Source organism: Acinetobacter lwoffii (assembly GCF_024129435.1).
Taxonomy (GTDB): Bacteria; Pseudomonadota; Gammaproteobacteria; order Pseudomonadales; family Moraxellaceae; genus Acinetobacter; species Acinetobacter lwoffii_F.
This window is the reverse complement of record NZ_JAMXXN010000003.1, coordinates 1-115,343: the sequence shown is the minus strand read 5'-3', so window position 1 is coordinate 115,343 and position 115,343 is coordinate 1. Positions and strand designations below refer to the sequence as shown.

Below are 115,343 nucleotides of genomic sequence, written 5' to 3'. Positions count from 1 at the left end.
CTTGAGCTTTTAAGTAGAGCTCACCCTGCTCCTGAATATCTTCCAATACTTCATCGACAGGCAAAATCGGTTGAGTCCGGAAAAATACCGTATTGGGTTCAATCGTCAGCTGATACCAGGAAATATGGGTTGCGCCCTGCTCCACTGCCAGTTTTAAATCATGCAAAGCCTGTTCTAAAGTCTGTTCAGGCAAACCATGCATCAAGTCGACATTAATCCGCTGAAACCCAGCTTCACGTGCCAGCCCAATGGCAGAAATCGCATCTTCATTGCTGTGAATCCGTCCCAAACGCTTGAGATGCTCGGTATTAAAACTCTGTACCCCAATCGACAGACGGTTAATTCCGGCCTGCAAATAACCGGCAAACGGATCATGTTCGACTGTGCCGGGATTGGCTTCCAGCGTAATCTCACAGCCTCCGGCAAAGGGAATAACGGCTTTGAGCTGATCAAATAACCATTGATAGCCTAGGGCAGAAATCAGTGACGGCGTCCCCCCACCAATAAAGACACTGTGAATCTGCCGGCCTTGGGCAAAATCGACCTGAGTTTTAAAGTCTTCCACCAGTGCTCGTAAATATTCCTGTTCCAATTCCAGTGATAGCTGACCATCTGGAACCGCATGCGAATTGAAGTCACAATAAGGACATTTGCGCACACACCAAGGCATATGAATATATAAGGACAAAGGGACAGCAGCAGGATTCAATTCAGCCAAAGAACTACTCAAAAACGATTACAAGATATAGCGGAATTTTAACATGACTCGGCGGCAACACTGCTAAAATTAAATTTGATCGTGTGATATGCCTAAAAATTTAAATAGAATTAGTCAGTTAAAATTATGAAAATATCTTCTCAACTTATTATTTTACTTCCTTTGGTTTTTGCAATCGGTGTTTTATTGACACTCCAGACCGCAATTAATACACAACTAAAAGAATATTTATATTCTCCTATTCAAGCTGCATTTTTTTCCTTTTTGATTGGTACAATAGTGCTCGCCGTAATCGTACTTTTTCAGTCCAATCCCAAACCCGGTTTACAGGAACTGATGAGTGTTCCCTGGTATTTATGGCTCGGGGGCATCGTGGGTGTATACGCGATTAGCATGAGCATTTATGCAGCGCCCAAACTTGGCTTTCTGGTTCTTAGCGGTCTCATTATTTTTGGTCAGATGGTGATGTCGATGCTGGTCGATCATCTGGGATTATTGGGTAATGAAAAAATGCCGATTAATTGGCAACGTCTTTTAGGCGGCGTGGTAATTTTTATTGGTGTGCTTCTCACTTTACAACGCTAAACCTTCTATTTAAGCACATGATCACGATGAGTAATTTTTGTGTCGAATGTTTCACCAGTCACAACCTTTGGTTTTGAATTAAAAAAACTGTTTCATCTGATGTTACCCATTCTGGTGACCCAATTTTCTCAGGCTGGTCTGGGTCTGATTGATACCATTATGGCCGGTCACCTGTCTGCTACCGATCTTGCCGCGATTGCCGTCGGAGTAGGACTCTGGATTCCGGTGATGCTGCTGTTTAGTGGCATTATGATTGCCACGACGCCTTTGGTTGCTGAGGCCAATGGCGCACGCACACCTGAAAAAATTGCCACCATTGCACGTCAATCGCTTTGGGTTGCCCTGATTCTTGGGGTAATTGCCGGCTTGATTTTGCAACTCTTGCCGGCCACTTTGCCACTTTTAGGTGTACCGGAAAGCTTACAACCTAAAGCCGGTTTATTTCTGCATGCGATTGGTTTTGGTATGCCAGCGGTAACCATGTATGCGGCCTTACGCGGCTATTCTGAAGCGATTGGAAATCCGCGTCCGGTGACCGTGATTAGTTTATTGGCGCTGGTCTTGCTAGTTCCGCTGAACTATATCTTTATGTATGGTATTGGCCCTGTTCCGGCCCTAGGCAGTGCAGGCTGTGGGTTTGCCACGGCGATTTTACAGTGGCTAATGCTCATGACTCTGGCATTGTATATCTTTAAAAATAAGGCCTATCAACGTACCCAGCCTTTTACCCATTGGGAAAAAATCAACCCGGAATGGATGAAGCGCATCTTACAGCTTGGCTTTCCAATCGGATTGGCAATTTTTTTTGAGGTCAGTATTTTCAGTACTGCTGCAATTGTGCTGAGTCCTTTGGGTGAGACCATTGTCGCTGCCCATCAGATTGCTATTTCTGTCACTTCACAACTGTTCATGATTCCCATGTCACTGGCGATTGCCCTGACCATTCGGGTTGGCACCTACTATGGTGAACAGAACTGGCAAGCCATGCGTAAAGTACAATATCTCGGCCTGATTACTGCCACTATTCTGGCGATCCTGACCATGATTCTGCTTTGGGTTTTCCGCAATGAAATCGTAGCACTCTACACCTCAGATCTGATCGTGACCCAAATTGCGGTGTATCTGATTCTGTTTGCCATTGCCTATCAGCTGATGGATGCCTGGCAGATCAGTGCGGCAGGTTGTCTGCGCGGCATGCAGGATACCAAGGGGCCAATGTGGATTACCATGCTGGCTTACTGGGTCATCGCCTTCCCGGTCGGGGTGTATTTGTCCCGCTTTACCGACATGGGCGCCGCCGGTGTCTGGGTTGGCCTGATTGTAGGCCTCAGCGTAGCTTGTATACTTTTATTGGGCCGTTTATATGGCAATAATAAACGCTTAAGTCTAAACAACTAAACACTTTTATTTGATTAATTTAAGCTAGAAAATGCGCTGAGATTAAAGATCCAGCGCATTTTTTAATCCTTGTGGAATCTCAGATTCATCCACTACATCTTTAATCACCACCTGCCCCACAATTACATCCGTACCATTAAAAGTCATGGTGGGTGAACCATATAGCTCATAACCTTCATTTAAGGCACGGGTCACCCGCGCACAAAAATGTACATCATCTTTCCCGGTAAAATATCGATAGACTTTCATTGAATTTTCTTCATTACTATACTCTGTTTATTCTAAGCTTTTAGCTATAAAACAACATTCAGAATTAGTACTCGGTCTTATCTAAAACGATGACGGATTCCGGCATATTCTTATAGTTTAAACGCAAGCAATAAAGATAAATCTTTTAACAAATCAAAGATGATGCATTAAACATGGAGAAGCTGAAGGAAATCACAACACAACCTCTACAATTAAATCTAGGCAATTGAACCGTTGTCACCTATGATCAAATACATCCATTCATAGTTGGTTTCAAGGAATCTCGCATGGCAAAAACGGCTAGCACGCCCGGTCGTCGCTTTATGAAACTTGCCGGAATGACCGCAAGTATTGCAGGTAAAACCCTCTCCAATTCCATTAAAAATTTAACTGCCGATGACGAGCAGAAAAACACTGCACGCAGTAAATTATTTCAGGATATTGGTGTGCAGATTGCGGATACCTTGGGGGAAATGAAAGGCGCAGTCATGAAAGTTGGCCAGATCGCCTCTCAATATAAAGATGTTTTCCCGCCCGAAGTCGCTAAAGCCATTGCCAAGTTACAGCGTCAGGCGCCACCGATGCCGTTTAAAGAAATTCAGGCACAAGTGGAAAAAGAATTGGGTAAACCTTTACAGCAACTTTTCCAGCAGTTTGATGAGCAGCCATTTGCCGCGGCCTCGATTGGTCAGGTGCATAAAGCCACCCTACCGAATGGCCAGCAAGTTGTGGTCAAAGTACAATATCCTGGTGTGGATGAAGCCTGCGAAAGCGACCTGAAACAAGTTCGTCTGGCACTGCGCATGATGGGCGTCTTAAAGATTGACCGTAAACTTCAAGATCAATTATTTAAAGAAATTCAGCACAGTCTGGACAATGAGCTGAACTATGAAATTGAAGCCCAGAATCTGGAAATCGCCCGTGCCTTCCATGAGCCTCTGGACAATAAAATTGTGATTCCGAAAGTGTTTCATGAGTATTCATCGCGACATATTTTGACCTTAAGCCAAGAGCTTGGTGAAAGTATCGAAACTGCCAGCACTTGGCCACTCGAAACCCGAAATGCTTTAGGTCGCCGCCTATTCCGCGCCATTGGCCAAGAAATTTTTTATCTGAAACGCTTTCACTGTGATCCACATCCGGGCAACTTTGCCTTCCGTGAGGATGGCTCTGTGATTGTTTATGATTATGGTGGCGTTAAAACCTTATCGACTGAAGTGATTGGACATTTTAGGGAACTGATCCATGCTGCACGCGAGAAGAATATTCCCGTGATCGAGCAACAGCTGGATGCGCTGCATTCCTTGACTGAAACTGGAAAATTCCCGAAAGAATTGTATGAACAATGGCTGGAAGTGCTCATGCGTCCTCTGGTCACTCACTATGATTTTGCCGAAAACTCAGCGCATCATGATGGGATGGAGCTACTGAAACCTTCATTGAAATATTGGGATGTATTTAAGCCCTCTCCTGATACCTTGATGGTGAACCGGACAATTTCAGGACAATACTGGAACCTGATTCATCTCAAAGTACATGACGATTTAAGTGATGTATTTGAGGAACTGGTACCGAGTCGAAGCTAAATTGAGACGATAGGCTTACACCCTGTAACCCTAGATTACTTGAAATATCAAATGTTATATTATAACATTTAATCAAGAATCATGAGGAAGTTAGATATGCGTTCAGATATCCATCCTGAGTATCGTGAAGTGTTATTCCATGATACCAATGCCGATGCCTATTTCGTGATTGGCAGCACGATGAACTCGAGCCAAACCAAAGAATATCAAGGTAAAACATACCCTTATGTGACACTGGATATTTCGAGTGCATCACATCCTTTCTATACTGGTGAGCAACGTCAGACCAGCAATGAAGGACGTGTAGCAAGCTTTAACAAACGTTTTGGCCGCTTTAAACGTGGTTAAAACCGAAAACCCTCGATTATCTTAAGATTTAAATCGTGGTTTATGTCAGGAAATGACCTCCAATTTCCTGACTTTTTTATGCACTTATTTTAACTCTGTGCCAATATGATTGAAGTTAAATAAAAGCCCAGCGCCAGAACAATAATGCCGACAATTAAGCTGGATAATGCATATAACAGCGCTAGGCCCATAGCGCCTTGTTTCAATAACACAAAGCTTTCCAGGCCAAAACTGGAAAATGTGGTAAAACCACCAAGAATCCCCACCATTAAAAACAGACGAGCTTCTTGTTGGAGTGCTGGATATTTCTGGCTACAGGCAAAAAAAATTCCAGCACATAAACAACCTAAAATATTGATCCACCAGGTGGGCCAGGGAAATTGCATTTGTGGTTTGAACAGCCAAAGTCCTGCTGCATAACGCAGACTGGCACCGATTGCCCCACCCATTGCCACCCAAAGCCAGCCCATATTTTTTCCTGTTCTATTTATTGATCAAGTTTATTTTATCCAAAGTTTCGTATTGAGCATGAATAAATTCAACTGTTATCTTGAACCGAAAATCAATGAAATACCATGGAACTTCGCAAGAAAATTGCTATATTTATTGCATCGAATTTTCATGAATAGCACAGGAAAAACAGCATGGCACAGGATTTATTGGCTCAGTTGGCAGCAGGCGAAGCAAAATTTGCAGATGTAATTGCGTATATCGAATCCCGTTATACGCATACACCGACTGCATTTAAAAATGGCCAGCAGAATAATGCGGCTACAGAAAACCAGGGCAGCGCCAAAGTCTTTTCTTTTGCACAATTGAATGGTCTGGATCAGGCACAAACGTTAAGCCTGTTTGCCGAACATTATGCTTCTGTACTCGCGACGCCAGAGGCGACTGATCATCAGAATATCCGCCAGTTTATGCTGAATGGCTGGGATGGAATTACCTTTGAAGGTCAAGCTTTAACTGCGAAGTAAGTTCTAAGCAGATAAAAAACCGCTCAAAGGAGCGGTTTTTTATGCAAATCAGAAGTGTAAAAGATGTCTATTTTAGCTTTTACCGACTTTTTCGATCCATTTAATGGAACTGACGCGGAAGACTTCACAAGCACCATCACCCGTATCGGTCGGAGTTAAGGACGATTTCCAGACCAGATCTTTGTCACGCACCTCAACCAGTTCCCCTTGCATACGCACCAGATCGCCACGCTTTACCTTTTTAATTGCCTTGGCAATTTCAGGATTGGCAGGAATGATATGCATATTGGACACCATCTGCTTGGCTTGTTCTACTGGCACTGGCACTCGATCCATTTTCCAGTTCAAATAGCGGTCATATTGATTGACCGTGATATGTCGGGCAATTTCAGGTTCAGCAAACAGCCCCCAACTGACTGCATAATCAATCGGAGAGAATTTGGCTTGCGGGTCAGAACTATAAACCTTGGAACCCAGAATACGAAAATCACCTTTAAAAGGCTGTAAGACCGAAATTGACTGGCCTTTAACGACGGGAGGCAAACCTTTGGCAATATTGTGGTCAACCGAGCTATAGCCCGAAATAGGCAGCAACAGGCTGGCCAGCAAAGCATAATGTTTAAAGTATTTGAGCATAATTTTTAATCTAATCCTAATCAAGTTGATCAAACGTTTTAAGGATATCTTCCTTGATCTTACGGATTTTTTAATGAATAAACAGTTGAACTTGGTAACAAACTGCACGTATTTAGTCAGCTCGATATATGCCTGTCATTTTATTTTTCAGTTAAGCTAGAACGTATTTCCATCAAATTAAAATAACTCAAATGCTGTATAAACTTTATCAACAACATATCTTTCCGCATCTGCTGAATCAAGTGATGCAAACGCCATCCTTGATGGACTTGCGTCGTGAACTACTTTTGGATATTTCCGGTGAAGTACTGGAAATTGGTTTTGGTACCGGCCTGAATCTGCCTTTTTATCAATCGGTTGATAAGGTCTATGCACTAGAACCAAACCCGACGATCTTCAAACTGGCAGAATCACGAATTCAACAGGCCGCTTTTCAGGTCGAACATATTCAGGCCAGTGCAGAAGCTTTACCTTTTGCCGAAAATAGTCTGGAAAATATTGTATCTACCTGGACGCTTTGTAGTATTGCAGAGCTGGAACAGAGCCTGCAGGAAATTTATCGTGTGCTACAACCGGGTGGGACTTTACATGTGGTCGAACATGTTCTGAATCGACAAAATTTAAATATTCAGCGTCTACAACATTTACTCACTCCCATTCAAAAGAAAGTCGCAGATGGCTGTCATCTGAATCGGGATATTGAGACCGCCTTGCTGGAAACCGGTTTTGAAATAGAAACTTTAAGTTATGTAGATGCCGAAGGTATTCCGAAGATTGGCCAACGCATGTTGTTAGCACGATTTCGTAAACCATAGGGCTAATTCACTACTCTCTTGTATTTAGTGCTGCTGGACGTGGGTTACTTGCAGCAACTGACAATGAGCACGATATTCAGAGCCCGTCCCGACCCGGAATTCTTGTCCAGTCGTGCCTGAATGAACTGTCACCAGATCACCAGTGAGCGTGATTTTCTGCCCCGATTTTAGCCGGCGAATCTGATCGGCAATTTTTTCAGTGGCAGCAATCAGACTAAAATACTGTACATGCGTATTGACGAAGTCACGCTCCGCTTTATTGGTTTGTCCTTCGAGCTGATAGCAGCGTTTTGCTTCATCAAACTCCAGTTTTGCCTGTATAGCGGGCAGCGGTTGAGTCAGCAACAGCACATCAATATTACTCAGATAGGCCAGATCATTAAAATGCCCCACCACAGGGCTGGCCTGATGCAGCACCCGACGATCAGGTTTTACGAAACGGTGATCATGCACAATATAAGTCGCGGAAATGCGCTTAACGGGTTCTACTTTAAAGTTTTTAAGTACGCCCTTTTCTTGCAGATGCGGAATGGCACGAAAAAATTCATTCCACACCCAGAGTCCTAGCATAAACAGCAGCGCAGTGATCAGTAATTTTTGCATAATTTTTATTCTTCACTGGATTTTGGTCAATCCTGAAAATCAATCCGAATAGTTTCAAAACGTACCCGCCCTTCCTGAACCGCTCGGGCAATGGCTTGCTGGCCTTTGGTCAGACGTGCTCCGCCACTTTTAATGTCAATCAAGACCACTTCAATATCTTCAGCGTCGCCTTCGCCATCACGAAAATCGCTATAACCATCAAAGACCACATAATCCACCGGATCACCCAAAAACTTGGCATCACTCGGCAGATATTGAAATTCCGGCATGATCGGCGCGAGCTGTTCCGCCATTTTTCCTTTGAGAACTGCACGGCTGGTATTCACGCTGCGTTTTTGCGCGGCAATGAGAGACTGCTGATGCTCCAGTTCCAGCTCGGCAATATACTGCTCATATTCGGCCTTGATCCGTCCATTACGCGTCTGACTTAAAATAATAGTGGTCAATACCACCCCGATACATGCGCCAATCAGCATGGCCATCCATATGGACATTCAATCTTCCTAATTTGCCTGATTTTTATAGTATCGCATTCGACTGAAGTTGAGGACTTCGGCCATTTGCATACTTGAAAAGAATGATATGCTAGGCCGGAACAGAATAAAATCACCTTGAGTCATGAAAACAATTTTAGTTGCGAATCAGAAAGGCGGTTGTGGTAAGACCATGACAGCCATTAGTTTGGCGTCAGCACTCGCACAAAAGGGTTATAAGGTGGCATTGGCCGATGCCGACAACCAGAAATCAACTTTGCAATGGCTCAAGCATCGGCCGGTACAGGCAGCACAAATTCAAAGTCTGGACTGGCGCAACAGCAAGTCCATTGGTGACGCGCCCAAACAAATCGAATACCTGATTATTGATGCACCAGGTGCTTTGACCGACGATCATGCCGAACAGCTGATCAGTGAAGCACATGCGATTATCATCCCGATCCAGCCTTCTTTTTTTGATATCGATTCGACCCGCCGTTTTCTCAAACATTTGCAGGACATTAAACGCATCCGTAAGGGCAAGGTTGAAATTTTACTTTTGGCCAACCGTACCAAACCAAATGCCGCCAGCAATCAGGACATACAACAATTTTTTGACAAGATCGACCAGCAGCCAGTGGCCTGGATTTCGGAACGTGCCCCTTATAGCCGACTGGCTATGGAAGGCCTGTCCGTCTTTGATAAACCTCAGAAAATCTACCGGGAACTGCAGGCTCAATGGCAACCGGTACTGAATGCCATTATTGATGATCCGAGTCAGTGGTTTTGAGTCAATCATCTGAATCGTGGTATAGCTTTGGGAAAATAATCTCGCTACTTGGCTAGCTATCATTTTCGAGCGCTTTTTTTTCAGTTAATATGCCTGAACACGACCTAAAAAATGAGTCATTAAATTCAGTGCAACAGTACGCGCCTACATTACAAAAAGTCTTATTATTTGGATTGTTCTTTATCCTGATTTTTTTGAGTTTTCATATACTCAAGTATTTCATCATTCCTGTAGTTTGGGCAGCGATTATTGCCTATATGACTTGGCCCTTGTATCAGTCGGTGTTACGCCTGTGCGGCAATCGACCAACATTAAGCGCAACCGTAATGATCTTGGCCGTGATTCTGGTCTTTGGTCTGCCGTTTATTTTCGCCATTTTCATGCTGCAACACGAAGGTCGTAACCTGTATTTTGAATTGCAGCGACAGGTCTTTTCCGGTCACCTGAATGTCCCTGATTTTATTCGCGGGCTTCCGATTGTCGGCAAGGAAATTACCCGAACCTTAAATGAAATTAACACTGATCCGCAGAGTATTGCACTGTCGGTATCGACCTGGATTCAGAGTCATCTGAATTACGGTAAAGTGGTATTGAATGAAGTGAGCAAAAACATCTTTAAATTATGTTTTGCGGTACTTTCGCTATTTTTCTTCTACCGTGATGGTCAGACCATTTTAAATCAGGTGCGTAAAGCCTTTGAAATGGTGGTCGGTCCACGTGTACATCATTATTTTTCTACCATCTCTGCGACTACACGTGCCGTAGTATATGGGGTTGGTTTGACTGCGATTGCACAGTCCTTATTGGCAGGTCTGAGCTATTTTGTTGCAGGTGTGCCGAATCCGATGGTTTTAACCATTGTGACCTTTATTTTTGCCCTGATTCCCTTTGGTCCGCCCCTCGCCTATAGTGCGGTGGCGCTATGGCTGTTTTCACAAGGACAAACCATTGAGGCTATCGGGGTCATGGTGTGGGGTGTCTGTATTGTCAGTACTGCCGATAACGTGATTCGTCCACTGGTAATTTCTGGTGCAACCCAGATTCCATTCCTGCTGATCATGTTTGGAGTCTTGGGTGGTATTGCCAGTTTTGGTCTGGTCGGAGTGTTTATTGGCCCGGTGATTCTGGCTGTGCTGCTTGCAATCTGGCGTGAATGGTTACATGAAAGTAATCTGAATGAACCTTTGATGATGCCTAAAGCCACCATGGCACATGAGATTGATCCAGAAACCAAGAACACACCGCCCAAAGCGCCTTAAAGCATAGAGAGAATTGACTTAAACAAAACAAAACATTTAAGTACTGATTCTATATAGAGCTTCTGATCTTGCTCTGTTTAAATGAACTCACAAAACAGAATAAAGATCAGGATGCCAAAATCATGTCTTCATTGTTTAAAATTACGACACTTTGCGCGTTAAGCGCCGCACTTTTTACCGGTTGTGCATCAACCTCTCCATCAAATGAAGTGGTCAGAGCAGTAACTGTGAATGCTGTAACTGCTCAAGGTGTGGGCCAAGAGATTGGTACCGTATTACTCAGTGACAGCCCAGCCGGTCTGGTTATTCGTACCAACCTGAAACAACTTCCTGCGGGTGAACGTGGTTTCCATATTCATGAAAATGGTTCATGCGCACCTGCTATGAAAGACGGCAAGATGGGCGCAGCACTGGCTGCAGGTAGCCATTACAATCCAAATCAGGCTCCACATCACGGTACACCGGTGACCGGTCATCTCGGTGATTTACCCGCATTGAAAGTCAATACTGACGGAACTGCACGTGTCACCCTGCTTGCGCCACGTCTGAAACTGGCTGATGTTCAGGGTCGTGCCATTATGGTTCATGCTGGTGGGGACAACTATTCCGATAACCCATTACCCTTGGGCGGCGGCGGTGAACGTATTGCCTGTGGTGTGATCTAAATACCCTCATGCCAATGACTAAATAGAAAAAACGGGCACTATGCTCGTTTTTTTATGGATTTTTCTTTTATTTTGGCGCCTAAATTGCATTCAGAACTTTGCGTTTTTACTTTCCGGATCATATCCTTGTGAATGCTGCCCGACCTGCGACTGCTACTTTTGTTAAAATTATAAAACCTGTCCTGCTGCCCTTTCAGTCCAGTGCGCTGATGACTTATTGCCTGCAAATCTTGCTAGTGTTTTTAGGTACCACTTTCGGTCTGAAATTTCTGGGTTATGAGTTCTTGATCGTTCCAGTAACTTTAGGGGCAATTGCCACGGCACTGACTGATTTTGATGACCGGCTAAGCCTGCGTTTGCGCAACCTGTTACTGGTCATCATTCTGTTTTTTAGTGTCAGCAGCATTCTGGAATTTCTTGCTCCGCATAAATTCTGGTTTGCATTTTGGCTATCGCTGTCGAGTGCGCTGTTTATTCTAATGGGTGCATTAGGCCAACGTTATGCCACAATTTCATTTGGCACCATTTTACTGTCAATCTATACCATGTTCGGCCTGGGCGAATATCAGCACTGGTATGAACAGCCGCTTTATTTTGTCATTGGGGCGCTATGGTACGGCCTGACGTCTATTCTGTTTTTTTTGCTGCGTCCTACTTTGCAGGTTCAGGAAAATCTCGCACAAAGCTTGCAGCACATGTCGGATTTACTGCTGAGTAAAGCCAAACTGTTTGATCCAGACCAGCATCCAAATGTTGAAACCCTGCTCTATGAGTTGTCACTTAAAAATACTTTAGTCATTCAGAGTTTTAACCGTAGCAAAGATTCGCTATTGACCCGACTCAAAGCTTCGCGTGCCAATCGTAATACCATTTACTGGCTGAATCTGTATTTTTTGATGCAGGATATTCATGAACAGGCCACCGCGAATTATCTGCATTATGAACAGATCGAACAGCATTTTAGCCGCACTGACCTGATTTTCCGGATTCAGAAAAATATCCGTCTGCAAGCCCTTGCCTGTCAGCATTTGGCAGAATGTGTACTGCGCAATGAGAAATTTTACCTGTCTACAGATGATGAACTGGCATTAAAACATTTACAGGAGTCGATGCAGGACTGGATTGCTCAAAACCCACAAAATATTGAAGTTAAAAATTTACAGCTTATTCTGGCCAATCTGCTGAGTGTATATGAGCAGTTACAACACCTGCATGATCAACAGGCGCTGTATAAGCCACGCTATCAGCAGCATTTTGATGACCTGAGTCTGTTTGATGATGATATTCGCGATAGCACAGATCTCTGGCTGAAACTCAAACCGCACTTAAGTCCACAATCGGCACTCTTTCGGCATGCGGTGCGGATTGCCATTGTATTTCTAGTCGGCTATGCCATTTCATTATTACCCTTTGCGAAAAATGGCTACTGGATTTTACTGACCAGCCTGTTTGTCTGTCAGATCAGTTATTTTGCCACCAAAAGCCGGCTCAAATTGCGGACCCTGGGAACATTATTAGGGGTCATGCTGGGTGTCCCCATTCTGTATTTTGTGCCAAGTGTCGAAGGGCAATTATTGCTAACGGTAATTTTTGGTGTCGGTTTTTTCTATCTACGTTCCAAGAAATATGCCATGGCCACCCTCATGGCGACCTTGATGGTACTCCTGATTTTTAACCTGAAAGGTGCCGGTTATGCGATCATTTTGCCACGTATTATTGATACCCTGTTGGGCTGTCTGATTGCCTGGATGGCAGTAAGCTGGATCTGGCCTGACTGGAATTTTCGTAATATTTCCAGCAATATTAAAAAATCATCGCTTGCTACGCTGGACTATTTTGCTGCAGTGGTCGAGCAATATCAAAACGGTAAAGATAACAGTATTGCTTACCGGACTGCACGACGTCTGGCCCACAATGCGCAGATTGATTTATCCAGCATGATTTCAAGCCTGAGCACCGAACCGAATCCAGATCCGCAACTGGTTAAAAGTGCCTTTCGCTATCTGGTCTATAGCCATAGCCAGCTCAGTTATATTGCAGCATTGGGGAGTCACCGTGAGCAGGTCACTGATGCGCAAATTCTAGATTTAATGCGTTGGTGCCAGCAGACCTTAACTGCGGTATTGCTGCAACAACAGCCTTTAGATACCTACGACATTGATCATAAACTGGCAGAAATTCAACGCTTAAGTACCCAGGAAAACCAGTCAGCACATCTGCTTTTGGTACTGAAACAGATCAGTTTATTGCTGGAAACCTTACCGGAATTACTAAAATTACGTCATGAATTACTAGGTGCCGAGATTAAATAACCAACTGCCTCACTTGGTTATAACTTATTAAAAATATTGAATATATCTTTATTATTAAGATTCAATATTCAGGTGATATTCGGTACACTCAAAACCAATTCGGTTAAATCAATATGTATTATGAACATCAAAACTTTGCGTCTGGTCGGTTTGCTTGAAGGGATTTCATTCCTGCTGCTGTTATTTATCGCGATGCCAGTGAAATATATGATGGATAATCCGATTCTGGTCAAATATGTCGGTATGGGTCATGGGGTACTGTTTGTGCTGTTTCTGGTGGTGTTATTCGCAGTATGTGAAAAACAGAAATGGTCTCTCAGCATGTTTGTGATGGGTTTAATCGCTTCGATTCTGCCTTTCGGTCCATTCCTGTTTGATATGAAATTGAAGAAGCTGGAACAGCCCGCTGAAGCTTAATTGTAGAATCCTAATATAATTAGATCAGTCAAAAGAAAATTCTCTCTCCCTTTGGGAGAGAGTTAGAGAGAGGGAACTTATTAAATACTTAACCTCACCCTAGCCCTCTCCTAAAAGGAGAGGGAAATTCAATACTGAACATATGATTTCAATAATTTATAATTTCCCTTAATAAGGAATCAAAACTCCCCACGCTCCTGTCTTTCCAGCATTAACTGTTTGAGTTGCATGCGTGGCAAAGTAAACCACAGTGCAATCAGAATCAAAGAGGCAACACAATAGGCCCAAATATCATAGGCTTCATATGCCATTCGTACTGCTTCAATCACTACAAAAAAGCTGAGCATCAGGATAATAGAAACCGTCGCGGCCACCGTGCCTTTGGACACTTCAGAAGACATTAATGCAAAACGATACAGCACCGAAAAACTCACACCCTCACCCAGACTGATACAAGTGGTGCCGATAATCAGACAATGAATAAAATATTCTGGAATCAATAAGCCCATCATCAATAAACCGGTACCCAGCAACATCAGTGGCAGACCCAATAATACGGTTTTGCCCAGCGGTATTTTATCGATAATTTTTAGCAGAATCAGATTACCTGCAATCAGGCCGCCCAAGACCGGAAACTGCGCCAGACCATATTGCACGCTACTGAATCCAAATTGCTCGACCAGAATCACGGGTGACAGGGCAATCCATAACATCAAGGGCAGACTCACCAAAGGCAAGGCTACAGTCATGATCACAAAGCGTTTATTTTTTAAAACCTGTTTAAAGTCATCCAGAATATAGCTGACCGGCTGTCTGGGAATACTGACTTTCAGGTTTGGCATTTTGGCTTTCAGGCCGAACCAGCTCAGAAATGACAGAAATGCGATACCGATAAAGCCCCAATGCCAAGAGATATGATCAATCATAAAGGCACCCAGCACTGGTCCTAGCAAAGGTGCCAGCAAAGACACATTGGCCATCAGTGCCATGACTTTGATGGCATCACGTTCTTCAAAGCTTTCCTGAATGGCGGCATAACCAACGGCGGTAATAAAGGACAGGCCAAAGCCCTGTAAAAAGCGCAGGAATAAGAAACTTTCGATATTGGGTGTTAATAAAATAGCCAGACAGCTAATCGTGAAAAATGCCACACCACCCAGCAGTACCATTTTACGTCCAAGACGATCGGACAAAGGTCCCAGAATCGCTGCGACAAATGCCCCACCCAACAGGAAAAAGGACATGGAGGATGGTGCCCATGAACTACTTACGCCAAAATCACGGGTAATCGCCAGCATGGCCGGTTGAATCAGGTCATTACATATATAGACTGAGAATTCAAACAGGACCAGTGCCAGCGGGAACATAAGTGTGGCACGGGTCAGTTTTTGGGTGTGGATATTTTGCATGGGAGTTTTTATTGTCAGTCTGCCCGTTTTAACAGACTGAACTTTGTCTAAAATAGAAAGAAATAATTTTAGCAGATGAGATATTCAAACGCTCTGAATAAATATAACTGATCGTAGAGATAATCTTCCAAATAAAAAAGCGCATCCTCTAGATACGCTTTTAACCAAAATCTGTCTAAAGATCAAACACTATTATGGACAGACTGCTTTCTGGAAAGTCTTGGTATTTGAACCTCGTGCACAACGATACAACTTCTCGGTGTTTTCCAGCATCCAGCTGTTATCTTCCCGTTTAAAATAATAAATGGTCTGTACCGAACGTACCGAATCATCCATTAACCCAGTTTCAGTGACTTTGACCTGTCCAATCGTGGGCGACTCTACCTTGTCAAAGAACTGGCGCAACTCAACTGTTGCCAGTTCCTTACGCAAGTCCGGTCTTAATTGTAAAACCTGTTCCAAAGGCGTATCCGAAGACGACTGTACCTTTGCAATGACCTGTTGAGCAGTTGCACAGCCTGAACCCAATATACCAAAAGCGAGAGTTGCGACTGCCAATATCCGGAACATATTATTTAACCCTTTATCGTCATTCTTATTCCAACCTATCATGCCGAGCTTCTTAGTACAAAACCATTTAGACTCTGTAACTGTCTTTACACAGCAATAAAAAAGCGCACCTTTCGATGCGCTTTTTTCAATTCCGACCGATTAAAGATCGAAAAGTTTACCCGGGTTCATGATGCCATTTGGATCGAACACTTTTTTCAGAGCTTTCATATATTCGATTTCTTCCACAGAACGTGAATATTCAAGATATGGCTTTTTGGTCATGCCCACACCATGTTCCGCAGAAATTGAACCGTCATATTTTTTCACGGTATCAAAGACATACTTGTTCACCACCTGACATTTGGCAAAAAATTCATCTTTAGACAAATCAGCAGGTTTTAAGATATTTAAGTGCAAGTTACCGTCACCGATATGACCGAACCAGCAGATTTCAAAGTCTGGGTAATTCGTCGATACAATCGCATCAATTTCTTTAATGAATGCAGGAACGTGCGTGATCAGAACGGAAATGTCATTTTTGTATGGAATAAATGGCGCGATAGATTCAGAAATATCTTCACGTAAACGCCATAAGCTTTCCACCTGATCCAGACTTTGGCTCATCACGCCGTCCAGTACCCAACCTTGTTCCATGCAATGCTCGAAGATTTCCATCGCCTTGTCCATAATCGGTTCAAACGGCGCTTCAAACTCAAGCAATACATAGAATGGACATTCAGTTTCAAATGGACGCTGCACGTGACCGTTGGCCAAGACTTTCTGCATCGCCAGTTCACCAAAGAACTCAAATGCAGTCAGGTCAATTTTCGCCTGGAAGGCATGCAATAACGGCATGATTGCATCAAAGTCAGGTACACCCAGTACCATCACTTGCAGGTCTTGCGGTTGACGTTCAAGCTTGATTTCCGCTTCCGTTACCAGACCCAGCGTCCCTTCACCACCGATAAATAAGTGTTGAAGCGCATAACCGGTTGCATTCTTGATCATGCCCTTGTTCAGACGCAGTACATCGCCCTTACCTGTCACAACCGTCAGGCCAAGCACCCAGTTACGGGTCATACCGTATTTAATTACTTTAATGCCACCAGCATTGGTGCCGATGTTACCGCCAATTTGCGATGAACCTGCTGAAGCAAAGTCGACTGGATAATACATGCCCTGCTCTTCAGCATAGTTCTGTAACTGTTCAGTCACCACACCTGCCTGTACGCGCACCATACGATCTGCCGGGAAAAACTCCAGAATCTGGTTCATCTTGTCCATGCTGACCACGATCTCGCCATTGGCTGCGACTGCACCTGCAGAAAGACCGGTACGACCACCCGATGGAGTCACTGCAACATTAAATTGGTTCGCCAGTTTTACGATGTCTTGAACTTGCTCAGTTGACGACGGAAAAACGACGACTGACGGGTTTGGATCAAAGTGCTTCGTATGATCGCGACCCCAATTCTGGAGACTGTCCGTATCGGTTTTAATACGGTTTTCACCCACAATTGCAGTCAATTGGGTCAATAACTCAGGGGTTAAAGCGACTGGAGCATTCATCGTTTGCAGACCTAGCATGATTTAAACAAGAGAGACTTCGCTGGTTCATTTGCACATTTTTTATGCATAAAAACATGGATACAAATCAGGCGAAACATGATTATTAAAGCACCGGATCACGCTGCTTTAAAAGCATGGCGCAATATTATAAGCTATTTTTTGGTGTTTCCCGCGAAAAATGACAATTTTGATAATATACCTTTGAAAATGCAGATTTAAATCAAACACCATGATCATTATTATCAATATATCTTGCCAGAATAGCTGATGTGAGCGTCATTAAGGAAATGTATAACCGCCCCATTCCTGTGCTATCATACCGCGACTAAATTTGGCCTTTGTAGCGGAGCCGTAATGAGCCAACATCTTTCTCTACCTAAAGATAAAATCCGTTTTCTATTGCTAGAAGGCGTTCACCAGAACGCAATCGATACATTGAATGCAGCTGGATATACCAACATTGACTATCGCAAAACAGCGCTTGAGGGTGAAGCACTGAAAGAAGCGATTAAAGATGCACACTTTGTCGGTATTCGTTCCCGTACTCAATTGACTGAAGAGGTATTTGAAGCCGCGAACAAACTGATTGCAGTAGGCTGCTTCTGTATCGGTACCAATCAGGTCAATCTTGATGCTGCAATGCGTCGCGGTATTCCGGTATTTAATGCACCATATTCAAATACACGTTCAGTTGCTGAACTGGTATTGGCAGAAACTATTCTTCTTCTGCGCCGTGTACCTGAAAAATCAGCAGACACACACACAGGCGGCTGGAACAAATCTGCAGTTGGTTCGTTCGAAACACGTGGTAAAACTTTAGGTATCGTAGGTTACGGTTCAATTGGTTCACAACTTTCTGTACTTGCTGAAAGCATGGGTATGAAAGTGATCTATTTCGATACAGTGACTAAATTGCCTTTAGGTAATGCACGTCAAGTCGGTAGCTTGGGCGAACTTTTGGCAAATGCCGATGTGGTTTCCCTACACGTTCCTGATGTTCCGTCTACACGTAACTTCATGACTAAAGATCAGTTCGCGCAAATGAAAGAAGGTTCAATCTTCATTAACGCGGCACGTGGTACCTGTGTCGTGATCGAAGACCTGGCAGATGCGATCAAATCTGGTCACATTGCTGGTGCTGCGGTAGATGTATTCCCGAAAGAGCCTAAAGCAAACGGTGAAGAATTTGTTTCTCCACTGCGTAACCTGCCAAACGTAATTCTGACTCCACACGTAGGCGGTTCTACGATGGAAGCGCAAGCGAACATCGGTCTGGAAGTAGCTGAGAAATTCGTGGCTTATTCTGACAAGGGTATGACGCTTTCTGCGGTGAACTTCCCAGAAATCGCATTGCCGTTGACTGAAGGCAAACACCGTTTACTGCACATCCACCAAAATATTCCGGGCGTGTTGTCTAAAATCAACAACCTGTTTGCTGAACAAGGCATCAACATCTCTGGTCAGTCACTGATGACTAAAGGTGATGTCGGTTACCTGGTGATGGATGTCGATGCTGCTGCATCTCATGAAGCACTTGATATGCTTTCGAATGTTGAAGGTACAATCCGCGCACGCGTATTGTTCTAATTCAATATTGTAAAAAAACCACAGCTCTCGGGCTGTGGTTTTTTATTTTTAAGGTTTGTATTTTTAAACCTTTTTCAGCTTATGCTGCTCTTCCGCTATTCGAGCAATCGAAACCTATTTAGTCATGCTGAATTTTAAAATCGCACCGATGGTGCAAGCGCCGCTGATTCTGTTGATCGCCATGATCAGTATGCAAAGCAGTGGCTCCTTTGCCAAATATCTGTTCGGTCAATTTCCCATTCTGACTGTTTCCGCAATGCGTCTGCTGTTAGGCGCTATGATTTTGGCACTGATTTTTAAAATTTGGAAAATCCATTTCAGACAGATCAAGTGGCCGGCCATTATCAGTTATGGCCTTGCCCTTGCTGGCATGAATCTACTGTTTTACCTGTCGATTGATCGCCTGCCGCTGGGGATTGCCGTCTCTTTTGAATTTATTGGCCCCTTAAGTGTTGCCCTGTTTTATGCACGTCAGAAATTCGACTTTGTCTGGGTCGGACTGGCGATTCTGGGCCTGGTTCTGCTATTTCCTTTTGATCAGGCTGCCCAGCCACTTGACCCGATCGGGATTGCATTTGCCTTGGGTGCCGGTGCCTGCTGGGCCTTATATATCGTTGCCGGCCAAAGACCTTCAGGCGTTTCTGGCAATCATACTGTATGCTTGGGCATGTTTGTCGGTATGCTGGTTTTGATGCCGATTGCGCTCTTTGCAGGAATGCCGGCACATACTTTTGAACCGATGAGTTTGCTGTATTTTGTGGCTTTGGCTATATTGGCCAGTGCCCTGCCTTTCACTCTGGAAATGATTGCACTAAGAAATTTAAGCGCACTCAGTTTCGGCACCTTGATGAGTCTGGAACCCGCCATTGCAGCACTCTCGGGGCTGGTCTTTCTAGGCGAGACTTTATTGTGGACACAATGGCTGGCATTGGCCACGATTATCAGTGCTTCGGTAGGCTGTACGGTGACGACCCAAAGACAGAAATCTTGAGTAAAAATAAAGGCGCTAGAGCGCCTTTATTTAAGATCACTTATTTTCAAATTTTAACGTGGTGTTGCGTCTTGAATCGCAGTATTTAATGCAGTCGCTGCTGTCACATTATAGCCATCACATCCAGAGGCAAGCTGATCATAATTGTATTCTGTCCATTTGATCATTAAAGAAGTTACACCTTCTTGTTTATTCAACTCATCCAAGGCAGCCTGTCTTGATTGAGCAATATAGTCGTCGTGATCAATATGTTCCCCATGTTCCGAGAAATCAACTGAATAAATTCCACCTTGATATTCGATCGCACCGAAATATTTGTAATATTGCATGGCAGCGTCTTTATATTCTGCCTTTTTATATTTCAAGTTAGCCATCGTGCCATCTAGAATAGTTTTTGCCATTTCTTGGACAGACGCTTGTGCCTGCCATTCAGCAAGTGTGCTAAAACCAGTTTTTACTTCCGGATCAAATTCAATATATTCTTCTTCAGGATGTTCAGCCAGAAGACGGAAACATTTAGATCCATTTGGGAATTTGCGGGTCTTCTGCAAATCGACGAAACTGGTTGCAAACTCATTATAGTATTTACGCTCAGCTGTCGTATTATCACTGTTAAAGAAAACTCTGGTCGCAGGATCATCATACATTTTAACCACAGCAATATTGGTACGTTCAGTTAATGCTTTTCCTGATAAGTCATACCACGCTATGTGTCGATGATTGCTGATATTGTTCTCCGGTATCGTCACAGGACGACTTTTAAATTGAGTGGTCGTATTGTCTAATATTTTTTCCAGTTTATAACCTAATGCTGTACGGGTACGATCTGCAGGGAACACCCCTTTTGTTGTGACATAAGTTGAGAAGATCATATCTTCTTCAAGATCGTATTCGGTATCAACAGCGCTGTTATCATCCGCATATAATATGCCGTCAGTAATTTTATTTTTATGACTAGCTAATAGAAGTTTTTGCGATTCCATCTCTGATCCATCAATATTCGGTAAGTTGAATTGATAGTTATAGAATTCAGAAATGGTATCTGATGCTCCATCACCCGGGGTTCCAGGATTGGTCGGTGCAGGTTGACTAGTGACTGGTTCATTATTATCAGAACTGTCGGAGCCACCACCACATGCTGCCAGCATGCAACTAAAAATGGCGCAAGAGAGTATTCTTAATTTCATTATTATCTACCTTAATTATTTGATATTGTTATTTTAATTCTGTCCCGAAACACGGGATCTAAGATGTTTTCATTGTTATTTTAAAACTAACCCGAATCACGAGGTCTAAGATATTTTAATAAATATAAAAACAAGATCAATTTAAAAATTGATTAATTTGTAACCGCAATTACATAGAAGATTAACTTTGAATTTAAAATCTTTAGATATTTGATCCGGCTAAAATTTAACTTGATTGAATCAAAATTTAAGTTCGCCTCGGGAAAATATTTCCTTGCCCTACTCATTAAAAATTAACAAGTTTGCTATAATTTCATTTCCCCCTATTTCTCATTTTCACCCGCTCTGGGTAGAAGCTGCTTCCATGCCAAACGCCCAACTCCTTGCCGTATTGTTCATGGTCTTATCCATGACCTCCTACCAGATCAGTGCATCTTTTGCCAAACAGCTGTTTAGTGTGCTGGATCCGGTCACTGTGACCATTTTAAGGCTGTGCTTTGCAGCAATTATTGTTGGGGTAATGTTCCGTTCCTGGAAAATTATTTCCCGTTTGCCTTTTTTGAAATGGCGGGATTTGCTCTGCTATAGCGCTGCTTTAGGGGTCATGAATATTTTATTCTATCTGTCTCTGGGAAGATTACCGCAGGGAATTGCAGTCGGTCTGGAGTTTATTGGTCCTTTAGGTCTGGCCCTGCTTTCGATCAAACATCGTAGTGACTATATTTGGGTATTAATGGCCATTTTAGGCATCGCACTGATGGTGCCATGGGGACAGGCTAATAGCAGTAATTTCGACCTGGTGGGCGCCGCCTGTGCTTTAGGTGCGGGGTTATGTTGGGCACTGTATATTTTCTTCGGGCAACGCGTGGTTCAGCAGAATATCGGCATGCATGCACTGACTATTGCGATCAGTATTTCAGCCTTATGCCTGTTACCGATCGGACTGTATAACAATGCTCCTGCCTTGATAGACACCCAGCATTGGGGCAAGGCAATTACTATTGCTGTACTGGCAACAGCCATTCCTTATGCTCTGGATTTAAAGGCACTTCAGCATTTGAATAAAACCAGCTATGGCACTCTATCCAGCCTGTCTCCGGCTTTGGCTGCACTGACCGGTTTTGTACTATTGGGCGAAAAAATTACGCTTCTTCAGACCGTGGCACTGATCTGTATCATGCTGGCATCTGTCGGTGTGACTGTACGTGCCGCTCGTCAAGGATCGGTAGAAAAGAATGCTTAAAAGCCTTATTGGAATCTAAACAACTGACTAAATATTTGCATTAATTCTTTCACTTTCTTCCTTTGAGATAAATCTAAAGAAGAAATGAATGGATAAAAAATCTGATCACTCCAGATAGAAACATAACCATGTGCCATAACTGAAAGGAAGAGATTTTTGATACGCGAGTGTGGCAAGGATGCCACATGTTACCCATCACGACAGGACGTTGTGTATGGGTAACAAAAGACTTTTGCCTACTTTGGGTCTTTCCAAAGTAGGGAGATTGCCTACACAAAAGCATTTAAATTTTTAAGAAAATGAGGCTGTACAAGCTTCTGAAGCTCAACATGCATAGCGATTAACTCAAACATCTAATTTGAGTTATAAATTATGGAAAAGTAACTAATCAAATGTCATCTTTTCGATGTTTAGCTTTGTACCAGCATATCTTTTTTCATGTCTTTATAACGCTGATATTCATTCTTGTACTGCACTGCTAAAGCGGTCTTCTGCTTTTCATCCAGAATTTTACCGGCCTGCTGGAAGAAACCATGTTCCTCTTCTTTTAAGTGATGATGCACCTTTTCGGAAAGTTTTTTGGCCATGGCAATCCAGCCCGGATTACTCAATTCAGTTGCAGTTAATTCCTCGATCATTTCGTCCATTTCATGATGTTCGGCCAAGGCATGGCGGGTAATATTCAGGCCCGAATCGGTCATCATCAAGGGAATATAAAAATAACGGTCTTCCGCAGCTTCATGGGCAAACAATTCATTTTTCAGTTGCTTGAACAGGTCGCGGCGTTCTGGTGTATCCCCGGAAGTCTGTAATAGTTTTTCTGCAAGATCACGCTGAATCTCATGACTCTCTCTTAATGCTTCAAAAATAGTCGTCATTCCGATATTTCTCCGATTGTTTTATTTTTCATATCATTGATTCTAGAAGATTTTCAGAACAGGTTCAGACGCAGTTTATACAGTGATTTGTTAAGAAATTTTAATATCGAGAATGATTTACATCGGGTTTAGATCAAAAAAACATCTGGTATGCCATCCGGCAAATTAGCAGACTGACCAGAATCAGGAATAAAATCCGGATAAAGCCACTGCCATATTTAAATGCCAAACGCACCCCGACCAAGGAACCACAAATATTGGCTACCGCCATCATTGTCCCGACCATAAACAGCACATTGCCACTGGGAATAAAAAAGCTTAATGCGGCCAGGTTGGTGGTGAAATTGGCAATTTTAGATAAGGCCGATGCATGCAGGAAGTCGACGCTTAAATAGCGAATAAAAAAGAAAATAAAGAAACTACCGGTGCCCGGACCAAAGATACCATCATAAAAGCCTATCGCCAGACTGCCCAAAGCGGCCAGAATCAGCATTTTCCGATTTAGTTTTTGTTCGGTATGCACTTGGCCAAACTGTTTTTTCATTAAGGTATAGATTGCGATCACGATCAACATGACCAGCACAAAAGGCTTAAGGATCTCGACTGGAATTAGCGTAACGCTGGCTGCACCCATAAAAGAACTGACAAAACTGCACAGTGCAATCACGCCCAAGAGCAACCAGGGCAGTTTTACCTGACGCAGGTAGGAAAATGCCGCAGAAGCGGTGCCACAAATGGACGCGAGTTTATTGGTGCCAAAGACCGTAGCAGGCTGTAAATGCGGTAAACTCCCCATAATTGCTGGGATCTGGATCAGACCACCACCGCCCACGGCAGCATCAATCGCCCCTGCAAAAAATGCAAAGACAACCAGACTGATGATGATCTCAATTTCCATATATTGACTCGACTAGAGGTTCAGGACGCGTTTGGGTACCAGACGTTTTTTGTCGGTAATTTCTGCCAGCCCCAGACATTTCTCGCCATCAAAAACCAGCACCTGTTCAGCTGCTTCATGTTCGATATTGCTTTCCATGCCGCGGCTAAAATATTCTGCACGACCTTCGGGTACCTGCACTTTTGGAAAATGATCAACCGGTGCATAGGCCGGCAACAATAGTGCATCACGCTCTGCTTCGCTCAGGCTTTCCAGATATTCAATGGTATAACTCGGGATCAAATCAAAATGACCGGTTTTAATGCGATGCAGATAAGTCAGGTGGCCATAAGTTCCCAGCGTTTTGGCAATATCTTCACCCAAAACCCGGATATAAGTGCCTTTAGAGCAGGTAATATCCAGCGTGATACTATTTTCAGTAAAGGATAAAAGCTCAATCGCTAAAATCGTAATCGGACGTGCTTCACGCTCAATCTCGATACCTTTGCGCGCCAGTTCGTATAAAGGACGGCCTTCTTTTTTCAAGGCGGAATACATCGGCGGCACTTGCTGGATATCCCCGATAAACTGTGCCAATGTGTCCTGAATCAAGGCTTCCGAGAGTTCAGGAACCGCTTTTTCCAGAAGCACTTCGCCTTCCACATCACCCGTGGTGGTGCTATGCCCCAAAAATACGGTCGTCTGATAACGCTTGACCGAATCTAATAAATAATGCGAAAACTTGGTCGCCTCCCCCAAACACACAGGCAATAAACCGGATGCCAGCGGATCCAGCGCACCGGTATGGCCGGCTTTTTGTGCACGGTACAACCAGCGGACTCTTTGTAATGCGGCATTAGAGCTGATACCCAAAGGCTTGTTGAGCAGGAAGACACCACTGAGATGACGGCGCTGAATTTTAGGAGATGATGCTTTCATGGCAAAAAATCAGACATTTTATAAATTGGCGCCATGGTAAAACCCTGCGAGAGGATTTACAACTTTTCTATAGTTTCTAATGATTTTTATGGCATATTGAGCCGGTTTGAACAATTCAACGCTTTTAAAAAAGCTTAACTATCTAAAAATAATGAAATAACGAGAAAATAGGTGCATAGGATATGCAGAAATATAAAATATGGATCATTCTGACTTTGCTGGTGCTGTGCATACTCACACTGATCTTATGGCTGTCCCCAAAAGAAAATACTCAGGCGGATACTGGGACAAAAATGCCTGTAACAGAAACTCAGGCAGAGCAAACCGCGCTCTTGGTCAATGGTCCTGCCAATGCAGCTTTCCCCAGTGCCAGCCAGCAAGATACTGAAATCAACTGTCAGATGCAGTTAGATGCCAGCAACCGTCTGCTCGTGAATGAACAGACCCGCAACTGTTTTGAATATTTTATTACCCAGTTCGGTGAAAAAAATCTGCAACAGATCCAACAGGATTTTAAAGCCTATATTCGCCAGAATCATAAAGAGCCTGCACTCTCGCAAATTCTGGATTTATGGGATCGTTATCTCCAGTACCGTCAGGGCTTGGACCAGCTCACTGCACCGGCCGGGCTGAATCAGGAAGATCCTGCCTATTACCGCAGTATCTATAACAGTACCCAGAATTTGCGCCAGCAATACTTTTCCAAGTATGAAATTGAGGGCTTGTTCGGCACAGAAGACGCCTATCATGAATATACCTTGGACCGGATGAGCGTAATGGCAGACAAAAGCTTGACTGAGACTGAAAAAGCCCAAAAGCTCAAAGCACTGTTTCAGCAACTCCCGCAGGACTGGCAGGAAAATCTGGAACAACTGAATAAACTGGAAGATCTGCGCAAACTCACTGCTGATATTAAAGCCCGGGGCGGTTCCCGTGATGAAATCCGGCAGATGCGGATAAATCTGGTCGGTCCTGAAGCCACACAACGACTGGAACAACTGGACGTACAACGTAGCGACTGGAAAAATCGGGTGACTGGCTATTTAGATGAACGGGATCAGATTACCCAGTCCGGCATGTCAGATACCGCCAAACAGCAAGCGATTGCCCAGCTTCGCAGTAAACATTTTAATACACCGCAAGAACAGCTGCGGGTAGAAACCTTTGAACAGGTTCATGATCAGGGAGCCAAGCTGCCCTTTGCTGACTAAGCCCAAAAGCCATCACCTGTTGATGGCTTTTTTATAAACTCCCTTTTGATAACTTTATATTTTTTCTCAAAATGCTCTTTTATAGTTGTTTCCAAATATTTCGCACTTACACAAAAGAACTTAGACAAAGTTTAATGATTTCAAAGACTTTTTATTTAAATACATCTGCACATAAAACACATACTTACAATGTAAATTCCTCCTGTCCTGCATGTCCCCAAATGACATGGTTTTAGACCTCTGAAGTGAAAAAATACCGCTTCTTCAAAAGAAAAATTGCTTAGCCACTGAAGGCCGAAACTGTATTTTCGTCATCTGATTTGTGGCTTGCGACACTCTACAAAAAGCAATGATTGCTTGAATAACGATAAAATTAAAAAGGGACAGCTATGCATACTTTCAGCAAGACAGCCCAGTTACTGACTGTGGCTTTAGCGACAACTCTGGGATTCAGTTTTTCTGCACAGACTCAGGCTGCAGCGAGTGCAACACAAGTCATCGAAAAGACCCGGTCTGACTATGCCAAGACCCAATATCCGATCTTGATGGTGCATGGCTGGCTAGGCTGGTCACGCATTGGCACCGATAGTATCGGGCTGGATTACTGGTATCAGATTCTGCCAGATATGGCACGTAATGGCTCCACTGTCTTTGCGGCACAATTGTCTCCGGCAAATACAACGGCGCATCGCGGTGAACAACTGGTTCAGCAGGTTGAAGATGTTCTGGCAATTACCGGCAAGAAAAAACTGAATTTGATTGGTCATTCCCATGGTGGGCCAACAGTGCTGTATGTTGCAGCGACCCAGCCGCAGTATATTGCGTCTATCACTGGCGTTGCAGGCACCTACCATGGCTCCAAAGTGGCAGATGATATTCAGAACAATAGCCTGACGCGTACCGCCTTTAACATTTTAGGTGATTATATTATTGGACCATTGATTGCACTGGGTCAGTTTAAGCCTGAACTGGAAATTGATTTTGATGCTTCCATGAAATCCCTGACCCAGACCGGTTCAAATACTTTTAATGCCACAGTGGCACAGCAGGTGGTCAAAGATGGCGTATTGGCTTCTACAGAAAACTGCAATAAAAATTTAAAACAGAAAGATAGTAAAGGCATTCATTATTATTCGTGGACTGGTGTGGCCCAAGCCACCAATGCTCTGGATATTGATACGATCCTGATGCAGCTCGGCCCTTTATCTTATGGCAGTAAAGACAATGATGGCATGGTGTCACGTTGTAGCGCTTTCATGGGCAAAGTGATTCATGACCAGTACAAACTTAACCATACTGACCTGGCCAATATGATGTTTGGTCTGAAAGGCGTGTTTGCACCCGATCCGGTCGCCCTCTATCGCCAGCATGCCAACCGGCTCAAACTAGAAGGTTTATAACGCCCGAGTGCCTGTATTTTCAGCTGAAATATAGGCTTTTTTCTGGTTCTTTTTTATTTGACCTATTAGTGATCGGGAAGCTGCAATGAAAAAAATAATCTATCACTTGAACCTTTTGTTGCTGGGTTCCATCTTGACTGGCCCTGTGCAAGCCTCGGCATTACAGCAATATAAAAGCAATTTTGTCCTCTCGAGTTATGCCAAGACAAAATACCCGATGGTCTTTGTTCATGGTTTTGGTCTGGGTTTTAATCGGATTGGAACGGATCGCATCGGTTTGGATTATTGGTATCAGATTCCCCAAGACCTGAGCCGGCATGGTGCACGGGTGTTTTCTGCCGAATTGTCTGCTGTTGCGTCCAATGAACTGCGTGGCGAACAGCTCTTGATGCAAATTGATGAAGTACTGGCACTGACAGACCATAAGAAAGCCAATCTGATTGGGCATAGCCAGGGTGGCCCAACGATTCAATATATCGAGGGCGTTGCACCGCATAAAGCCGCCTCTTTAACCGCCATTGCAGGTGCCATGCAAGGCACACCGGTTTTTGTCAATGCCAGCCAGACACCTCTGCTTGAGCCATTTATTCAGGCCATCGGTACGATTCTGGGCCACAGCATGAATCTGGTTACAGCTAACCAGTATCCGGTCAGTATGATCGAAGCACTGGAAGCCATGAACCCAGAGACGATTCAGGCTTTCAATATGAAATATGGCTCCTCTGCCATTCCCAAAGATTGTCAGTCTCAGGGTAGCAAACTCACGCCAAATGGAATTTACCACTATTCCTGGATGGGCAACCGGCAGACAACCAATCTGCTGGATGCGATTGAATCTACAGTCGTGACTTTAGGTAGCAGTTTCCTGAAAGGAGAAGCCAATGATGGTGCTCTGCCGCTGTGTAGCGGACGCTATGGCCAAATCATTCGTCAGGATTATGCTCACAATCATTTTGATGAAGTAAACCAGTTTTTCGGTATTTTGGGCCCCTTCGCACAAGATCCGATTGCACTTTACCGCCAACATGCCAACCGGCTCAAACTGCAAGGCTTATAAATGACTAATTTTTATGAATAGATCATCTTTATTAATTAAAAAAACTTAGGCAACTGAGTCTCTGCTGTAGAGGGAGACTTCACGGAACCGGATGAGGATCATCCCCTTAAAACAACAAAAGTGAGGAAAATATAATGAAATTCGGAGCATTAATCAGCGGCCTGCTACTGGCGGGTACATGCCTCAGCACTCAGGCATCTACCCAAGCCAGTCAGGTCACAGCAAAAGCCAGTTCACAATATGCCAAGACCCAATATCCAATTGTCTTTGCACATGGTATGGCGGGTTTCATCAGAATCGGTACCGACCAGTTTGGGCTGGATTACTGGTATCAGATTTTACCGGATCTGGCGCGTAATGGCGGCAATGTCTGGGCAACACGCGTCTCGCCTTTTAACTCATCGGAAATTCGGGGTGAGCAACTTTTAGAGCAGGTAAATGAAATTCTGGCCATTACCGGTGCAAAGAAAGTCAATCTGATCGGTCATTCCCATGGCGGCCCGACCATTCGTTATGTCGCAGGTGCAGGGAATGGAATAGTCGCTTCCCTGACTTCTGTCGGTGCTCCGCATAAGGGCTCCCCGGTTGGAGACCTGATCCTGCAAGCAGAAGGTACACCGATACAAGGGCCTTTAGTCGGTGGTATCAACCTGGTGTCTAAGGCCATCACCTGGGCACAAAGTCTGGATCCGAGCAGTTTCCCGCATGATTCTCTGGCTGGTGGTCGCAGCCTGACCCTGGCAGGATCTGCTCAATTCAACCAGAAATATCCGCTCGGTATGCCAACCACTGCCTGCGGTGAAGGTAAGGAAAAAGACGGTGATATTCGTCATTATTCATTCACAGGTATAGGTCAAGTCACCAACCCGCTCGATCCTGATTCAGCACTCAAAGTTACAGCTCTACTCATAGATGGCGGCAAGGAAAATGATGGTCTGGTCTCCCGCTGTAGTGCCAAATTCGGTAAAACCATTCGGGATAACTACAACTGGAACCATCTGGATGAAGTGAACCAGTTCCTCGGATTAAAAAATATCTTTGCTCCAGACCCAGTCGATGTTTATCGCCAGCATGCCAACCGGCTCAAATTGCAAGGCCTGTAATTCAATCTCATCCCTGTCATCCCAATGCACAGGGATTTTCTAATTTTTAAACCGCCAAAATGGAACTTTATGAAAATTAGAACGCATTTTATAACCTTATGCTGTATGTTATTTGCGGGCCAATATGTGCAGGCTTCCAATGTGCAGCAAGCAGAAACCAGATTTGTCGTGTCCAATTATGCAAAAACACAATACCCGATTGTATTTGCACATGGCATGGTCGGCTTTAATCGCATTGGTTTCGATGCCTTGGGCATGGATTATTGGTATCAAATTTTGCCAGATTTAGCCCGTAATGGTTCAACTGCGTTTGCCACCCGCATCTCACCTTTCAATTCCAGCGAAATCAGAGGTGAACAATATGTAGAGCAACTCAAAGAAGTCATGGCAATCACGGGCGCCAAAAAACTGAATTTAATTGGTCATAGTCATGGTGCACATAGCGTGCGTTATGCAGCCGGGGTGATGCCGCAACATGTAGCCTCAGTGATGACTGTGGGTGGCGCCAACCAAGGGACGATTGTCGCTTCTGATGTTATGCGACTTGCCAATCAGACCAGAACATCTGAACTGCTCAATACCCTGATCAGCAGTTTTGGTAACGTCATCATGTGGGCACAAGGCTTAGATGGTCAAGCTTTCCCACATAATGCTCTGGCAGCAGGACACAGCACGTCGATTGAAGGGACAGTCGAATTTAACCAGCGTTTTAAACTCGGGCTTTCGCTGAGTCTATGTGGTGAGGGCAAATATAAAGACCAAGGCATTGCGCTGTATTCAATGACGGGCAATCAACCCGTGACCAATCCCCTAGATGTCAGCGATGCCGCCATGAAAGCCTTGGATCTGCTTTCTGCGAGTAAGGCTGGCGCGAATGATGGAATCGTGTCGGTGTGTAGTGCCAAATTTGGTAAAACGATTCGGGATGATTATCCATGGAATCATCTGGATGAAATCAACTTGTTATTTGGCATTAAAGGTACCTTTGCACCTGATCCGGTTGCTGCCTATCGTCAACATGCCAATCGCTTAAAACTGCAAGGTTTATAAAACCACCCAAGCCTCTATTCATCCAGAGGCTTTTCTATCTTATTTTTCGCTAATTTTTTTCTTAAAATTTACTTGTTAATCATGATCAAACTGCATATAAAATATTCATCAAATATAAAAAAATAAGTGTGAAATAAAATAAATGCAGATACGTTCTATAGAAATCAAAAACAAATTTAAAAGAACCTGCCCCTGCTGCAAACGAAAAGTCATTAATCCTTTTCAATTTAAAAAATATGAGCCTTATTATTGCCCCTCTTGTCATCGACATATTATCGCAAATGTATGGATCAGTATTTTACTGGTTATCACACAATGTTTTATTTGCATTCAACTTTTTAATGCAGGATTCCAGTCTTGGGGATATTTTGTATTATTCCTGATGTTTATTCATAAAATTTTCTTGGATATTTTAGATGCTATGATCTTGCCTTTGCAGGAACATTTCGAATAAATCTACATAAAAATTAGGCATAAAAAATGCGCCCAAAGGCGCATTTTTTCACTCGTATAAAGCTTAAAATTAAGCTTTAGTTTTACGAGCTGGTAATTTTTCACGAATACGTGCAGCTTTACCAGACAATTCACGTAGGTAGTAAAGTTTAGCACGACGAACGTCACCACGACGTTTCACTTCGATACCAGCGACGATTGGAGAGTGAGTTTGGAATACACGCTCAACGCCAACACCGCTAGAAATTTTACGTACTGTGAACGCAGAGTTCAAACCACGGTTTTTCTTAGCAATTACAACGCCTTCGAACGCCTGCAAACGCTCACGGTCGCCTTCTTTTACTTTAACTTGAACAATAACTGTATCACCTGGTGCAAAAGCAGGGATGTTTTGTTTCAATTGTGCGTTTTCAATTACTTGAACTAAAGGATGCTTACCGCTCATGGGGTATCTCCAATATATGCGAGTCAGAAGAGGTCTGATCATCGCTGGGTATAGAGGCTAAAGCGCATACACCCGATTATCTTTCCCTTTATGGTTGACCATCTCAACCATAAAGAGCCTATTAAAGAATACTTAAATGATTTTAAGTACTTGCTTGAAGATAGAAATGATCACTCATCAATATCTTACAAATCTTTTAGCCATTTTTTCTGCTGCTTGTTCAGCTCGACTTTTTCCACCAACTCTGGGCGGCGTTCAAGTGTACGCTGATATCGCTGCAAAAACCGCCATTTTTCAATATTGGCATGATGCCCGGACTTTAACACCTCAGGCACATCCAAACCTTCAAAATGATCTGGCTTGGTATATTGTGGGCAATCTAGCAGACCATCCACAAATGAGTCTTGTACGTGTGATTGCTCATCAGACATGGCACCCGGAAGTCTCCGGATAATACTGTCCAATAAAACCATCGCAGGAAGTTCACCACCCGACAAGACGTAATCTCCAATTGACCATTCCTGATCAACATATTGCTGGATCAAACGCTCATCGACCCCTTCATAACGTCCGCACAGTATAATGATTCCATCATATTTGACAAAATCCTGTACCGCAGTTTCGCTTAAGGTCTTTCCTTGCGGTGACATATACACCACAGGAACCTGAACTGCACCCGCTTGCGTTGCAAGCTCTTTGGCATGCTGGATTGCTTTTGCCAGAGGCTCAGCCATCATCACCATACCCGGACCACCACCGAATGGACGTTCATCCACCCGTTTATAGTTGCCCGTCGCATAATCGCGAGGATTGATGCAATGAATTTGCATCAACTCACGTTTTGCTGCGCGCCCGCTAATACCATAGGCTGTAATCGCTTCAAACATTTCAGGAAAAAGCGTAATGACTGCAAAAAACATCGCAGACTCCCGTATTTCCGAAAAATTCTTAGTAGTCTACGCCCCAATTGACGTAGATACGACCAGCTTCAAGATCAACGCGTTGCACCACATCTTTATGCCATGGGATCATTCGCTCTTCGCCATCAATGCTGTCGGCAGTTGCGCGAACCACCATTACATCATTAGCACCTGTTTCAAACAGCTCAAAAATTTGACCGAGATTGACTTCTTGTTCCTGATCATCCAGACCTAACACAGTTAGACCTTTTAAATCAGACCAATAGTACTCATCTACGCCTGCTTGAGGCAGTTGCGATTTAGAGATCCAGACATTGGAGCCAACCAGTTCGTCTGCAGCAGTGCGATCACTCACACCTTTCAGCGAAACAACCAGGCCTTTACCATGTGGTTTCCAACGTTTTACATCGACAATTTGCCAACCTGCTTTGGTCTCAATGTACCAAGGCAGATAGTCAAATATGTTGCTCATAGGTTCTGTATTGGAATAGACCCAGAGCCACCCATTTAATCCATATGCTGAACGCAACTGTCCAATCTGAATACGATCTTCGGGAACATTCTGTGTTGGTGTCATGGGCAAGCTACTACCTAATTTATATAAAAATTATGCAGCAACTGCAGCTTTCTTAGCTTGAGCAGCTAAAGAAGCAACACGATCAGAAGGTTGAGCACCTTGAGAAACCCAGTGAGCAAAACGGTCAGCATCTAAACGAAGTTTTTCTGCTTTACCTTGAGCTGTAGGGTTGAAGAAACCGATACGTTCGATGAAACGACCGTCACGTGCATTACGGCTATCAGTCACAATGATTTGATAGAACGGACGTTTTTTAGCACCACCGCGTGCAAGACGAATAACAACCATGATAGAACCTTATAGTTTTTACGGATTATCCTTGTACCGACCATCGATACAGCTCAAACCCCTTTCATAGAGGGCAGTATTTTACTTGAACTTTGCCCTGAATGAAAGATTAAAAAGTGTTTAGGTGGAATTTTGGATTTACTGAATCTGGTATTAGTTATCAGTTCCATGATGAATTTGATGAGAAGTTACACGCATCAACTCCTTTAGACCAGAATTGTTCACCTTTATGATTTAAACAAAGCCATCCATCACCTTCCTGTTTTGTCGAAATTTTTGGTTCAGCTATTAACTCCCATGCTCCCTCTACTGTCACAGATGATAATTCAACCTTGTATAAGGGTTTACTATTCTGTGGAATTTCCAACAATGCTGGATACCCTAAATCTGTCAGTTTAATCACAGAACTTCCGTTTGATAAACTTCCTTGAGAAACTTTATAGCGCTGAATCTTAGAAGCAATGTCAACTAAAGTGGTTTGAGCATCAACTCGATTTGCTTTGATAATATATTGATTATAACTAGGGATAGATATAGCAGCTAAAATTCCTAAAATGACAACAACAATTAAGATTTCTATTAATGTAAATCCATGAGACTTATTCACCATGATTCACTCCCATCAGCACATTTAAAATTAATCTTAGATGATTGTAACGATTTACATTTAAGTCCATCACTCGACATTAAATAGTTATACGTTTTATTATCAGGGGCGAGAACTTGAATCATCCACCCTCTTCCCAAAATATTAGCTCCACTTAATGATTGAGCTGTATTATCCAAATCCACTATTTTTAGAGTGAATCCAATGGGTAGGTCAGCAGTCCCAGTGAAATTTTTATAGTTGAAATTTCTTGCCTTATATCGTTCAAGCTGCTGAGCAAGAAATAGAATGTGTGATTCTACTTTTGCTTCCTGACTCTTACGTATATAAGCTTGATAACTTGGTACAATGATTGCGGCAAGAATAGACAAGATGGCTATAACCACCATTAATTCTATTAAGGTAAACCCTTTTATGTTATGCATATGCAATCCTTAACGCTCATACCATCGCTGAGAAACGAATTGAGTTTTCCCTTGATAGTCTTTTAATTTTAAGTCATTAGGAGCATTCAATATTATAGACCGATTACGCTTGAGACCACCAAGATTTATCCCTACATTTCCACGCCCTAAATCAAATTCAGAGTCATACTCTATATCCTTTCCATCTGGCGATTTACCTGTGAAACATTGATTACCTCCATATGGAAGACAGAATAATTGAGCAGTACTCTTTCCTCGAATGCCTCCTGTACAAGATTTATTATCAATATCTTCATTTGCATTAAAAATACTTACATATAAATCATTATCAATCGCTATATGGTCATTTAAAATTCGAGACTTAGAAGGTAATGGATAGTACCAGCCATTTTTATCTATTCCTACACTGTCAGTTTTATTGTTTTTCACTAAATCTGTTAGGACTAAATTTCGTGTTTTTAGCTGATCAGTTTTCAAAACTGGTAAATTTCTCTTTGTTACATCTTTATCAAAAATGACATAAACAGCATCATTTGGATTTACTCCTGCTGACATAGGAGAACTGAAATCCCCAGATCCAATAGTAATCACAGCTAACTTATCATTTACAGTATTATGAATAGTAAAAGTAGGGGTAGTGTAGAAGCGCGGTGAGTTTTTACCATCATTTAAATTCAAGAGACGAGTTACACGAGCTGTCTCGCCGGAAACACCAGTTGTAGATAAGTTACCCCAATCAATACGCCAAAGCTGACCGCCTAAATCACCAAAATAGAAATGGTCTGTCAATCCATCATTATTGCGATCAACTGCTTTTATTTGACTTACGACACTATATTTCAAATCGTCAACTTTACTCTCTGTGGCAGTATTGTTAGCGTGTTTACTGGCCCACCATAAAAGTTTTCCGTTATCTGCATCAAATATATAGACACCCGCTCCCTTGGAAGGTTCCGAAGCATAATCAGGACTCTCATAGGAACGATCATATCCCCCGCCAACTACCATGACTAACTTTCTTTTACCTTGCCAATTTACCCAAGTTATTAATGGCTTTGACCAACTTTCGCCCATGTGAGTTAATGCTACTGGTGCATCTAATGCTGATGGGTCAATCTTAAACTTAATTTTTGGTGTCCCACCTGAAGAAGTTACATCAGACAAATCCAGAGCATAGTAGCTTCTCCCACCCATACGAAGACCGCCATAAATCCATTGTTTACCACCTTGTACAGTAACTTTAGGGTTAATACCTGTACCTGTAGTCACATATTCCGTATAAGCAGTCCAAGGACCATCTATACCATAGTGAAGCTCCCCTGCTTGTTCTTTATTATTCAAAAAAGCTTGAGGTTGTTTGTCAATCAATTCACTTGGTGCAAAGACAAAAATCTCTTCCCCAGCTCCGCCGCTATATCCATTTTCATTATTTCCAGCCTTAACTACATGCAACAATCCTGCAGTTGATCCAAATACGATCAAATCATCACGATTGGTATAAGTTAAAGTATCTGTAGCAACAGTATATGAAGTAGTACCACTTTGGGTAATTAAAAGTGGCTTAGAATGCATTACTGCACCCATTTGTCGTAATTTTGCATTATTCTGATTTGTTATAAAGTTTTTAAAATTGGTATGAGGCGTATCACTCGTACTTATCGTTAAGGCTGATGCTATAGTTTTACTGATATCAAAACCAAATAACGCAGCCAAATATCCACGTTTTTTGTCCTGCACAAAATTATTCGTAGCATTTGATTCATATAAATCCTTAGCCACTAAAAGGTTTAAATCTCCTTTTTTAACTGTAGTTGCACTTGATTCAGCACCTGAAATTGTAATCTTAGCGCGATCTGTATAGATTTTTCTTTCCTCAAAAGGAGAAATCGTTCTGCCTAATTTAACTTTACTTAAAGTACCACCCAACTTAACTCGAATCGTCTCTGCATTTGCTCCACTCCCTTTCGTAATTTCTTTGATGATTGCAGGGTCAGCCCAAAAATCGTAGACATCATCTGCTAGAATACCTTCTTTACTCATGACAGCCTTATTATCTCGATCTTTAAGAACCCCTGTTTCTGAGGAGAATTTTTTTACATTCCCTATCCAGCTGACTACTGTACTGGCTGGCTGCGGATCAAACTGTGGAAAATATGCCCAAGGCTGGATCATTTGTGTATCAAGGTTATCTACTGGAATTGTAGCTGTACCCGTAGTAACTGAAGGAATATTTGTCGCTAAAACTTGTAGAAACTGATTAACACTATTGACAACTGATGCTGAATCACTGCCCCTATAAAATCCGCCTTTGCCTAAAGCACCCCATGCTTGAGCATCCAGAATATCATTCCTAGTATTCCCTTTTGGGTCGGCTTGATCCATGGTACTACCAAAACCTACGACTGCTGTTTTAATAGAAACCTTTAGCGGATTCTTTTCTGGGTCAAGCAATGCTTTTGTATATTCGCCTATACAAATCCAGTTATTGGTATTATTTTCAGAATTATAATAAGGATGCTCTTTACCTAAAGAAGCATCTGAACAACTAAAAGATGACCCTTTGGTGCCCAAACTTTTTTTCATTATATTAACAGATCCAGCATTTTTCCCATATTCAGGTACACCATCAGTTAGAAAATAAATACCATAGCCCGAACATTGTGAATTATTGTTAGTTGCATTTGGCATTGTTTCAGGTGCTTTATACTTTCCACTATTTTTAACATCTGTTACAGCTGCATTGTAACCGCTATTATCTACCCCGGCTGTGGTTTCACCTAGCATATAAGCACCAGCTTCTGCATAGGCAAAAGCAGTGGGTGTTCCACCATGTGCATTTATATTATCTATTATTTTTAATAATCTACTGCGATGAGTTTCCTTTACGCTACCTGACGCAGAAGATTTTAAAAAGTAAACTGTTGTTCTTTTTTCTTGTAAACAGTTTATGATACTAAATGAACACTCTGTTTGCTCTTCGGAAATACTATATGAAGTACCTTCTATAGTTTTTGAATAATTTTTCCAACTCTTACATATACCTTTATCATCCCAATTATCACACTCTTGTTTTGAATCCTGTGACCATCGACCCCACTCTGAACAACCAAAAACCCCTAAACATAATCGAGATCTTTTATCGACAGTTCTATATATTTCCTTATCTAGCTCTGAAGTGTAGTTATAAATATCTCCTAACCTTTTTGCCCCTATTTGAATACGTCCTGTACCATCACCACTTGAAGCAGTACCACTAAATACACCTAGTCCCACATATAAATTATCATCTAATTTTTGAATATTTTTTGCAGGATTTCCATTCAGCAAATCTTTCATTCCAGTTTTTAAATAGTCTAATCGAGATATATCTCCTGATTGACATTTATAATCTGTTGATGCGCGATTATCACAGTAAGCCATACTACCAGACACGTCGAGCATAAACATTAAGGTTGTTTTAGAGGTCTGGGCAGGTTTATATAGTTCAATATCACTTGCACTAACTGCACCACAGATTAAAGTAGTCAATCCTGCGACCCATGCTGTTACTATCGGTTTTTTAAATTTAATTTTCATAGTCATCCCCCCTGCTTCGCATAACTAACGACTGCATAGTCCATCACCTGCTGGCTATACGGTATACCCAAATCACTAAAACACTTAGTCACAGTATTGTTATCTGAATATCCTGGAATTTTTTCATTCATATTATTTTCAAAGCATTCATTAACTTTATCTTTAGTCCAAGATTTTGTTGCAGCACCTGGCAATACAGAAGTTATTATAATTCGTACAGGTTGAACTTGATCTAACTGAACGGTTGTTGTGTCTACCCCTATAGGGTAGAATTTAAATGGGACATCAGTATTAAGACTGGCTTTCTTAACTGCAATTTGAGTAATCACTGCATCTCGTTTAGATGTGAAAAAATTAGAACTGTGCTTACAAAATCCCTCTGATCCTAGTTCTCTATTTTTAATAACGATTTCTTTTTTACCATCTACTTCTTTCTCTTCCCAGAAAATAATACTTGTTCTTGATAAAGAGAACATCGTTGAAGCTGTCTTCGGTCTGTAGCAGAATACAACTTCTTTATTTAAAAATTGATCCGATTTTACTAGCCCCAGCATTCCTAAAGAACTTAAATTTCTTTGAAGTATAGTATTATCTTTATTATCCCGTTCAATCGCAAAAAAAGCCGCATCACTATTTTGCTGCAAAAGCACCTGAATCTGGCTATTAGTCGCAATATTTAACCCAGTTAAGCTTTGTTTTATCGCTACAGCACCAATAATAGTTACAAGTAATAGAACAAACATAACTACAATAAATGCAGCCCCGTTCTGATATTTATATTTTCTCATAGCTCCTCCATAAGCCCATAACCATTACGAAGTGCTACAGTTTGAGTAATAACTTCCCGAAGATATTTTTTATCATCATCCTTTATTTCAACTTCTTCATTAAAAATATTAAATTTAGTACGTATTGTTTCATTACTATTCATTGGTTCATAACCGCGAGATAAAATCGCAAGTTGAATAGACATAATTCTTGGCCTTGGATCTGCATCTTTAGTAAGCTTATTTCCTTCTCCCATATAGTCTTCTACTGACAAATAACGATACTCATCTTTATCATTTTCTTTAATTCCAAGAAGAAACTTAAAATGATCGACACGTCTGATAACAATTTGCCCATTATCACCCAAACCAGTAATACCTGAAGCAGGAATTGCGAGTAACGCTTGGTAACGACCCGCATCACAAGCTAATGCATAAGCCTCCCCATCTTTTCTTAAAAAATAACGTTGAACAATAAATGTTCCCTGATTAATTTCTTCTTGTTCAATCTTATTGCCTTCACAATCAAAAGTATCTGGCTCATAGGCACGATACTGAATAACTAATTGATCACTTTTACCTACAGTTGAGGTATGGATACCTGTTCTAGAGACTAAATTTAAATCACTATTGTTTTTCAAATGAGATGGAAAATTCATGGATTGAGCAGTAAGTTCATCTTCTGTCAGACCGGCATAACTACTCCTACTGGTCAAAACAATACCACCATAATTGTTCCTATCATTAATAACTGCTTGATTGGCGTCCAAATTTGCCAATTTAAGATCTCGGATAATATAGTTCAGTCCAAAATTACCATTATCTTGTAACTCAGACATAGATTTTTGAATGTTATAATTTAAAGTACTGGTTAACAAAACTTGTAAAGCCGCAGCAGCTACTAGTGTTCCAATTAATAAAGTAACTAATACTTCAAGAAGAGACATACCTTGAATATTTTTTTTCATTAGTAGGCCTCCATCACCACACATTTAGAATTAGATTGATAGCTTCCATCTTTTGTACAATCATTTTTATCTGTGCCATTTTTTGGGTTAGTTTCATCCCAAGCAACATAGATACAATAACGCTCGCGCATTAAACCATCGCAAGGCTCAAAAGCAATCTTCATACCAGTTTCTGAAGCTTTTGCTTTTATTTGCCTAACATCTTCTATTGCTAATTTTTGGTAATCACATTTTTTTTCTTTAAAACAATTATCATATGGCTTGCCTGAGCTACTCCGAAATGCATCCTCATAAGAGTTTAATTTTTCTTTGCCTTGCTTATCCGCTCTCTCTACTTCAATATCTTTAGACAAACCTTGTTGATTAGCACGAATTTTCTCTGCTAAATCCCTTGCAAGATTAATTCCCTGTATGCGCTTAGTTGCTTCAATAGAGGCTTCTAGCGCTCTTACTTGCAATATAGAATAACCAAGTACTGCAATTGCCAGAATAACTAAAGCAACTAAAACTTCTACCAAGCCCATACCCTTTTGGTTAATGATCATGCGCATTTACCTCCTAAGCCCGAGTCAGGCAAGATCTCTACGCGACCAAATGCAGTCAATCGCAAAAACTGTTCAGCCTTATTATTTTTTACTGATATTAAAATATGCCCTTGAAGGTCTTTAACATTCCCTTGAATATTAAATTCTATAGTTTCTAAACTTTCTTTTTTTTCTTTTAATACTTTGTCTTTACACTCTGCTGTATAAAATTTAATTTCGGTTTTTTCATTATCACTATTCCAGTAAATGTTCTGACTATCAGATTGACCATCTTTTTTCAAATGAACAGTAATCGGCTTTCTATAGATTGCAGAGTTCGAACGAGCTATAGTCAAGACACTTGCTAAGTCTCTAACCGTTTTCTGTACTTGTCTATTTTCTTGTATTGTAGAAAATTTGGGAGCAGCAATTGAAGCAATAATACTCATAATAACCAATACTATAACTAACTCAATTAAAGTGAATCCTTTATTTTTCTGCATACTCTCTCCCAGGCAAAACTTTGACCCAGTTAAAATAATACGCATTAAAGTTACAAAACCTACACAGAGCAGATAAAAGGCATAAAAAAACAGATAACTGTCATTTCCCAGTTATCTGCTTATTTTTAAATAAGAAACAGAATGTTAAACAGTTAACACTCTAAGCCTGTGTTACAGGAATACGTAACTCTTTGGGTAGGCTAAAGGTAATATTCTCTTCCCGACCATCCAGCTCTTTAGGCGCTTGTGCACCCCAATCCTGTAAACGCTGAATGACTTGTTTAATCAGAATTTCCGGTGCTGACGCGCCTGCTGTTACCCCAATCTGGATATTTTCTGCAAACCATTCCTGTTTGAGCTCATCGGCATTATCGACCAGGTAAGCGGCCTTACCCATACGTTCAGCCAGTTCACGCAAACGGTTTGAGTTAGATGAATTTGGTGAACCAACAACAAGTACGACATCACAACGTTCCGCCAGATCACGTACCGCATCCTGGCGATTTTGTGTGGCGTAGCAAATATCATCTTTACGCGGACCTTGAATCATCGGGAATTTCTGGCGAAGGGCATCAATCACTTTCGCTGTATCATCAATTGATAAAGTCGTTTGCGTGACAAAAGCGACTTTTTCAGGATTGCGTACTGTTAAAGCGGCGACATCTTCTTCATCCTCGACTAGATAAATCTCACCGCCATTTTTTTTGTCATATTGCCCCATGGTGCCTTCAACCTCCGGATGGCCTTCATGACCAATCAGAATTGCCTCTACACCTTCACGGGCATATTTGGTCACTTCAATGTGCACCTTAGTCACTAAGGGACAAGTCGCATCAAAAACCTTCAGACCACGACGTTCGGCTTCTTGTTGTACCGCTTTCGAAACACCATGTGCGCTAAAAATCACGATATTATCGTCAGGAACTTCATCGAGTTCATCGACAAAAATCGCACCACGCTGACGTAGGTCATCGACGACAAATTTGTTATGCACCACTTCATGCCGCACATAAATTGGTGGGTTAAAGCATTCTAGGGCACGGTTCACGATCGCAATGGCACGATCCACACCAGCACAAAAACCACGTGGGTTGGCTAAAACAATTTCCATAGAATCCTCAATACTCACACCATTTTTAGCGGTTCAATTGAAATAAATGTAAACAATCGACTGACAACTATTTAGTTTAAAGCCGCTCTACTCTAAAATAGAGAAGATATTTTATCATATCAGGAAAAATATCATGTCGGGTCTCTTGTTTGTCGTTTCTGCAGCGTCTGGAACAGGCAAAACATCCCTTGTTAAAGCCCTACTTGAGCGTGTCAACAATCTTCACGTTTCTGTGTCACACACCACACGCGGTCAACGACCTGGCGAACTCGATGGCGTACACTATCATTTCTCCAACAAAGACGATTTTTTAAATCTGGTCAATGAAGGCGGTTTTATCGAATACGCCGAAGTATTTGGTAATTACTACGGTACTGCGCAAGCCACAGTCAAAGAGCAACTGGCCAAAGGTCATGATGTTCTACTGGAAATTGACTGGCAAGGTGCGCAACAGGTTCGTCGACTTTTTCCTGAATCTAAACAAATTTTTATCTTGCCACCAAGTCAGTTCGATTTGCGTGAACGCCTGTCTAACCGTGGTACTGACGCAGTTGATGTGATTGAGCATCGTCTGAGCTGCGCGGTAGAAGATATGCAACAATATAGTAACTTTGACTATATCATCATTAATGATGACTTTAATAAGGCGCTGCATGACCTGGAAGCGGTGATTATCGCCAATCGTCTGGTGCTGAGTCAGCAAGCCAACCGTCATGAAAAACTAATTCAGAAACTGATTACGCCAACTGAGCAGTGATTAAAACTTGAGTCTATAGACAAAGCCTTTTATACTGTGCAGTCTGTTAAAATTTATTATTCAAACGAGAATTCTTATGGCACGCGTCACCGTTGAAGATTGTTTAGACCATGTAGACAACCGCTTTGAGCTTGTACTAGTGGCAAGCAAGCGCGCGCGTCAATTGGCACGTCAAGGTATTGAACCAACTGTAGAATGGGACAATGACAAACCGACTGTTGTTGCTTTACGTGAAATCGCTTCAGGTCATGTATCAAAAGACATTTTGAAACAACGTGATCAAGATTATCAAACATCAAGCTTGGATCTTGCACTTTCTGCAAATAATCTAAACTTAGACGGTTTTTCTTTCCAATAAGAGATCGTCACTCAAAAAGCCTAGTTCTAAACTAGGCTTTTTTTGTTATGTGACTTTTATATTTATGCCAGAACGGTTATAACATAAGGGTTAGCTATCAAGTTTGAATGGGTTTTCTGCTCTGTAGCAGCAAAAAACCATCAAGCCAGGAAATTCACATTTCTAAAGTGCTTTCAGGTTTTATTTGTAAAAAATTCAGTTGAAAAAGGTGTTTTATGCCAGGCCCACAGGTCAGTCAAGCCAAGCAGCAGTTAGAGATCATTATCGATGCGTATTTAAGTGAAAGCGATGTCGAACGTGTGCTTGCGGCCTGTGATTATGCCGATATGGCGCATGACGGGATTGTGCGTAAAAGTGGTGAACCTTATATTTTACATCCGATTGCGGTCAGCTGTATCTTGGCGCATATGCGTTTGGACACTGAAACCTTAATGGCTGCCCTGCTGCATGATGTGATTGAAGATACCGAATTTAACAAAGATGATATTAGCAAGATTTTTGGTTTTACCGTCGCTGAACTAGTCGATGGTGTCACCAAACTGAGTCATTCGAGCGATAAAGAATATAATAAAGCGGCTTCTTTCCGGAAAATTCTGCAAGCGACTTTACAAGATCCACGTGTCATTATTGTGAAACTGGCCGACCGTTATCACAACATGACCACTTTGGACGCATTGCGCCCCGACAAACGCGCGCGTATTGCCCGCGAAACCTTTGAAATTTTTGTTCCCATGGCCCGTATTGTCGGCATGAATGAAATGGCCGATAACCTGGAACATCTTTGTTATCAGAATCTAGATCTGGACATGTATAACAATGTGCAGGCCGCCCTGTTGGAAACCAAGCCAAAACGCTGTGAATATCAGGCTAAATGGGAAAAAAACCTGACCGAACTGCTGCAACAGAATGCCATTCAGGGCCGAATTAAGAAGAAAAATAACAATATTGAGCTACTGCGCCACTTCGTTAAAAATGACATCGATCTACAAGAATTAACTCACAGCCATGCTTTTGAAATTATTTTACAGAGCATTGCCGATTGTGACCGACTGGCAGAGATTCTGACCCATAGCTTTAAGATTCAAAGCTATGAAGACCATATCCGTCGTCCATTACCGGGTGGCAACCAGTCCCTGATGATGCGACTGAAAGGCGAAAAGACGACCTTGTCGCTCACCATTCAAACAGAACTCATGCGTAAAGCGGCACGCTTTGGTGTCGTACTCGGTGAAAGTGCCCCGCAAGCCTGCCGCTCTGCGATTCAGGCCTCGATGCAGAATCTGAATGTTCTGGTCGATGGTGAATGCGCCAAAACGACTTTCAGTGAATTACTGGACTATTTACATCAGGAAAAAATCTGGGTCTATACCCCGCACGGCCATTTACATGAATTGCCACAAGGCGCCACGGCGGTTGACTTTGCTTATGCCGCGAGTTTATTCCTAGGCAACCATGCGGTTGGTGCAAAAATTAACAATGAAACTAAGCCGCTTTCAACGCCTTTAGTCAGTGGTCAGGTAGTCGAAATCATTACTGATGTCCTTGCAACTCCGAACCCAGATTGGCTCAGTTTTATTAATACCCAGAAAGCTCGTCGTGCTATTCAGAATATTCTGCGTGATCAAGATCCAGACGAACAGCGTCTGGTCGGACAACAGGCTCTCAATCGTGCACTAAAACTGTTTCATCGTTCGATTCGCGATCTGACTGAAGCAGACTGGAAAAACCTCTTGGAGTGGCGCCATGTTTCCAGCAAGGAACAGCTATTTGAACAGATTGCAGTCGGTGATTTATTACCGCAACTGGTGGCCAACCATTTATTTGCCCAAGATCAGCATCAGAATATTGCCAGCTCAGACCGTCTGATTCAGGGAACCGAAGGTGTCGATGTCAAATATGCACATTGCTGCAATCCTGTGCTGGGTGATCCGATTCAGGGTCATTTGACCCGTCGCGGTCTAATTGTGCATCGTGCACGCTGTCATAACCTGCTGCATGAACAGCATCAGCATCCAGAAAACATCATGTTGTTGCAGTGGACCTCTGATGATCTGGAAGATATTAGCTTTACTGCCTATCTCAGCATTGACCTGGACATGAATGACGAGCAGATTTCCGACCTGATTTACCAATGCCGTAAAGCGCATTCCGGGGTGGAAATGGTGCGTACTCAGGATGACAAAACCTATGTCAATATCGTGGTGCATAACCGTAAACAGATCGCGCAGATTATCCGCGATTTACGCATGTATTTCGGTTTCCCACGAATTATCCGTCTGGCTCAGCCCGTCGTTTTCAGTGAAGCCTCTAAAGTGAGTTGATCATTTAAAACGATAGTGCTTTTATCGACCGAATTGATCGAATATGATGTATGTCGATGATAAAAGGAGAAATTAATGTCCCGCCAAGTAATCCATACTGAAAATGCCCCTGCTGCGATTGGCACTTATTCGCAAGCCATTTTAGTGGGTGATACCTTATATCTATCAGGTCAAATTGGCTTGGATCCTTATAGTATGGAACTGGTTGAAGGCATTGAAGCGCAAATTCGCCGGGTATTTGATAATATAAAAGCAGTCTGTGAAGCCGCTGGTGGTTCTTTGGCAGATATCGCCAAGCTGAATATTTTCCTGACCGATTTATCTCACTTTCAACTCGTGAACCAGATTATGGGCGAGTATTTTGCCCAGCCCTATCCAGCACGTGCCGCTTTAGGTGTGGCCAGCCTGCCTAAAGATGCCTTGGTTGAAATGGATGGCATTGTCATAATTAATCAATAAGTTATAAAAATCACTCAGTCCCCACCCTGCAATATCTCATTCTAAATCATGAATCGCTCTTGCGCGGAAATTTAATTAATACTTAGATTTCCGCTCAGGTGGTGTTTTTTTATCTAAATCATCAATCATGATAAAAGCTATTTCAAATGATTTTTATTGACAAACGATAACAATTATCAATAATATTACTTATCTTATTTAATCACTGTGGTTGTGTCCTATGTACGTTTGTCTATGCCGTGGCATTACAGATCAAGACATTAAAGATGCTATTGCAAATGGCGCTGAAAGTTATCGTGATGTCCGCGATATGTTGGACTTGGGAACTTGCTGTGGCCGCTGCGCACCAGAAGCCCGCATGATCATCAGTGATGAGGTTTCACAAATTGCAGCTCGACTGGCTGTTGCAGCATAAATTTAGAAAGATTTCTCCCAATAAGCATAATGAAAAACAATGATCTTTGATCATTACTCCTCCCCCGCCTTTGACTCTGGCGGGTTTTTATTGCCATTCATCTGAGTCTGAATCGATTCGATGTCGATTTTCATTTGCTGTTCCTTGACATCCTCACCTCTCTAAATAGAGCTGATTCCTCCTGCGAGACGCTTATGCCCAAGCGCAAGTATGTTCTTAGCACTATTCAAGTCCCGATCCAGAATACTTGAACAGTTTTCACATTCCCATACTCTTATTCGCAAATCTGCTCTACCTTTCGGACTGCTTGCAGTGACCTCACCACAGCATGAACACATTTGGGTTGTGAAACTTTCACTAACTTCTTCAAACCATACTCCTGCGTTCTCGCATTTATACTTGAGCATGGTCTTGAATGCTGAAAATCCGGTATCCAGAACAGACTTCGCCATCTTGGTTTTCACCAGTTTTTTCGCACTCAGATCGCCTACAACAATTAGTGCATTTTTCTTTATAAGCATTGTACTCGCTTTGTGCAAATGGTCTTTACGACAGTTTGCAATCTTGGCGTGTAATGCACGGACCCGTTTTCTATTTTTCGCTCGTTGAGCAATCCCTAATTTCTGTTCATATTGACGGTAGAACTTGGGATTTGAAATTATCGTACCATCCGAACAAGTGGCTATATCCTTTAAGCCCAGATCAATCCCAATCAAATTAGTCGCAGTCGATTTCTCAATTTTAGGGCTATTCACAACTAAGCAGACATACCAGCGGCCACGCGCATCCTCGACAAACGAACCAGTCTTGATACTGTAATTTGACAGTCCATAGCTATCCCATATTTTAAACTGATGCTTGCCATACTGGATATGGCCATCAGCATACTTGATTGCTACTTTCTTAAAGGGTATCCAACCTAGTGATCTTCTGGCTGATTTCTTATGACTGACCCGCCATCTTAGTTTGGTCTTCTTGAATTGCTTTCTGCGTATGACTAATTCTTCGGTAATAGCCTGAATGGTTTGACTATGTAACCCACAAAGCCTAGATGTACCTTTCGTATATTCAGCAATATCGTAAGCACTGAGAAATTCACCTTTTCTTTTAAGGTGTTTAAAGCTTAAATCATTGACATAATTCCAGACGAAATTCACTTCAGATGCTAATTGCTCTAATATCTTGGAATGTTTATCTTTAATGCGTAATTTAAGTGTTTTCATGCGATTATTTTATCAATGAAAATAACCAATAGAATATCCAAAGTTAAAAATGTTAATTTGAAACGACATTTCATGTCGTATGGCTTAGGTCACTCATTTATATCCCTGCCTTGAAAACGAGGTTTTACGTTTGATTTGATAAATTACTCGCCATTTGCCCCTGACTTGCTTTACTATCAGGATTAGAGCGCTTTCTTAGAAAGATAAAACAGGTCCAAATGGAGTTATGCGATGAAAGGCAATCGTGATGTGATTAATCAGCTCAATCAGGTGTTGTATCACCACTTAACTGCCATTAACCAGTATTTCCTGCATTCGCGCATGTTTAATGACTGGGGCATTGAGAAACTGGGCTCGGCAGAATATAAAGAATCCATTGTTCAGATGAAACATGCCGATAAAATTATTGAACGTATTTTATTTTTGGAAGGTCTGCCGAATTTACAAAATCTGGGCAAACTGTATATTGGTCAGCATACTCAAGAAGTGCTGCACTGTGATGTACGCAAAGTTAAAGAGAATATTGAAGCCATCCAGAAAGCAGTGGCATTGGCTGAAACCCAAATGGATTATGTGACGCGTGATCTGGTTCAGGAAATTCTAGAGAAAGAAGAAAACTATCTAGACTGGACCACGACACAAATCGATCTGATCGAGAGTATTGGTATCGAAAACTATATCCAAAGCCAGCTCTAAAACTAGAATTAAATTAAAAAAGCCAGCATCTGCTGGCTTTTTTGTATTTAACGAGGTACATCCTGCATTAGTTCTTCATAACTCATTTCAGTTTTCTGAATAGTCTTTAAGCGTTGCAGCTGGTGCTTGGCTTCTGCCTCATATCCATTAAAAGTTAAAAGTTTGGCATATTTGATCAGGTTATATTTAGTCGGATAACTCAAGACCATTTGTTCACCTTCCTGAATCTGTTCAGCAGATGCCTTGCTATAAGGATTCAGACGAATCCAGGCAATGCGATGATTAAACTCGGTCAGCAAATAAATTGGTTTTTCATTGGTGATTTTTTCCGGCTGTTTTTCATAACGAATACTTTGCCCGAGTTTTGGCACCGTAACATCATAGTCGCGATAAATCACAATCAATAAAAGTAACCCAACAGCAAAAATGAATTTCATGCCGATTGATTGCATAACTATTATTTTAATTTTTGGATTTTGTGCCAAAATTGTACCTAGGATAAAACCGACTGGTAGCAGAAAATAGGCATAGTGCTGCGGGAACTCAAACATGGCATGGGTAAGAAAAGCCCCGATCATCAAGATCCCAATGACAGACTCAGGCGTATTGACCCAACGTTGTAATTGATAGCCCAAATAACCAAAGTATGCCAGAAATGGCAGACCAAGAATTAAGCCATTCCAGAGCAAAAAATCCAGAATAAAATTATGCGCACTCCGAATCCAGACCGGGCCTTGCACCGTATCACTAATTGAAACAAATGCAGCACTCGTCTGATACCAACCGTAGCCAAACCATGGCTGAGCCTGAATCGCGGCAATCATTTGCTGCCAGATTGCGAGACGTGACATATCGCCGGTGGCACGCGCTACCACATCCCTGCTTTGTACTACGTCCGTATCGATTGCTTGTGCAGCGAATTGGCTGAGTAATGGAAAAGCGACAATGAAGAAAATAAAAAAGATAAACCATGCTGTGCTGTAGTACCATTTCAGGCGGATAATGCCTTTATATTGATAGAATCCTAGATACAGCATAATTGCGCTCGCAGCAACCCAAGCAGTACGTGACTGGCTTAAAGCCACACCAATCACAATCACAGCAACGCATACAAATAACCATTTGGTATGGATTTTTTTCTTTTCATATAAGTAAAGGCAACTCATCAAGGACATGAGCAAAAAGGTTGCCATATTATTGGGCTGGGCAAAGTTGGCATATGGCCGCTGGTTGCCACTAATATTGACCATGCCTGGCAATATTGAATCCAGATTCGTCCACTGACATAAAGCAATTAAGCCGGTAATCGTGCCTGACACCAAGAATACATAGCTTAAATGGGTAAAAGTTTCTTCCCTGTTATTTTTCCCTATAGACAAGTTATAGCCCAAGACACTCGCTAGCCAGAAACTAAACACATAAATCGCTGCCATCATGGCGGTACTGAAGAAAAATACCTGTCCCAGAAGAAATTGGGCTAAAGGGATACAGGCCAGTAACAGCAATGGCAGACTGATTGCTGGAATTTTGAGTTTTTCTTTTAGACAGATGGCAGCAAGCGCGAATAAAGCGAAGAAGGCATAGAGTTCACCGGTATAGGTGACCCATGGTCGGTAGTGCACAGGCATGAGCCATGCAAGGGAGATAAGAATGGCTGCAATCAGAGCGAGCGTGAATTTCATGGAAATATCAGGCAGTAGAAGTTTGGCACATGATAAACAAAAAGTAGATTTTTTGTAATTTGTTCTTCGTTAGTGAAGATATTGCAGAGGCTTTAATTTGATTAAATTCAGAAAAAGTTGACATTTTTTGTCACTTAGTTACATAAATTTACTTACACGTATACTAAGATTTTTAATCTATTAAACAATCTATTGATTTGATAGGAAATAATTGAGTAACATGTATTGGCATACTTTGTGCAAACTATAAATTAGCTTACAAAGCTTATAAATAAATTTACAAAACATTTGTGGAGAATGTTATGAACGCTCAAAAAGGCTTTACGCTTATTGAATTAATGATCGTTGTTGCAATTATTGGTATTCTTGCAGCAATTGCGATTCCAGCTTATCAAGACTATACGAAAAAATCTTCTGCAGCAGGCTGTCTTGCTGAAACTAAAGCTTATGCAAGCCAATTGTATACGCATACCTTTGACCCATCTTCCACAGTGGACTCACCTACGGCTAGTGCATCAGTATGTAATACAATAGCTGCAGGTGAAGGACAAGTAGGAACTGCTATAGTAGTAACTGGGACGCCTAAAATGACTGGCGCTAAAGTTTCTGAATGTACATTTACTGACGGTCTAAAATGTGGCTATCACGCTACTTCTGTTGCCCCTTAAATATGATGTTCTTCTTGATAAAAACGCATCTTTAAAGATGCGTTTTTTGTTTTAACTCAAAATTCTCTAAAAACAGCAAATTCACTTTTTCAGTAGTTTTTCATAACCTCCCTCAAGCTACTCATAAGCACTTTTTACAGCTTCGGTTTTATTTTATGCTTATTCAATCTGTTGCGTAGACGACACTACCTTGCTTTGGAGCTTACTTAATTGCTTCAAGAAGTGCAAAACGATAGCTCTTCTTGATAAAACTTTATTTATTGACAATTTTATTATAAAAAATGTAAGTAAAAATCACCCGAGTATAATCGGTTGATTACTGATCTCATTGTCTAAATCTTGAATCTGCCGATCATAGTAGGCATCTAAAACTTTTCCAATTTCAAAAATGCCATCAACCAAAGCTTCTTTATATTTTTTCTCTGCCAATTGCCGAAGAATATTTTGGCAAATTCTATCCCAAATCTCTTGCGTTGTGGCATTTCGAATACCACGGTCAATCACAATTTCGACTTTTCGCTCGCATAAGTTTAAGTAGAGCAAAACACCACTGTTATATTCGGTGTCCCATGTACCTAGTTCAGCAAAGAGTTGGCGTGCGCGACTTAAGGTATCGTGCTGATAGGCAATTGCCGCAGGTAAACAAGCTTCAATGACGACTTGAATCTCCCCCACATGTCCATGCTCAGCTTCTTCAACCGCTAGTGCAATGGCATGCTGATCCTGCTTAGAGTAAAAACGTTTTGCCGAAGGAATATGACAAACATGCTTGAGCCAGCGTTTAAAACTCGGCTGCGCATGCTCTTCCAGCTTCGGCCGCGTGACAATTTCTGTCGTATCTGTCGTTGTTACCATGAGCCTGATGCTCCTCCCCCACCAAATCCACCACCGCCACCGCCGAAGCCGCCGCCCCCAAAACCACCACGACCACTACCGCCGCGGCCACCACCTGCCATAAAGGCATGTAAAATCAGCTGCGCAAGCGAGGTGACCAGTAAGAAGAATACCCCGGCACCAATCATTAAACTGGCAATTAAACCCATGCCATTGACCAGACCGGCAGCTGTGCCTGCAACTGCGGCAGTTGCAGCGCTGAGTTTTCTGCCAAAAATCATGGAACCGACGACCCCAGCAACAACAATAAACAGCACGCTACTGAACGTCGCCTTACTGGCTTTTTGTGCCTGATAAGCCTGTTCCTGACGTTCTTTTAATTCATCGGCTGCCTGTGCTGCAATTTCAGGATCAAGATTTAAAATCCGTTCTATTTCAGCCAGTCCTGAGTCGATCCCCTGCGCATATTGAGCCTGTTTAAAATACGGCGTGATCTTGTCATTGATAATCCGGCCTGCCACGATATCGGGCAGTACCCCTTCCAGACCATAGCCCGTCAAGATCTGAATACGGCGATCATTAATGGCAATGGTCATCAATAAACCATTGTCGCGTTTAGCTGAACCCAGCTGCCAGGCTTCAGCAACACGCATGGAATAATCAAAAATATCTTCCTGCCCCGTGGTCGGAATAATCACGACACCAATCTGGCCTTTACCGGCATTATGCAAGTTTAAAATGCGTTGACTAATCGCCTGTTTTTCAGCTGGACTAAGTAAATTCGCCTGATCAATCACCGGTTCATTCAGACTGGGTAAATCACGCTGTATCTGGCCTTCAGCCATATCATTGGCAATTTGTGGCTGTGATGCTGCTGCAGTTTCTGTTTCAGGTCCACTTTTTTGAGCTGAAGCATTTTGACCCGCTTTAGGCTGCAAAATTTCACGGGCCACAATGACTTCTTCAGTATCCGTAGCTGTGGCAGTTTCTGCTGATACAGGCACTACCATCCCCATGGCCAACATGAGGAGCAATCCGGCACAGTATTTCAGCAGCATCTCAGACATCTGATTTCTCGCTTATTTACAAGTCAGTCATTATTCAAAGGAAACCGTTGGAGCTTTTTGGGCACTTTGCTCGGCACTAAAGTTTGGTTTGGTATCCATGCCAATTACTTTGGCGGTCATCACTTGCGGGAATTGACGCGCATAAGAGTTAAAGTCCTGAACCGTAGTGATGTAACGGTTACGTGCCACTGCAATCCGGTTTTCAGTGCCTTCCAGCTGTATCTGCAAATCACGGAATTGCTGATTGGCTTTCAGATCGGGATAATTCTCAGTGACGGCTAAAAGACGAGACAAGGCACTGGTCATTTGCGACTGCGCTTCCTGATAACGCTGGAATAATTCAGGATCTTCCAGTACTTCACGATCTACTTTTAAACCGGCAACATTGGCACGTGCTTGAGTCACTTCGGTCAATACCTGCTCTTCATGCGCGGCATAGCCTTTGACTACATTGACCAGATTCGGCACCAGATCGGCACGACGCTGATACTGGTTTTGCACTTCAGACCATGATGCGGTGACCGCTTCATCTTTCACCTGCAAAGTGTTATAGCCACATCCTGTGAGGGTCAAAGTACTGGCCAGCATCAGGGTTATTAAAGATTGTTTTAATAGACGCATGATGTTTATCCTCAATTATTTATTGATATTTATTTAATTAATTTGATTTTAAACAGTATTTTCTAAAGTTTTGTTACTTTTTATAATCTTTTTTAATGGACTGTCTTTCAGTTGGATCAGACTTAAAAATAAAAAACCCGCCGAAGCGGGTGTTCTTGAATGATATGCGTTGATGGGTAACGATTAGATATCCAGATAATCCAGAATCCCTTCAGCTGCCTGACGGCCTTCCCAGATTGCAGTTACCACCAGATCAGAACCACGAACCATGTCACCACCAGCGAAGATTTTTGGATTTGAGGTCTGGAATTTGTATTGCTGCTGTTCAGCAGCAACCACACGACCTGAACCATCCAGATTGATTTCTACATCAGTGAACCAGTCTGCTGGGCTGGTACGGAAACCAAAAGCAAGCAGGACTGCATCCGCTGGAAGAATTTCTTCTGAACCCGGAATCGGCTCTGGACTACGGCGACCACGACTGTCCGGCTCACCCAGCTGAGTAGTAATAAATTTTACACCGGTTACTTTACCATTTTCACCAACAACTTCGATCGGCTGACGGTTAAACTGGAAGTTCACCCCTTCTTCACGCGCATTTTGCACTTCACGGCGTGAACCTGGCATATTTTCCTCATCACGACGATAAGCACAGACGACTGACTCGGCACCTTGACGGATCGAAGTACGGTTACAGTCCATGGCAGTATCACCACCGCCTAAAACAATGACTTTCTTGCCTTCCACGCTGATGTATTCAGCTGGGTCTTTTTCCCAGCCTTGGCAACGGTTTACATTGGCAATCAGGAAATCTAGCGCATCGTAAACACCATCAAGGTCTTCGCCTGCGAAACCACCTTTCATATAGGTATAGGTTCCCATACCCATAAATACAGCATCGTAGTCAGCCAGTAATTGGTCAATCGTCACATCTGTACCAATTTCAGTATTCAGACGGAATTCAACACCCATACCTGTAAAGATTTCACGACGGCGTTTCATCACGTCTTTTTCCATCTTGAACTCTGGAATACCGAAGGTGAGTAGGCCACCGATTTCTGGACGTTTGTCAAAGACCACAGGTTTTACCCCGTTACGTACCAGAATATCCGCACAGCCAAGTCCTGCAGGACCCGCGCCAATGATGGCAACTTTTTTATCAGTCCATTTTACTGAAGACATATCTGGACGCCAGCCCAATGCAAAAGCAGTGTCATTAATATATTTTTCTGCATTACCAATCGTTACCGCACCAAAACCATCATTCAGGGTACATGCCCCTTCACATAGACGGTCTTGCGGACAAACACGACCACAAACTTCTGGCAAGGTGTTGGTCTGGTGACACAGTTCAGCCGCCTGAAACAACCGGCCTTCAGACACCAGTTTTAACCAGTTTGGAATATAGTTATGTACCGGACATTTCCACTCACAGTACGGGTTACCACAGCCTAGACAGCGATGTGTTTGATTGGCTGCAATTTCCGCGGTATAAGGCTTATAAATTTCCACAAATTCTGCTTTGCGGACATCAATCTCTTTTTTCTCTGGATCTTGGCGTGCGACATCCAGAAATTGAAAGTCATTATTCAGGCGTTCTGCCATGTCTCTCTCCGTGGGGAGATGTAAGGGGTTCACAGTTGCCTTACATCTGCCTATGTTTCTGCAGTAGTGGAATTATTGTGGATCAGCTTGAGTTGTTTTTAACAGCGTTTGCAAGTTGGCTGCTTTTGGTTTTACCAACCAGAACTTGCGGCTGTAAAAGTCAAACTCATGGCGGATCTTGTACGCCCAAGCACTACCCGTTTCTTTAATATGTTCATCCAGGATACGACCCAGGAAGGCTTTATGCTCTTCCATCGCTTCGGTGGAAATACGGTTCAGCTCAATCAGTTCGTGGTTATAATGATCAACGAAGTCATTATCCAGATCAAGTACATAAGCAAAACCACCAGTCATACCCGCACCGAAGTTATGTCCGACTTTACCCAACACCGTAACAATACCGCCGGTCATATATTCACAGCAGTGATCACCTGCACCTTCAATCACGGCAAATGCACCCGAGTTACGCACCGCGAAACGCTCGCCTGCTGTACCCGCTGCATATAACTTACCGCCAGTCGCACCGTACAAACAGGTATTCCCAATAATCGCGGTATTTTGGGTCTGGAATGGCGAACCTTTTGGCGGGAAGATCGAGATACGACCGCCAGCCATGCCTTTGCCAACATAGTCATTGGCATCACCTTCCAGGCTGATATGCAAACCACCGGCATTCCAGACACCCAGTGACTGGCCTGCAGTACCATTCAGGTGAACTTTCACCGGATGGGCTTCCATGCTCAGGTTGCCATAACGTTTCGCAATTTCACCAGACAGACGGGCACCAATCGAACGGTCACAGTTACCGATCGTAAAGCTATATTCACCGCCAGTTCCTGCTTCGATGGCAGGTAGAATCTCATCTACCATTTTCTCTGCCAGAATACCTTTATCAAACGGTGCATTGCCCTGAACTTCACAGTACTGTGCTTTACCTTCAGCTGCCGGATGCGACTCTAGCAGTTTGCTTAAATCAAGGTGTGCATGCTTTGCAGTTTCACCTGGCAAGACTTCCAGCAGATCCGTACGGCCAATCAGGTCTTTCAGACTCGATACACCGAGTGCCGCCAACCATTCACGGGTTTCTTCAGCAATAAAAGTGAAGAAGTTAATCAGCATTTGTGGCTCGCCAATATAATGCTCTTGACGTAAATGATCTTGTTGAGTCGCAACACCGGTTGCACAGTTATTCAAGTGGCAGATACGCAGGTATTTACAACCCAATGCGATCATCGGAGTCGAACCAAAGCCGAAGCTTTCTGCACCCAGAATTGCTGCTTTTACGACATCCAGACCGGTTTTTAAACCGCCATCTGTCTGTACGCGAACTTTACCACGCAGGTCATTCACACGAAGGGCCTGATGCGCTTCAGAAAGACCTAGTTCCCACGGTGAACCTGCATGATGAATTGAAGAAAGTGGAGAAGCCGCTGTCCCGCCATCATAACCAGAAATGGTAATGAAATCGGCATACGCTTTCGCCACACCTGCCGCAATCGTACCGACACCCGGTTCGGAAACCAGCTTAACTGACACCATCGCCTGTGGGTTAACCTGTTTTAAATCAAAGATCAACTGTGATAAATCTTCAATTGAATAGATGTCGTGATGCGGAGGTGGCGAAATCAGGGTAACGCCCGGTACAGAGTAACGTAAACGGGCAATGAGACCATTCACTTTACCACCCGGCAACTGACCACCTTCACCTGGTTTTGCACCTTGCGCGACTTTAATTTGAAGAACTTCTGCAGATGTTAAGTAAGCAGGCGTCACACCAAAACGGCCCGATGCAATTTGTTTGATTTTCGAGTTGCGGATAGTACCGTAACGCGCTGGATCTTCACCGCCCTCACCTGAGTTCGAGCGACCACCAATCGTGTTCATGGCAATCGCAATCGCTTCATGTGCTTCAGGGGACAGTGCACCCAAAGACATGCCGGCAGAGTCAAAGCGAGGCAGGATCTTTTCCACAGATTCCACTTGTTCGACTGGAATCGAATTATCTGTTTTTAGTTTGAACAGGTCACGAATCGTGGCGATCGGACGATTGTTCACCAATTCTGCATATTCTTTAAAATCTGCGTAGTTCCCAGAACGTACTGCTTTATGCAGTGAGTTGATCACGTCTGGGTTAAAGGCATGGTATTCCTTGCCGAATACAAATTTCAGCAGACCGCCCTGATCAATTGGCTTACGATTTTTCCAGGCAATATCCGCCAACTGTTTCTGATCATTTTCAAGATCAATAAAGGTTGCACCCTGAATACGGCTTGGTACACCGATGAAGCATTTATCCACTACTTCATTGGATAAGCCCACTGCTTCAAACAGCTGACCGCCACGGTAAGAGGCAACTGTTGAAATACCCATCTTAGACAGGACTTTCAGCAAGCCTTTTTCAATACCCTTACGGAAGTTGTTTTGCGCATAAATCGGATCACCCAATAACTCACCTTTGGCAACCAGATCATTGATCACGTCATAAGCAAGATATGGATAGATTGCCGTTGCACCAAAACCAAGTAGCACTGCAAACTGATGTGGATCACGGGCAAAACCGGTTTCAACAATCAGGTTGGCATCGGTACGCAAACCAGTCTTGATCAGGTGATGATGCACTGCACCGGTGATCATAAAGGCATTGGCAGGCAAGTAACCTTCACGGATTTTCTTGTCGGAAAGCACTAGTAAGGTTTTACCATCACGAATGGCTTGTGCAGATTCTTCACAAATACGCGCAATCGCTGCTTCCAGACCTTCGGTTTCAGCATAGTTCAAGTCAATATCTGCAATTTCATAACCGGCACGACCCAGCGTACGGATCTGATGCATTTTCGAATTAGAAAGTACAGGACTGGAAATGATCAAGCGGTCTGCATGCTCAGGCCCTTGCTCAAAGACGTTTTGTTCACGACCTAAACAGGTTTCCAGTGACATCACAATCGATTCACGTAGCGGATCGATCGGCGGGTTGGTCACCTGTGCAAACTGCTGGCGGAAATAATCCGACACATGGCGCACCTGACGAGACAATACTGCCATTGGGGTATCATCACCCATCGAGCCTACCGCTTCCTGACCGCTTTCAGCTATCGGGCGCAACAACTGGTCACGCTCTTCAAAGGTCACCATGAACATTTTTTGTGCCGCTTTCAGACCATCGCCTTTTAAGCCTTGATCACATAAATATTCTTCCAGCTCTGGACTACCTTGCAAACGCACAGAATTTTCACGTAACCATTCACGGTATGGACGCATACGTTTCAGATGATTATTGACATCTTGGGTATCCAGCACTTTACCGGTTTGCGTATCAATGACCAGCATTTGACCAGGACCGACACGGCCTTTAGAAATTACATCTTCAGGTTGATAACCCCAGACACCAATTTCAGAAGCCAGCGTGATATAACCATTTTTGGTGATGACCCAACGCGCAGGACGCAGACCGTTACGATCCAGCATACAGATCGCATGACGCCCATCCTGAATCACCAGACCTGCCGGGCCATCCCAGGCTTCCATATGTTTTGAGTTGAATTCATAGAATGCACGCAAGTCTGCATCTAAGGTTTCCACATTCTGCCAGGCAGGCGGAACCAGCATACGGAGTGCACGGAACAGATCCATGCCGCCACCGACCAGAATCTCCAGCATGTTGTCCAGGCTTGAAGAATCTGAACCGGTACGGTTCACAATTGGATTCAGTTCAGTTAAACCCGGCAATAATGGATTTTCAAATTTTGGCACACGCGCCATGGCCCAGTTACGGTTCGCAGTAATGGTATTGATTTCACCATTGTGTGCCAGGTAACGGAACGGTTGTGCCAAAGGCCAGCGTGGCAAGGTATTGGTCGAGAAGCGCTGATGGAAGACCACAATATGTGATTCCAAACGTGGATCAGCCAGATCTGTATAAAAATCTGCAATCGCTTCCGGCATCATCAAGCCTTTATAGCTGATCACCGTTGAGCACAAAGTAGTGACATAGAAAGACGTATCATTCACCAACAGTTGTTCTGCACGACGGCGTGCCAGGAATAACTTACGGTTAAATTCAACCTCAGTCACACCCATTGGACAGTTAACGATAATCTGTTCAAATGCCGGCATCGATTGCAATGCAATTTCACCCAATGCATCGACATTGGTCGGAATCACGCGCCAAGCCAAAACGATTAAACCTTCAGCTTCAATCTCTTTGTTTAAAACCTGTTTGGCATGTGCAGCAAGTGCCGGATCAAGATTTAGAAACACCGACCCCACAGCAAACACTTCACTTAAAGTGGTATCACTTAAGCGTTTTGCTTCTTCACGGAAAAATTTCTTCGGCATCGCCAAGAGCAAGCCACAACCATCCCCGGTTTTGCCATCCGCGGCAATACCACCACGATGGGTCATACAACTCAAACTATGAATCGCGGTCTTGACGAGATCATGGCTAGCATCACCCTGCATATGGGCGATCAAACCGAAACCACAGTTATCTTTAAACTCATCCGGTTGGTATAAACCTTGAGCGGGAGCTACATTATTAGGCGATGGCATGTGCATAGCGTACCCTTCTTTCACGAAGCCTCAACAGGCTATTAAACAATCTAAATTTTTCTCTGCGCTGGCGTCTAATGGACTTTCGAAGACCGTCTTGGTAGAGCAAAAGCATTTTTCTTTATTTCTTCAGACTAGTCCTTTTTTAGACTAAATGCATAACAAATAAAGTTTATTCTGCTCATGAATAACATAAAAATCTGGAATAAATATGACATTCATACGGTGTCATCGAATCATTTTTCGCGCTAAAACAGGGAGATTAATTCAATTCATGCACCAATAAAGCAAATTCCATGCCAACAAACAGCGCATAAATTAAAACAATACAGATGACAAAGATTTAGCGCAGAACAGCACACTAAGGGTTAATTTTAATGTGCATTTTTTTGCACCAAAAGCGCTCATTTTTAATTCTGTAATTTTTTGGATGCGCTATTTTAGACCGAACTAATTAAATGGATCACTAATCTCGTTATTTTGAGGATGCGGATTACTGCCCTGAGCAGGTCGATTATTGTTATTTTGTGGTTGAGGTGTACCTTCTACAGCACTTTCAGATTTCTGCACATCAACTACATTTCCCGATGAATCACGGCGCACAATTGTGGTACTGGTAGTCGCAGCATCAGAGCTACGCGGCTTGGACTCAGTTTGGGTTTGCTGCTGTCTAAGTCGTACCGATTCATCTACTTTCGGCAAAGGCACATTTTTCAAACGAATTTCGTAAAGCTTTTGATTACTAGCCAATTCCTCTGAACCCAGATTATTGACCAGACTAACATATTGCTGCATTGCTACAACTTCAGGCTTGACTGAGGCCGGTAAATTTAACTTCAGTGTAGATAAAGCCTGATTGGCTTGCGCCGCCGTCTTATATTGACCATATAACAATACATACTGTTCTGGCTGATTTTCACCCGAGATTCTTAAATAAATAAAAGGTTTACGATCGGACTGTTTTTTAAGAAAACTTTTTAAAATGGCTTCATTGGTCACACGAAATAATTCAATGGCGTGCTGGTTTTTCGCTTCATTGACAAATTTGGTACCACGGAATTCCGGCTCATGACTGGCATTCACGACGGTACGCGTATTTAGGTCCAGTGGTTTCACTTCCTGAAAAAGTGCACCAAGATGGGTCATTGTGGCGACTTTTTCTGGTTGAATCTGCAACTGAACTTCAGTTTCAGGCTTTTTTTCAATTTCGACGACATCATCTGAATCAGTCACCGCCCAAAAAACTAAGGCAGCAAATAGGCAGCATACACCACAGACCAGCCAGAAATAATGCTGAATCTTTTGCCAAGGAGTATGTAATGCTGCCATAAAACTAAACCTATGCCTGACTGGCTAAAATTGCCTGTTTCATTAACTCGAGATCAAAGTCTCGGGTAATCACTGCTTCGCCTAATTGCTTTAATAACACCAGACGCAATTGTCCATTTAAGACTTTTTTGTCATGGGCCATATAGGCCAGAAAATCATCCAGAGGGATTTTAGGACAAACCACAGGAAGTTTGGCACGAGAAATGATTTTTTTTGTACGTTCTAAATCTTCTTGAGAAATCCAGCCCATACGCTGTGACAGATCCGCAGCTATCACCATACCAGTGGCAACAGCCTCGCCATGTAGCCAGACACCATACCCCAGGTAGGATTCAATCGCATGCCCAAAAGTATGACCTAAATTGAGTAAAGCACGTTCCCCCTGCTCCTTCTCATCATTGGCTACAATCCGCGCCTTATGCGCACAGGAACGGTAAACGGCTTCAGCAAGCAACTGTTCATCTCGAGCGGCCAGAGCATCCATATTATCTTCAAGCCAGACCAGAAATGACTCATCGCCTAGCAGCGCATATTTAATCACTTCAGCCAAACCTGCTGAAAGCTCTCGATCAGGCAAAGTAGCAAGCTGCGACATATCCGCCAGTACCACTTGAGGTTGCTGGAAAGCGCCAATCATGTTTTTACCGAGTGGATGATTGATCCCGGTTTTTCCACCAACACTTGAATCTACTTGCGACAGCAAGGTCGTCGGTACCTGAATAAAATACACTCCGCGCTGGAAACAGGCCGAAGCAAATCCGGCCATATCTCCAATCACACCCCCACCCAACGCAAGCACAGTACAGTCCCGATTAAACCTGGCTTCAAGCAGTGCATCAAAAATCAGATTCAGATGCGGACTATCCTTATATTTTTCACCATCAGGCAAAATACAGGTCGCAACACGTTTGTCCAGAGCTTCAATTGCAGTTTGATAACGCTGCAAATAAAGTGGTGCAACCGTAGTATTGCTCACAATCATCACTTGCTTGCCCTGAATATAGGGAGCCAATAAGGCCTGTGGATCCAGATCGCTCCCGATAAAAATAGGGTAACGACGTTCTCCGAGTTCTACATATAAGGTTTGCATGCTTGATTAACCACTTTATTCAATGAACTTAGTTTTTGGAAGTAATGAGATTGAGAATCCGCTGCGCCAGATCACGCGCAGCACCCTGATTGGTCTCAATAATATGATGCGCTACTTCACGATACAAGGGATCGCGGACCGCCAATAAATCACGTAACTTTTGTTCCGGATTTTCGACTTGGAGGAGGGGACGGTTTTTATCGCGATAGGTACGTTGCAGTTGAATTTCAACCGGCGTATAGAGATAGACAACAATTCCGCGCTGTTTCAGATAATCCCGATTTAAGGTCTGAGTAATGGCCCCACCACCAGTGGCTAAAACCAGATGGGGACGTGAGGTTAGGTCATTAATGACAGCAGTTTCACGGTCACGGAAACCCTGCTCCCCTTCTTTTTCAAAAATCCAGGGAATGGTCGCGCCTGTTTTACGTTCAATTTCATGATCACTATCTAGAAATTCACGTCCTAACAATTCTGCGAGATGTCGTCCTACTGTTGTTTTACCGGCCCCCATTGGCCCTACCAAATAAATATTTGGTAGGGTTTCAAACTCTTTGCTTGGCAAGGAGTCACCTATTCGTTTTGTTAAATTCAAAATATATTAATGATTTCTTGAAACACTGTCATTAATAATTCGAGGTGTAACGAAAATCAGTAGCTCACGTTTATTATCCGACTTTAAATCTTTACGGAATAAACGTCCTACATAAGGGATATCCCCCAAGAATGGTACCTTGGTTTGCGCATTACGGGTTTCCTGCTCAAAAATACCACCTAGGACGACTGTTTCACCATTATCGACCAAGACATTGGTATTGATCTGGTTTTTATTAATAGTGAGCTGTCCAGTCGGTGTCGGATTACCCGGTGAGTCACTGGTAATATTAAGTTCCATCTGTACTTTGCCATCTGGCGTAATGCTTGGTGTGACATCCAGACTTAAGGTAGCATCAATAAACTCAGTAGTGGACACTGCATTCGCACCACCACCTTCTGCTGACTGGTACGGAATTTGTGAACCAGAGGCAACAGTCGCTTTTTGCTTGTCCGCTGTCAGCACTTTAGGTGTAGAAATCACTTCACCATAGCCATCTGCCTGAAGTGCAGAAAGCTCAAGATCCAGCATAAAATCAGAAAGGCTGATTAAACCAAATGCAATACGGCTGGCACCTGGACTGGTAACCCCTAAGTCTACATTAAGATTATCCGGTCTTTGGATTTCATACTTCCATCCACCCAACTCTTCATCCAACTCAGGGGTTCTTAAATCCCATAAGGTTGTATCGCTGCCACCGACAAGAAGATGATTATTATTTGTAACCCCTTGCGATAGAATCCCCCATTTTACTCCCATCTCTTTGGTAAAATCAGTCGTTGCCCGCACAATACGCGCTTCAACCATAACCTGTTTCACCTGCACATCGAGTAAGTCCACCATATTGCGGATTTTATCGATAAAAGGCTGAGTATCATTCACAATAATGGTATTAGTTCGTGCATCAACAGACACAGAACCACGCGAACTTAATAAACTTTCTTTATCTTCACTATTCGTAGTATTAGAGGAACTATTTGACGAGTTAGTTGAGTTTTGTGCAGATTTATTCTGCGTAATCAATTTTTCAATATCAGCAGCTTTGGCATAACTCAGCTGCATATATTCAGTTTGGATAGGCGCAAGCGCAACACTTTGCTTAATAGCCTTAGCTTCTTCCTCTTCAGCCTTAATCAGCTCTGCAACTGGTGCAATCCAGATCACATTACCATTACGACGTTTATCCAAGTTTTTGGTTTTAAGTACAATATCCAGGGCCTGATCCCACGGCACTTCTTTTAAGCGCAAGGTAATATTGCCTTGTACACTGTCTGCTGCCACCATATTAATATCGGTGAAATCAGCTAAGAGCTGTAAGACACGACGGACTTCGATATCTTGGAAATCCAAAGAAATTTTCTTACCCGAATAAGCAACGGTTTTAGGACGTAATGGGCTCTTGGTTTCCGGACGTTTCAAACTGATGGTCAACTTGTTATCAGTCTGATAAGCCATATATTCATAACTTTCCGCAGACTGAATCGTGATCACGCCAGAACCATTTTGATTCACGGCATCGACACTCGATACCGGAGTCGCGAAATCATTCACATTCAGACGACGGGTCAAATGAGCCGGAATCTTGGAACCTAAAGTGCGTACAATAACTTTGGTACCCTGCTGTTGTACATCAACCGGGGTATTATTACCTGCTAGATCAATAACGACTTGGCCCTCACCTTGCGCACCGCGCTGGAAACCAATGTTGCTAATACCCTGAGCTGACTGTTGCTGCACAGGTTGAGTTATGGCTACAGGAGTTGCCGAGTTAATTTTAAGAATAAAGGTATTGCCTTCCACGCGAGTCGTAAAGGCTCCAGCCTCGGTCAGATTTACCGTTAGACGTGCCCGCTGAGCATCCGAAGTGACATCCACTGAACTGGCTTCACGTGTTGCCACCGGAATACTGCTTTGTTTTAAATTCTGTTGTGCTTTGTCAAAGTCCAGAATCAAACGTGACGGCGATTCTAATTGATAGGCTTGTGGTTGTGGTGGCAAACCATTGAACATCACCCGAATCTCAGTTCCTTGTCCAGGAAGCTGCATGGGTACTACATTGGTCATTGAAACCTGCGCACTGGCCGCTTGCATCACCGCAATCGCAACAGCACCCATGGAAAACTGACGAAACACACGATTCATTGTATTAACATCCCCAAAAATAAATTCTTTAATACTCTTATTCATTGTTATTCCTTTAAAACTTATGGCGCCGGCCCGATAAGAACCAGACTTCGCGGACGTTCCACATATCCCTCACGGCCATCTGGAATAATCTCAATCAAATCGATCTGTGTTGGTGTAATTCCAACCACACGACCATGATTAAGTCCCATATAGCTACCACGTTGAATCCGCTCAACCTCACCATCAGGCGTCTGGATTAAAGCCAGAATTTGTCCTGCCTGATTGCGCATACTGCCTTTCATGGTCAATGTTTCGAGCGGATAACTTTCTAGCGGTTGCAGTTGACGTGATAGGTTTGGATAAACCCGTTTCCCCGCCATAATTTTCAGTTCAGCAGCCAGAGAGCTTGGTAAAAAAGGGCTTTTGATCTGATGTGCTGCATAGTTGAAGGTTTCAACTGGCATAAAATCAGGAGCCGGTTCAATTGGCAAAGGTGGCTGATTACGAATATTAGCCATTTCCTGATTGACTGCATCAATGCGTGAATCGCATCCCAACAATAAAAACCCAAGTGTTAAAGCTGAAGTAATTTTAATGTTCTTCATTACTGCGCCCCCTGAGTAGTGCTATTAGCTTCAGGCTGTGCTGCAGCACCTTCAGCATTACCGACATAACGGTAAGTTTTGGCTTTTACCACATAATCAATGACCGGAATTTCAGATTTTTTCTCTTTATTTTCAGTACCGGTAATGGTGAAATCATGCAGCGTGACAATACGCGATAAGCCGGCAATACTGCTAACAAAAGAGCCAAAAGCGTGATAATCCCCAGTGGCTTCAATCGCAATCGGCTGTTCAATAAAGAATTCTTGCTTAATTTCAGGTTCCAGACGGATATTTTTAAACTTTAGGCCTGAATTCACACCGCTCAGATTAATATCTTCAACTAGACCGGGAATTTCAGTTTCTTTTGGCAATTGTTCTAACTGCTGGTTAAAACGGGCTTCCATTTCCTGAAGCTGGATTTGATATTGTTGTAAGTTGCGTAATTTGGATTCTTTTTCACGGAATTCATTCAGCAGGTTTTGTTCTTGGGCACTGGCTTGTGAAATCGATTCAATTGTACTTCTGATCATGACAAAGTAAATCACTGCAAAGGCCAGTGCAACAATAAAAATCCAGCAGGTAATTTTGACCGACAAAGGCCAGCTACCATAGTTATTTGGATCTAATGTATTGAATTGCTGAAAAAACTTTTCAACAGTCATTTTATTTTTGGGTACAGCGACGACATCCTGGCTGAACTCATCGAATTCTTCATTACTCATGATGATGCCCCCGTAGTTGTAGCGACTGCTTGTTGTTCTTCGTTAAGTACTGGCTGAGCGATCTGATCCAGATCTACCGTCACGGTAAAACTACCGTAGGACTCTTCCACACGTGGAATAATAGAGCTCGGTGCCTTTTCTTTTGCTTCTTCAGCCACCAGGAAAGCGTTCATAAAGGCATTTCGATACCAAGATGAAGCCTCCAGATTACGGAGCAGTTCTGCTACTGTATTTGGACTCTCAGCCCGACCTTCAATGGTAAACTTGTCACCGGTACGCTGGAATTTGGTGATATACATATTGCTTGGGGTCACCCGTACAATTTCATCAATCAAATGTACCGCAATCGGACGCTGAGTTTGTAGACCCTGAATCAGTTTCATCCGTTCAACAATCGCATTACGCTGCTCTTGCAAACCTTCAAGCGCCTTTAACTGCACATCCAGATTCTGGTTGGTACTTTGAATCAGCTGATTGGCCTGCTCCTGATCCTGAAGTTTGTGATCATAATAAAACCAGGTTGAACCTGCTGCCGCTAATCCCAAGAAAAGCGCCCCCACGCAGATTGCCACAAATTCATTATTTCTTTTAATTCTTAGCTCATCACGCCAAGGAAGTAAGTTAATTCTTGCCATTAATCAAAACTCCTTAATGCCAAACCGCATGCAACCATGAGTGATGACGCGTCATTTTCAATTTTTTTAATATCAATTTGAGGAGAAAAGCCCATTTGCAAAAATGGATTCGCGATCGTGACACGGTAACCGAGTTTTTGTTGTAATAATTTTGCCAGACCTGGAATATTGGCATTCCCGCCGGCCAGTAAAATATGGTCAATTTCATTAAACTGAGAAGATGAAAAGAAGAACTGCAATGAACGGGCTGCCTGTTGTACCACGGCATCCAGGAATGGCTCTAGCACTTCAATATCATAATCATCCGGTAAAGCACGGGTTTTTTTAGCACGTCCAGCTTCTTCAAAGGACAATCCGTAACGGTTCTGAATTTCCTGAGTCAATTGCTTGCCGCCAAACACCTGCTCACGGGTATAAATAATCTTGTTGTTCTGCATCACCGACAAGGTCGTCATACTATGACCAATGTCTAAGATACCAACCGTATTGACCCCCATCGGCAAAGTGTCCGAAAATACCTTAAAGGCATTTTCCAGCGCAAAACTTTCTACATCTGCAATCTTAGGCGTTAGACTGCTAATCTATAAAACTTCAGAACGTGCTTCGACATTTTCGATCCGTGTCGCGACCAGCAGCACATTGACCCGGTTCGGATTGGAAAGGCGGTCTGGCAGAACTTCAAAGTCCAGACTCGCTTCATCGAGTGGAAAAGGAATATATTGTTCCGCATCTTCACGAATCTGAACTTCACGTTCATCATCCGACATGTCTGCATCCATCTCAATGATTTTGGTGATGACCATTGAAGTTGGAATCGCAAAAGCGGCCTGATTCGACTGGGTATTACCCAAATTAATTGCACGCCCAAGGGCATCAGCGACAGCTTCTGGGTTTAAGATGTTTTTTTCAACAACACTGTTTTCCGATAATGGGATCAAAGCATAGCTCTCTACCCAGTAACGGCCACTTTTTACAGAAAGTTCTAAAACCTTAACAGAAGTCGAACTAATATCGACTCCTATTAACCCCTTATTTGGTTTACGATATAACCTGCGCACAATACACTTCCTATTATTTTTTTGTCCCCAATTCAATCTAACTTACCAATTGGTCCAGTCTATAATTTTATATAGATACAATAACTCATCTAACAATATGGATATCGACAGGATATACTGACCGGTAATTAGTTCGCCATTAGCTCTTATTAAAACTTACTTGTTATGAAAAAGCTATCTTGTTCAGGCCTTGTTCATCCATTTTTTTTGATCATTATCATTATACTGATCTCAATTCCGATGGGTTTCTATGGCATGTATCTCTATATTGCCCCATCTTTGCCTGAAATGTCTACGCTTAAAAAGGCACCTTTATTAAAGCCTTTACAAGTTTTTAGTTCAGATAATGAATTAATTGCCGAATATGGAGGCAAGCTTTCTGTTCCCGTGAAATATGAACAAATTCCGCCCGAGTTTATTCATGCTTTCCTCGCCGCTGAAGATTCCAGCTTTTTTGAGCATAGCGGGATCAGCTTTAAAAGCTTGGGACGCGCACTCAGTGAGACGGTGACCGGCTCGGATGTACAGACCGGTGGTTCGACCATTACCATGCAAGTGGCAAAAAACTATTACCTTAGCCCTGAACGGACGCTGAAGCGTAAACTGACAGAAATTTTTCTGGCCCGTAAAATTGAGCAAAACTTAACTAAAGAAGAAATTCTGACCTTGTATGTCAATAAAATTTTCTTGGGAAAAAATGCTTACGGCATCGCAGCAGCAGCTAAAATTTACTATAACAAGAGCTTAGAAGAGCTTTCAATTGCACAAATGGCCATGATCTCTGGCCTGCCTAAAGCACCTTCTCGATATAATCCGGTCGCCAATCCCAAGCGCGCCCTGGAACGTCGTAACTGGATTCTGGGCCGTATGCTGCAACTGGGCTATTTAAATCAGAGCCAGTATCAGCAAGCCATTGCTGAACCGGTAAATTTAGATATGCCTGATCGGAGTACCCGTAATAAATTCCCGTATGTCGGCGAAATGGTACGTTCTGAACTGGTACAAAACTTTGGTGAACAGGCGGTAGATTCTGGTTATAAAGTCTATACCACCATCCATAGTGAACGTCAGGCCTATGCGGAGCAAGCGGTACAAGAAGGCCTAGAGGCTTATGATCGTCGACATGGCTGGCGTGGTGCTGAAGCACATGATCAACCCCTCGATAAGTTCCGTGCCTATGCCAACACCTATCCTGCGCAAGTAACTCAGGTGGGTAATTCTAGTTTTGAAGCACTCATGCAGGACGGAAGCAGCGTGACTGTTCCCTGGTCAGGTATGTCCTGGGCGCGTCGCTTTCGTAACGTCAACAGTGTAGGTGGCGCACCGAGCAAAGCGTCCGAAATTGTCAAAGTCAAAGATATTGTTCGTTTAAGACCCAATGAAAATAAAACCTCGTGGTCATTGGTGCAGATCCCCAATGTGCAAGGACAATTGATTGCCATCAATCCAAATAATGGTGCGATTGAAGCCATTGTCGGGGGATATAACTTTTATCAGTCGAAATTTAACCGTGCAATCCAAGGCTGGCGTCAACCCGGCTCTACCATTAAGCCTTTTGTTTATGCCCTGGCTTTAGAACGTGGCATGACGCCGCATACTATGGTCAATGATGCACCCATTACCATTGGCAAATGGACGCCACGTAACTCGGATGGCCGTTATCTGGGCATGATCCCCCTACGTCGTGCACTTTATCTGTCACGTAATACAGTCTCAGTGCGCTTATTACAGGCCGTCGGGATTGAGCGTACACGTCAGTTATTCATGGATTTTGGTTTACAGGACAGTCAGATTCCACGTAACTATACCATTGCCTTAGGCACCCCGCAGGTTCTTCCGATTCAGATGGCGACTGGCTATGCCACTTTTGCCAATGGCGGTTACCGAATTCAGCCGCACTTTATTACCCGCATTGAAGATGCCTACGGCAATACCATCTTTGAAGCCAAGCCTGAATATGCCTGTATTTCATGTATCAACGCAAAAGAAGAAACAGTTCAAGCCACTGACCCTATTACCGCAGATGACGAAGCAATTGCAATCAACAATACAACTTTAGAGCAACAACAGGCCCCACCTAAAGTCTCTGCCGAAGACAGTAATTATCGTCAGGCACAGCGTATTTTAAAATCCAGCTCTGCCTATGACATGGCCAACATTTTGCGTGACGTAATTCAACATGGTACTGGTCGTGCTGCATTAAGAATTGGTCGCAGCGATATTGGCGGGAAGACCGGTACCACGAACGATGCCAAAGACGCCTGGTTTGCAGGTTTCAATGGTAAGTTAGTTACCGTGACTTGGGTAGGCTTTGACCAGCCGACCACCTTAGGTCGCCGTGAATATGGTGGTGTGGCAGCTCTACCGATCTGGACCGATTTTATGGGCAAGGCATTAAAAGGCCAGCCGGAAGCATGGGTACGTTTAGACCGCAATGCCAAGGCACCGGTAAATCGCAACAAGGGGGTTCAGGCTGATGAAGCACAGAATGATCCGTCTTCTCCGCCTCTGGCGACAGCGCTTTACCGTCCTGCACCTGTGGTCGTCCCGAAACGTACAGAAACTGACTTTGAGGATTTACCGGATCAACCGATTCGTTTACCAGATGATGAAGGTTCTGCACCTCAAGAACAGCCTCTTCAGCCAAACCGGGTAGACTCACTGGAAAATTTGATCGAAGAAGTCCAGTAATCTGAAGATATAAAAAAGCCCTCAGTTGAGGGCTTTTTTATATGCATTTTTTATTTCTTTTGGAACAGATAAATCTGATATTGCGCCAGCAATTCAAACTGATCCTGCTGTTCGAGTGCTAAACGGTGTTCCGGCTTGGCCTTATAAGCATAGGGTGTCATGGCAATCAGGTTTTTTAAATCAGCCTGCGGCAAAACCATTGGCGCACCAATCACCTGCTCACTAACCAGATTAAATTCATCTTGTAACTGCTCAACAAACTTCTGCGGCTCGTGTGGTTTCACTTCTTCAAATAAAGCCTCACGCATAGCATATAAATGTTGTGGGGCCGGTGTCACCACCATCAAATAAGATTTTGGTTTTAAAACTCGCAGGATTTCCTGTTTGGGAATTGGACTAAACAAGCTGGTACACAGATCAATCAACTCATCTAATACTGGTAAAGTCGCTCCGGTTCCCACGACCCAAGTCACCTCTTTATTCAGTTTGGCTGCGACCTGAACCGCATTCTTGGCAATATCGACCCCAACACATTGCAGCACTTCGGCCTGCATGGCATCGGTATAGTAGCCTTCCCCACAACCAATATCCAAAAGGTTCTCAATCCGCAACTCGCGAATCTTCTCTACGACAGCCTGTTGCAAAGGCGCATAATAACCTGCACTGAGAAATGCGCGACGTGCCTGCACAGACTCAGGCGTATCTCCCGGATTTTTACTATGCTTGTGCTGAACCACATGCAGGTTCACATAGCCTTGTTTGGCGACATCGTAACTATGATGATTCTCACAGCGCCATGTTCTTTCATTTAAGCTCAACTGCTGGCGACAGACTGGGCACATGAGTAAATTCATCATTTTCTCCAAAACAAAAAAGCCGGCATGCGCCGACTTTTTCCAATGCATTTCTTAGCGCAATTTTAAGGTCATTAGACCTAAAACTACCAGCATAATCGTAATAATCCAGAAACGGATCACCACCTGGGTTTCACGCCAGCCTTTCTTTTCATAATGATGATGTAGCGGCGCCATCAGGAATACACGTTTATTGCGCATTCTTAATGAACCAATCTGCAGGAAGACTGAAACCGCTTCCACGACAAAGACACCAGCCATAATCGCAAATACGATTTCCTGACGAACCATGACGGCAATCGTACCGAGCATTGCACCGAGAGATAAAGCACCGACATCCCCCATAAATACTTGGGCTGGATGGGCGTTATACCAAAGGAAAGCCAGACCCGCTCCGATCATGGCAGCACAGACCACCACCAGTTCAGACGAATATTTTACATAAGGAATATGCAGATAATTGGCAAAGCGCACGTCACCAGCCAAATAGGCAAATACGCCCAAACCTGTAGCAACCAGCACGATTGGCATGATTGCCAGACCATCCAGACCATCAGTCAAGTTCACGGCATTGGAGGCACCGTTAATCACGAAATAGGTAAAGATAATAAAACCAATGCCCAATGGGATCATCGATAATGGAATGCTTAGGTCTTTAAAGAATGGAATCAGCAGATCCAGCATATTCGCGGTATGCACCGGATTGGTCTGTTGCTGTGCAATGACATACAAAGCAATACCAGCACCCAACGAACCCACTGAAGTCCAGAAGAATTTTTTCTTCGCAGGCAAACCCGCATTGTCTTTATAACGGATTTTAATCCAGTCATCGGCCCAGCCAACGGCACCGAAAATCACCATCACCCCCAGCACAATCCAGACATAAGGATTGGAAAGATCTGCCCAGAGTAGAGTTGAGATACCAATCGAAAGCAGGATCAGCACCCCGCCCATGGTCGGCGTGCCCATTTTCTTAGCATGGTTTTCAGGGGCATACGAGCTGACTGCCTGACCATATTTCAGCGCCTGAAGCTTGCGAATCATTACAGGACCGAGCACCAGACCGATGGTCAATGCCGTCAAGACACTGAGCAAAGCACGTAAAGTTAAATAACGAACCACCTGAAACGTGCTGTCAAAGCCCGCCAAATGTTCAAAGAGCCATAACAGCATTTAGAGTTTCTCCATCAATGCAGCCATCAATGTTTCCATATGGGTAAAACGCGACCCTTTAAACAGGAATGACATCGGCTGAGGTTGATGTGTTTCAATCAAACGAATTAAAAACGGTAATGCCTGCTCCTGATTCAGGAAAGCCTGCATTTTTTTACCATATTGTGTACTACGGGCACCTTCTTGTGCGGCAGGCGCAAATTCACCTACAGCCACCACAAAATTAATGCCTTTCACCGAGACCAGATCCCGACCGAGCTTGTAATGCTCGATTGCGGCAGATGAACCGAGTTCACCAATATCGCCGGTGACCATCACCCGGATGCCCTGCTGCTGCGCCAGAACTTCAGCCGCTGCACGCATCGAACCCGGATTGGCATTGTAGGTGTCGTCAATAAATAAATAGTCTTTGTACGGAATAAAGTTCAGACGACCTTTCGCACCCACGGCCTGTTCCAGACCGGCCACGATATCATCCAGACCAATACCGATCGCCAGGGCAAAAGCTGCTGCTGCGGTCGCATTTTCAACATTATGCTCGCCGGCAAACGGCAACTGAACTGTTTTCGAGCCTTGCGCTGTATTCAGGGTAAAGCTTGAAGATTGAGCATCAAGGACTACATCGCTGGCATAGACTTCACCACCAGCACCAAAACTCAAGCTTTTTTCAGTTTTTACTGCGGCACGAATGGTTTCAGCAAAATCATCGGCAGCAGGAATAATCGAAGTTTCAGAGATATGTGCATAAATCTCGGATTTTGCACGGCAAATTCCGTCACGGCCACCAAATTCACCTAAATGTGCAGTCCCGATATTAATGATCCCGGCCACATGCGGCTGTACCATTTTCGAGGTGTAATCAATTTCACCCTGATGACTCGCACCGAGTTCCATCACCGCATATTGATGTTCAGGACGCAGCTCCAGCAACATTACCGGCACGCCGAGGTCATTATTCAAATTACCACGCGTAACCAAGGTCGGTGCCAGACGCGACAGCATGCTTCCCAGCATTTCTTTAGTCGTGGTCTTGCCACTACTGCCGGTCAAGGCAATGACTTTGAGTTGAGGATTCTGCTGACGGCGATAAGCACCTAACTGTCCAAGTGCCAAACGGGTATCTTCCACTACCAACTGGCAAATATCAGCATCCACCGGACGGCTGACAATGGCAATTTCACAACCTTGAGCCGCCACTTGCGCAATAAAGTCATGCGCGTCAAAACGCTCGCCTTTCAGCGCCAGAAAAGCATCACCTGCTTCTGCATCACGTGAATCAGTCAAAATCCGCTTGATCTGACCTGCAGGCTTTTTATCATTCAGCCAGTAGCCTTGGGTAGCCTGCTGTAATTGTTCTATGCTCCACGGCTCCAGCGCCGCAGTACTTGTTGTTGAGGTATGCATTTCTGAATCCTAATGCGCTGAATAGGCTGAATCTGTGTTGCAATGCTGGGCATCAATCGCAGCTTGCACTTCGACCACGTCATCAAACCAGTGACGTACACCATCAATTTCCTGATAATTTTCGTGACCCTTCCCTGCGATCACAACAATATCACCCGCCTGCGCGTGTTTAACCGCAAACTTGATCGCTTCACGACGGTCATGAATTTCATGATAGGTTTTGCCGGAAAAATCAATGCCATTTTTCATATCCGCAAAAATTTGTGCCGGATCTTCGGTTCGCGGGTTATCCGAAGTGAGTACTGCGATATCCGAACCGTCTAAAGCAGCCTGAGTCATCAGTGGACGTTTACCGCGATCACGGTCGCCGCCACAGCCGAAGACTGCCCATAGATTTTGTGAGACATGCCGTTTCAAGGTCACTAGAACCTGGGTCAGGGCATCCGGGGTATGCGCATAATCCACCACAAACAGACGTTCGCCATCACGCAGCACCTGCATTCGGCCCGGTGCACCTTTGAGCTGTGGCACAGTTGCAATCAAACTTTCCAAGTCAAATCCAGCCTGCTCCGCCATGATCAGACTGGCGACCAGATTTTCAATATTGAAATGGCCCAGCAATGGACTGTTAACCACATATTCAGCAGAGGCAGTTTTCAGCTTAAAGGTCGCACCTAAAATGCTGTATTGAATATCCTGAACCTGATAATCCGCTTTTTGCTTGGTGGAATAAGTCAAAATTTTAGGCTGTGCTGAATTAGTTTGTGCAGCATCCAGCATGATCTGTGCATGTTCATCATCGATATTGATGACAGCCACTTTTAAAGATTCGAACCGGAATAAATCTGATTTCGCTTCTGCATAAGCTTGCAATGTTCCGTGATAATCCAGATGGTCACGACTCAAATTGCTGTAGCCTGCAATCTCGATATCACAACCATTCAAGCGACCTTGTTCCAGACCATGTGAGCTGGCTTCAATCGAGGCAAATTCTGCACCGGCCTGCGCATAGCCATGCAAGGCATTTTGCAATTGCAAGGCATCCAGGGTGGTATGCGAAGATGCTTCCAGATTTGGCAGAATGCCGTTACCAGTGGTGCCCATTACCGCACAGGCTTTACCTTGCAGCATGATGAATTCAGCCACCAAGCGAGAAATCGTGGTTTTACCATTGGTGCCGGTAACTGCAAGAATACGCGCAGCTTGAACAGGTTGAGTAGCTTGCAAATACTGCTTTTGCCACTGCCCCATCAGATGACGTACATCTGCCACTACCAGATTTGGAGATACCTCCAGTTCAGTTTCTGAAATCACAGCCAATGCACCCTGATGCAAAGCTTTCTGGGCAAATTGAGCAGTTTTTTCCGGTTGTGACAGACTGGTCAGGGCAATAAAAATCTGTCCCGGTTTAACTTTACGACTATCCAGCTCGAAGCCCTGAAAGGATTGCTTCATCCAGTCAGCGACATCGTGAGGGGTGTAGAGATCTTGAAATGTAATAGACATTGATCACCTATTTACTGGACTTTGGGAGGTTCTAAAGGTTTGTCCAGAGGGACATTCAGCAGACGCAAGGATTCCTGCATCACGCGGGCAAAGACTGGTGCAGATACCGTACCACCATAGTAAGTGCCTTGTGGGTTTTCTACCACCACCACCATAGCAATGCGTGGATCACTGACTGGTGCCACACCGGCAAACAATGCACGGTATTCACTGGTTGAATAACCTTTACGGTCGGCACGCAATTTATGTGCAGTACCAGTTTTACCCGCCACGCGATAACCGGGAATGGTGGCACGAGTCGCCGTACCCCCCGGCAAGGTTGCAGTTTCCATCATCAGCAGGACCTGATCGGCAATCTTGGCATCGATCATCTGTTCACCCTGCGGCTGCTCTTCCAGCTTGTACAGGCTCAGCGGCATTTTTACGCCTTTATTGGCCAGCATGGCATAGGCATCAGCCAGCTGAAGTACCGTCGCATTCAGACCATAGCCATAGGACATGGTTGCCACTTCTGACACATTCCATTTGCTTGGCGGCAGAATCAGACCGGCACTTTCACCCGGGAATTTCACCGCTGAACGCTGACCAAAACCGAGGCGTTTATAGAAGGTTGGTAAGGTTTCATAAGGCAATGACAAGGCCAGTTTCGCCACACCAACGTTAGAGGATTTCTGCAGAATACCCCCGAGTGTCAGCTGACCATAGTTATGCGTATCACGAATGGTATGATTACCGACCCGCATACTGCCCGGTGTGGTATTCACCACTGAATTCGCCGTATATTTGCCACTTTCCAAGGCCATCGCTACAGTCAGCGGCTTCATGGTCGAACCCGGCTCGAACGAATCGACTGCACCGCGGTTACGCATGGCATCCTTGTTGAGCAGGCTGTTTTTATCATTCGGGTTATAGGATGGCCATGAGGACAGCGCCAGAATTTCACCGGTTTTGACATCTACCGCAATCGCAGTGGCTGAACGGGCATTATTGGCAACACCGGCAGCCGTCAGCTCACGGTACATAATATATTGCAGACGCGAATCGATACTCAGGGTAATATTTTCGCCCGGTTCAACTTCTTTAATCACTTCCGGTTCTTTGACCCGATTGCCTTTTTTATCGCGAATGATCTGCTGCTCGCCATCCTTGCCGGAAAGACGGCTATTCAGCTGCATTTCCAGACCTTCAATGCCGCTGCCTTCGCTATTGGTCAGGCCAATAATCTGAGAGTTCGGCTGTGGCTGCGGATAATAACGTTTATAGTTTTTCTCGGTATACACACCCTGAAAATTACGTTTCATGATCAGTTCGGCCTGTTGTGGCGGAACTTCTTTTTTCAGGATCAGATAACGTGAACGCGGACGTTCTTCCATTTTTTTGCGCAGTTCTGCCCGATCCATACCGACTGCATCAGCCAGCTCATCCAGATTCAGGTTTTTATCCGGTAGCTGACGTTTGAGCTTGCGGCTATTCGGTTCTTTTTCCAGCGCCAGCATGGTCTCGTCATAGAGTTTTTTATTGTCAAAATAATCACGTGGATCAATCACAATTTTCATGATTGGAGTACTGATCGCCAATGGAATGCCATTACGATCATAAATTACGCCACGCATCGCCTTGATAGTATTGGTTCTTAAAATATTGGCATTGGCTTTATTTTGCAAAAAATCTTTATTAATAATCTGTACATAGAAAGCACGGCAAATCAGTGTCACAAAACACAGCAGCACCACCGCCCACATGATGTAAAAACGATTGATATAAACATTTGAGGCATTTTTGTCGGTGACCGATTGTTTTTTACGTACCGGTTGCTTCTTTCTCTTGTCTACCATGTCGGAACGCTAGCCTTATTTTTTCTCATCTGAAGTTTGTGGTAAGGAAATCACGACACTTTGTGAAACCGGAGGTGAATACATACGCAGCTGTGTCACTGCACGCGTACCGATCTGTGCCGTCGCGCCGAAAGTTTGCTGCTCAATCAGCAAACGCCCCCACTCTGCATTCAGGCCATCCCTTTCACGCAGATAGGTACTCAGCTTTCTGTTGTCCTGACGGTATTCAAATACCTGAAATACCACAAATACTGCACTGATGAAGACCATCAGTATCAGCATGAGATAGATTGTAACTTTTTTCAGCCACAATTTTTCTGTTTTTTTATCAACCACTTCCGTTTTCATGATCTGCCTATTAAGCTAAACGTTCTGCTACCCGGAGCCATGCGCTACGCGAACGAGGATTGGCTTTAACCTCCTCATCACTGGCTTTAACACGAGAAACTTTCTTTAAACGTCGCGTATCTTTCTGTTGTTGTGGCATTCCCCAGCCTGAATCCTCTTCAAGCGTTGACTCTTTTTGAATAAATTGTTTAATCAAACGGTCTTCCAGTGAATGGAAGCTAATCACCGCCAAACGTGCTTCAGGTTTCAAGATTTCAACGGCCTGAGGCAAGAAGATTTCAATATCTTCTAATTCCTTATTAATAGCAATACGAATCGCCTGGAAAGTACGGGTCGCAGCATGCTTATTTTTTTCCCATTTCGGGTGCGCTACTTTTACAATCTCAGCCAGCTTTGCCGTGGTATCAATATATCCGGCAGCTTTAATCGCTTTGGCAATACGGCGACTATAACGCTCTTCACCATATTTAAAAATGATATTCGCCAGTGCTTCTTCTTCAATCTGGGTCAGCCATTCTGCTGCAGTTGGACCTTGCGAGTTATCCATGCGCATATCCAGCGGGCCATCTTTCATAAAACTGAAACCACGTTCAGCCTGATCCAGCTGCGGTGAAGAAACACCAAGATCCGCCATCACCCCATCGACCTGTTCAATGCCCAACTCAGCCAATGCATCTTTCAGATCAGCAAAGCTGGCATGAATAATTTTAAAACGTGAATCTTCTTGTTCGAGTTCAGCCGCCACCGCCAGTGCCTGTGGATCTTTATCAAAGGCATAAACGCGTGCATGTTCATCTAATTTGGACAGCAATAAACGCGTATGTCCACCACGACCAAAGGTCCCATCCACATAAGTTCCCGTATTGCGACCCGCCAACAAGGCATCAATCGTTTCGTGAAGTAATACAGAAATATGTGACATAAAAACTCAATCAATAGGGGGAAAAATTTAACTGCACATTATCACCCTGTTTAGGCAAAGCTCCAAACGACTTTTTGTAGATAAATATTACTTTCCATAGAGAAAACCGTTTTAGCATTTTTTTAATACAAAAAAGCCTCCGGTTTCGGAGGCTTTTTTCAATACAGATGACTTCGTAAATCAATTAACGCTTGCTGTTATAAATCTGGTCAAAGATTGCACCATTCACAAAATGGGTTTTCTGTGCATTGGCCCAACCACCAAAGACTTCATCAATGGTAAAGGTTTTGATTTTCGGGAACTGTGCCGAATATTTCGCTAATACTTTTTCATTACGTGGACGATAGAAATGTTTAGCTGCCATTTCCTGACCCAAGGGTGAATACAGGTAATTGATATAACCTGTTGCCAACCACTTATTGCCATTTTTCTCTACCGTACGATCCACAATCGCCACTGACGGTTCAGTCAAAATCGTAATTGATGGATAGACGATATCAAACTTGTTTTTACCTAAGGTCTTTTGCGTTACTAAAGCTTCATTTTCCCAAGTCAGCAATACATCGCCAATCCCACGCTCGGCAAAGGTGGTCATTGAAGCACGGGCAGCAGAATCCATCACTTTCACGTTCTTATAAAGTTTGCCGACAAACTCCTGTGCTTTGGCTTTATTACCGCCTGGCTGTTTCTCGGCATAACCCCATGCAGACAGATACACCCAACGCGGCAAACCACCCGTTTTTGGGTTCGGCGTAATAATTTGCACGCCTGGTTTGGTTAAGTCATTCCAGTCCTTGATGCCTTTCGGATTGCCTTTACGTACCATGAATACGATCGTCGAGGTATAAGGTGCCGAGTTGTGTGGGAATTCCTTTTGCCAGCCTGGCTGAATCTGACCAGATTTCACAATTTCTTCGATGTCATTGGCCAGCGCCAAAGTCACCACATCACCTTTCAAGCCATCGACCACAGAACGTGCCTGTTTGCCCGAACCGCCATGTGACTGCTTGAAATTCACATCCAGACCGGTGCGGTTTTTCCAGTAAGCCCCAAATGATTTGTTAAATTCATCATAGAACTCACGCGTGGCATCATAGGATACATTCAGAAACTGACGGTCTGCTGCTTGTGAAGCAGTCGCGGTCATGCCTAAACCAGTCGCCAATAAGGCAGCACTAAATAACGATTTTAATTGAGTTTTCATGGCAGCACGGAGTTTATCTTCATTAGATATAACTATATGAAATAAAATCATTTATCGCAATTCACCCTACAACATCACAACACGATAAAATGAAAGGTTTTTCTGACTTAATATTTTGTTTTTAAAAGGAAAATACTATTTATTATTCTACTTATATCTAATATATAGAATTTTATGCATTAGATATAAAGAAAATGGATAACACTTTAGCCATTTTCTTTATTGTATTTAGACTACAGCTTACTTATCTTTTTTCATTGTAAATCTGGTCATAAATCGCTCCATTCACAAAATGTGTTTTTTGCGCTTTGGCCCAACCACCAAAAACTTTATCAATGGTAAAGGTCTGTATTTTCGGGAACTGGGCTGAATATTTAGCAGCGACTTTGGCATCCCGCGGGCGGAAGAAATATTTCGCAGCAAGCTCCTGCCCTTTTGGTGAATATAAATAGTTCAAATAGCCTTTTGCCAGATGGGTAGTCCCATTTTTATTCACGTTCTTATCGACAATCGCTACCGATGGCTCGGCCAGAATTGAAATCGATGGATAGACGATATCGTATTTGTCTTTACCCAGACCTTGGGTCGCCAGCAAAGCTTCATTTTCCCAGGATAAAAGCACATCACCAATGCCGCGCTCGGCAAACGTGGTCAGTGAACCACGGGCACCGGAATCTAACACTTTGACATTTTGATAAAGTTTTTTCACCAGCTCTTTGGCTTTCGCATCATTACCGCCGGGCTGTTTCAGTGCATAACCCCAAGCAGACAGGTAGATCCAACGCGGCGCACCACCGGTTTTCGGGTTTGGGGTAATAATGTCCACACCCGCTTTGGTCAGATCATTCCAGTCTTTGATTTGCTTCGGATTCCCTTTACGCACCAAGAATACAATCGTAGAGGTATAAGGTGCCGAATTACTCGGAAACTCTTTTTGCCAACCTTTCTCTATTAAACCTGCATTGACGATTTCTTCGATATCATTGGCTAAGGCCAAGGTTACGACATCGGCCTGCAAACCATCGACCACTGAACGCGCCTGCTTGCCTGAACCACCATGTGACTGTTTAAAATTGACCTTCTGTCCGGTTTTCTGCTTCCAGAACTTGCCAAATTCTTCGTTATATTCCTGATAAAATTCACGGGTCGGATCATAAGAGACATTCAGGAAATCTTTGGCGACGGAATTCTGTACAGCTGTTCCAACTAAAATTGTCAAGATTGCGGATGCTATTATTTTTTTCATCTTATGTAACTCTTTGTTTATATGAGCTGCACTATACAAATCAAAAATAAGCATAACAATCATTCATTTATAACAATATCTACAATCTATTTCTGATTTTGAGATATCTTCTAACAATTAAATCCGGATACATATTCTGCTAGAAAAGTAATCTTCTGCTACAATATAAGACAGTTCTTCACGTTCTCTTCACAGTTGTCTGTTAAAAATAGGCCACCAAAACAGGAAATTACGATTTTTGGTAATTTTCCACAGAGTTATATTATTTCTTTTGTAAAAAATGTGACTTGGTTCTACTTCTTTATGATCAACTGTGATTAAATTGTAGGCAGAGTATTAAAAAAACATTTTTAACAAAATAAAACCAACCCGAAGTAAGGAGGAAGTTTGGATATGAAATTTACATTATTCACAGCCAGCATCCTAAGCCTGATTATGTTGTTCTCGATTCAACTCGGTCATGCCGTCGTTGTGAAGACAGATTTGCCGAAGCCTACAGTAAGCACTGTTGAAAGCAAGACTTCGCCGATTGAAAAAGCGATTCAGCAACAAAAAACTGAAAAAACACTTCAAACAGAAGATAATCTCAAAGTCTTGACTGCATTTAAAGTCGCACCTTCGCAAAATTTCTTTGCAGAACAGAATTACCGCTTCACCCGCTTTGTCCAAAGTATTTTTTCGAGCGCTCATTCTTAATCAGCCTCAACAGCGCTGAATATTCCCGGATTTAAAAGCCACATCATTCAATGTTGAATAAAGCATTAAGTGATGTGGCTTTTTCGCTATAATAGCTGCAATTTTATATCTAAGATTAGATCCGGCTATGACTGTTCGTACTCGTATTGCACCTTCTCCTACTGGTTTTCCGCATGTAGGTACTGCCTATATCGCCTTGTTTAACTTATGTTTTGCTAAACAGCATGGCGGTGAATTCATTCTTCGTATTGAAGATACTGACCAACTGCGCTCAACGCCTGAATCTGAAAAAATGATCCTGGATTCATTGCGCTGGTTGGGTCTGAACTGGTCTGAAGGTCCTGATGTCGGTGGCCCGCATGCGCCGTACCGCCAGTCAGAACGTATGGATATCTATAAAAATTATGCCTTGGAACTGGTAGAGAAAGGTCATGCCTTCTACTGTTTCGCAACTGCAGAAGAACTGGATCAAATGCGTGCAGAACAGCAGGCACGTGGAGAGTCGCCACGTTATGATGGTCGTGGTCTAAATCTTTCTGAAGAAGAAGTGGAGCGTCGTTTGGCCGCTGGTGAACCACATGTGATTCGCATGAAAGTACCGACTGAAGGTGTATGTAAATTCAATGACATGCTGCGTGGCGAAGTGGAAATTCCATGGGCGCAAGTAGACATGCAAATCCTGCTGAAAACCGATGGCCTACCAACCTACCACTTGGCTAACGTAGTAGATGATCATTTGATGCAAATCACCCACGTAATTCGTGGTGAAGAATGGATTCCATCTGCGCCGAAACATCAGTTGCTGTATCAATATTTTGGTTGGGAAATGCCGATACTATGCCACATGCCACTGCTGCGTAACCCGGATAAATCTAAGCTGTCTAAACGTAAAAACCCGACCTCAATTAACTATTACAGAGACATCGGTGTACTGCCTGAAGCCTTGTTGAACTACTTGGGTCGTATGGGCTGGTCAATGCCAGATGAAAGTGAAAAATTCACTTTGGCTGAAATGATTGAGCATTTTGATATCAAACGTGTATCCCTCGGTGGTCCGATCTTTGATGTTGAGAAATTGAACTGGTTAAATGGTCAATGGATCAAGGCACTCAGCCCGGCTGAACTTCTAGACACCTTATTGGCCTGGAAAGCAGATCGTGCCAAATTAGAAGAAATTGCAGCTGCGATTCAACCGCGTATTAACCTGCTGTCTGAAGCTGTGAACTGGTCTGCACATTATTTCAACCATTTCCCGACCCTGTCTAAAGAACAGTTTGAAAGCAAGAAACTGTCGGATGAACAGGTACGTCAAAGTCTTCAATTCGCAATTTGGCGTTTAGAAAGCCTGTTTACTTGGAATAACGACACGGTGAGCCAGACCTTGATGGACTTGGCCGCACAAATGGAAATCAAGCTACGTGATTTCATGTCTGCGTTCTTTATTGCGATCGCCGGTTCGACTGCATCTACACCAGTAATGCAGACGATGGTGACCATTGGTCCTGATTTAACCTTTGCACGCTTACGTCATGCGTTGGAAATTGTCGGTGGTCCAAGCAAAAAAGAGCTGAAAGTCTGGGAAAAACTTAATGAAAGCTTAAAGTTGCCGAAAAATGAAGCAGTTGATCAAGCTTAATTAATTTTTGTGTTGACGTGTGAGTGCGATATCCCTAATATAGCGCTCACACAGACTGGGGTCATAGCTCAGTTGGTAGAGCGCTACAATGGCATTGTAGAGGTCAGGAGTTCGATCCTCCTTGACTCCACCAAATCAAGTCTTGCTTTAGCTGTGTTATTGCCTCAATTGTCCCTATCGTCTAGAGGCCTAGGACATCGCCCTTTCACGGCGGTAACCGGGGTTCGAATCCCCGTAGGGACGCCATATTCAAGATGACCATAATATATTATGGTCATCTTATAAAAAACCCAAGCATTGCGACTTGGGTTTTTTATTGCCTGTATATTTTATGTTGGGCAATATTTCGGTTTCTTCGCATCTTCCGATAAAATAATCAGTAATTTAGAATTTTGGAGTTGTAATGCAATATCGTTGCCCTAAGTGTCAAAGCCCGAAAATCATGCCAGTGGCCCAGCCAGGTCAAGCAGCTCCACGTCCAGTGGTTCCTAAAAGCTTAATGTTTCTGGTCCCTGCCCTGTTCCTGTTATTATTACTGGTCATTATTAGCATCGCGATGTGGATTTTTGGCGATGGTGCAGGTACCACTTTACAGACTGCGACTGTGATCGTCTTTATTCTTTCTTTGATCGCAGGTTTTATGTTCTATAAAGATCTACCTGATTTTAAAATTTCAATGCAGGCATTCATGCAAACACAAAAGAAATGGAAATGCCGTGAATGTAATCATGAGTGGGAAATCTAATTTACCCTCCACCATATAATAAACATAAAAAAACCAGCCCTGAGGCTGGTTTTTTTATTTACAAAAGTCGGAGATGATTAAACACCGATTTTGCGATATTTTTGACGCTTGGCTACAAGATCATCACCATCACGCTTACGGCGATATTCTTCAAACTCAGCATAGTTACCCGTGAAGAATTCAGGGGTTTCACCTTCAAATGACAAGATGTGCGTTGCAATACGATCCAGGAACCAACGGTCATGCGAGATCACCATCACAGTACCCGGGAATACCAGAATGGCATCCTCAAGTGCACGCAAGGTTTCGATGTCCAAGTCGTTCGATGGTTCATCCAGCAAGATCACGTTTGCACCCATTTGCAGGATTTTCGCAAGTTGTAAACGGTTACGCTCACCACCTGACAATTGACCTACGCGCTTTTGCTGATCTTGGCCTTTAAAGTTAAAGCGACCGATATACGCACGAGATGCGATTTCGTAATCACCAATCTTCAAGATATCTAAACCGCCAGACACTTCTTCCCAAACGGTTTTGTTGTTATCTAAAGTGTCACGGATCTGACCGACATAAGCCACTTTAACCGATTCACCCAGCGTTACCGTACCGGTATCTGGTTGCTGTTCGCCAGTCATCATACGGAATAGCGTGGTTTTACCTGCACCGTTCTCACCCACGATACCCACAATGGCAGCAGGTGGTACTGTGAACGTTAAATCTTTGTACAGTAAGCGATCACCAAACGATTTGCTGATGCCTTCAACTTCTACAACCTTGTTGCCCAGACGTGGACCAGGTGGAATGTAGATTTCAGAGGTTTCGTTACGCTGCTGGAATTCGCGTGAGTTAAGCTCTTCAAAACGCTCCATACGCGCTTTGTTTTTCTTTTGCTGACCTTTGGCATTTGAACGAACCCATTCAAGTTCTTTTTTCAATGCTTTAGCAAAAGATTCTTCCTGCTTGTTCTCTTGCTCTAAACGGGCATTTTTCTGCTCAAGCCAAGAAGAGTAGTTACCTTGATACGGAATGCCCATACCACGGTCAAGCTCCAGAATCCATTCAGCAACGTTATCCAAGAAGTAACGGTCATGCGTAATAGCGACGATGGTACCCGGGAAGTCTTTCAAGAAACGTTCCAACCAAGATACAGATGAAGCATCTAAATGGTTCGTTGGTTCGTCTAGAAGTAACATATCTGGTTTAGACAGAAGTAATCGGCACAGCGCCACACGACGACGTTCACCACCTGAAAGCTTAGATACATCTGCATCCCAAGCAGGCAAGTTCAATGCTGCAGCTGCTTGATCCATCTGGTTCGCAAGGTTATGCGCATCCCAAGTCTGGATAATCGCTTCAAGCTTCTCTTGCTCTTTCGCAAGTGCATCGAAATCCGCATCTTCTGCTGCATATTCAGCAAAGACTTCATCCAGACGTGCCAAGGCATCAAGCGGTTCACGTAAACCATCTTCGACGTTACCACGAACGTCTTTAGTTTCATCTAAAGGTGGTTCTTGCTCAAGATAACCGATTTTTATACCCGGTTGCGCACGTGCTTCACCAGAGAAATCTTTATCTACGCCCGCCATAATACGAAGCAAGGTAGATTTACCTGCACCGTTTAAACCAAGCACACCAATTTTAGCGCCTGGGAAAAATGATAAGGAGATGTCTTTCAGGATTTCGCGCTTAGGCGGAACCATCTTCGACACTCGGTTCATCGTGTAAATATATTGGGCCACGTAGGACTCCTCAACTGAAAAACCAAATGGGGTTAAAACAACCACCCCAGCTCAAAAATGAGCGAAAAAATAATCGGCTATTATACGCAGAAAGCTGCGAAAACATAAGCCATTGCCATGAACTTCAATGCATTGTTACAAGTTTATTGATGATGTTTTTTTAAACAGTTGTTTTCAGTAAAATAAACGACTCAAATCCAGGTCGATATATGAATATTTCATATATTTATTTCAATAAAATTGCACTTTTACTCATATGTGAAAATGCTACACTCAAGCCATAAACTTAAACAAGAAGATCAAACAGAATGAGTTATAAAGCAGAAACCCTTGCGATTCATGCAGGTTATACCCCAGAAGCAACCACCAAAGCTGTTGCAGTGCCGATTTACCAAACCACGTCTTATGCCTTTGACAATACTCAACATGGGGCCGATCTCTTTGATTTAAAGGTTCAGGGCAATATCTATACCCGAATTATGAACCCGACCACTGCGGTTCTGGAACAACGTGTCGCAGCACTGGAAGGTGGAATTGGCGCGCTGGCTTTGGCCTCTGGCATGGCTGCGATTACTTATGCGATTCAGACCATTGCGGAAGCCGGAGACAATATTGCTTCAGTGTCTACTTTATATGGTGGCACCTATAACCTGTTTGCACACACCCTGCCAAAGCAAGGCATTGAAGTCCGCTTCTTTGACTATCAAAACCCGGAAGCACTGCGTGGTCTGATTGACGACAAAACCAAACTGGTTTTTGTGGAATCAATTGGTAACCCACTCGGCAACATTATCGACTTGGAAGCGATTTCAAAGATTGCGCATGAATACGGCGTACCCGTGATTGTCGACAACACTGTAGCAACTCCTGTCTTGCAGAAGTCTTTTGATTTCGGTGCAGATATCGTGGTGCACTCGCTGACCAAATATATTGGCGGGCATGGTAATTCAATTGGCGGCATTATTGTGGATAGCGGCAAATTCCCGTGGGGTAAATACCCTGAACGTTTCCCTGCCCTGAATACGCCTGATCCAAGCTACCATGGCGTGAACTATGTCGAAGTTTTGGGGGAAGCAGCATATATCGCACGTGCGCGTGTAGTGCCACTGCGTAATACCGGCGCTGCGATCAGTCCGCAGAATGTGTTTTTGATTCTGCAAGGTCTGGAAACTTTAAGCTTGCGTATGGAACGTCATACCGAAAATGCACTGAAAGTCGCTGAATATCTGCAAAAACATCCTAAAGTGAAATGGGTCAATTACGCCGGCCTGAAAGATCACCCACAGCATGCCTTGGCACAGAAATATGTGAAAGGTAAACCTTCTGCCATTCTGACCTTTGGGGTAGAACATGGTCTCGAAGGCGGCACACGTTTTATTGATGCCCTGCAATTGTTCACCCGTCTGGTCAATATCGGCGACGCTAAAAGTCTGGCCTGCCACCCGGCGACTACTACGCATCGTCAGCTCAATGCCGAAGAGTTAAAATCGGCAGGCGTCAGTGAGGATATGGTGCGTTTATCTATCGGGATTGAACATATTGATGACCTGATTGCCGATCTGGAACAGGCGCTGGCGGCTGTTTAAAAACGGTGCCCGAGTCGATTCGAAACCTCATCATTTTGGTGAGGTTTTTTATTTATTTTCTAAAACAGCCACTTGCTTTGCTTTTTATTTTCATGTTAAAAGTTAAATGAAAGAGTGAACACAAATAGAGCAATTACTCTAATTTTTATTTTAATTTCAATGGTTTAATTTATAGATTTTTCTGAAGAATTGGTTATCATATCTGGACTCACCTTCGCTCTCATCTTCTGTTAGAGCGCCATAGACCTTTAATAAAAATAATTTGAACGCTGACTTCAAATTAGGGATAACAAACGTGAAAACTAGACTACACAAACAACTGGAAAAACGTGTTGCAGGTAAAACCGTCCTGATTACCGGTGCATCCAGCGGTATTGGTTTAACGACAGCACATCAACTGGCTGATGCAGGTGCCCATGTTTTACTGGTGGCCCGTACTCAGGAAACCCTAGAACAAGTAAAATCAGAAATTGAAGCCAAAGGCGGCAAAGCCTCAATCTTTCCATGTGATTTAAACAATATGGAAGCGATTGATGAAGTTTCCAAACAGATTATTGCCTCAGTCGATCATATTGATATTCTGATCAATAATGCAGGACGTTCGATTCGCCGTGCCGTACATGAGTCGGTAGATCGTTTTCATGATTTTGAACGTACCATGCAGCTGAACTATTTCGGCGCGGTGCGTCTGGTGATGAATATCCTGCCGCAAATGATGATTCGTCGCGCGGGTCATATTATTAACATCAGTTCGATTGGCGTACTGGCCAATGCCACCCGTTTTTCAGCCTATGTCGCTTCAAAAGCTGCACTGGATGCCTTTAGCCGCTGCCTGTCTGCAGAAGTACATTCACATAAAATCGCAATCACATCGATCTATATGCCTTTGGTGCGTACCCCGATGATTGCGCCGACCAAAATCTATAAATATGTACCGACGCTTTCCCCAGAACAGGCGGCTGACCTGATTGCCTATGCGATTGTGAAACGTCCGAAAAAAGTGGCGACCGGTTTGGGCCGCCTGGCTTCCATTACCTATTCAATTGCACCGGATATCAACAATGTCTTGATGTCGATTGGCTATAACCTGTTCCCAAGTTCAACTGCATCTGTGGGCCAACCACAAAAATTAAACTTGGTGCAAAAAGCATATGCACGTCTGTTCCCGGGCGAACACTGGTAATTTTTCATACGGATAATTGAATCACAATACGAGCCGCCAACCAGGCGGCTTTTCTCTGTCTCATTTTTGCAAGATCTGAAATAAAGTGGACTGATTTAAAAAACCACGACACAGCCTGTCCTGATCAACACAGATTTTTGCCGCAAATGCTGCGAGATCACGTACACTATCAGCGGATATTTCCTATCCGTATTTTTATATTTTGATTGAAATGATGGAAACCCTTATGAACAACGCGCAATGGCTCGATGAAGTAAAATTTAACGAACAAGGATTAGTCCCTGCCATTGCCCAGCATCATCAAACTGGACGTGTGTTGATGGTGGCCTGGATGAACCTTGAAGCATTGGCTTTAACTGCCGAAAAAAATCAGGCGGTATATTTCTCCCGTTCACGCAATAAGTTATGGCATAAGGGCGAAGAGTCAGGACATTTTCAGACCGTACATGAAATCCGTCTGGACTGTGATGCCGACGTGATTGTGCTGCAAATTGAACAACATGGCGGTATCGCCTGCCATACTGGCCGTGAATCATGTTTCTATCGCAAGCTCACGCCAAATGGCTGGGAAATTGTCGATGCACAGTTGAAAGATCCGTCTGCGATTTATGGTGAAAAATCTGCTAATCCACATACGTTTGCCATGGAGGCGTCAACCGCTCAATCTGAACAGGTCGAAGTCCTGTCTTATCTGGGTCAGATGATGGCAGAACGCAAACAGGCCGATCCGGACTCCTCTTATGTGGCCAAGCTCTACCATAAAGGTTTAAACAAGATTCTAGAAAAAGTCGGTGAAGAAAGCTTTGAAACTGTGCTGGCAGCCAAAGACTTTGACCAGAATGCTTCGGCAGACCATAAAAATGATCTGATCTATGAAGTGGCAGACCTGTGGTTCCATACCATCGTGATGCTGGGTTATTTCGACCTGGATGTGCAATTGGTATTAAATGAACTGGCACGTCGCCAAGGCTTATCCGGCTTGGTTGAAAAAGCCAATCGTCAGCATTAAGCCTTGAATTCATCTGTGTCTGATTTAAAAAAATCGACCGCAACCTATGAGCAGGCGACTGCCATTGATAACGCACGTCTGGGCAAATCCTTTAAAGTCATTGCCTATGCAGGCACAGGTAAAACGACTACCTTGCAAATGATCAGTGATGCCATGCCGCAAAGACGTGGCATGTATCTGGCTTTTAACAAGGTCATTGCCAGTGAAGCGCAAGCCAAATTTCACCGGGGAGTGGATTGCCGGACTTTTCACTCGCTGGCGTTTCGCAGTGTTCCACGTGGAGTCACCGACAAACTGCGTCTGCCACGCTTGAGTCCAAGTTTTATTGCCAAAGAATACCGGCTTGAACCAATGACTATGCGCCGCATGATGGGTGGGCGTTATGAAAAATATGTCTTGATGCCTTCGCGTCTGGCAAGCTTGGTCGCCAATGCTGTCGGTTATTTCTGTTCGACCAGTTCGCAATACCCTGCCCCACGGCATATTCAGGCACCGAGCTGGTTGCATCCGGATGATATCGAGACTTTACAGAAGAAACTTTATCCAGCAGTCGAACGGCGCTGGCTAGAGTCGATTGATCCAAATCATCAGGCCGGCATTGGTCATGACATTTACCTGAAACTCTGGGCGTTGTCTGAACCGAATATCCCGGCCGATTATGTGCTGTTCGATGAAGCCCAGGATGCCGATCCCTTAATGCTGGGAATTCTGCTGAAACAGCGCAGCACCCAAGTGATTTATGTCGGAGACGCGCATCAGCAGATCTATGCTTGGCGCGGTGCAGTCAATGCCATGCAGCAACTGCCTCTGCCCGAATCACGTCTGACCACCTCATTTCGTTTTGGTCCTGAAATTGCCCTGAATGCCAATGCTATTTTAGGTGCCCTCAATGAGACCGTGCCTTTGTTTGGCAATCCGTTGTTAGATTCTAAAGTCGTGAATAAACCGCATACCAAAATACGGGATGCAATTTTATGCCGGACCAATGCCCGTGCTATGGAACTGTTATTAGCAGGTTTAGTTCGTGGCGATAAAGTCAGCCTGCAAGCCGATCACGTCAAACTGAATCGTTTTGTCGATGCGGCCGCCATGCTGAAACAGGGCAAACGTGTGGTCGATGTACCGGAACTGGCCTGGTTTAACTCCTGGCATGATGTCCATGAATATTGTGAAACCAATGAAGGTAGTGACATCAAGCCACTGGTCAAACTGGTGGACGAACATGGGACTGATCCACTAAAAAAAGCCCTGGCTAAAATCACCCCAATTGCCCAGGCCGATTATATTATTTCCACGGCACACAAGGCCAAAGGTCTGGAATGGGATCGGGTTCATATTGAAGATGACTATCAATTTAAGCTGAATGAAAAAGACCATAAAATTAGTGATGAAGAATTAAGATTACTTTACGTGGCCTGTACACGTGCTAAAGTGAGTTTAAATATTCATCACATTTATGACCTGATTCAGCAACTGAAGATCAAAATGCCACAGTCGCTTCGGCAGGCAGTCGGTTAAAGTGCATGGCATGGATGTAAACCTCATAGGACAGGTGATCTATGCACATCCAAGCGTTTCAACTGAAACACACACTGCATTTTTCCGACATTCAGCTTCAGTTTAATTATCCGCAATGCCCGGTCACCTTGATTCTGGGCAATCAGGGAACTGGCAAAACTACGCTTTTACGTTTTAGCTATCAGGCACTGACCTGGTTTGCAGCCCGTTATCGCGACAGCCGTGCTGCCGGTCTTGTGATGCAAGATCAGGACATCATGCAAAACCGGCTGCAATCCAAAATTGACATCCGGATTGGTTTTCCTGAAGAGATGGGCAGCTTGCCAGAATCCAGTCAGTCTGAGCCTGCGAACCTACAAAGCTGTTCATGGCAAATCTACAAGACCCTAAACAGTCAGGGTCTGGGTTTTAGCAAAGCAGAAACCTCACAGCTTGAAAGCATGCTCAGCCTGTATCACAAAGCCCGCTTGCACGATCCCCTGCTCGGTTTGCCGCTAATTGCCTATTATCCTGCTGAACGCTTTACCAATGAAGTCAATCTGCTCAGCAAAAATAACCCGGCCATTCTCCAGTCCGCACATGCTTATGAAATCGCTGCGATTCCTTTCACCACCTTTGCCCGTTTTTTTGAATGGTTTCGTGAAATCAGTGATATTGAAAATGCGCAAAGTGCCAAGGTTATGAACCAGATTTTGGCGCGTGCCTTGCAGCAGCCTGAAAACAGTCGCGGAGATGAACTGGCCCGGCAGATCGAGAAAGCCCAGGCACATCTGCATGCACCGAATCTCACCGCTTTAAAACAGGCCCTATCGCTGATCTTGCCAGAAGTCAGCCAGATGTATTTAAAATATCAGCCCAAGCTGCAACTGATGGTGACCTATCAGCAACAGACCTTTAGTTTTCAGCAACTGCCCAACAGTATCCGCAACTGGATTGCACTGGTGGGCGATATTGTACGGCGGCTTTGTCTGTTGAATCCCAATAGTTTATTTCCGTGTCAGGAAGGCACAGGTGTTTTACTGATTGATGCGATTGATCATCAACTGGATCAGGAGATGGCAGCAGTGATCCTGTCACGCCTGCATCAGGCTTTTCCTAACTTGCAGATTATTGCGACCGGCAACCGGCCTGAATTACTGGAACAGGCGCAAGGCTTTCAATGTCTGAAACTGGAAAATAAACAGCTGCACCCCATTCATCTTGAAAGTATGAAAACCCAGTTTGATCAGATCTACGCAGAGCTGGAATTGCAGCGAAATAAAGATATCTCGCCTGAAGATACTTTACTGGAAACGGTCACCGAACCCGTCACACCGCTTGCAGTATTGCAAATGATTCAGCAACAGTTAAATCCGGAACAACAGCAGGAACTGCTAGCCCTACTGACTCAGGAGTATCATCCGACGCTACCTCAGTCGCTCTAAACAGATTCAAAAAAATAAGCGCGATTGTTTGAGTAAACAAGGAAGCCTTTTTCAGCATTCTGTTTTGCTAGGATTGAACTGTTTTGAGTCAAATTTACAATCAATGCCTGCAATTTAATCTTAATTTTCGGTCACTTCTAGATGATCTGTTTAAGCATGCAGCGCCTGTTAAAACCGAGCCGGCGTATAATTTATAAGTTCTACATAAAAACGTTGATGTTGTTGTTATCCTGTAATATGATCGGTTTTATTTGCGAATTTCATTGTAAAATCGGAATTTGCTATCGTTTATAAGTTGCGCAATACAACTGTTTTATATTCTTTTTGAATATTCTTTTGGCTTTCAAGATTGAGAAGTTTGGGTCGCTCCTTGTGGTCCTGTAGTCCTTGAAAGATAAAGATTCACCTTAGGTTGGTCAAAACCTAAATCATGACAATGGATACGAGTGTGCTGCCGATTATTATATTGTTACCGTTAGTATTAGGCACAACCCTTGTCTCGTGGCTGAAACAATTTTCGCGCGGGGTAACGGCTTTAGGGGCAATTGGTGTCAGCCTCAGCAGTTTCTTATTATTATTGAGTCAGGCGCCTGCCATATTTGATGGCGCAGTGATTACCCAGACCTGGTCCTGGCTGCCCCAGCTCGGCATCGATTTCAGTTTTCGCCTGGATTCTCTGGGACTGCTGTTTGCCTTGCTGATCAGCGGAATTGGTACCCTGATTTATATTTATGCCTATTATTATCTCAATCCCAAAAATTCACTGAGCAAACTGTATCTTCTGCTGATGCTGTTTATGGCCGCGATGCTCGGGATTTCATTGTCGAATAATCTGATTATCTTATTGGTTTTCTGGGAACTGACCAGTATTTCCTCCTTCTTGCTGGTGGGTTACTGGAGCAATTACGAAGCGGCGCAACGCGGCTCACGTATGGCCTTGACCATTACCGGAATGGGTGGTCTGGCGATGCTGGGCGGTTTTGTCCTGCTTGGTCAAATTACCGGCACTTATCAGCTTGACCAAATCCTGACGATGACTGAGCAGATTCAGTCCCATCATTTATTTGTTCCAACCTTGTTGCTGATTTTACTTGGTGCCTTTACCAAAAGTGCGCAGTTCCCGTTCCACTTCTGGTTGCCGAATGCCATGGCTGCACCGACACCGGTCTCTGCCTATTTGCACTCGGCCACCATGGTCAAAGCCGGTTTATTCCTGGTCGCACGTTTGCTCCCGATTTTTGCCGGCGCTGCACTGTTTCATAATATTGTGACCTTTGTTGGTCTGTTTACCCTGTGCATGGCCGCCTTCTTTGCCATTTTTAAGGAAGACCTGAAAGGCTTGCTCGCCTATTCCACCATCAGCCATTTAGGTCTGATCATGTGTCTGCTCGGGATTGGTTCACCATTGGCTGTTGCAGCAGCGATTTTCCACATTATTAACCATGCCACCTTTAAAGCGGCACTGTTTATGATTGCCGGCATCATCGATCATGAATCCGGTACCCGTGACTTACGTAAATTGTCTGGCTTGTGGCAATTACTGCCCTTTACCGCAACACTGACCATGATCACGGCAGCATCCATGGCAGGTGTACCGTTGACCAATGGTTTCCTGTCCAAGGAAATGTTCTTTACCGAACTGGTCGCCAGTTTAAGTGGTCCACTTATGGTCGGCTCTGCTATTGTCGCGACACTGGCCGGGATTTTTGCGGTGGCTTATTCCATTCGACTGGTGCATGGGGTCTTTTTCGATGGTCCGCTAGGCAAGCAGGTTCCGAATAAAGATGCACATGAACCTGCCTTTGGTATGCGCGCACCGGCCACTTTGTTAGCAATTTTATGTATTTTAGTCGGTCTATTACCCGCTCTTCTAGTAGAAAAAATTGTCAATAGCACCACTCAAGCGACAACCCAAAATTTTGATTTTGAAGGTACCCATCTGGCACTTTGGCATGGTTTCAACCTGCCGCTGCTGATGAGTGTGATCGCTCTGCTCGGCGGAATAATCTTTTACTTTTCTCTCGCCAAAGGTGGCGCCTTACGTGAAATCGACTTGGATCCAAAACTGGGCCGCTTACAGGGCCGGGTGCTGTTCGACCTGTTTTTGAAAAATTTGCTGCTGAATTCACGCCGTTTCCGCCGTACCACTGAAAATGGCAAATTACAAAGCTATTTATTGTGGATTGTGATTTTTACCATCGGGCTGGTAGGATTCCCATTACTCAGCAATGCGGTGGGTACGGGTACGCGCGAGCTGACCCATGCTCCTGCCTTGGCGATTATCCTGTGGTTACTGCTGTTCTCCGCCTGCTGGATGCTGCTGTGGTTCCATCATGAGCGCATTAAAGCTGTACTGATTAGCGGTGCAGTCGGTCTGGTCGTCACCATGGTCTTTATCGGCTTCTCGGCTCCCGATCTGGCGCTGACCCAGATTACGGTCGATGTGGTCACCACTGTTCTGCTACTGATGAGTTTATCTTTACTGCCACAATTAACTCCGTATGAATCGAGTCCGACCCGTCGCTGGCGCGATGCCATTATTGCCTTGGGCGGCGGTCTCGGGATTGCGGCAATTGCCTGGCTGATCATGACCCGTGATCACAATTCCATTTCATGGTTCTTCCTGCAACAGTCCATTCCTCTGGGCGGCGGAACCAATGTGGTGAATGTGATTCTGGTCGATTTCCGTGGTTTCGATACCTTCGGCGAAATTACTGTACTCGGGATTGCCGCGATTGGTGTCCTTAGCCTGATGGATGGCATGCGTGCGCATGGTACCACCATGACCCAGGGCCTGACCTATCGTTTTAATCCTTCCCCGCTGATGTTGCGTATTACCGCATCCTGGATTTTGCCGGTCGCGCTGGTAGTCAGCCTGTATATCTTTATGCGTGGCCATAACCTGCCGGGCGGTGGATTCATTGCCGGACTGGTGACTTCACTGGCACTTATTATTCAATATATCGCAGTGGGACAGGACAAAACCGAACAGTTACTGGGTGCGAAATCCGGTCGCCTGTATGAAATCTGGATTGGAGTCGGCTTAACGATTGCAGGATTAACCGGAATCGCGGCCTGGTTCTGGTCACGTCCATTCCTGACCAGTGCACATATTTATGTCTCTCCGCCTATTATTGGAGAAATGCATTTAGCTTCGGCTGCGCTATTCGATGTCGGCGTCTATGTCACTGTCGTCGGTGCCACCATGCTGATGATTTCAGTCTTGGGCGATTCACGTCACTCCAGCATGTCTGGCCCAGTACCAAGAGGATAATAGAATGATGAGTTTAGAATTTTTATTAGCCTCCGCGATTGGCCTGCTGACAGCCACAGGCATTTATCTGATCCTGCGTGCCCGTACCTTCCCGGTGGTGTTGGGCTTGGCCATGATTGGTTATGCGGTCAACCTGTTTTTATTTGCCATGGGCCGGATTCAGATGAATTCGCCTGCAGTATTAACCGAAGCCTCGAATGTGACCGACCCTCTTCCTCAGGCACTGGTGCTGACGGCCATCGTGATTGGCTTTGCCACCACTGCCTTTATTGTCCAACTGGCACTGCGTAGCCGCTACGAATCAGGAACAGACCACGTTGACTCAAAAGAAGATATCCCCCAGATTGATCCACGTGAGGATGAGCCTTAATGACTGATCTTCTCAATTTCTGGACTCAGCACACCCCTATTTTCAGTATTCTTTTACCGGCCTTTACCGCTTTTGCCCTTGTACTTTTAGGCAATCCGGGTGCAGGCTCTCTGATTACAGACTGGCGTCAACCCTGGCGTCGTGGTATCAGCCATCTCTCGGGAATCTTGGGCCTAATCATTGCCGTCAGTTATCTGATAAACAGCAGTCAGGGCCAAATCAGCGTCTATACCCTCAGCGAATGGGCAGCACCATTTGGGATCGTGCTGGTGCTGGATCAGCTCTCGGCCATGATGCTGGTATTGACCTATGCGCTCGCCTTGCCTGTGGTCTGGTATGCCAGTAAAGAATGGGACTTACGCGGCCGTTATTTCCATGCCATGGTGCATTTCCTGCTGATGGGTCTGACTGGTGCATTCCTGACAGGCGATTTGTTCAACCTGTTCGTGTTCTTTGAAATTTTGCTGATGGCGTCCTATGTACTGCTGTTGCATGGACAAGGCAAGGCACGTTTTCAGCTGGGAATTCATTACGTCACCATCAACCTGCTAGCGTCTGCGCTGTTCCTGATTGGACTCGGAATGATTTATGGCAGTGTCGGCAGTCTGAATATGGCCGATGTAGCCCGTTTGATGCCAACACTTGCAGAAGATCAGCACAAACTGGCCGTTGCCGGTGGCTTGATGCTGTTTGTGGTGTTTGGGATTAAAGCCGCAATGTTGCCGGTGGGTTTCTGGTTACCCAAAACCTATGCCGTGGCCACCACACCTGTTGCAGCGCTCTTTACCATCATGACCAAAGTCGGGATTTATGCGATTTTGCGTATCAACGGCACGGTTTTTGATGACGAATATAGCCATCAGATTCTGATGAACTGTCTGCTGGTGATTGGTCTGGTCACATCTGTCTATGGTGTAATCTGTGCGATTGGCACCGAACGTCTGCGCCGTTTTGTCGGTTTTATGGTGCTGTCTTCAGTCGGAACGATTCTGGTGGCCATTGGCCTGAATAACACTGCGGCTTGGGCCGGTGCGCTATATTACCTGGTACACAGCACCCTGATTGCGGCCGCATTTTATATTCTGTCGGGTTGGATTACCTCGCAGCGCGGCGAATTTAAAGATCATTTTAAAATCGCCCCACTGATGAAACAGAACAAGCTGGTTTCGATTGTCTATTTCATCATCGCTTTGATGATGGCAGGCCTGCCACCGTTTAGTGGATTCTTCGGTAAAGTCTTTATTTTGCAGGCTTCTGTCCATTCAGACTATCAGATGATCATTATTCTGACTATTTTACTGGTAAGTTTCCTCAGTATTCTGGCCTTTACCCGGGTCGGTTTTATGCTGTTCTGGCGTTCGAGCAGACCTGAAGATGATCTTGATTCTGAAGAGTTTCATAAATATGAAGCCCTGCCGAGTAAAGCACCGGCACGCAATGACCGGGTGATTTATATATTGCTTGTGAGCTTAACCGCCTACGTGGTGTTTGCCGGACCGATTTATCAATATAATTATCAGACTGCGGAACAGATCAAAAACAATTCGGTCTATGAAGCCGCGCTGTTAAAACCGGATGCAGAAGGTCAGTTTATTAGCGTCCAGCCATTCGATCCGAAGTATTTGCCAGAAACCAAATATGGTGGTGAGGTGATAGATCCTAATGCGCATCTGATTCCTTATGTGATTTCAGAAGCGACCTTGAAAGGTGAACATATTTCAGAATTCAAGCAACGCCAGATTGACCAGCAGCATATTGAACAGACCGAATATGATGATAATCAACTTAAACCGGCGGAGGGACCTTAATGGCTGAATCATTATTTCAACGCTGGTTCCCACATCCGCTGGTTTCTGTAATTGTGGGACTGAGCTGGGTTTTACTGGCACACAGCCTGGACGCTGGAACCCTACTGATGGCCTTGCTACTCGCAGTCATCATTCCACGTATGGTCGAACCCTTTATTGACTATACCCCCAATATCCAGTGGACTCCTGCCCTGCACCTGTTCTTCGTCGTAGTTTGGGATATTGTAGTAGCCAATATTAAAGTCGCAAAACTGGTGCTTGGTCCAACCAAGAACCTGCATCCGAAATGGTTCCGTGTGCCTTTAGATACCGAACATGAAGAAGTCAACACCTTGCTGGCGATGATTATTACCACCACACCGGGCACGGTATCTGCAGGGATTGACCAGGATCGTGGTGATATTCTGGTACATGCCTTAAGCACAGATGATGAAGCGGCCGAAATCGAGCTGATTAAGCAGCGCTATGAACGCCCGCTCATTGAGATTTTTAATGCACGATCAGGAGAAAAAGCATGACAATTCTACCTTATGCATTATTGATTTGTCTGGGTGCGGTAACCATCTCCATGTTACTGTGTCTGATCCGGCTGATTACCGGCCCCTCTATTGTGGACCGCCTGCTGGCACTGGACACCCTGTTTTTGAATGCCACCTGTCTGGTGGTGATTTTAGGCATTTACTGGAGCAGCACATTTCTGTTTGAAGGTGCACTCTTGGTCGCGATGTTGGGCTTTGTCTCTACCGCAGCCTTGGCACGTTATTTTACCACTGGCCATGTCATCGACTAGGAGTTTTTAAATGTCTTTAATTTTAGAAATACTGGTGTCGATTTTTCTATTGATTGGTGCTTTCTTTATGCTGGTTGGCGGAATTGGGATGGTGCGCTTGCCCGATCTGTTCATGCGTCTGCATGCACCAACCAAATCCAGTACTTTGGGCCTCGGCAGTTTCTTAATTGCAGCAATTATTTTCTCTGCCATGTATGGCCGTTTCGGCTTTGCGGAAGTGCTGATTACCTTGTTTGCCTTTATTACTGCGCCGGTATCCGCCAATCTGATGGCACAGGCTGCATTGCATTTGCGGTTACGCTCTTTGAGTGGCGAAGTGCCGGAAACGCTAGAACGCCCCCTGCCCTGGCAGCGTTCACGCCGTCGTACCTTTTATGAAAAGAAAATCAATCGCAATGATGATTTAGATTAATTGAGCAAGCGATTCCAGTTCTCCCAAATCTCAAAATAGAGAGATAAAAAAAGCCACCCGAAGGTGGCTTTTTTAGTCCTAAGACTTATTCATCATCTTTTTTTGCTTCAGCTTCAGGTAAGTCCTTCACTGCTTCAGCGATCAGACCAAACATATAGTTACCATATGCATTGGTCTTATCGTAATGGAAACGTAGACGAGGCGTAATACGGGTTTTGATACGACGACTCAGCTCGTGGCGCAAGAAACCAGATGCTTTGTTCAACACATCCAAAGTTTCTTTATTGGCTTCCTGACTTTGCTCATCGCCAAGTTCACGTCCCATCACAGTGACATAAACTTCCGCATATCCCAGGTCTGGGCTCACCTTCACTGCAGAGATGGTCACAAGACCACCTAAGCGTGGATCTTTCAGCTCCTGACGGATCAGTTCTGACAACTCGCGTTGTACTGTATCCGCCATACGCTTCAGACGTTGACTACCCGCCATTAAAGACTCCGTTTAATCAGTTGAACATCGTACACTTCGATCTTATCAAGTGCTTTGATGTCTTTATAGCCTTTCACCGCAAGACCACATTCCATACCGGCACGAACTTCTTCAACCACTTCTTTGTAGCGACGAAGAGATTCAAGCTCGCCCTGGAACACAACCACGTCATCACGTAATACGCGAATCGGTTTGTTACGATGCAATACGCCTTCAAGTACCATACAGCCCGCAGCCGCACCAAACTTACTTGAGTGGAATACTTCACGTACTTGTGCAACACCCAGAATCGTTTCACGATGTTCTGGTGCAAGCTTACCGCTCATTGCTGCTTTCACATCATCAATCAATTGATAGATGATTGAGTAGTAACGAATGTCGATACTGTCTGCATCTGCTTTTTGACGCGCAGCGTTGTCCGCACGTACGTTAAAACCGAGTAGAACTGCTTCTGAAGATTCAGCCAGTGTCACGTCAGACTCAGTGATCGCACCTACACCAGAACCGATGATACGTACTTTAACTTCGTCAGTCGCAAGCTCAGCAAGTGCTACATGCAAGGCTTCAAGTGTACCACGTACGTCAGTTTTCAACACAACGTTCACGATAGGCACATCTTTCTTGCCCATAGACGCCATGATGTTTTCAAGACGCATTGCAGATTGACGCTCAAGACGTTTTTGACGTTCACGATCCATACGCGCATCGGCAACTTCACGTGCTTTCTTCTCATCGCTGACCACAAGAACTTCGTCACCTGCCATTGGCGCTTCTGGAAGACCCAGAATTTCCACTGGAATCGAAGGACCTGCAGATTTGATACGCTGACCATTTTCATCCGTCATCGCACGAACGCGACCATAAGATGAACCGGCAAGAACGAGATCACCTACTTTCAATGTACCGTTTTGAACCAGAATAGACGTTACCGCACCACGGCTGTTGTCTACACGTGCTTCAATTACGACACCTTGTGCAGCGCCTTCTTCCGATGCTTTAAGCTCTAGAAGTTCAGCTTGAATCGAAATAATATCAAGAAGTTCATCAATACCTTGACCAGTATGTGCAGAAACCATTGCCACTGGAACGTCACCACCCCATTGTTCTGGCACGATTTCTTTCACAGTCAATTCATTCAATACGCGATCTGGATCAGCAGATTCTTTATCCATCTTGTTGATCGCAACAATGATTGGCGTACCTGCAGCACGTGCATGGTCAATTGCTTCTGCAGTTTGTGGCATTACACCATCATCTGCTGCAACAACCAGAACCACGATATCTGTTGCTTTCGCACCACGTGAACGCATTGCAGTAAATGCTGCGTGTCCCGGAGTATCAAGGAATGTAATCATACCTTTATCAGTAGTTACATGGTAAGCACCGATATGCTGGGTAATACCGCCTGCTTCGCCAGCAGCCACTTTGGCACGACGAATACGGTCAAGCAGTGATGTCTTACCATGGTCAACGTGACCCATAATGGTAACAACAGGCGCACGCGTAGATTGCGCACCACGTGCTTCTTCAGCTGCTTCAAGCAAGTTATCTTCAGCTTGTGTATCAGAAACCAGTACCGGATTATGGCCCATTTCTTCAACAACAAGTGCAGCAATTTCCTGATCAATTGCCTGGTTCTGAGTAACCAATTCACCCATTTTCATGAGTGATTTGATTACTTCACGAACCTTAACTGCCATTTTCGCAGCCAAGTCAGCAACCACAATCGTTTCACCGATTTCAACATCATAAACCTGTTTTTTCACAGGTTTTTCGAAGCCGTGCTTGTTGCCCTGGCTGGTTTTTAAACCACGCTTAGGCTGTTTGCTGAAGCTTTGCTCTTCCTGACCACGACGACCACCTTTTTTCGGTGCACGTGCGCTCGGCGTATTCGTACCACGTTTGATTTCGCGGTCTTCTTTTGCAAAAGAGTCTTCATATGCCTGGCCAACAAGACCGGCAGCCAGAGGAGAATCATCAACAACACGAATAGTTGCAGTGGTATCTTCCGCGGTGTACTTAGACGCCATTTGACGCATTTGCTCAAGGGTACGTTGCTGCGCTTCTTCAGCCGCTTTACGACGTGCTGCTTCTTCAACAGCTTTTAATTTTGCTGCTTCTGCTTCACGTGCCTTTTTCTGTTCAGCGGTTTCAGTTGGTTTAACAACTTGCTTCACAATCGGCTTGTTAGTTGATTTGCGTTTTACCACTACTGCAGCTTTAGAAACTTCTTGCTTGTCGCTGGTTTGCTTTGCAGCAGCACGCATCGCTTCTAGAGCTTTATTCGCATTATTTACGCCAGTTTTTGGAGCTTCGGCAGAAGCAGCTTGCGCTGTATTCTGCTCAGGCGCAGCTTTGGCCTGTTGCTCAGCCTTGGCTTTCGCCAATGCTTCTGCTTTGATCTGTTCTGGATCCGGCTTAACAAATGTATGCTTCTTGCGAACTTCTACATTAATCGTTTTCGCCTTACCTGAAGTACTGGCTACTTTAGCCGTACTAGTCGTTTTACGTTTCAACGTGATTTGCCCTGCTTGGCTTTCCGAACCCTGTGACTTTTTCACATGACTCATCAAGCTATCTTGTTGTTCGGTGGTAATAATATCGTCAGCTTTACGCTGTGGTAAACCTGCCTCACGAACCTGCTCTAGGAGCTTCTCAACTGGACGACCCACGTTGAGGGCTAACTCTTTAATCGACTTGTCCGTCATATACTACCTCCTAGTTAAACCATGATTCGCGCGCTTTCATAATGAGTTGACCTGCTTTCTCAGCACCCAAACCTTCAATATCTTCGATATCGTCAGTCGCCTGATCTGCTAAATCATCCACTGTTACCACACCACGAGCTGCTAGCGCTTGCGCGATCTCTACTGTCATGCCTTCCATTGCAACAAGTTCTTCACTTGGCGCTTGTATGTTCTCTTGCTGTTGTAATGCATCAGCAAGTGCAATTTCTTTCGCACGGCTTTGCAGTAGTTCAACCAGTTCCGCATCCAGTTCGATTTCATCAAACGTTTCCGCAGGGACATAAGCAATTTCTTCAAGCGAGGTGAAGCCCATTTCTACCAATGCCATCGCCAAATCTTCCGCGATATCCAGACGGGTAACAAACATGTCTAAATATTGTTGCGCTTCGTTTTGTTGACGGGCGTAGTATTCCTCTTCCAGCATCATGTCCAGCTTGTAGCCAGTCAATTCAGATGCCAGACGAACGTTCTGACCTTGTGAACCAATCGCACGTGCCAGCTGATCGCTGGTTGCGAAAATAATGTCGGCAGTACGTGCATCTTCATCAATGACAATACTCGATACATCTGCTGGTTCCAATGCACTTGCGATATATTGCGCAGGATCATCCGACCAAACTACGACATCAATACGCTCGCCATTGAGCTCTTGCTGTACAGCTTGAATACGGGTACCACGCATACCAATACAAGCACCCACCGGGTCAATACGGTGGTCATTGGTTTTCACTGCAATTTTAGCACGAACGCCTGGTTGGCGAGCCGCAGCTTTAATTTCAATGATTTCTTCAGAAATCTCAGGGATTTCTTTCTTCATCAATGCAATCAGCATATCCGGTTTAGCACGTGACAGTTGTAACTGCGCACCACGACCTTCACGGTTGACATTGAACAGAATCGCATTCACGCGTTGCTTCGGACGAAGGATTTCTTTCGGAATCATTTCTTCACGAGCAAGATACGCTTCAGCATTGTCACCTAGGTCAATGATAAAACCGTCTTTGGTTTGTTTTTTCACTTCACCGTAGATCAGCTCGCCGACTTTAGATTCGTAAGCATCAGCCACAAGTGCACGTTCTGCTTCACGGATCTTCTGTACGATCACTTGCTTGGCAATTTGCGCTGCAATACGACCGAAGTCAATCGATTCCACTTCAAGCTCACGAATGTCGCCAATCGACCATTTTGCCGGATCGACATCAGAGATGGCATCCTGACAAGCTGGCATTTCATGATCTTCGTCTGCAACCACTTCCCACTGACGGAAAGTACGATAGTCACCTGTTTTACGATCAATTTCCACACGTAAACGTGCTTCTTCCGAATGTGTTCCTTCGTAAAATTTTTTCTTTGTCGCAGCAACTAAAGCTTGCTCAAGCGCTTCAAAGATCGCTTCACGAGGTACACCTTTTTCGTTACTAACCGTTTCAACGACGGTCAGAATTTCACGTGCCATACGTCACCTATTCGTTAAATTTTTATTTATTAAATTAATCTTGGAAGACCAAATTTGCTTTATCGATATTGTGACTGTCGATCTCCAATACCTGTTGCTTTTCTACTTCAACCTGAATCATTTCATTTTCAAGATCGACAGCAACCAGTTTGGCCTGGAATTTACGACGGTTATCTACCGCACTGATCAAACGTAGTGCTACGGTATGACCGATATAGCCTGACATCTGCTCGAGCTGGAAGAATGGACGGTCCCAGCCTGGCGAAGATACTTCAAGTGAATATTCACCCGAGATCGGATCATGAACATCCAGCATTGCGCCCACTTGCTGCGTGACACGCACACAATCCTGAACGCCAATACCACGCCCCTGATCTTCTTCACCATCTTCATTGATTGCTGGTGCAACGCTCTCATCGACTGGCTTGTCGATGTAGATACGTAATAACGAACATTTACCCTGTGGCAGGAATTCAATCCCCCAAAGGTTTACATTACAGGCTTCAACTGCTGGTGCAATCAAGTCCTGAAGTGCTTGAGTTTTATTTGATAGCTTCATTTACTCTCGTCATCTGGTGCGATTTTATGATCTATTTGACCACTACAAACCAATACAAACTATAGTAGTAGTGAAACATGGAGATTTGACCAAATAATGTCGACACTACACGATAGCCAATAAAAAAGGGCGTAAATCGCCCCAATTAATGCACAATTTAAGATTTTTTCAAATCCCACTGTGCAAAAAGGCCCACCTTGTTGTGAGCCTCTTTTTAGAAACTTGGTAGCGGGAGCTGGATTTGAACCAACGACCTTCGGGTTATGAGCCCGACGAGCTACCAGACTGCTCCATCCCGCATCAACGTGCAAAAATTATATACAAAAGATGAGAACTTTTCAATCAAAACCACATCATTCTGCATATTTATCATCTGTCGCTGAAAAAGTGGTAGCGGGAGCTGGATTTGAACCAACGACCTTCGGGTTATGAGCCCGACGAGCTACCAGACTGCTCCATCCCGCATCAGCGTACAAATAACATTCAGTTTAAAAAAACTTAAACTGCTTTTAAAGTTTGCATCTTTAAAAGATTGGTAGCGGGAGCTGGATTTGAACCAACGACCTTCGGGTTATGAGCCCGACGAGCTACCAGACTGCTCCATCCCGCAACAACATGCAAATTATATTTCTCAGCTTAATACTGGTTTAAGCTGCCTCTTGAAAGTTTGCGTCTTTAAAAAGGATTGATTGGTAGCGGGAGCTGGATTTGAACCAACGACCTTCGGGTTATGAGCCCGACGAGCTACCAGACTGCTCCATCCCGCATCAATAGAAGTTTTTCAGCTGCATACACCAACTTAAATTTCTGGATTATAAGTTGGTGCGGAAGGGGGGACTTGAACCCCCACGCCCGAAAGCACTACCACCTCAAGGTAGCGTGTCTACCAATTCCACCACCACCGCAGCTGTGACGCATTCTAGTCGTATCACTGAAAAAAAGAAAGGATTAATTAAAACTATTCGGTCGTTTCTGGTGCAGTTGGTGAAGTTTCATTCGATTGCACAGGTACGGTCGGCGCAGACTGAACAGATCCCAAACTATAGGCATTCGAGGTTTGTTGCTTGGCCAAAATCGCCAAAGTCAGACTGGTCACGAAGAACAGTGCAGTAAAAATCGCAGTTAAACGGGTCATGAAATTACCCGAACCCGATGCTCCGAATACTGTCGCTGCACCACCGCCGCCGAAAGAGGCACCAGCATCTGCACCTTTACCATGCTGAACCAAAATCAAGACAATCATCAAAACAGCTAAGATAATATGTACTACCAGCACAAAAGTTTGCATGCTGAACTCCTAATTATTGTGTATTTGCAAATGCATGAGCAATTTTATGGAACGACTCAGCATTGAGTGATGCACCACCGACCAATGCCCCATTGATATCTTGGCAGGCTGCTAACTCTACTGCATTTTCCGGCTTGACACTACCACCATATAAAATCGCCATACTCTCGCCATAGCCTGTAATCTGGCTTAAACCTTGACGGATTTGTGCATGCATGGCCTGCGCATCTTCAGGAGAAGCCGTTTTACCTGTACCAATCGCCCAGATCGGCTCATAGGCAATCACGATATTGTTCCATTGCTCCGCTTCAACCACAGTAGCGATATCACAAATTTGTTGTAATACGACAGCTTCCGCCTGCCCTGCTTCACGCTGTTCCAGACTTTCACCGACACAATAAATCACAGTCAAACCGGCACTTAAAGCATTCTTGATTTTAGCATTTAAAATATCAGCATTTTCTGCAAATATTTCACGGCGTTCAGAATGACCCACCAGTACATACTGGATTTGGCTGTCTGCGAGTAATTCAGCACTGACTTCACCAGTATAGGCACCCGTTCCTGCAATACGTGAAACATCTTGTGCTACGGTATAAATCGGACGAACCGCAGATGACAGCTCTGCCTGAATCTGGCTTAAGGCAATCGCAATCGGTGCCACACCTAAATGACATTGATCTTCGGCAATTGGTGCAGTTTCCAGCAAATTCTTAATACTACGCACCAAGCTTAATGCCTCTGCCTGTACTGGATTCATTTTCCAGTTACCTATCACCCAAGGGGTAATCGTCGAAACCGACATAATTAACCTATTTCATTTACATATTTTGAATTGGGCACATTCTACACGGAATTGGAAAATTAAAAGAATAGTTTTCTTATCACTCATTCTCGGTTTAGACTATCCAAAATGGTTATTTTTTGTTATCACTTAAAAAATGGGGACTTCTTCTAACCAGTTCATGCTTTTACTGGAGATGAGGAAGCTAGCAGCACTCTTAGCTATGGTATTTTTACGTAACAAACGTATAATTTTAGTATAGCAATTAAAAGAATTTGATGAGTAGGCATTTATAGCATGACAGCATTACAGGGGTCGCCAAGATTTACCGGATTTATTCGTCGTTTGGTCGAGGAAGGCGTCATCTCGGCTGAAGATATGCGCACTGCGTTGGCGCATGCTAAACAAGAAAAAGTCGATATTGTGGCTGAGTTAATTAACCAGCAGCAGCTTTCTCCGACCGTCATTGCTGAAACGATTTCAGTTGAATTTGGCGAACCACTGTTTGATATCAGTGCCTATGATCCTGCCCAAATTTTGCGGGATGTGATTGATGAAAAGCTGATTACCAAGCATCGCATCCTGCCGATTTTTAAAAATTCCAGTATTTTATATGTTGCGATCAGTAACCCCACCAATATCGAAGCAATTGATGCAGTCCGTTTTTCCACCAAACTCAATATTGAAACGATTATTGTTGAACACAATAAACTTGAAAAACTGATCGAGCAGAATTTTACTGAAGAAAGCACGTTTGAGTTTGATGAAGACTTTGATCTGGATGTTGATGTTGAATCCACCGATCCGAATAAAGAAGATGATGAAAGCAATAAAGGTGATGAAGCACCAATTGTCAAATATATCAATAAGTTACTCGTCGATGCGATTCGTATGGGTGCTTCGGATCTACACTTTGAACCTTATGAAAAAATCTATCGGGTACGGTACCGGGTTGATGGGGTGCTACGCCAGATTGCAACACCACCACTACAGCTGGCAAATCGCTTGTCTTCGCGTCTTAAAGTCATGTCGCAAATGGACATTTCTGAAAAACGGGTACCGCAAGATGGCCGAATCAAACTAAAATTATCCAAAAACAAAGCCATTGATTTCCGTGTCAACTCTCTCCCTACCCTGTTTGGCGAGAAGCTGGTACTGCGTATTCTGGATCCATCCAGTGCGATGCTGGGGATTGATGCTCTGGGCTATGAACCGGAACAAAAAGAACTGTTTATGCAGGCGCTGGACAAACCGCAAGGGATGCTGCTGATCACCGGCCCGACGGGTTCCGGTAAAACAGTTTCTCTTTACACCGGTCTGAATATCCTAAACCGTGAAGATACCAATATCTCAACTGCGGAAGATCCGGTCGAGATTAACTTGCAAGGCATTAATCAGGTTAACGTCAATAATAAAGTTGGCCTGACCTTCTCTGCCGCACTGAAGTCCTTCTTACGTCAAGACCCGGATATCGTGATGGTTGGTGAGATACGGGATCTGGAAACTGCCGAGATTGCGATTAAAGCGGCGCAGACCGGTCATATGGTGATGTCGACGCTGCATACCAATAGTGCGCCTGAGACTTTGACCCGTTTACGCAATATGGGGGTGCCTTCTTTCAATATTGCTACTTCAGTCAACCTGGTCATTGCACAACGGTTGGCACGTCGTTTGTGTTCACAATGCAAGAAACCTGCCGATATTCCGAAACAAAGCTTACTGGAGATGGGTTTTACCGAAACCGACTTGCAGCAACCTGAGTTCCAAATTTATGAACCGGTGGGCTGCAATGAATGTCGTGAAGGCTATAAGGGTCGTGTGGGTATTTATGAAGTCATGAAAGTAACACCCGAAATTTCCAGAATTATTATGGAGGACGGCAATGCACTTGAAATTGCCGATGCTTCCGCACGTGCAGGTTTTAACAATTTACGCCGGTCAGGTTTAGTCAAGGTGATGCAGGGGGTGACTTCTTTACAGGAAGTCAATCGTGTCACCAGCGAATGATCGGGCGCTGATCTAAAATAAGGATAAAGGTATGGCAGCAGTAAAGAAAGGCCAGATGATGCCGATCTTCAGCTATGAAGGAATTGATCGTAAAGGGGCAAAGATCAAGGGAGAATTGCCAGCAAAAAATATGGCTTTGGCCAAGGTCACCCTTCGAAAACAAGGTATCAGCATCAAGACCATTCGGGAAAAGAAAAAAAATATTCTCGAAGGCTTGATGAAGAAAAAAGTCTCAACACTGGATATTACGATTTTTACCCGACAATTGGCGACCATGATGAAAGCCGGGGTACCACTGGTACAAGGCTTTGAGATTGTCGCAGAAGGTCTGGAAAATCCATCCATGCGTGAAGTTGTACTGGGAATTAAAGGTGAAGTCGAGGGGGGTAACACTTTCGCTGGAGCACTGCGTAAATATCCACAGTATTTTGATAATTTATTTTGCTCTTTAGTTGAATCAGGTGAACAATCGGGTGCTCTTGAAACTATGCTCGATCGTGTAGCAATTTATAAAGAAAAAAGCGAACTGCTCAAGCAAAAAATCAAAAAAGCTATGAAATACCCTATATCAGTCATAGTGGTAGCTATTGCTGTTACTATCATCTTAATGGTTAAGGTTGTTCCTGTATTCCAAGAACTATTTCAAGGCTTTGGTGCTGATCTTCCCGCCTTTACACAACTGGTTGTCAACATGTCTAACTGGTTCCAGCAATACTGGTTCCTATTAATTATTGGTATCGGGATAGCGATTACAGCATTTTTAGAAGCCAAAAAACGCAGTAAAAAATTCCGTGATTTTCTGGATAAAGCAGCGCTCAAGGCACCGATTTTCGGGGATCTGGTGTATAAGGCGATTATTGCCCGTTATAGCCGTACCCTCGCCACCACTTTTGCCGCAGGTGTACCGCTAATTGATGCACTAGAATCCACTGCCGGCGCCACCAATAACGTAGTCTATGAGGATGCGGTGATGAAAATCCGTGAAGATGTTGCCACAGGCCAACAACTTCAGTTTGCCATGCGGGTCACCAACAAGTTCCCATCTATGGCGGTACAAATGGTCGCGATTGGTGAAGAATCAGGTGCGCTAGATGCCATGCTAGATAAAGTTGCCACGCATTATGAAAACGAAGTGGATAATGCGGTCGATGGCTTAACCTCGATGATGGAACCCTTGATCATGGCTGTTCTAGGTGTGCTCGTCGGTGGTCTAGTGATTGCCATGTACCTTCCAATCTTTCAAATGGGCTCAATCGTTGGCTAATCGGCAGGTTAAATATCTTGTTCAGTAATCTTATTTCTTATTTTATTCAAAACCCAACGGCGCTGTATATCGCAGTTGGGCTTTTTAGTTTATGTATCGGCAGCTTCCTGAATGTGGTGATCTACCGTACTCCCAAGATGATGGAAAAAGAATGGCGTACCGATTGCCAGATGTTCCTGCATCCGGAACAGCCGGTGATTGATGAAACTAAATTAAGTTTAAGCAAACCCGCTTCGACTTGTCCCAAATGTCATCAGCCAATCCGCTGGTACCAGAATATTCCCGTCATCAGCTGGCTGCTCTTGCGCGGCAAATGTGGCAACTGTCAGAATCCGATCAGTATCCGTTACCCATTCATTGAAATTCTGACAGCCGTCTGTGCACTCATGGTCGTCGAAGTATTTGGCCCGACTGTACAAATGCTATTTGGCCTGATCCTGACCTATGTACTGATTGCGCTGACCTTTATCGATTTTGACACCCAGTTATTGCCTGACCGTTATACCCTGCCCCTAGCCGCACTTGGTCTGGGCGTGAATAGTTATGCACTCTATACTTCCCCAAGCGCTGCCATCTGGGGGTATATCATTGGTTTTTTATGTCTATGGGTGGTGTACTACCTGTTTAAAATCATCACCGGTAAAGAAGGCATGGGTTATGGCGATTTTAAATTGCTAGCCGCTTTGGGTGCCTGGATGGGTCCATTATTACTGCCTTTAATTGTGCTGCTGTCTTCCCTGGTAGGTGCGATTATTGGCATCATTCTGCTAAAAGTTCGCAAGGAAAATCAGCCTTTTGCTTTTGGTCCTTATATTGCTATTGCCGGTTGGATCGCTTTTCTTTGGGGTGAACAAATTATGAAAGTGTATTTAGGTCAGTAAATTGAAATTTGTACTCGGTTTAACCGGCGGGATTGGCAGTGGCAAGTCTGCTGCCAGTCAGTGGTTTGAAGCACAAGGGATCACGGTAGTCGATGCCGATGTGGTAGCGCGTGAAGTGGTCGAAATTGGGCAGCCTGCACTTACCCAGATTCAGCAGGCTTTTGGCGATTGGGTACTGCTTGCCGATGGCTCACTGAATCGTCGTGCCCTGCGTGAATATATCTTCCAGTCTCCTGAAGCACGCAAAACTCTGGAAAGTATTACCCATCCGGCAATTCGTACTTCCATTATCCAGCAACTACATGCTGCGCAAAGTCCCTATGCCATTCTGGTTTCACCACTACTATTTGAGACCAATCAGCACGAACTCACTCAGCATACCTTACTGATTGATGCCACCATCGAACTGCAAATTGAGCGGGCCTCACAACGTGATGGCCAGAATATCGAACAAATTCGCAATATTATTGCCGCCCAAATGTCCCGCGAACAAAAGCAGACCATGGCCGATGATATTGTCCTAAATGATGGTCATCTGGATCATCTCTATGCTCATCTCAGACCATTACATCAAAAATATTTAAACATGGCAGCCAGCTGAAGCATAAAAAAAGCAGTCTGATTAAGACTGCTTTTTTTGTTCTGCTAATTTTCGGCTCAGACTGTCCTGATGCTGTAACCAGCGCCACGGCTGTAAGGCCCCGACTGCCATACCCATCAGGCCACACACCATGGCCAGACTTAAAGTTTCATTTAATAAAGGTACAGCCAGAATTGCCGCAATAAAAGGTGCAAGATTGGTAATACTGCCTGCCTTAAATGCACCAAGACGCTTGATGGCTTCTACATAGCTTAAAGTAGCAATAATCACCACAAATATGCCGTGAAAAATGGTCTGAAACAGTAAATGCTTGGGTTCAGGCACACTCAAATTTTTCGGTAAAAATAGCAGATAAATCGGCACATATATCACTGCTGACCAGATCGCGACACCACACATTGCCTGCCATGCAGTTAGCTGATATTTACGCAATAAAACAGTAAAAATCGCCCAAAGTATGGCACTGATAAAAAATAGCCCGTCCCCTGCCCCAAAGGCTACACCAGTTTCCCGATACATCAGCATACTCATGAGACATAGTACGACGATCATAATGATCAGGCTGGCCCAGGTATGTTTATCAAAAGCCTGCCCCATCAGAAAAAAAGCCATGATCGCGGTACAGATCGGAATACAGCCATTCAAGAAAATTGCAGCATGGGCGGTAGGTGCGTAGTGAAAAGCACTATAGGCAAACAGGCAATAAATCACCCCGCCAATCATGGCCAGAATAAAAGGCTCTTTTTTCAGTAAAAAAGCGGCCTCTTTACGATAAAGCAAGATCGGCATCAGAATCAGGAAGGCCAAAGAAAAACGCAAGGCCACAATATCCCAAGCACTGATCTGCCACAGCGCATTCAGGCGGGCTGTTAAAGTAAAACCGCCCCAGATGCACATGGTAACAACTAAAAAAACATAGCCTTGGGTACGGTCTGACAATGCCATCATCAATTAAAGGTTACGTTGACGGCAGGCTTCATACAGCGCCATGCCTGTAGCCACACTGACATTCAGACTTTGCAGATTACCTGCCATCGGAATATACACGGTCTGATCACATTGGCTTTGCGTAATTGGACGTAGGCCAGTATCTTCCGCACCCATCACGATACAGACGCCAGTACCGGTAAAATCAAAATTTTGAATCGGCAGCGCTTTTTCATCCAGCATAGTTCCGACAACACGAACATTAAAATCTTCTTTGATTTGACCCAAAGTACGCGCCAGATTGGTAACCTGAATGAATTTGACTTTGTCCGCACCACCAGCAGCCACTTTACGTGCTGTCGGGGTCAAGGTTGCAGAACGATCACGTGGCGCAATCACTGCCTCAACGCCCATTGCAGCGGCTGTACGGATACAGGCACCGAGATTATGCGGATCGGTAATATGATCGAGGGCCAATAACAACGCTTGAGGATTTGCGCTCAAGAGTGATTCAAGATCTTTTTCATTCAGGGTTGGATGAGCACGTACCGCAGCGACCACGCCTTGGTGAAACGGTTGCCCGGCCAGTTTCTCCAGTTTGTCACGGCTGGCTTGCTGCACACTGATCCCAAACGGTTCAGCCAGTTCCAGTACACGCTTTAAACGCTGATCATCGCGTCCTTTGAGAGTGAATAATGTCAAGACACGTTCAGGCTCAAGCTCTAACAATGACTCCACTGAATGTACGCCATAAAAATATTCAGGTTTTGCCATGAACGACCTCTAGATTAGTTATATACAAAAGAAAAATCCCGTAAAGCTGACTTCACAGGATTTCTATAGCTGATTAGTTTAACCGATTCGCACTGAAATTTCTTGCCCGGTTTGCACTGATCTTGAATCTGGACTTAACCTTCAAAATGGCAGACATAGTCCAGCACATCATCGGTTTCAATTTTAAAACGGCTATTGCCCGGCACATAGAAAGACTGTCCCGCACGGAACAACTCACTTTCTTCACTATCGCCAATCTGAACACGGCATTCACCTGAAACAATTTCCATGCGCTCAGGAACATGTGTTTCAAAGGTCAAGGCATTTTCTGATGGCAGAATGACACCCAAAGTTTTTTTGGTCCCGTCTTCAAATTGTACAATGTGGCTAATACACAACCCGCCGAAATATACATTAGATTTTTTAAGTACCGATACATGATCAAACTGAGCTGACATGCGATTTCTCCAGATAAAGCATTTTGTAATATTTTGATTGCTGTAGTTTAAATGTGCACCCTCAACTAATCAATCGAAGTTTGTCGGCGTCGATCAAATATTCTGTATCACCTGAACCCCTTCTATTTACAGCATGTTTTGGCCTGTATTTTGCTGATAGATAAACTTAAGTTTCGATCTGCACGCGCTCTTTTAAAAACAGGCTCAATTGAGTCTTTAATTTAAAGATTGGGGATGTCAAAAATATGAAAATCAGCAGTGAATTAACATACTTCTGAGTCAGCTTCTTGCGAAAATACAGTGAAATAAGCATATATGAATCGTTAAAATTTAAGATAGAATGAAATTGATTCGTCCTGATTTATAATAATCACAGCCATGTTGTGACCCAAATCCAACATCAGGCTATTTCAATCAAACTTTTCGCAGCCCGGATGCGTTTATGCTGACACATTTAACTCTGATCAATTTTGCTTTAGCCGAGCATCTTGCTATTGATATTGATAAAGGTTTTAACGTTTTAACCGGTGAAACCGGTGCAGGTAAATCCCTGTTACTGGATGCATTGTCTGCCTGTCTGGGTGAGCGAACCGATACCAATTATGTGCGCTATGGTACGGAAAAGGCGGATGTCACCGCCAGCTTCAGCTATCAGGAACACAGTCCTGAAGCAGCCTGGTTGAAAGAGCATGAACTGGATGATGAGTCAGGTGAAATTCATTTACGCCGTGTAATTTTTGCCACTGGCCGCAGCAAGGCCTGGATCAATGGACGTCCGAGCAGCCTGTCTGAACTGAAAGAAATTGGGCGTTTACTGGTACAACTCTATAGCCAGCATAGTCAGCAACAATTATTAGAACCGCCTTATCCGAAGCACTGGCTGGATCGTTACTATCATTTTTATGCGCCGGCTCAAGTCGTACGTGATGCCTATAGCACTTGGCAAAAAAATATCCGCCAGCATCAGGCAGCTTTGGATGCACAAGCGACACGCAAGCAGCGTCTGGAAACCCTTGAGCTGCAACTCGAAGAACTGGAAGAAATTGTTCAGACGGATTATCCGGAAATTGAGCAGGAATTTGATCGGCTCTCGCATCATGAAGCGATCATGCAGGACTGTATCTATAGCCTGAATAGTCTGGATGAAGGCGAACAGAATATTTCCCAAGAACTGGCTTCCATTCTACGTCGCATGGAATCACATGCCGGTCGTAGCGAACAGCTTTCCGGAATTTACACCTCCCTGCTGAATGCCCAAAGCGAACTTGAAGATGCAGCAGCGAATTTACGCCAGTTTATGGATCGGCAGAGTTTTGATCCGGAACGCATGGAAGTACTAAATTCGACTTTAGAAATCTTCCATCGTCTGGCACGTAAATATCGTACCCAGCCAGAATTACTCAAAGAAGAATATGAAGCCTGGCAAACCGAATTAGAACAGCTGCATCAACTGGAAGATCCGGAAACACTCGCTGAACAGATAGCAGTGTCTTATCAGGAATTTCTGGATAAAGCCCAACATCTGGATCAGATTCGCCGTGAAGCCGCAGCACCGTTGGCCAAGCAGCTCACTGAGCAGGTCAAACAACTGGCATTGCCTGAAGCACATTTTGAGTTCAAGTTTGAGCCTTTGGAGCATCCCTCTAGTGAAGGTCTCAGCTTTATTCAATTGCTGTTTACTGCCAATAAAGGCATTCCGGCACAGCCTTTGGCCCGGGTTGCATCAGGCGGTGAACTCTCGCGTATTGCGCTAGTGATGCAAGTCATGAATGCGGAAAAAACCGAAGCTGAAGTGCTGGTCTTTGATGAAATTGATGTCGGGATTAGTGGTGGTACCGCAGAGATTGTCGGGCGTTTACTGGCCGATCTGGCCCAGCATGTACAGATTCTGTGTATTACCCATCAGGCACAAGTGGCAGCACAATCTGATCAGCATCTACTGGTAAAAAAACAGCAGACTGATCCTGCCAGCAGCACAATCATTGACCTTGAGGAAAATGAAATTATTCAGGAGCTTGCAAGAATGACAGGCGGTGTAGAGATTAGTGAAACCACCTTGCAACATGCCCGCCAGTTACGTCAGCTGAAATTTCAGCAGGCTTGAGCTACTTGTAAAGCGACACATAAAAAATCCCTGCATTTAGGTCAGAGATTTTTTATGTGTTAAAAATCATTCGAACTAGGGCGTGTCCTCATTTGGCTTTACACCAAATAAATATGCAAGCAATGTAAATCATAGACTGGTAATTTCGTGCAAGCTTATCAAATCGG

Annotated in this window: 104 protein-coding genes, 7 tRNA genes and 1 pseudogene (1 of these 112 running past the window's edge); 48 read left to right on the top strand and 64 right to left on the bottom strand. The window is 44.0% G+C overall.

All coding sequences use genetic code 11. The features are described from left to right. On the bottom strand, window positions 1-718 hold the 5' portion of the coding sequence (gene hemW, locus NI455_RS03025; RefSeq protein WP_253112344.1) for a radical SAM family heme chaperone HemW. Its footprint begins 437 nt before the window's first position; 718 of the gene's 1,155 nt are visible here — the first part of the coding sequence; the start codon lies at window positions 716-718; its stop codon lies beyond the left edge, outside the window. A gap of 126 nt (window positions 719-844) precedes the next feature. Here hemW and NI455_RS03020 point away from each other — a divergent pair, with 126 nt between their 5' ends. Beyond that, a complete protein-coding gene (locus NI455_RS03020; protein WP_005108571.1) occupies window positions 845-1,303 on the top strand; it encodes a DMT family transporter in 459 nt (152 codons plus the stop codon). Window positions 1,304-1,342: 39 nt separating this feature from the next. Next, window positions 1,343-2,701 carry an MATE family efflux transporter gene (locus NI455_RS03015; protein ID WP_338149856.1) on the top strand — a complete coding sequence of 453 codons (1,359 nt, stop codon included), beginning with the start codon at window positions 1,343-1,345 and terminating at the stop codon, window positions 2,699-2,701. A 42-nt stretch (window positions 2,702-2,743) separates the two neighbouring features. Here NI455_RS03015 and NI455_RS03010 read toward each other — a convergent pair whose 3' ends face one another. Beyond that, entirely contained in the window at window positions 2,744-2,950 is a 207-nt protein-coding gene (locus NI455_RS03010) for a DUF1737 domain-containing protein (protein WP_004281552.1), read from the bottom strand. A gap of 287 nt (window positions 2,951-3,237) precedes the next feature. Between NI455_RS03010 and NI455_RS03005 the strand changes: the two genes are divergently transcribed. Further along, window positions 3,238-4,536, top strand: coding sequence for an ABC1 kinase family protein (locus tag NI455_RS03005; RefSeq protein ID WP_153566888.1), 1,299 nt, complete (start codon window positions 3,238-3,240; stop codon window positions 4,534-4,536). A 96-nt stretch (window positions 4,537-4,632) separates the two neighbouring features. Next, on the top strand, window positions 4,633-4,884 hold the full coding sequence (locus NI455_RS03000) for a type B 50S ribosomal protein L31 (protein ID WP_004732342.1): 252 nt from the start codon (window positions 4,633-4,635) through the stop codon (window positions 4,882-4,884). A gap of 89 nt (window positions 4,885-4,973) precedes the next feature. Here the strand turns inward: NI455_RS03000 and crcB are convergent, their stop codons facing one another. After that, window positions 4,974-5,354: a fluoride efflux transporter CrcB gene (gene crcB / locus NI455_RS02995; RefSeq protein ID WP_213686812.1), complete on the bottom strand. Its 381-nt coding sequence runs from the start codon at window positions 5,352-5,354 to the stop codon at window positions 4,974-4,976. A gap of 174 nt (window positions 5,355-5,528) precedes the next feature. Here crcB and NI455_RS02990 point away from each other — a divergent pair, with 174 nt between their 5' ends. Then, entirely contained in the window at window positions 5,529-5,861 is a 333-nt protein-coding gene (locus NI455_RS02990; protein WP_253112341.1) for a HopJ type III effector protein, read from the top strand. Window positions 5,862-5,933: 72 nt separating this feature from the next. On the opposite strand, the gene NI455_RS02985 is transcribed toward NI455_RS02990, so the two are convergent. Beyond that, window positions 5,934-6,497 (bottom strand): hypothetical protein, encoded by a 564-nt coding sequence (locus NI455_RS02985; RefSeq protein WP_005101258.1) that lies wholly within the window; start codon window positions 6,495-6,497, stop codon window positions 5,934-5,936. A 191-nt stretch (window positions 6,498-6,688) separates the two neighbouring features. On the opposite strand from NI455_RS02985, the gene NI455_RS02980 reads away from it, so the two are divergent. Further along, entirely contained in the window at window positions 6,689-7,312 is a 624-nt protein-coding gene (locus NI455_RS02980; protein WP_044112220.1) for a class I SAM-dependent methyltransferase, read from the top strand. Window positions 7,313-7,336: 24 nt separating this feature from the next. Here NI455_RS02980 and NI455_RS02975 read toward each other — a convergent pair whose 3' ends face one another. Both NI455_RS02975 and NI455_RS02970 read right to left on the bottom strand, forming a co-directional pair. Further along, window positions 7,337-7,915 carry a hypothetical protein gene (locus tag NI455_RS02975; protein WP_247143149.1) on the bottom strand — a complete coding sequence of 193 codons (579 nt, stop codon included), beginning with the start codon at window positions 7,913-7,915 and terminating at the stop codon, window positions 7,337-7,339. A 26-nt stretch (window positions 7,916-7,941) separates the two neighbouring features. Further along, a complete protein-coding gene (locus NI455_RS02970; RefSeq protein ID WP_253112339.1) occupies window positions 7,942-8,409 on the bottom strand; it encodes a Holliday junction resolvase-like protein in 468 nt (155 codons plus the stop codon). Window positions 8,410-8,533: 124 nt separating this feature from the next. On the opposite strand from NI455_RS02970, the gene NI455_RS02965 reads away from it, so the two are divergent. The 5 genes from NI455_RS02965 (at window position 8,534) to NI455_RS02945 (ending at window position 13,831) form a co-directional block, all read left to right on the top strand. Continuing rightward, window positions 8,534-9,178, top strand: coding sequence for a ParA family protein (locus NI455_RS02965; RefSeq protein WP_253112336.1), 645 nt, complete (start codon window positions 8,534-8,536; stop codon window positions 9,176-9,178). A gap of 128 nt (window positions 9,179-9,306) precedes the next feature. Continuing rightward, entirely contained in the window at window positions 9,307-10,437 is a 1,131-nt protein-coding gene (locus NI455_RS02960; protein ID WP_253112333.1) for an AI-2E family transporter, read from the top strand. Window positions 10,438-10,559: 122 nt separating this feature from the next. Beyond that, complete coding sequence (sodC, locus tag NI455_RS02955) at window positions 10,560-11,102, top strand: superoxide dismutase family protein (protein WP_004732359.1); 543 nt, start codon at window positions 10,560-10,562, stop codon at window positions 11,100-11,102. 128 nt (window positions 11,103-11,230) lie between these two features. Then, window positions 11,231-13,414 (top strand): YccS family putative transporter, encoded by a 2,184-nt coding sequence (gene yccS / locus NI455_RS02950; RefSeq protein ID WP_253112436.1) that lies wholly within the window; start codon window positions 11,231-11,233, stop codon window positions 13,412-13,414. 120 nt (window positions 13,415-13,534) lie between these two features. Further along, entirely contained in the window at window positions 13,535-13,831 is a 297-nt protein-coding gene (locus tag NI455_RS02945) for a DUF3817 domain-containing protein (protein WP_004645001.1), read from the top strand. A gap of 179 nt (window positions 13,832-14,010) precedes the next feature. Here the strand turns inward: NI455_RS02945 and craA are convergent, their stop codons facing one another. The 3 genes from craA to NI455_RS02930 all read right to left on the bottom strand — a co-directional run bounded on the left by craA (window position 14,011) and on the right by NI455_RS02930 (window position 17,361). Next, the gene (gene craA / locus NI455_RS02940) at window positions 14,011-15,240 is read right to left on the bottom strand and encodes a chloramphenicol efflux MFS transporter CraA (protein ID WP_253112331.1); all 1,230 of its coding nucleotides are present in this window, start codon (window positions 15,238-15,240) and stop codon (window positions 14,011-14,013) included. Between the two features lie 192 nt (window positions 15,241-15,432). Then, window positions 15,433-15,810: a hypothetical protein gene (locus NI455_RS02935; protein ID WP_004281576.1), complete on the bottom strand. Its 378-nt coding sequence runs from the start codon at window positions 15,808-15,810 to the stop codon at window positions 15,433-15,435. A 141-nt stretch (window positions 15,811-15,951) separates the two neighbouring features. Continuing rightward, window positions 15,952-17,361 (bottom strand): FAD-binding oxidoreductase, encoded by a 1,410-nt coding sequence (locus NI455_RS02930; protein WP_253112328.1) that lies wholly within the window; start codon window positions 17,359-17,361, stop codon window positions 15,952-15,954. 354 nt (window positions 17,362-17,715) lie between these two features. Here NI455_RS02930 and serA point away from each other — a divergent pair, with 354 nt between their 5' ends. Together serA and NI455_RS02920 are read left to right on the top strand one after the other, a co-directional pair. Further along, a complete protein-coding gene (serA, locus tag NI455_RS02925) occupies window positions 17,716-18,948 on the top strand; it encodes a phosphoglycerate dehydrogenase (RefSeq protein ID WP_253112325.1) in 1,233 nt (410 codons plus the stop codon). Between the two features lie 124 nt (window positions 18,949-19,072). Further along, a complete protein-coding gene (locus NI455_RS02920) occupies window positions 19,073-19,939 on the top strand; it encodes an EamA family transporter (RefSeq protein ID WP_253112322.1) in 867 nt (288 codons plus the stop codon). Between the two features lie 53 nt (window positions 19,940-19,992). On the opposite strand, the gene NI455_RS02915 is transcribed toward NI455_RS02920, so the two are convergent. Next, window positions 19,993-21,126, bottom strand: coding sequence for a hypothetical protein (locus NI455_RS02915; protein ID WP_354269267.1), 1,134 nt, complete (start codon window positions 21,124-21,126; stop codon window positions 19,993-19,995). 364 nt (window positions 21,127-21,490) lie between these two features. Here NI455_RS02915 and NI455_RS02910 point away from each other — a divergent pair, with 364 nt between their 5' ends. Next, complete coding sequence (locus NI455_RS02910) at window positions 21,491-22,369, top strand: EamA family transporter (RefSeq protein ID WP_253112318.1); 879 nt, start codon at window positions 21,491-21,493, stop codon at window positions 22,367-22,369. Between the two features lie 410 nt (window positions 22,370-22,779). Here NI455_RS02910 and NI455_RS02905 read toward each other — a convergent pair whose 3' ends face one another. The 3 genes from NI455_RS02905 to truB all read right to left on the bottom strand — a co-directional run bounded on the left by NI455_RS02905 (window position 22,780) and on the right by truB (window position 25,063). Next, window positions 22,780-23,247 carry a hemerythrin domain-containing protein gene (locus tag NI455_RS02905; protein WP_253112315.1) on the bottom strand — a complete coding sequence of 156 codons (468 nt, stop codon included), beginning with the start codon at window positions 23,245-23,247 and terminating at the stop codon, window positions 22,780-22,782. Window positions 23,248-23,380: 133 nt separating this feature from the next. Further along, entirely contained in the window at window positions 23,381-24,145 is a 765-nt protein-coding gene (locus NI455_RS02900; RefSeq protein ID WP_253112311.1) for a sulfite exporter TauE/SafE family protein, read from the bottom strand. 12 nt (window positions 24,146-24,157) lie between these two features. Continuing rightward, window positions 24,158-25,063 (bottom strand): tRNA pseudouridine(55) synthase TruB, encoded by a 906-nt coding sequence (truB, locus tag NI455_RS02895; RefSeq protein WP_253112303.1) that lies wholly within the window; start codon window positions 25,061-25,063, stop codon window positions 24,158-24,160. 182 nt (window positions 25,064-25,245) lie between these two features. Here truB and NI455_RS02890 point away from each other — a divergent pair, with 182 nt between their 5' ends. The 5 genes from NI455_RS02890 (at window position 25,246) to NI455_RS02870 (ending at window position 30,884) form a co-directional block, all read left to right on the top strand. Then, window positions 25,246-26,274: a lipase secretion chaperone gene (locus tag NI455_RS02890; protein WP_253112300.1), complete on the top strand. Its 1,029-nt coding sequence runs from the start codon at window positions 25,246-25,248 to the stop codon at window positions 26,272-26,274. Between the two features lie 389 nt (window positions 26,275-26,663). Next, the gene (locus NI455_RS02885) at window positions 26,664-27,674 is read left to right on the top strand and encodes an esterase/lipase family protein (protein WP_253112297.1); all 1,011 of its coding nucleotides are present in this window, start codon (window positions 26,664-26,666) and stop codon (window positions 27,672-27,674) included. An 85-nt stretch (window positions 27,675-27,759) separates the two neighbouring features. After that, a complete protein-coding gene (locus NI455_RS02880; protein WP_253112293.1) occupies window positions 27,760-28,731 on the top strand; it encodes an esterase/lipase family protein in 972 nt (323 codons plus the stop codon). A 134-nt stretch (window positions 28,732-28,865) separates the two neighbouring features. Further along, a complete protein-coding gene (locus tag NI455_RS02875) occupies window positions 28,866-29,834 on the top strand; it encodes an esterase/lipase family protein (protein ID WP_253112290.1) in 969 nt (322 codons plus the stop codon). 69 nt (window positions 29,835-29,903) lie between these two features. After that, entirely contained in the window at window positions 29,904-30,884 is a 981-nt protein-coding gene (locus NI455_RS02870; RefSeq protein ID WP_253112287.1) for an esterase/lipase family protein, read from the top strand. A 523-nt stretch (window positions 30,885-31,407) separates the two neighbouring features. On the opposite strand, the gene rplS is transcribed toward NI455_RS02870, so the two are convergent. The 12 genes from rplS to ispH all read right to left on the bottom strand — a co-directional run bounded on the left by rplS (window position 31,408) and on the right by ispH (window position 42,048). Continuing rightward, window positions 31,408-31,782, bottom strand: coding sequence for a 50S ribosomal protein L19 (gene rplS / locus NI455_RS02865; RefSeq protein WP_004281205.1), 375 nt, complete (start codon window positions 31,780-31,782; stop codon window positions 31,408-31,410). 185 nt (window positions 31,783-31,967) lie between these two features. Next, a complete protein-coding gene (gene trmD / locus NI455_RS02860; protein WP_253112283.1) occupies window positions 31,968-32,702 on the bottom strand; it encodes a tRNA (guanosine(37)-N1)-methyltransferase TrmD in 735 nt (244 codons plus the stop codon). A 28-nt stretch (window positions 32,703-32,730) separates the two neighbouring features. After that, window positions 32,731-33,279, bottom strand: coding sequence for a ribosome maturation factor RimM (gene rimM, locus NI455_RS02855; protein WP_253112282.1), 549 nt, complete (start codon window positions 33,277-33,279; stop codon window positions 32,731-32,733). Window positions 33,280-33,309: 30 nt separating this feature from the next. Further along, window positions 33,310-33,567 carry a 30S ribosomal protein S16 gene (gene rpsP, locus NI455_RS02850; RefSeq protein ID WP_004281198.1) on the bottom strand — a complete coding sequence of 86 codons (258 nt, stop codon included), beginning with the start codon at window positions 33,565-33,567 and terminating at the stop codon, window positions 33,310-33,312. Between the two features lie 160 nt (window positions 33,568-33,727). Next, window positions 33,728-34,177 carry a type IV pilin protein gene (locus NI455_RS02845; RefSeq protein WP_253112281.1) on the bottom strand — a complete coding sequence of 150 codons (450 nt, stop codon included), beginning with the start codon at window positions 34,175-34,177 and terminating at the stop codon, window positions 33,728-33,730. Further along, window positions 34,171-34,599 carry a type IV pilin protein gene (locus NI455_RS02840; protein WP_191111834.1) on the bottom strand — a complete coding sequence of 143 codons (429 nt, stop codon included), beginning with the start codon at window positions 34,597-34,599 and terminating at the stop codon, window positions 34,171-34,173. The genes NI455_RS02845 and NI455_RS02840 overlap by 7 nt, the downstream gene beginning before the upstream one ends. Window positions 34,600-34,608: 9 nt before the next feature. After that, complete coding sequence (locus tag NI455_RS02835) at window positions 34,609-38,175, bottom strand: pilus assembly protein (RefSeq protein WP_253112279.1); 3,567 nt, start codon at window positions 38,173-38,175, stop codon at window positions 34,609-34,611. Window positions 38,176-38,177: 2 nt separating this feature from the next. Then, window positions 38,178-38,963, bottom strand: a complete 786-nt coding sequence (locus tag NI455_RS02830; RefSeq protein ID WP_253112277.1) for a pilus assembly PilX family protein — start codon at window positions 38,961-38,963, stop codon at window positions 38,178-38,180. Further along, window positions 38,960-39,910, bottom strand: a complete 951-nt coding sequence (locus NI455_RS02825; RefSeq protein ID WP_253112275.1) for a PilW family protein — start codon at window positions 39,908-39,910, stop codon at window positions 38,960-38,962. Before NI455_RS02825 ends, NI455_RS02830 begins: the two co-directional genes overlap by 4 nt. Continuing rightward, window positions 39,910-40,455 carry a type IV pilus modification protein PilV gene (gene pilV, locus NI455_RS02820; protein WP_191111831.1) on the bottom strand — a complete coding sequence of 182 codons (546 nt, stop codon included), beginning with the start codon at window positions 40,453-40,455 and terminating at the stop codon, window positions 39,910-39,912. Before pilV ends, NI455_RS02825 begins: the two co-directional genes overlap by 1 nt. Further along, window positions 40,452-40,937, bottom strand: coding sequence for a prepilin-type N-terminal cleavage/methylation domain-containing protein (locus NI455_RS02815; RefSeq protein WP_253112274.1), 486 nt, complete (start codon window positions 40,935-40,937; stop codon window positions 40,452-40,454). The genes pilV and NI455_RS02815 overlap by 4 nt, the downstream gene beginning before the upstream one ends. Before the next feature lie 160 nt (window positions 40,938-41,097). Further along, complete coding sequence (gene ispH, locus NI455_RS02810; protein ID WP_253112273.1) at window positions 41,098-42,048, bottom strand: 4-hydroxy-3-methylbut-2-enyl diphosphate reductase; 951 nt, start codon at window positions 42,046-42,048, stop codon at window positions 41,098-41,100. 133 nt (window positions 42,049-42,181) lie between these two features. Here ispH and gmk point away from each other — a divergent pair, with 133 nt between their 5' ends. The 5 genes from gmk to NI455_RS02785 all read left to right on the top strand — a co-directional run bounded on the left by gmk (window position 42,182) and on the right by NI455_RS02785 (window position 46,358). Continuing rightward, a complete protein-coding gene (gene gmk, locus NI455_RS02805) occupies window positions 42,182-42,805 on the top strand; it encodes a guanylate kinase (RefSeq protein ID WP_005248336.1) in 624 nt (207 codons plus the stop codon). Window positions 42,806-42,881: 76 nt separating this feature from the next. Beyond that, entirely contained in the window at window positions 42,882-43,163 is a 282-nt protein-coding gene (gene rpoZ, locus NI455_RS02800) for a DNA-directed RNA polymerase subunit omega (protein ID WP_004281186.1), read from the top strand. A 215-nt stretch (window positions 43,164-43,378) separates the two neighbouring features. Then, the gene (locus NI455_RS02795; protein ID WP_253112272.1) at window positions 43,379-45,484 is read left to right on the top strand and encodes a RelA/SpoT family protein; all 2,106 of its coding nucleotides are present in this window, start codon (window positions 43,379-43,381) and stop codon (window positions 45,482-45,484) included. Between the two features lie 75 nt (window positions 45,485-45,559). Then, the gene (locus NI455_RS02790) at window positions 45,560-45,943 is read left to right on the top strand and encodes a RidA family protein (RefSeq protein ID WP_253112271.1); all 384 of its coding nucleotides are present in this window, start codon (window positions 45,560-45,562) and stop codon (window positions 45,941-45,943) included. Window positions 45,944-46,163: 220 nt separating this feature from the next. After that, window positions 46,164-46,358 (top strand): bacterioferritin-associated ferredoxin, encoded by a 195-nt coding sequence (locus NI455_RS02785; RefSeq protein ID WP_004644972.1) that lies wholly within the window; start codon window positions 46,164-46,166, stop codon window positions 46,356-46,358. A gap of 161 nt (window positions 46,359-46,519) precedes the next feature. Here the strand turns inward: NI455_RS02785 and NI455_RS02780 are convergent, their stop codons facing one another. Further along, window positions 46,520-47,581, bottom strand: a complete 1,062-nt coding sequence (locus NI455_RS02780) for an RNA-guided endonuclease InsQ/TnpB family protein (RefSeq protein ID WP_253112270.1) — start codon at window positions 47,579-47,581, stop codon at window positions 46,520-46,522. A gap of 231 nt (window positions 47,582-47,812) precedes the next feature. Between NI455_RS02780 and bfr the strand changes: the two genes are divergently transcribed. Then, the gene (gene bfr, locus NI455_RS02775) at window positions 47,813-48,277 is read left to right on the top strand and encodes a heteropolymeric bacterioferritin subunit Bfr (protein ID WP_005101322.1); all 465 of its coding nucleotides are present in this window, start codon (window positions 47,813-47,815) and stop codon (window positions 48,275-48,277) included. Window positions 48,278-48,324: 47 nt separating this feature from the next. Here the strand turns inward: bfr and NI455_RS02770 are convergent, their stop codons facing one another. Next, a complete protein-coding gene (locus NI455_RS02770; protein ID WP_253112269.1) occupies window positions 48,325-49,959 on the bottom strand; it encodes a PglL family O-oligosaccharyltransferase in 1,635 nt (544 codons plus the stop codon). Between the two features lie 302 nt (window positions 49,960-50,261). On the opposite strand from NI455_RS02770, the gene NI455_RS15485 reads away from it, so the two are divergent. Next, window positions 50,262-50,627 (top strand): prepilin-type N-terminal cleavage/methylation domain-containing protein, encoded by a 366-nt coding sequence (locus NI455_RS15485; RefSeq protein ID WP_290446995.1) that lies wholly within the window; start codon window positions 50,262-50,264, stop codon window positions 50,625-50,627. Window positions 50,628-50,921: 294 nt separating this feature from the next. Here NI455_RS15485 and NI455_RS02760 read toward each other — a convergent pair whose 3' ends face one another. From NI455_RS02760 to NI455_RS02700, 13 genes and pseudogenes are all read right to left on the bottom strand, one after another. Beyond that, window positions 50,922-51,482 carry a TPM domain-containing protein gene (locus NI455_RS02760; protein ID WP_253112268.1) on the bottom strand — a complete coding sequence of 187 codons (561 nt, stop codon included), beginning with the start codon at window positions 51,480-51,482 and terminating at the stop codon, window positions 50,922-50,924. Further along, complete coding sequence (locus tag NI455_RS02755; RefSeq protein WP_004281158.1) at window positions 51,476-52,528, bottom strand: TPM domain-containing protein; 1,053 nt, start codon at window positions 52,526-52,528, stop codon at window positions 51,476-51,478. Before NI455_RS02755 ends, NI455_RS02760 begins: the two co-directional genes overlap by 7 nt. A gap of 30 nt (window positions 52,529-52,558) precedes the next feature. Beyond that, entirely contained in the window at window positions 52,559-53,149 is a 591-nt protein-coding gene (locus NI455_RS02750) for a LemA family protein (RefSeq protein ID WP_253112267.1), read from the bottom strand. Between the two features lie 183 nt (window positions 53,150-53,332). Next, on the bottom strand, window positions 53,333-54,754 hold the full coding sequence (locus NI455_RS02745; RefSeq protein WP_253112265.1) for an FAD-dependent oxidoreductase: 1,422 nt from the start codon (window positions 54,752-54,754) through the stop codon (window positions 53,333-53,335). 72 nt (window positions 54,755-54,826) lie between these two features. Beyond that, window positions 54,827-59,302, bottom strand: a complete 4,476-nt coding sequence (gene gltB, locus NI455_RS02740) for a glutamate synthase large subunit (protein WP_253112264.1) — start codon at window positions 59,300-59,302, stop codon at window positions 54,827-54,829. A 450-nt stretch (window positions 59,303-59,752) separates the two neighbouring features. After that, window positions 59,753-60,631, bottom strand: coding sequence for a hypothetical protein (locus tag NI455_RS02735; protein WP_004732438.1), 879 nt, complete (start codon window positions 60,629-60,631; stop codon window positions 59,753-59,755). A gap of 10 nt (window positions 60,632-60,641) precedes the next feature. Next, window positions 60,642-61,721 carry a 3-dehydroquinate synthase gene (gene aroB, locus NI455_RS02730; protein WP_253112263.1) on the bottom strand — a complete coding sequence of 360 codons (1,080 nt, stop codon included), beginning with the start codon at window positions 61,719-61,721 and terminating at the stop codon, window positions 60,642-60,644. 28 nt (window positions 61,722-61,749) lie between these two features. Then, the gene (gene aroK, locus NI455_RS02725; RefSeq protein ID WP_005101380.1) at window positions 61,750-62,286 is read right to left on the bottom strand and encodes a shikimate kinase AroK; all 537 of its coding nucleotides are present in this window, start codon (window positions 62,284-62,286) and stop codon (window positions 61,750-61,752) included. A gap of 36 nt (window positions 62,287-62,322) precedes the next feature. Next, window positions 62,323-64,458 carry a type IV pilus secretin PilQ gene (locus NI455_RS02720; protein ID WP_435574927.1) on the bottom strand — a complete coding sequence of 712 codons (2,136 nt, stop codon included), beginning with the start codon at window positions 64,456-64,458 and terminating at the stop codon, window positions 62,323-62,325. 62 nt (window positions 64,459-64,520) lie between these two features. Continuing rightward, a complete protein-coding gene (locus tag NI455_RS02715) occupies window positions 64,521-65,048 on the bottom strand; it encodes a pilus assembly protein PilP (protein ID WP_004732447.1) in 528 nt (175 codons plus the stop codon). Continuing rightward, on the bottom strand, window positions 65,048-65,770 hold the full coding sequence (locus NI455_RS02710) for a type IV pilus inner membrane component PilO (RefSeq protein WP_224216215.1): 723 nt from the start codon (window positions 65,768-65,770) through the stop codon (window positions 65,048-65,050). Before NI455_RS02710 ends, NI455_RS02715 begins: the two co-directional genes overlap by 1 nt. Continuing rightward, on the bottom strand, window positions 65,767-66,405 hold the full coding sequence (locus NI455_RS02705; RefSeq protein WP_180180631.1) for a PilN domain-containing protein: 639 nt from the start codon (window positions 66,403-66,405) through the stop codon (window positions 65,767-65,769). Before NI455_RS02705 ends, NI455_RS02710 begins: the two co-directional genes overlap by 4 nt. Beyond that, window positions 66,405-67,463, bottom strand: a pseudogene (locus NI455_RS02700) (pilus assembly protein PilM). Before NI455_RS02700 ends, NI455_RS02705 begins: the two are co-directional and overlap by 1 nt. A gap of 165 nt (window positions 67,464-67,628) precedes the next feature. On the opposite strand from NI455_RS02700, the gene ponA reads away from it, so the two are divergent. Beyond that, a complete protein-coding gene (gene ponA, locus NI455_RS02695) occupies window positions 67,629-70,154 on the top strand; it encodes a penicillin-binding protein PBP1a (protein ID WP_253112261.1) in 2,526 nt (841 codons plus the stop codon). A 50-nt stretch (window positions 70,155-70,204) separates the two neighbouring features. Here ponA and NI455_RS02690 read toward each other — a convergent pair whose 3' ends face one another. From NI455_RS02690 to NI455_RS02650, 9 genes are all read right to left on the bottom strand, one after another. Further along, complete coding sequence (locus tag NI455_RS02690; protein WP_253112259.1) at window positions 70,205-71,008, bottom strand: putative RNA methyltransferase; 804 nt, start codon at window positions 71,006-71,008, stop codon at window positions 70,205-70,207. A 54-nt stretch (window positions 71,009-71,062) separates the two neighbouring features. Next, the gene (gene mraY, locus NI455_RS02685) at window positions 71,063-72,181 is read right to left on the bottom strand and encodes a phospho-N-acetylmuramoyl-pentapeptide-transferase (protein ID WP_004644946.1); all 1,119 of its coding nucleotides are present in this window, start codon (window positions 72,179-72,181) and stop codon (window positions 71,063-71,065) included. Beyond that, window positions 72,182-73,585, bottom strand: a complete 1,404-nt coding sequence (locus NI455_RS02680) for a UDP-N-acetylmuramoyl-tripeptide--D-alanyl-D-alanine ligase (RefSeq protein ID WP_253112258.1) — start codon at window positions 73,583-73,585, stop codon at window positions 72,182-72,184. A 9-nt stretch (window positions 73,586-73,594) separates the two neighbouring features. Beyond that, window positions 73,595-75,091, bottom strand: a complete 1,497-nt coding sequence (locus NI455_RS02675) for a UDP-N-acetylmuramoyl-L-alanyl-D-glutamate--2,6-diaminopimelate ligase (protein ID WP_253112256.1) — start codon at window positions 75,089-75,091, stop codon at window positions 73,595-73,597. 11 nt (window positions 75,092-75,102) lie between these two features. Then, window positions 75,103-76,926, bottom strand: a complete 1,824-nt coding sequence (ftsI, locus tag NI455_RS02670; RefSeq protein ID WP_174894132.1) for a penicillin-binding protein PBP3 — start codon at window positions 76,924-76,926, stop codon at window positions 75,103-75,105. Window positions 76,927-76,941: 15 nt separating this feature from the next. Next, complete coding sequence (gene ftsL, locus NI455_RS02665; RefSeq protein ID WP_435574929.1) at window positions 76,942-77,208, bottom strand: cell division protein FtsL; 267 nt, start codon at window positions 77,206-77,208, stop codon at window positions 76,942-76,944. 76 nt (window positions 77,209-77,284) lie between these two features. Then, window positions 77,285-78,196: a 16S rRNA (cytosine(1402)-N(4))-methyltransferase RsmH gene (rsmH, locus tag NI455_RS02660; protein ID WP_086044378.1), complete on the bottom strand. Its 912-nt coding sequence runs from the start codon at window positions 78,194-78,196 to the stop codon at window positions 77,285-77,287. Window positions 78,197-78,380: 184 nt separating this feature from the next. Then, the gene (locus tag NI455_RS02655; protein ID WP_034439628.1) at window positions 78,381-79,400 is read right to left on the bottom strand and encodes a sulfate ABC transporter substrate-binding protein; all 1,020 of its coding nucleotides are present in this window, start codon (window positions 79,398-79,400) and stop codon (window positions 78,381-78,383) included. A 244-nt stretch (window positions 79,401-79,644) separates the two neighbouring features. Then, complete coding sequence (locus tag NI455_RS02650) at window positions 79,645-80,646, bottom strand: sulfate ABC transporter substrate-binding protein (protein WP_253112251.1); 1,002 nt, start codon at window positions 80,644-80,646, stop codon at window positions 79,645-79,647. A gap of 393 nt (window positions 80,647-81,039) precedes the next feature. Between NI455_RS02650 and NI455_RS02645 the strand changes: the two genes are divergently transcribed. The 5 genes from NI455_RS02645 to NI455_RS02625 all read left to right on the top strand — a co-directional run bounded on the left by NI455_RS02645 (window position 81,040) and on the right by NI455_RS02625 (window position 83,723). Next, window positions 81,040-81,342, top strand: a complete 303-nt coding sequence (locus NI455_RS02645; RefSeq protein ID WP_004281126.1) for a hypothetical protein — start codon at window positions 81,040-81,042, stop codon at window positions 81,340-81,342. 127 nt (window positions 81,343-81,469) lie between these two features. Further along, a complete protein-coding gene (gene gltX, locus NI455_RS02640) occupies window positions 81,470-82,978 on the top strand; it encodes a glutamate--tRNA ligase (RefSeq protein WP_253112249.1) in 1,509 nt (502 codons plus the stop codon). A 57-nt stretch (window positions 82,979-83,035) separates the two neighbouring features. Continuing rightward, window positions 83,036-83,111: transfer RNA gene (locus NI455_RS02635), tRNA-Ala, on the top strand. A gap of 37 nt (window positions 83,112-83,148) precedes the next feature. Further along, window positions 83,149-83,224: transfer RNA gene (locus tag NI455_RS02630), tRNA-Glu, on the top strand. A gap of 157 nt (window positions 83,225-83,381) precedes the next feature. After that, window positions 83,382-83,723, top strand: a complete 342-nt coding sequence (locus NI455_RS02625; RefSeq protein ID WP_004281123.1) for a membrane protein — start codon at window positions 83,382-83,384, stop codon at window positions 83,721-83,723. A 77-nt stretch (window positions 83,724-83,800) separates the two neighbouring features. Here NI455_RS02625 and ettA read toward each other — a convergent pair whose 3' ends face one another. Further along, window positions 83,801-85,462, bottom strand: coding sequence for an energy-dependent translational throttle protein EttA (gene ettA, locus NI455_RS02620; RefSeq protein ID WP_005263915.1), 1,662 nt, complete (start codon window positions 85,460-85,462; stop codon window positions 83,801-83,803). A gap of 308 nt (window positions 85,463-85,770) precedes the next feature. Here ettA and NI455_RS02615 point away from each other — a divergent pair, with 308 nt between their 5' ends. From NI455_RS02615 to NI455_RS02565, 11 genes are all read left to right on the top strand, one after another. After that, window positions 85,771-87,048: an O-acetylhomoserine aminocarboxypropyltransferase/cysteine synthase family protein gene (locus NI455_RS02615; RefSeq protein ID WP_253112247.1), complete on the top strand. Its 1,278-nt coding sequence runs from the start codon at window positions 85,771-85,773 to the stop codon at window positions 87,046-87,048. Window positions 87,049-87,343: 295 nt separating this feature from the next. Beyond that, entirely contained in the window at window positions 87,344-88,231 is an 888-nt protein-coding gene (locus tag NI455_RS02610; protein ID WP_004644933.1) for an SDR family NAD(P)-dependent oxidoreductase, read from the top strand. Window positions 88,232-88,457: 226 nt separating this feature from the next. Further along, a complete protein-coding gene (gene hisIE, locus NI455_RS02605; protein ID WP_253112246.1) occupies window positions 88,458-89,240 on the top strand; it encodes a bifunctional phosphoribosyl-AMP cyclohydrolase/phosphoribosyl-ATP diphosphatase HisIE in 783 nt (260 codons plus the stop codon). Between the two features lie 15 nt (window positions 89,241-89,255). After that, on the top strand, window positions 89,256-90,758 hold the full coding sequence (locus tag NI455_RS02600) for a UvrD-helicase domain-containing protein (RefSeq protein WP_253112243.1): 1,503 nt from the start codon (window positions 89,256-89,258) through the stop codon (window positions 90,756-90,758). A 41-nt stretch (window positions 90,759-90,799) separates the two neighbouring features. Beyond that, window positions 90,800-92,182: an ATP-binding protein gene (locus NI455_RS02595; protein WP_253112241.1), complete on the top strand. Its 1,383-nt coding sequence runs from the start codon at window positions 90,800-90,802 to the stop codon at window positions 92,180-92,182. 436 nt (window positions 92,183-92,618) lie between these two features. Continuing rightward, window positions 92,619-95,456, top strand: coding sequence for a monovalent cation/H+ antiporter subunit A (locus NI455_RS02590; protein ID WP_253112433.1), 2,838 nt, complete (start codon window positions 92,619-92,621; stop codon window positions 95,454-95,456). A gap of 4 nt (window positions 95,457-95,460) precedes the next feature. Further along, a complete protein-coding gene (locus NI455_RS02585; RefSeq protein ID WP_213686761.1) occupies window positions 95,461-95,826 on the top strand; it encodes a Na+/H+ antiporter subunit C in 366 nt (121 codons plus the stop codon). Beyond that, window positions 95,826-97,634, top strand: a complete 1,809-nt coding sequence (locus NI455_RS02580) for a monovalent cation/H+ antiporter subunit D (RefSeq protein ID WP_253112239.1) — start codon at window positions 95,826-95,828, stop codon at window positions 97,632-97,634. The genes NI455_RS02585 and NI455_RS02580 overlap by 1 nt, the downstream gene beginning before the upstream one ends. After that, window positions 97,634-98,152, top strand: coding sequence for a Na+/H+ antiporter subunit E (locus tag NI455_RS02575; RefSeq protein WP_253112238.1), 519 nt, complete (start codon window positions 97,634-97,636; stop codon window positions 98,150-98,152). The genes NI455_RS02580 and NI455_RS02575 overlap by 1 nt, the downstream gene beginning before the upstream one ends. Next, window positions 98,149-98,424, top strand: a complete 276-nt coding sequence (locus NI455_RS02570) for a monovalent cation/H+ antiporter subunit F (protein ID WP_005108490.1) — start codon at window positions 98,149-98,151, stop codon at window positions 98,422-98,424. The genes NI455_RS02575 and NI455_RS02570 overlap by 4 nt, the downstream gene beginning before the upstream one ends. 10 nt (window positions 98,425-98,434) lie before the next feature. Further along, the gene (locus NI455_RS02565) at window positions 98,435-98,836 is read left to right on the top strand and encodes a Na+/H+ antiporter subunit G (protein ID WP_180180643.1); all 402 of its coding nucleotides are present in this window, start codon (window positions 98,435-98,437) and stop codon (window positions 98,834-98,836) included. 85 nt (window positions 98,837-98,921) lie between these two features. Here NI455_RS02565 and NI455_RS02560 read toward each other — a convergent pair whose 3' ends face one another. The 11 genes from NI455_RS02560 to tpiA form a co-directional block, all read right to left on the bottom strand. Continuing rightward, the gene (locus tag NI455_RS02560) at window positions 98,922-99,326 is read right to left on the bottom strand and encodes a ribosome-binding factor A (RefSeq protein WP_004281108.1); all 405 of its coding nucleotides are present in this window, start codon (window positions 99,324-99,326) and stop codon (window positions 98,922-98,924) included. Next, entirely contained in the window at window positions 99,326-102,034 is a 2,709-nt protein-coding gene (gene infB / locus NI455_RS02555) for a translation initiation factor IF-2 (RefSeq protein ID WP_114541781.1), read from the bottom strand. Before infB ends, NI455_RS02560 begins: the two co-directional genes overlap by 1 nt. A gap of 10 nt (window positions 102,035-102,044) precedes the next feature. Further along, on the bottom strand, window positions 102,045-103,529 hold the full coding sequence (gene nusA, locus NI455_RS02550) for a transcription termination factor NusA (RefSeq protein WP_004281105.1): 1,485 nt from the start codon (window positions 103,527-103,529) through the stop codon (window positions 102,045-102,047). Window positions 103,530-103,563: 34 nt separating this feature from the next. Further along, window positions 103,564-104,088: a ribosome maturation factor RimP gene (gene rimP, locus NI455_RS02545; RefSeq protein ID WP_253112236.1), complete on the bottom strand. Its 525-nt coding sequence runs from the start codon at window positions 104,086-104,088 to the stop codon at window positions 103,564-103,566. A 223-nt stretch (window positions 104,089-104,311) separates the two neighbouring features. Beyond that, a tRNA-Met gene (locus tag NI455_RS02540) sits at window positions 104,312-104,388 on the bottom strand. 88 nt (window positions 104,389-104,476) lie between these two features. Further along, window positions 104,477-104,553: transfer RNA gene (locus tag NI455_RS02535), tRNA-Met, on the bottom strand. 68 nt (window positions 104,554-104,621) lie between these two features. Then, window positions 104,622-104,698, bottom strand: a tRNA-Met gene (locus tag NI455_RS02530). Between the two features lie 80 nt (window positions 104,699-104,778). Next, window positions 104,779-104,855: transfer RNA gene (locus NI455_RS02525), tRNA-Met, on the bottom strand. A gap of 53 nt (window positions 104,856-104,908) precedes the next feature. Next, window positions 104,909-104,993 (bottom strand) — tRNA-Leu (locus NI455_RS02520). Window positions 104,994-105,046: 53 nt separating this feature from the next. Continuing rightward, window positions 105,047-105,376, bottom strand: a complete 330-nt coding sequence (gene secG, locus NI455_RS02515) for a preprotein translocase subunit SecG (RefSeq protein WP_005248398.1) — start codon at window positions 105,374-105,376, stop codon at window positions 105,047-105,049. A gap of 13 nt (window positions 105,377-105,389) precedes the next feature. Further along, window positions 105,390-106,181, bottom strand: coding sequence for a triose-phosphate isomerase (gene tpiA / locus NI455_RS02510; RefSeq protein ID WP_253112234.1), 792 nt, complete (start codon window positions 106,179-106,181; stop codon window positions 105,390-105,392). 276 nt (window positions 106,182-106,457) lie between these two features. Between tpiA and pilB the strand changes: the two genes are divergently transcribed. The 4 genes from pilB to coaE are packed head-to-tail and all read left to right on the top strand — an operon-like array spanning window position 106,458 to window position 110,913. Next, window positions 106,458-108,167, top strand: a complete 1,710-nt coding sequence (gene pilB, locus NI455_RS02505; protein ID WP_253112232.1) for a type IV-A pilus assembly ATPase PilB — start codon at window positions 106,458-106,460, stop codon at window positions 108,165-108,167. 31 nt (window positions 108,168-108,198) lie between these two features. Beyond that, a complete protein-coding gene (locus NI455_RS02500) occupies window positions 108,199-109,431 on the top strand; it encodes a type II secretion system F family protein (RefSeq protein ID WP_253112230.1) in 1,233 nt (410 codons plus the stop codon). A 17-nt stretch (window positions 109,432-109,448) separates the two neighbouring features. Then, window positions 109,449-110,312, top strand: a complete 864-nt coding sequence (locus NI455_RS15480; RefSeq protein ID WP_290446993.1) for a prepilin peptidase — start codon at window positions 109,449-109,451, stop codon at window positions 110,310-110,312. A 1-nt stretch (window position 110,313) separates the two neighbouring features. Then, window positions 110,314-110,913: a dephospho-CoA kinase gene (gene coaE, locus NI455_RS02485; RefSeq protein WP_191730922.1), complete on the top strand. Its 600-nt coding sequence runs from the start codon at window positions 110,314-110,316 to the stop codon at window positions 110,911-110,913. 21 nt (window positions 110,914-110,934) lie between these two features. Here the strand turns inward: coaE and NI455_RS02480 are convergent, their stop codons facing one another. The 3 genes from NI455_RS02480 to ppnP form a co-directional block, all read right to left on the bottom strand. Beyond that, a complete protein-coding gene (locus tag NI455_RS02480; RefSeq protein WP_004644926.1) occupies window positions 110,935-111,858 on the bottom strand; it encodes a DMT family transporter in 924 nt (307 codons plus the stop codon). A gap of 6 nt (window positions 111,859-111,864) precedes the next feature. After that, window positions 111,865-112,614, bottom strand: a complete 750-nt coding sequence (gene rlmB / locus NI455_RS02475; RefSeq protein ID WP_004281091.1) for a 23S rRNA (guanosine(2251)-2'-O)-methyltransferase RlmB — start codon at window positions 112,612-112,614, stop codon at window positions 111,865-111,867. 134 nt (window positions 112,615-112,748) lie between these two features. Continuing rightward, window positions 112,749-113,072 carry a pyrimidine/purine nucleoside phosphorylase gene (gene ppnP / locus NI455_RS02470; RefSeq protein ID WP_004281089.1) on the bottom strand — a complete coding sequence of 108 codons (324 nt, stop codon included), beginning with the start codon at window positions 113,070-113,072 and terminating at the stop codon, window positions 112,749-112,751. Between the two features lie 442 nt (window positions 113,073-113,514). On the opposite strand from ppnP, the gene recN reads away from it, so the two are divergent. Continuing rightward, window positions 113,515-115,176 (top strand): DNA repair protein RecN, encoded by a 1,662-nt coding sequence (recN, locus tag NI455_RS02465; protein ID WP_253112228.1) that lies wholly within the window; start codon window positions 113,515-113,517, stop codon window positions 115,174-115,176. Window positions 115,177-115,343 lie beyond the last annotated feature (167 nt).

Excerpts from the sequence above, each read along its gene's own strand:
- NI455_RS02910 (WP_253112318.1), top strand. The coding sequence starts at position 21,491 with ATGCCAAACGCCCAACTCCTTGCCGTATTGTTCATGGTCTTATCCATG.
- NI455_RS02870 (WP_253112287.1), top strand. The coding sequence starts at position 29,904 with ATGAAAATTAGAACGCATTTTATAACCTTATGCTGTATGTTATTTGCG.
- NI455_RS02785 (WP_004644972.1), top strand. The coding sequence starts at position 46,164 with ATGTACGTTTGTCTATGCCGTGGCATTACAGATCAAGACATTAAAGAT.
- bfr (WP_005101322.1), top strand. The coding sequence starts at position 47,813 with ATGAAAGGCAATCGTGATGTGATTAATCAGCTCAATCAGGTGTTGTAT.
- NI455_RS02675 (WP_253112256.1), bottom strand. The coding sequence starts at position 75,091 with ATGTCTATTACATTTCAAGATCTCTACACCCCTCACGATGTCGCTGAC.
- truB (WP_253112303.1), bottom strand. The coding sequence starts at position 25,063 with ATGAAAGCATCATCTCCTAAAATTCAGCGCCGTCATCTCAGTGGTGTC.
- rpsP (WP_004281198.1), bottom strand. The coding sequence starts at position 33,567 with ATGGTTGTTATTCGTCTTGCACGCGGTGGTGCTAAAAAACGTCCGTTC.
- rplS (WP_004281205.1), bottom strand. The coding sequence starts at position 31,782 with ATGAGCGGTAAGCATCCTTTAGTTCAAGTAATTGAAAACGCACAATTG.
- NI455_RS02625 (WP_004281123.1), top strand. The coding sequence starts at position 83,382 with ATGCAATATCGTTGCCCTAAGTGTCAAAGCCCGAAAATCATGCCAGTG.
- NI455_RS02615 (WP_253112247.1), top strand. The coding sequence starts at position 85,771 with ATGAGTTATAAAGCAGAAACCCTTGCGATTCATGCAGGTTATACCCCA.
- NI455_RS02920 (WP_253112322.1), top strand. The coding sequence starts at position 19,073 with ATGCTGAATTTTAAAATCGCACCGATGGTGCAAGCGCCGCTGATTCTG.
- NI455_RS02580 (WP_253112239.1), top strand. The coding sequence starts at position 95,826 with ATGACTGATCTTCTCAATTTCTGGACTCAGCACACCCCTATTTTCAGT.
- NI455_RS02790 (WP_253112271.1), top strand. The coding sequence starts at position 45,560 with ATGTCCCGCCAAGTAATCCATACTGAAAATGCCCCTGCTGCGATTGGC.
- gltX (WP_253112249.1), top strand. The coding sequence starts at position 81,470 with ATGACTGTTCGTACTCGTATTGCACCTTCTCCTACTGGTTTTCCGCAT.
- aroB (WP_253112263.1), bottom strand. The coding sequence starts at position 61,721 with ATGCAAACCTTATATGTAGAACTCGGAGAACGTCGTTACCCTATTTTT.
- NI455_RS02680 (WP_253112258.1), bottom strand. The coding sequence starts at position 73,585 with ATGCATACCTCAACAACAAGTACTGCGGCGCTGGAGCCGTGGAGCATA.
- NI455_RS02990 (WP_253112341.1), top strand. The coding sequence starts at position 5,529 with ATGGCACAGGATTTATTGGCTCAGTTGGCAGCAGGCGAAGCAAAATTT.
- NI455_RS02795 (WP_253112272.1), top strand. The coding sequence starts at position 43,379 with ATGCCAGGCCCACAGGTCAGTCAAGCCAAGCAGCAGTTAGAGATCATT.
- NI455_RS02970 (WP_253112339.1), bottom strand. The coding sequence starts at position 8,409 with ATGTCCATATGGATGGCCATGCTGATTGGCGCATGTATCGGGGTGGTA.
- NI455_RS03020 (WP_005108571.1), top strand. The coding sequence starts at position 845 with ATGAAAATATCTTCTCAACTTATTATTTTACTTCCTTTGGTTTTTGCA.
- NI455_RS02755 (WP_004281158.1), bottom strand. The coding sequence starts at position 52,528 with ATGTCTGAGATGCTGCTGAAATACTGTGCCGGATTGCTCCTCATGTTG.
- tpiA (WP_253112234.1), bottom strand. The coding sequence starts at position 106,181 with ATGTCGGTTTCGACGATTACCCCTTGGGTGATAGGTAACTGGAAAATG.
- NI455_RS02830 (WP_253112277.1), bottom strand. The coding sequence starts at position 38,963 with ATGAGAAAATATAAATATCAGAACGGGGCTGCATTTATTGTAGTTATG.
- hisIE (WP_253112246.1), top strand. The coding sequence starts at position 88,458 with ATGAACAACGCGCAATGGCTCGATGAAGTAAAATTTAACGAACAAGGA.
- rimP (WP_253112236.1), bottom strand. The coding sequence starts at position 104,088 with ATGAAGCTATCAAATAAAACTCAAGCACTTCAGGACTTGATTGCACCA.
- NI455_RS02500 (WP_253112230.1), top strand. The coding sequence starts at position 108,199 with ATGGCAGCAGTAAAGAAAGGCCAGATGATGCCGATCTTCAGCTATGAA.
- NI455_RS02875 (WP_253112290.1), top strand. The coding sequence starts at position 28,866 with ATGAAATTCGGAGCATTAATCAGCGGCCTGCTACTGGCGGGTACATGC.
- NI455_RS02840 (WP_191111834.1), bottom strand. The coding sequence starts at position 34,599 with ATGCATAACATAAAAGGGTTTACCTTAATAGAATTAATGGTGGTTATA.
- NI455_RS02815 (WP_253112274.1), bottom strand. The coding sequence starts at position 40,937 with ATGCAGAAAAATAAAGGATTCACTTTAATTGAGTTAGTTATAGTATTG.
- mraY (WP_004644946.1), bottom strand. The coding sequence starts at position 72,181 with ATGCTGTTATGGCTCTTTGAACATTTGGCGGGCTTTGACAGCACGTTT.
- NI455_RS03005 (WP_153566888.1), top strand. The coding sequence starts at position 3,238 with ATGGCAAAAACGGCTAGCACGCCCGGTCGTCGCTTTATGAAACTTGCC.
- NI455_RS02715 (WP_004732447.1), bottom strand. The coding sequence starts at position 65,048 with ATGAAGAACATTAAAATTACTTCAGCTTTAACACTTGGGTTTTTATTG.
- NI455_RS02770 (WP_253112269.1), bottom strand. The coding sequence starts at position 49,959 with ATGAAATTCACGCTCGCTCTGATTGCAGCCATTCTTATCTCCCTTGCA.
- rimM (WP_253112282.1), bottom strand. The coding sequence starts at position 33,279 with ATGACACCAACACAGAATGTTCCCGAAGATCGTATTCAGATTGGACAG.
- NI455_RS02735 (WP_004732438.1), bottom strand. The coding sequence starts at position 60,631 with ATGGCAGCATTACATACTCCTTGGCAAAAGATTCAGCATTATTTCTGG.
- NI455_RS02560 (WP_004281108.1), bottom strand. The coding sequence starts at position 99,326 with ATGGCGGGTAGTCAACGTCTGAAGCGTATGGCGGATACAGTACAACGC.
- ftsI (WP_174894132.1), bottom strand. The coding sequence starts at position 76,926 with ATGGTAGACAAGAGAAAGAAGCAACCGGTACGTAAAAAACAATCGGTC.
- rlmB (WP_004281091.1), bottom strand. The coding sequence starts at position 112,614 with ATGGCAAAACCTGAATATTTTTATGGCGTACATTCAGTGGAGTCATTG.
- NI455_RS02750 (WP_253112267.1), bottom strand. The coding sequence starts at position 53,149 with ATGCGTCTATTAAAACAATCTTTAATAACCCTGATGCTGGCCAGTACT.
- NI455_RS03010 (WP_004281552.1), bottom strand. The coding sequence starts at position 2,950 with ATGAAAGTCTATCGATATTTTACCGGGAAAGATGATGTACATTTTTGT.
- NI455_RS02880 (WP_253112293.1), top strand. The coding sequence starts at position 27,760 with ATGAAAAAAATAATCTATCACTTGAACCTTTTGTTGCTGGGTTCCATC.
- NI455_RS02900 (WP_253112311.1), bottom strand. The coding sequence starts at position 24,145 with ATGGAAATTGAGATCATCATCAGTCTGGTTGTCTTTGCATTTTTTGCA.
- NI455_RS02965 (WP_253112336.1), top strand. The coding sequence starts at position 8,534 with ATGAAAACAATTTTAGTTGCGAATCAGAAAGGCGGTTGTGGTAAGACC.
- NI455_RS03000 (WP_004732342.1), top strand. The coding sequence starts at position 4,633 with ATGCGTTCAGATATCCATCCTGAGTATCGTGAAGTGTTATTCCATGAT.
- NI455_RS02565 (WP_180180643.1), top strand. The coding sequence starts at position 98,435 with ATGTCTTTAATTTTAGAAATACTGGTGTCGATTTTTCTATTGATTGGT.
- trmD (WP_253112283.1), bottom strand. The coding sequence starts at position 32,702 with ATGTTTTTTGCAGTCATTACGCTTTTTCCTGAAATGTTTGAAGCGATT.
- NI455_RS02935 (WP_004281576.1), bottom strand. The coding sequence starts at position 15,810 with ATGTTCCGGATATTGGCAGTCGCAACTCTCGCTTTTGGTATATTGGGT.
- NI455_RS02845 (WP_253112281.1), bottom strand. The coding sequence starts at position 34,177 with ATGGTGAATAAGTCTCATGGATTTACATTAATAGAAATCTTAATTGTT.
- gltB (WP_253112264.1), bottom strand. The coding sequence starts at position 59,302 with ATGCCATCGCCTAATAATGTAGCTCCCGCTCAAGGTTTATACCAACCG.
- NI455_RS02690 (WP_253112259.1), bottom strand. The coding sequence starts at position 71,008 with ATGAATTTACTCATGTGCCCAGTCTGTCGCCAGCAGTTGAGCTTAAAT.
- NI455_RS02655 (WP_034439628.1), bottom strand. The coding sequence starts at position 79,400 with ATGAAAACTCAATTAAAATCGTTATTTAGTGCTGCCTTATTGGCGACT.
- NI455_RS02585 (WP_213686761.1), top strand. The coding sequence starts at position 95,461 with ATGATGAGTTTAGAATTTTTATTAGCCTCCGCGATTGGCCTGCTGACA.
- NI455_RS02650 (WP_253112251.1), bottom strand. The coding sequence starts at position 80,646 with ATGAAAAAAATAATAGCATCCGCAATCTTGACAATTTTAGTTGGAACA.
- sodC (WP_004732359.1), top strand. The coding sequence starts at position 10,560 with ATGTCTTCATTGTTTAAAATTACGACACTTTGCGCGTTAAGCGCCGCA.
- rpoZ (WP_004281186.1), top strand. The coding sequence starts at position 42,882 with ATGGCACGCGTCACCGTTGAAGATTGTTTAGACCATGTAGACAACCGC.
- NI455_RS15485 (WP_290446995.1), top strand. The coding sequence starts at position 50,262 with ATGAACGCTCAAAAAGGCTTTACGCTTATTGAATTAATGATCGTTGTT.
- NI455_RS02885 (WP_253112297.1), top strand. The coding sequence starts at position 26,664 with ATGCATACTTTCAGCAAGACAGCCCAGTTACTGACTGTGGCTTTAGCG.
- nusA (WP_004281105.1), bottom strand. The coding sequence starts at position 103,529 with ATGGCACGTGAAATTCTGACCGTCGTTGAAACGGTTAGTAACGAAAAA.
- infB (WP_114541781.1), bottom strand. The coding sequence starts at position 102,034 with ATGACGGACAAGTCGATTAAAGAGTTAGCCCTCAACGTGGGTCGTCCA.
- NI455_RS02930 (WP_253112328.1), bottom strand. The coding sequence starts at position 17,361 with ATGAATGCTCCAGTCGCTTTAACCCCTGAGTTATTGACCCAATTGACT.
- NI455_RS02480 (WP_004644926.1), bottom strand. The coding sequence starts at position 111,858 with ATGGCATTGTCAGACCGTACCCAAGGCTATGTTTTTTTAGTTGTTACC.
- NI455_RS02570 (WP_005108490.1), top strand. The coding sequence starts at position 98,149 with ATGACAATTCTACCTTATGCATTATTGATTTGTCTGGGTGCGGTAACC.
- NI455_RS02705 (WP_180180631.1), bottom strand. The coding sequence starts at position 66,405 with ATGGCAAGAATTAACTTACTTCCTTGGCGTGATGAGCTAAGAATTAAA.
- rsmH (WP_086044378.1), bottom strand. The coding sequence starts at position 78,196 with ATGTCACATATTTCTGTATTACTTCACGAAACGATTGATGCCTTGTTG.
- ispH (WP_253112273.1), bottom strand. The coding sequence starts at position 42,048 with ATGGAAATTGTTTTAGCCAACCCACGTGGTTTTTGTGCTGGTGTGGAT.
- craA (WP_253112331.1), bottom strand. The coding sequence starts at position 15,240 with ATGCAAAATATCCACACCCAAAAACTGACCCGTGCCACACTTATGTTC.
- NI455_RS02645 (WP_004281126.1), top strand. The coding sequence starts at position 81,040 with ATGAAATTTACATTATTCACAGCCAGCATCCTAAGCCTGATTATGTTG.
- NI455_RS02890 (WP_253112300.1), top strand. The coding sequence starts at position 25,246 with ATGCAGAAATATAAAATATGGATCATTCTGACTTTGCTGGTGCTGTGC.
- NI455_RS02590 (WP_253112433.1), top strand. The coding sequence starts at position 92,619 with ATGGATACGAGTGTGCTGCCGATTATTATATTGTTACCGTTAGTATTA.
- NI455_RS02915 (WP_354269267.1), bottom strand. The coding sequence starts at position 21,126 with ATGAAATTAAGAATACTCTCTTGCGCCATTTTTAGTTGCATGCTGGCA.
- NI455_RS02595 (WP_253112241.1), top strand. The coding sequence starts at position 90,800 with ATGCACATCCAAGCGTTTCAACTGAAACACACACTGCATTTTTCCGAC.
- ponA (WP_253112261.1), top strand. The coding sequence starts at position 67,629 with ATGAAAAAGCTATCTTGTTCAGGCCTTGTTCATCCATTTTTTTTGATC.
- NI455_RS02720 (WP_435574927.1), bottom strand. The coding sequence starts at position 64,458 with ATGAATCGTGTGTTTCGTCAGTTTTCCATGGGTGCTGTTGCGATTGCG.
- gmk (WP_005248336.1), top strand. The coding sequence starts at position 42,182 with ATGTCGGGTCTCTTGTTTGTCGTTTCTGCAGCGTCTGGAACAGGCAAA.
- serA (WP_253112325.1), top strand. The coding sequence starts at position 17,716 with ATGAGCCAACATCTTTCTCTACCTAAAGATAAAATCCGTTTTCTATTG.
- ftsL (WP_435574929.1), bottom strand. The coding sequence starts at position 77,208 with ATGCTGATACTGATGGTCTTCATCAGTGCAGTATTTGTGGTATTTCAG.
- NI455_RS02825 (WP_253112275.1), bottom strand. The coding sequence starts at position 39,910 with ATGAAAAAAAATATTCAAGGTATGTCTCTTCTTGAAGTATTAGTTACT.
- NI455_RS02945 (WP_004645001.1), top strand. The coding sequence starts at position 13,535 with ATGAACATCAAAACTTTGCGTCTGGTCGGTTTGCTTGAAGGGATTTCA.
- NI455_RS02710 (WP_224216215.1), bottom strand. The coding sequence starts at position 65,770 with ATGAGTAATGAAGAATTCGATGAGTTCAGCCAGGATGTCGTCGCTGTA.
- NI455_RS02835 (WP_253112279.1), bottom strand. The coding sequence starts at position 38,175 with ATGAAAATTAAATTTAAAAAACCGATAGTAACAGCATGGGTCGCAGGA.
- NI455_RS02780 (WP_253112270.1), bottom strand. The coding sequence starts at position 47,581 with ATGAAAACACTTAAATTACGCATTAAAGATAAACATTCCAAGATATTA.
- NI455_RS02985 (WP_005101258.1), bottom strand. The coding sequence starts at position 6,497 with ATGCTCAAATACTTTAAACATTATGCTTTGCTGGCCAGCCTGTTGCTG.
- pilB (WP_253112232.1), top strand. The coding sequence starts at position 106,458 with ATGACAGCATTACAGGGGTCGCCAAGATTTACCGGATTTATTCGTCGT.
- NI455_RS02905 (WP_253112315.1), bottom strand. The coding sequence starts at position 23,247 with ATGACGACTATTTTTGAAGCATTAAGAGAGAGTCATGAGATTCAGCGT.
- secG (WP_005248398.1), bottom strand. The coding sequence starts at position 105,376 with ATGCAAACTTTTGTGCTGGTAGTACATATTATCTTAGCTGTTTTGATG.
- crcB (WP_213686812.1), bottom strand. The coding sequence starts at position 5,354 with ATGGGCTGGCTTTGGGTGGCAATGGGTGGGGCAATCGGTGCCAGTCTG.
- pilV (WP_191111831.1), bottom strand. The coding sequence starts at position 40,455 with ATGATCATTAACCAAAAGGGTATGGGCTTGGTAGAAGTTTTAGTTGCT.
- recN (WP_253112228.1), top strand. The coding sequence starts at position 113,515 with ATGCTGACACATTTAACTCTGATCAATTTTGCTTTAGCCGAGCATCTT.
- NI455_RS02575 (WP_253112238.1), top strand. The coding sequence starts at position 97,634 with ATGGCTGAATCATTATTTCAACGCTGGTTCCCACATCCGCTGGTTTCT.
- NI455_RS02975 (WP_247143149.1), bottom strand. The coding sequence starts at position 7,915 with ATGCAAAAATTACTGATCACTGCGCTGCTGTTTATGCTAGGACTCTGG.
- NI455_RS02760 (WP_253112268.1), bottom strand. The coding sequence starts at position 51,482 with ATGGTAACAACGACAGATACGACAGAAATTGTCACGCGGCCGAAGCTG.
- ppnP (WP_004281089.1), bottom strand. The coding sequence starts at position 113,072 with ATGTCAGCTCAGTTTGATCATGTATCGGTACTTAAAAAATCTAATGTA.
- NI455_RS02980 (WP_044112220.1), top strand. The coding sequence starts at position 6,689 with ATGCTGTATAAACTTTATCAACAACATATCTTTCCGCATCTGCTGAAT.
- NI455_RS02745 (WP_253112265.1), bottom strand. The coding sequence starts at position 54,754 with ATGGCAGAACGCCTGAATAATGACTTTCAATTTCTGGATGTCGCACGC.